The sequence below is a fragment of the Mycobacterium vicinigordonae genome, assembly GCF_013466425.1.
GTDB classification, from domain to species: Bacteria; Actinomycetota; Actinomycetes; order Mycobacteriales; family Mycobacteriaceae; genus Mycobacterium; species Mycobacterium vicinigordonae.
Map to the genome: position 1 here is coordinate 3,441,852 of NZ_CP059165.1, position 115,343 is coordinate 3,557,194.

General features: G+C 63.0%; 93 protein-coding genes, 4 pseudogenes and 5 riboswitches (2 of these 102 cut by a window edge). Of the genes and pseudogenes, 35 read left to right on the plus strand and 62 right to left on the minus strand.

All coding sequences use genetic code 11. The annotated features are described in order from the left end of the window. A protein-coding gene (locus H0P51_RS15590) for a PPE family protein, SVP subgroup (protein WP_180913717.1) crosses the window boundary here: on the plus strand, positions 1-658 show its 3' portion. The gene continues 761 nt to the left of window position 1, outside the view; the window shows 658 of its 1,419 coding nt (coding positions 762-1,419); its start codon lies off the left edge, out of view; its stop codon occupies positions 656-658. A 164-nt stretch (positions 659-822) separates the two neighbouring features. Further along, positions 823-1,404, plus strand: coding sequence for a nuclear transport factor 2 family protein (locus tag H0P51_RS15595; RefSeq protein ID WP_180913718.1), 582 nt, complete (start codon positions 823-825; stop codon positions 1,402-1,404). On the opposite strand, the gene H0P51_RS15600 is transcribed toward H0P51_RS15595, so the two are convergent. Next, positions 1,397-2,041: a cutinase family protein gene (locus tag H0P51_RS15600; RefSeq protein WP_180913719.1), complete on the minus strand. Its 645-nt coding sequence runs from the start codon at positions 2,039-2,041 to the stop codon at positions 1,397-1,399. The genes H0P51_RS15595 and H0P51_RS15600 overlap by 8 nt on opposite strands. Positions 2,042-2,185: 144 nt before the next feature. Between H0P51_RS15600 and H0P51_RS15605 the strand changes: the two genes are divergently transcribed. The 4 genes from H0P51_RS15605 to H0P51_RS15620 all read left to right on the plus strand — a co-directional run bounded on the left by H0P51_RS15605 (position 2,186) and on the right by H0P51_RS15620 (position 9,340). Then, positions 2,186-2,506, plus strand: coding sequence for a hypothetical protein (locus tag H0P51_RS15605; RefSeq protein ID WP_180913720.1), 321 nt, complete (start codon positions 2,186-2,188; stop codon positions 2,504-2,506). A gap of 39 nt (positions 2,507-2,545) precedes the next feature. Next, the gene (hrpA, locus tag H0P51_RS15610; protein ID WP_180913721.1) at positions 2,546-6,454 is read left to right on the plus strand and encodes an ATP-dependent RNA helicase HrpA; all 3,909 of its coding nucleotides are present in this window, start codon (positions 2,546-2,548) and stop codon (positions 6,452-6,454) included. A 45-nt stretch (positions 6,455-6,499) separates the two neighbouring features. Further along, the gene (zwf, locus tag H0P51_RS15615) at positions 6,500-8,017 is read left to right on the plus strand and encodes a glucose-6-phosphate dehydrogenase (protein WP_180913722.1); all 1,518 of its coding nucleotides are present in this window, start codon (positions 6,500-6,502) and stop codon (positions 8,015-8,017) included. A gap of 87 nt (positions 8,018-8,104) precedes the next feature. Continuing rightward, positions 8,105-9,340 (plus strand): osmoprotectant NAGGN system M42 family peptidase, encoded by a 1,236-nt coding sequence (locus H0P51_RS15620; protein WP_180913723.1) that lies wholly within the window; start codon positions 8,105-8,107, stop codon positions 9,338-9,340. Between the two features lie 9 nt (positions 9,341-9,349). Here H0P51_RS15620 and H0P51_RS15625 read toward each other — a convergent pair whose 3' ends face one another. Together H0P51_RS15625 and H0P51_RS15630 are read right to left on the minus strand one after the other, a co-directional pair. After that, positions 9,350-10,198, minus strand: a complete 849-nt coding sequence (locus H0P51_RS15625; protein WP_180913724.1) for an aldo/keto reductase — start codon at positions 10,196-10,198, stop codon at positions 9,350-9,352. A 53-nt stretch (positions 10,199-10,251) separates the two neighbouring features. Further along, positions 10,252-11,175 carry a class I SAM-dependent methyltransferase gene (locus tag H0P51_RS15630; protein WP_180918994.1) on the minus strand — a complete coding sequence of 308 codons (924 nt, stop codon included), beginning with the start codon at positions 11,173-11,175 and terminating at the stop codon, positions 10,252-10,254. Positions 11,176-11,256: 81 nt separating this feature from the next. Here H0P51_RS15630 and H0P51_RS15635 point away from each other — a divergent pair, with 81 nt between their 5' ends. Then, a complete protein-coding gene (locus H0P51_RS15635; RefSeq protein ID WP_180913725.1) occupies positions 11,257-11,487 on the plus strand; it encodes a DUF167 domain-containing protein in 231 nt (76 codons plus the stop codon). Here H0P51_RS15635 and H0P51_RS15640 read toward each other — a convergent pair. From H0P51_RS15640 to H0P51_RS15675, 8 genes are all read right to left on the minus strand, one after another. After that, entirely contained in the window at positions 11,484-12,437 is a 954-nt protein-coding gene (locus H0P51_RS15640) for a GGDEF domain-containing protein (RefSeq protein ID WP_246397986.1), read from the minus strand. The genes H0P51_RS15635 and H0P51_RS15640 overlap by 4 nt on opposite strands. A 180-nt stretch (positions 12,438-12,617) precedes the next feature. Then, on the minus strand, positions 12,618-13,169 hold the full coding sequence (locus tag H0P51_RS15645; RefSeq protein WP_180913726.1) for an FKBP-type peptidyl-prolyl cis-trans isomerase: 552 nt from the start codon (positions 13,167-13,169) through the stop codon (positions 12,618-12,620). A 61-nt stretch (positions 13,170-13,230) separates the two neighbouring features. Then, on the minus strand, positions 13,231-14,409 hold the full coding sequence (locus H0P51_RS15650) for a serine hydrolase domain-containing protein (protein ID WP_180913727.1): 1,179 nt from the start codon (positions 14,407-14,409) through the stop codon (positions 13,231-13,233). Between the two features lie 11 nt (positions 14,410-14,420). Continuing rightward, positions 14,421-15,899 carry a biotin carboxylase gene (locus H0P51_RS15655; protein ID WP_180913728.1) on the minus strand — a complete coding sequence of 493 codons (1,479 nt, stop codon included), beginning with the start codon at positions 15,897-15,899 and terminating at the stop codon, positions 14,421-14,423. A 191-nt stretch (positions 15,900-16,090) separates the two neighbouring features. Further along, a complete protein-coding gene (locus H0P51_RS15660; RefSeq protein ID WP_180913729.1) occupies positions 16,091-16,951 on the minus strand; it encodes an LLM class F420-dependent oxidoreductase in 861 nt (286 codons plus the stop codon). 19 nt (positions 16,952-16,970) lie between these two features. Continuing rightward, positions 16,971-17,402, minus strand: coding sequence for a MarR family winged helix-turn-helix transcriptional regulator (locus tag H0P51_RS15665; RefSeq protein WP_180913730.1), 432 nt, complete (start codon positions 17,400-17,402; stop codon positions 16,971-16,973). Between the two features lie 32 nt (positions 17,403-17,434). After that, entirely contained in the window at positions 17,435-17,827 is a 393-nt protein-coding gene (locus H0P51_RS15670; protein WP_180913731.1) for a hypothetical protein, read from the minus strand. A gap of 67 nt (positions 17,828-17,894) precedes the next feature. Further along, positions 17,895-18,596 (minus strand): hypothetical protein, encoded by a 702-nt coding sequence (locus H0P51_RS15675; protein ID WP_180913732.1) that lies wholly within the window; start codon positions 18,594-18,596, stop codon positions 17,895-17,897. 112 nt (positions 18,597-18,708) lie between these two features. On the opposite strand from H0P51_RS15675, the gene H0P51_RS15680 reads away from it, so the two are divergent. After that, the gene (locus H0P51_RS15680; RefSeq protein WP_180913733.1) at positions 18,709-19,332 is read left to right on the plus strand and encodes a TetR/AcrR family transcriptional regulator; all 624 of its coding nucleotides are present in this window, start codon (positions 18,709-18,711) and stop codon (positions 19,330-19,332) included. 267 nt (positions 19,333-19,599) lie between these two features. Continuing rightward, positions 19,600-19,905, plus strand: a pseudogene (locus H0P51_RS15685) (FHA domain-containing protein); the annotation flags it as partial. A gap of 9 nt (positions 19,906-19,914) precedes the next feature. Here the strand turns inward: H0P51_RS15685 and H0P51_RS28250 are convergent. Both H0P51_RS28250 and H0P51_RS15695 read right to left on the minus strand, forming a co-directional pair. Next, the gene (locus H0P51_RS28250; protein ID WP_213016696.1) at positions 19,915-20,115 is read right to left on the minus strand and encodes a hypothetical protein; all 201 of its coding nucleotides are present in this window, start codon (positions 20,113-20,115) and stop codon (positions 19,915-19,917) included. Between the two features lie 62 nt (positions 20,116-20,177). Then, the gene (locus tag H0P51_RS15695) at positions 20,178-21,053 is read right to left on the minus strand and encodes an alpha/beta fold hydrolase (protein ID WP_180913735.1); all 876 of its coding nucleotides are present in this window, start codon (positions 21,051-21,053) and stop codon (positions 20,178-20,180) included. Positions 21,054-21,118: 65 nt separating this feature from the next. Between H0P51_RS15695 and H0P51_RS15700 the strand changes: the two genes are divergently transcribed. Beyond that, on the plus strand, positions 21,119-21,763 hold the full coding sequence (locus H0P51_RS15700; RefSeq protein WP_180913736.1) for a winged helix-turn-helix transcriptional regulator: 645 nt from the start codon (positions 21,119-21,121) through the stop codon (positions 21,761-21,763). A 121-nt stretch (positions 21,764-21,884) separates the two neighbouring features. Continuing rightward, positions 21,885-22,157 carry a hypothetical protein gene (locus H0P51_RS15705; protein ID WP_180913737.1) on the plus strand — a complete coding sequence of 91 codons (273 nt, stop codon included), beginning with the start codon at positions 21,885-21,887 and terminating at the stop codon, positions 22,155-22,157. Positions 22,158-22,214: 57 nt separating this feature from the next. Here H0P51_RS15705 and H0P51_RS15710 read toward each other — a convergent pair whose 3' ends face one another. Together H0P51_RS15710 and H0P51_RS15715 are read right to left on the minus strand one after the other, a co-directional pair. Continuing rightward, complete coding sequence (locus H0P51_RS15710) at positions 22,215-23,219, minus strand: cation diffusion facilitator family transporter (protein ID WP_425489057.1); 1,005 nt, start codon at positions 23,217-23,219, stop codon at positions 22,215-22,217. A 391-nt stretch (positions 23,220-23,610) separates the two neighbouring features. Next, positions 23,611-24,531: an SDR family NAD(P)-dependent oxidoreductase gene (locus H0P51_RS15715; protein ID WP_180913738.1), complete on the minus strand. Its 921-nt coding sequence runs from the start codon at positions 24,529-24,531 to the stop codon at positions 23,611-23,613. A 127-nt stretch (positions 24,532-24,658) separates the two neighbouring features. On the opposite strand from H0P51_RS15715, the gene H0P51_RS15720 reads away from it, so the two are divergent. Next, positions 24,659-26,560, plus strand: coding sequence for an acyl-CoA synthetase (locus H0P51_RS15720; RefSeq protein WP_246398824.1), 1,902 nt, complete (start codon positions 24,659-24,661; stop codon positions 26,558-26,560). Positions 26,561-26,671: 111 nt separating this feature from the next. On the opposite strand, the gene H0P51_RS15725 is transcribed toward H0P51_RS15720, so the two are convergent. Genes H0P51_RS15725 through H0P51_RS15745 form a run of 5 tightly spaced genes read right to left on the minus strand, consistent with a single transcriptional unit; the run spans position 26,672 to position 30,338 of the window. Next, positions 26,672-27,343, minus strand: a complete 672-nt coding sequence (locus tag H0P51_RS15725) for a TetR/AcrR family transcriptional regulator (protein ID WP_180913740.1) — start codon at positions 27,341-27,343, stop codon at positions 26,672-26,674. A 9-nt stretch (positions 27,344-27,352) separates the two neighbouring features. Next, positions 27,353-28,300, minus strand: a complete 948-nt coding sequence (locus tag H0P51_RS15730) for a fumarylacetoacetate hydrolase family protein (protein ID WP_180913741.1) — start codon at positions 28,298-28,300, stop codon at positions 27,353-27,355. A gap of 21 nt (positions 28,301-28,321) precedes the next feature. Then, the gene (locus H0P51_RS15735) at positions 28,322-28,987 is read right to left on the minus strand and encodes a VOC family protein (protein WP_246397989.1); all 666 of its coding nucleotides are present in this window, start codon (positions 28,985-28,987) and stop codon (positions 28,322-28,324) included. Beyond that, the gene (locus H0P51_RS15740) at positions 28,984-29,481 is read right to left on the minus strand and encodes a hypothetical protein (protein WP_180913742.1); all 498 of its coding nucleotides are present in this window, start codon (positions 29,479-29,481) and stop codon (positions 28,984-28,986) included. Before H0P51_RS15740 ends, H0P51_RS15735 begins: the two co-directional genes overlap by 4 nt. Beyond that, positions 29,478-30,338, minus strand: coding sequence for an SDR family NAD(P)-dependent oxidoreductase (locus tag H0P51_RS15745; protein WP_180913743.1), 861 nt, complete (start codon positions 30,336-30,338; stop codon positions 29,478-29,480). Before H0P51_RS15745 ends, H0P51_RS15740 begins: the two co-directional genes overlap by 4 nt. 136 nt (positions 30,339-30,474) lie before the next feature. On the opposite strand from H0P51_RS15745, the gene H0P51_RS15750 reads away from it, so the two are divergent. Beyond that, positions 30,475-30,900 carry a hypothetical protein gene (locus H0P51_RS15750; RefSeq protein ID WP_180913744.1) on the plus strand — a complete coding sequence of 142 codons (426 nt, stop codon included), beginning with the start codon at positions 30,475-30,477 and terminating at the stop codon, positions 30,898-30,900. 248 nt (positions 30,901-31,148) lie between these two features. Here H0P51_RS15750 and H0P51_RS15755 read toward each other — a convergent pair whose 3' ends face one another. Then, positions 31,149-31,979 (minus strand): NAD(P)H-binding protein, encoded by an 831-nt coding sequence (locus tag H0P51_RS15755; RefSeq protein ID WP_180913745.1) that lies wholly within the window; start codon positions 31,977-31,979, stop codon positions 31,149-31,151. Positions 31,980-32,079: 100 nt separating this feature from the next. Between H0P51_RS15755 and H0P51_RS15760 the strand changes: the two genes are divergently transcribed. Beyond that, complete coding sequence (locus H0P51_RS15760; protein WP_180913746.1) at positions 32,080-32,478, plus strand: winged helix-turn-helix transcriptional regulator; 399 nt, start codon at positions 32,080-32,082, stop codon at positions 32,476-32,478. 118 nt (positions 32,479-32,596) lie between these two features. Here the strand turns inward: H0P51_RS15760 and H0P51_RS15765 are convergent, their stop codons facing one another. After that, positions 32,597-33,157 (minus strand): TetR/AcrR family transcriptional regulator, encoded by a 561-nt coding sequence (locus H0P51_RS15765; RefSeq protein WP_213016697.1) that lies wholly within the window; start codon positions 33,155-33,157, stop codon positions 32,597-32,599. 125 nt (positions 33,158-33,282) lie between these two features. Here H0P51_RS15765 and H0P51_RS15770 point away from each other — a divergent pair, with 125 nt between their 5' ends. Then, entirely contained in the window at positions 33,283-34,254 is a 972-nt protein-coding gene (locus H0P51_RS15770; protein ID WP_246397991.1) for an NADP-dependent oxidoreductase, read from the plus strand. A 155-nt stretch (positions 34,255-34,409) separates the two neighbouring features. Here H0P51_RS15770 and H0P51_RS15775 read toward each other — a convergent pair whose 3' ends face one another. Beyond that, the gene (locus H0P51_RS15775; protein WP_180913748.1) at positions 34,410-35,489 is read right to left on the minus strand and encodes a DUF190 domain-containing protein; all 1,080 of its coding nucleotides are present in this window, start codon (positions 35,487-35,489) and stop codon (positions 34,410-34,412) included. Positions 35,490-35,702: 213 nt separating this feature from the next. On the opposite strand from H0P51_RS15775, the gene eno reads away from it, so the two are divergent. Next, positions 35,703-36,989, plus strand: coding sequence for a phosphopyruvate hydratase (eno, locus tag H0P51_RS15780; protein WP_180913749.1), 1,287 nt, complete (start codon positions 35,703-35,705; stop codon positions 36,987-36,989). A gap of 10 nt (positions 36,990-36,999) precedes the next feature. Here the strand turns inward: eno and H0P51_RS15785 are convergent, their stop codons facing one another. The 7 genes from H0P51_RS15785 to H0P51_RS15815 all read right to left on the minus strand — a co-directional run bounded on the left by H0P51_RS15785 (position 37,000) and on the right by H0P51_RS15815 (position 45,639). Then, positions 37,000-39,033, minus strand: a complete 2,034-nt coding sequence (locus H0P51_RS15785) for a proton-conducting transporter transmembrane domain-containing protein (protein ID WP_180913750.1) — start codon at positions 39,031-39,033, stop codon at positions 37,000-37,002. Further along, positions 39,027-39,596, minus strand: coding sequence for an NADH-quinone oxidoreductase subunit B family protein (locus H0P51_RS15790; protein ID WP_246397993.1), 570 nt, complete (start codon positions 39,594-39,596; stop codon positions 39,027-39,029). The genes H0P51_RS15785 and H0P51_RS15790 overlap by 7 nt, the downstream gene beginning before the upstream one ends. Before the next feature lie 231 nt (positions 39,597-39,827). Next, positions 39,828-41,348: a hydrogenase large subunit gene (locus H0P51_RS15795; protein ID WP_180913752.1), complete on the minus strand. Its 1,521-nt coding sequence runs from the start codon at positions 41,346-41,348 to the stop codon at positions 39,828-39,830. Then, a complete protein-coding gene (locus tag H0P51_RS15800) occupies positions 41,345-42,856 on the minus strand; it encodes a proton-conducting transporter transmembrane domain-containing protein (RefSeq protein ID WP_180913753.1) in 1,512 nt (503 codons plus the stop codon). Before H0P51_RS15800 ends, H0P51_RS15795 begins: the two co-directional genes overlap by 4 nt. A gap of 3 nt (positions 42,857-42,859) precedes the next feature. After that, positions 42,860-43,543 carry a hydrogenase gene (locus H0P51_RS15805; protein WP_180913754.1) on the minus strand — a complete coding sequence of 228 codons (684 nt, stop codon included), beginning with the start codon at positions 43,541-43,543 and terminating at the stop codon, positions 42,860-42,862. Continuing rightward, positions 43,543-44,502, minus strand: a complete 960-nt coding sequence (locus H0P51_RS15810; RefSeq protein ID WP_180913755.1) for a respiratory chain complex I subunit 1 family protein — start codon at positions 44,500-44,502, stop codon at positions 43,543-43,545. Before H0P51_RS15810 ends, H0P51_RS15805 begins: the two co-directional genes overlap by 1 nt. Positions 44,503-44,689: 187 nt before the next feature. Then, a riboswitch (Fluoride riboswitch) is annotated at positions 44,690-44,764 on the minus strand. Further along, a complete protein-coding gene (locus H0P51_RS15815) occupies positions 44,764-45,639 on the minus strand; it encodes a metallophosphoesterase family protein (RefSeq protein WP_180913756.1) in 876 nt (291 codons plus the stop codon). (Overlaps the previous riboswitch by 1 nt.) A gap of 225 nt (positions 45,640-45,864) precedes the next feature. Beyond that, a riboswitch (Fluoride riboswitch) is annotated at positions 45,865-45,938 on the plus strand. A gap of 28 nt (positions 45,939-45,966) precedes the next feature. Here H0P51_RS15815 and H0P51_RS15820 point away from each other — a divergent pair. From H0P51_RS15820 to H0P51_RS15835, 4 genes are all read left to right on the plus strand, one after another. Then, positions 45,967-46,404 carry a universal stress protein gene (locus H0P51_RS15820; RefSeq protein WP_180913757.1) on the plus strand — a complete coding sequence of 146 codons (438 nt, stop codon included), beginning with the start codon at positions 45,967-45,969 and terminating at the stop codon, positions 46,402-46,404. Next, a complete protein-coding gene (locus H0P51_RS15825; protein WP_246397994.1) occupies positions 46,401-46,973 on the plus strand; it encodes a histidine phosphatase family protein in 573 nt (190 codons plus the stop codon). The genes H0P51_RS15820 and H0P51_RS15825 overlap by 4 nt, the downstream gene beginning before the upstream one ends. 102 nt (positions 46,974-47,075) lie before the next feature. Next, a riboswitch (Fluoride riboswitch) is annotated at positions 47,076-47,136 on the plus strand. Positions 47,137-47,169: 33 nt separating this feature from the next. Then, positions 47,170-48,705, plus strand: a complete 1,536-nt coding sequence (locus H0P51_RS15830; RefSeq protein ID WP_180919000.1) for a MutS-related protein — start codon at positions 47,170-47,172, stop codon at positions 48,703-48,705. A 59-nt stretch (positions 48,706-48,764) separates the two neighbouring features. Continuing rightward, positions 48,765-50,228, plus strand: a complete 1,464-nt coding sequence (locus tag H0P51_RS15835; protein WP_246397996.1) for a MutS-related protein — start codon at positions 48,765-48,767, stop codon at positions 50,226-50,228. A 22-nt stretch (positions 50,229-50,250) separates the two neighbouring features. Here the strand turns inward: H0P51_RS15835 and H0P51_RS15840 are convergent, their stop codons facing one another. The 7 genes from H0P51_RS15840 to H0P51_RS15870 form a co-directional block, all read right to left on the minus strand. Next, on the minus strand, positions 50,251-51,492 hold the full coding sequence (locus H0P51_RS15840) for an MFS transporter (RefSeq protein ID WP_180913759.1): 1,242 nt from the start codon (positions 51,490-51,492) through the stop codon (positions 50,251-50,253). Between the two features lie 113 nt (positions 51,493-51,605). Further along, positions 51,606-52,982 carry a PPE family protein gene (locus H0P51_RS15845; protein WP_180913760.1) on the minus strand — a complete coding sequence of 459 codons (1,377 nt, stop codon included), beginning with the start codon at positions 52,980-52,982 and terminating at the stop codon, positions 51,606-51,608. Between the two features lie 569 nt (positions 52,983-53,551). Next, positions 53,552-53,614: riboswitch (Fluoride riboswitch) on the minus strand. A gap of 792 nt (positions 53,615-54,406) precedes the next feature. Beyond that, entirely contained in the window at positions 54,407-54,805 is a 399-nt protein-coding gene (locus H0P51_RS15850) for a winged helix-turn-helix transcriptional regulator (RefSeq protein WP_180913761.1), read from the minus strand. Position 54,806: 1 nt separating this feature from the next. After that, positions 54,807-55,232, minus strand: coding sequence for an acyl-CoA dehydrogenase C-terminal domain-containing protein (locus H0P51_RS15855; protein WP_180913762.1), 426 nt, complete (start codon positions 55,230-55,232; stop codon positions 54,807-54,809). Positions 55,233-55,366: 134 nt separating this feature from the next. Further along, positions 55,367-56,209 carry an SDR family NAD(P)-dependent oxidoreductase gene (locus H0P51_RS15860; protein WP_180913763.1) on the minus strand — a complete coding sequence of 281 codons (843 nt, stop codon included), beginning with the start codon at positions 56,207-56,209 and terminating at the stop codon, positions 55,367-55,369. A 136-nt stretch (positions 56,210-56,345) separates the two neighbouring features. Then, complete coding sequence (locus H0P51_RS15865; protein WP_180913764.1) at positions 56,346-57,203, minus strand: SDR family NAD(P)-dependent oxidoreductase; 858 nt, start codon at positions 57,201-57,203, stop codon at positions 56,346-56,348. A 65-nt stretch (positions 57,204-57,268) separates the two neighbouring features. Beyond that, on the minus strand, positions 57,269-58,177 hold the full coding sequence (locus H0P51_RS15870) for an alpha/beta hydrolase (RefSeq protein ID WP_180913765.1): 909 nt from the start codon (positions 58,175-58,177) through the stop codon (positions 57,269-57,271). 107 nt (positions 58,178-58,284) lie between these two features. Between H0P51_RS15870 and H0P51_RS15875 the strand changes: the two genes are divergently transcribed. From H0P51_RS15875 to H0P51_RS15890, 4 genes and pseudogenes are all read left to right on the plus strand, one after another. Continuing rightward, the gene (locus H0P51_RS15875) at positions 58,285-58,893 is read left to right on the plus strand and encodes a TetR/AcrR family transcriptional regulator (protein ID WP_180913766.1); all 609 of its coding nucleotides are present in this window, start codon (positions 58,285-58,287) and stop codon (positions 58,891-58,893) included. Between the two features lie 1,084 nt (positions 58,894-59,977). Continuing rightward, positions 59,978-61,898, plus strand: a pseudogene (locus H0P51_RS15880) (APC family permease); the annotation flags it as partial. Positions 61,899-62,408: 510 nt separating this feature from the next. Then, positions 62,409-62,470: riboswitch (Fluoride riboswitch) on the plus strand. Positions 62,471-63,000: 530 nt separating this feature from the next. After that, positions 63,001-64,989 (plus strand): annotated as a pseudogene (locus H0P51_RS15885) (APC family permease); the annotation flags it as partial. A 355-nt stretch (positions 64,990-65,344) separates the two neighbouring features. Further along, positions 65,345-67,279 carry an NAD-binding protein gene (locus tag H0P51_RS15890; RefSeq protein ID WP_180913768.1) on the plus strand — a complete coding sequence of 645 codons (1,935 nt, stop codon included), beginning with the start codon at positions 65,345-65,347 and terminating at the stop codon, positions 67,277-67,279. A 272-nt stretch (positions 67,280-67,551) separates the two neighbouring features. Here the strand turns inward: H0P51_RS15890 and H0P51_RS15895 are convergent, their stop codons facing one another. The 3 genes and pseudogenes from H0P51_RS15895 to H0P51_RS15905 form a co-directional block, all read right to left on the minus strand. Next, complete coding sequence (locus H0P51_RS15895; RefSeq protein ID WP_180913769.1) at positions 67,552-68,271, minus strand: MgtC/SapB family protein; 720 nt, start codon at positions 68,269-68,271, stop codon at positions 67,552-67,554. 116 nt (positions 68,272-68,387) lie between these two features. Then, positions 68,388-68,645, minus strand: a pseudogene (locus tag H0P51_RS15900) (mannosyltransferase); the annotation flags it as partial. 551 nt (positions 68,646-69,196) lie between these two features. Next, complete coding sequence (locus H0P51_RS15905) at positions 69,197-69,727, minus strand: STAS domain-containing protein (protein WP_180913771.1); 531 nt, start codon at positions 69,725-69,727, stop codon at positions 69,197-69,199. Positions 69,728-70,082: 355 nt separating this feature from the next. On the opposite strand from H0P51_RS15905, the gene H0P51_RS15910 reads away from it, so the two are divergent. Both H0P51_RS15910 and H0P51_RS15915 read left to right on the plus strand, forming a co-directional pair. After that, the gene (locus H0P51_RS15910; protein WP_180913772.1) at positions 70,083-71,594 is read left to right on the plus strand and encodes a CoA transferase; all 1,512 of its coding nucleotides are present in this window, start codon (positions 70,083-70,085) and stop codon (positions 71,592-71,594) included. A gap of 290 nt (positions 71,595-71,884) precedes the next feature. Next, positions 71,885-72,970 carry a PucR family transcriptional regulator gene (locus tag H0P51_RS15915; protein ID WP_246397999.1) on the plus strand — a complete coding sequence of 362 codons (1,086 nt, stop codon included), beginning with the start codon at positions 71,885-71,887 and terminating at the stop codon, positions 72,968-72,970. 128 nt (positions 72,971-73,098) lie between these two features. Here the strand turns inward: H0P51_RS15915 and H0P51_RS15920 are convergent, their stop codons facing one another. Next, positions 73,099-73,314 (minus strand): hypothetical protein, encoded by a 216-nt coding sequence (locus tag H0P51_RS15920; RefSeq protein WP_213016698.1) that lies wholly within the window; start codon positions 73,312-73,314, stop codon positions 73,099-73,101. 464 nt (positions 73,315-73,778) lie between these two features. After that, positions 73,779-74,246, minus strand: coding sequence for a MarR family winged helix-turn-helix transcriptional regulator (locus H0P51_RS15925; RefSeq protein ID WP_180913774.1), 468 nt, complete (start codon positions 74,244-74,246; stop codon positions 73,779-73,781). 70 nt (positions 74,247-74,316) lie between these two features. Between H0P51_RS15925 and H0P51_RS15930 the strand changes: the two genes are divergently transcribed. Beyond that, complete coding sequence (locus H0P51_RS15930; protein ID WP_180913775.1) at positions 74,317-75,489, plus strand: macrolide family glycosyltransferase; 1,173 nt, start codon at positions 74,317-74,319, stop codon at positions 75,487-75,489. Positions 75,490-75,959: 470 nt separating this feature from the next. Here H0P51_RS15930 and H0P51_RS15935 read toward each other — a convergent pair whose 3' ends face one another. From H0P51_RS15935 to H0P51_RS15955, 5 genes are all read right to left on the minus strand, one after another. After that, a complete protein-coding gene (locus H0P51_RS15935) occupies positions 75,960-77,009 on the minus strand; it encodes a peptidoglycan-binding protein (protein ID WP_246398001.1) in 1,050 nt (349 codons plus the stop codon). Further along, the gene (locus H0P51_RS15940; protein WP_180913776.1) at positions 77,009-78,754 is read right to left on the minus strand and encodes a M15 family metallopeptidase; all 1,746 of its coding nucleotides are present in this window, start codon (positions 78,752-78,754) and stop codon (positions 77,009-77,011) included. The genes H0P51_RS15935 and H0P51_RS15940 overlap by 1 nt, the downstream gene beginning before the upstream one ends. A gap of 79 nt (positions 78,755-78,833) precedes the next feature. After that, a complete protein-coding gene (locus H0P51_RS15945) occupies positions 78,834-82,607 on the minus strand; it encodes a DUF3376 domain-containing protein (protein ID WP_180913777.1) in 3,774 nt (1,257 codons plus the stop codon). A gap of 426 nt (positions 82,608-83,033) precedes the next feature. Further along, complete coding sequence (locus H0P51_RS15950; RefSeq protein WP_180913778.1) at positions 83,034-83,990, minus strand: hypothetical protein; 957 nt, start codon at positions 83,988-83,990, stop codon at positions 83,034-83,036. 644 nt (positions 83,991-84,634) lie between these two features. Further along, entirely contained in the window at positions 84,635-85,063 is a 429-nt protein-coding gene (locus H0P51_RS15955; protein WP_180913779.1) for a class I SAM-dependent methyltransferase, read from the minus strand. A 545-nt stretch (positions 85,064-85,608) separates the two neighbouring features. On the opposite strand from H0P51_RS15955, the gene H0P51_RS15960 reads away from it, so the two are divergent. Further along, positions 85,609-86,820, plus strand: coding sequence for an APC family permease (locus H0P51_RS15960; protein WP_180919004.1), 1,212 nt, complete (start codon positions 85,609-85,611; stop codon positions 86,818-86,820). Between the two features lie 487 nt (positions 86,821-87,307). Here the strand turns inward: H0P51_RS15960 and H0P51_RS15965 are convergent, their stop codons facing one another. The 3 genes from H0P51_RS15965 to H0P51_RS15975 all read right to left on the minus strand — a co-directional run bounded on the left by H0P51_RS15965 (position 87,308) and on the right by H0P51_RS15975 (position 90,291). Beyond that, a complete protein-coding gene (locus tag H0P51_RS15965; protein ID WP_180913780.1) occupies positions 87,308-87,772 on the minus strand; it encodes a MarR family winged helix-turn-helix transcriptional regulator in 465 nt (154 codons plus the stop codon). 411 nt (positions 87,773-88,183) lie between these two features. Beyond that, on the minus strand, positions 88,184-89,458 hold the full coding sequence (locus H0P51_RS15970; RefSeq protein WP_180913781.1) for an amidohydrolase family protein: 1,275 nt from the start codon (positions 89,456-89,458) through the stop codon (positions 88,184-88,186). 83 nt (positions 89,459-89,541) lie between these two features. Further along, positions 89,542-90,291, minus strand: a complete 750-nt coding sequence (locus H0P51_RS15975) for a class I SAM-dependent methyltransferase (RefSeq protein ID WP_180913782.1) — start codon at positions 90,289-90,291, stop codon at positions 89,542-89,544. 177 nt (positions 90,292-90,468) lie between these two features. On the opposite strand from H0P51_RS15975, the gene H0P51_RS15980 reads away from it, so the two are divergent. Next, positions 90,469-91,560, plus strand: coding sequence for a Zn-dependent alcohol dehydrogenase (locus H0P51_RS15980; RefSeq protein ID WP_180913783.1), 1,092 nt, complete (start codon positions 90,469-90,471; stop codon positions 91,558-91,560). A gap of 85 nt (positions 91,561-91,645) precedes the next feature. On the opposite strand, the gene H0P51_RS15985 is transcribed toward H0P51_RS15980, so the two are convergent. The 6 genes from H0P51_RS15985 to H0P51_RS16010 form a co-directional block, all read right to left on the minus strand. After that, on the minus strand, positions 91,646-92,482 hold the full coding sequence (locus H0P51_RS15985; RefSeq protein ID WP_180913784.1) for an acyl-CoA thioesterase: 837 nt from the start codon (positions 92,480-92,482) through the stop codon (positions 91,646-91,648). Positions 92,483-92,494: 12 nt separating this feature from the next. After that, positions 92,495-93,535: a CobW family GTP-binding protein gene (locus H0P51_RS15990; protein ID WP_180919005.1), complete on the minus strand. Its 1,041-nt coding sequence runs from the start codon at positions 93,533-93,535 to the stop codon at positions 92,495-92,497. After that, positions 93,536-93,898, minus strand: a complete 363-nt coding sequence (locus H0P51_RS15995; RefSeq protein ID WP_180913785.1) for a hypothetical protein — start codon at positions 93,896-93,898, stop codon at positions 93,536-93,538. A 141-nt stretch (positions 93,899-94,039) separates the two neighbouring features. Beyond that, the gene (locus tag H0P51_RS16000; protein WP_180913786.1) at positions 94,040-97,321 is read right to left on the minus strand and encodes an MMPL family transporter; all 3,282 of its coding nucleotides are present in this window, start codon (positions 97,319-97,321) and stop codon (positions 94,040-94,042) included. Positions 97,322-97,438: 117 nt separating this feature from the next. Next, positions 97,439-98,464 (minus strand): TauD/TfdA family dioxygenase, encoded by a 1,026-nt coding sequence (locus tag H0P51_RS16005; RefSeq protein WP_180913787.1) that lies wholly within the window; start codon positions 98,462-98,464, stop codon positions 97,439-97,441. 210 nt (positions 98,465-98,674) lie between these two features. Next, positions 98,675-99,703, minus strand: a complete 1,029-nt coding sequence (locus tag H0P51_RS16010; protein ID WP_180913788.1) for an AbrB family transcriptional regulator — start codon at positions 99,701-99,703, stop codon at positions 98,675-98,677. Positions 99,704-100,004: 301 nt separating this feature from the next. Here H0P51_RS16010 and H0P51_RS16015 point away from each other — a divergent pair, with 301 nt between their 5' ends. The 5 genes from H0P51_RS16015 to H0P51_RS16035 all read left to right on the plus strand — a co-directional run bounded on the left by H0P51_RS16015 (position 100,005) and on the right by H0P51_RS16035 (position 107,045). Continuing rightward, positions 100,005-101,591: a PecA family PE domain-processing aspartic protease gene (locus H0P51_RS16015; RefSeq protein ID WP_180913789.1), complete on the plus strand. Its 1,587-nt coding sequence runs from the start codon at positions 100,005-100,007 to the stop codon at positions 101,589-101,591. Between the two features lie 89 nt (positions 101,592-101,680). Then, positions 101,681-102,841 (plus strand): AAA family ATPase, encoded by a 1,161-nt coding sequence (locus tag H0P51_RS16020; RefSeq protein WP_180913790.1) that lies wholly within the window; start codon positions 101,681-101,683, stop codon positions 102,839-102,841. 75 nt (positions 102,842-102,916) lie between these two features. Continuing rightward, entirely contained in the window at positions 102,917-103,525 is a 609-nt protein-coding gene (locus H0P51_RS16025) for a TetR family transcriptional regulator (protein WP_180913791.1), read from the plus strand. 185 nt (positions 103,526-103,710) lie between these two features. Continuing rightward, a complete protein-coding gene (locus H0P51_RS16030; protein WP_180919006.1) occupies positions 103,711-104,139 on the plus strand; it encodes an MmpS family transport accessory protein in 429 nt (142 codons plus the stop codon). Continuing rightward, on the plus strand, positions 104,136-107,045 hold the full coding sequence (locus H0P51_RS16035; RefSeq protein ID WP_180913792.1) for an MMPL/RND family transporter: 2,910 nt from the start codon (positions 104,136-104,138) through the stop codon (positions 107,043-107,045). Before H0P51_RS16030 ends, H0P51_RS16035 begins: the two co-directional genes overlap by 4 nt. Positions 107,046-107,077: 32 nt before the next feature. Here the strand turns inward: H0P51_RS16035 and H0P51_RS16040 are convergent, their stop codons facing one another. The 6 genes from H0P51_RS16040 to H0P51_RS16065 all read right to left on the minus strand — a co-directional run bounded on the left by H0P51_RS16040 (position 107,078) and on the right by H0P51_RS16065 (position 114,146). Next, the gene (locus H0P51_RS16040; RefSeq protein ID WP_180913793.1) at positions 107,078-109,030 is read right to left on the minus strand and encodes a PE domain-containing protein; all 1,953 of its coding nucleotides are present in this window, start codon (positions 109,028-109,030) and stop codon (positions 107,078-107,080) included. 297 nt (positions 109,031-109,327) lie between these two features. Then, complete coding sequence (locus H0P51_RS16045) at positions 109,328-110,191, minus strand: hypothetical protein (protein WP_180913794.1); 864 nt, start codon at positions 110,189-110,191, stop codon at positions 109,328-109,330. Between the two features lie 50 nt (positions 110,192-110,241). Further along, positions 110,242-110,775, minus strand: a complete 534-nt coding sequence (locus H0P51_RS16050) for a cupin domain-containing protein (protein WP_246398003.1) — start codon at positions 110,773-110,775, stop codon at positions 110,242-110,244. Positions 110,776-110,785: 10 nt separating this feature from the next. Next, positions 110,786-112,426, minus strand: a complete 1,641-nt coding sequence (locus tag H0P51_RS16055) for a tetratricopeptide repeat protein (protein ID WP_180913795.1) — start codon at positions 112,424-112,426, stop codon at positions 110,786-110,788. Then, the gene (locus H0P51_RS16060; protein ID WP_180913796.1) at positions 112,423-113,295 is read right to left on the minus strand and encodes an alpha/beta hydrolase fold domain-containing protein; all 873 of its coding nucleotides are present in this window, start codon (positions 113,293-113,295) and stop codon (positions 112,423-112,425) included. The genes H0P51_RS16055 and H0P51_RS16060 overlap by 4 nt, the downstream gene beginning before the upstream one ends. Positions 113,296-113,315: 20 nt before the next feature. After that, positions 113,316-114,146, minus strand: coding sequence for an enoyl-CoA hydratase-related protein (locus H0P51_RS16065; protein ID WP_180913797.1), 831 nt, complete (start codon positions 114,144-114,146; stop codon positions 113,316-113,318). Positions 114,147-114,249: 103 nt separating this feature from the next. Between H0P51_RS16065 and H0P51_RS16070 the strand changes: the two genes are divergently transcribed. After that, a protein-coding gene (locus H0P51_RS16070) for an NAD(P)-binding protein (RefSeq protein WP_180913798.1) crosses the window boundary here: on the plus strand, positions 114,250-115,343 show its 5' portion. It continues 307 nt past the right edge of the window; only the first 1,094 of its 1,401 coding nucleotides appear in the window; the start codon lies at positions 114,250-114,252; its stop codon lies off the right edge, out of view.

Consider the following 115,343-nt stretch of genomic DNA (forward strand, 5'->3'; position numbering starts at 1 on the left):
CCTATCGGGCCTGACACTCGACGGGATCCTGGCCGGCACGGCGCTGCCCTACGACATCAACGGCTACTACATCGGTGAACACACCGACGACATCGTCAGTGGTTGGGCGGGTGTTCAGAGTTGGCCCGGTACCGACCCGGCACCCCCGACGTCTTTTCCGGTCATCAACTCCGGAGTTTCGGCGGGGCTCGGCGAAGCCAGTTCGGTTGGCGCGCTGTCGGTGCCGGAGGGCTGGACGATGGCCGCCCCGAACGTTCGGCTTGCCGCAATGGCCTTGCCGGCCACCAGCGCGGCCGCGGCCGCTGAGGCCTCCGGCGTCGGCAGCGTGTTCAGCCAGATGGCCCTGGCGGGCATGGCCGGTCGCGCGATGGCCGGAACCACCGGATCTGGCGGTGGCGCCGGGGCGCGCACCCGGGAGCGTGTCGGCGGCGGCGTGACCAAGCGGCCGGCCGACGCCAAGTGCGAGGCCAAGGACGAGACCGGGCCGACCGGCGATGCGAAGGGGGAGGCTACTGCGGGGGCCGCCAGCCCGCCGCCCCTTGGTGGCCCGATCACCAGCATCGCTGCCGAGCTACGGGAGCTCGCTTCGCTGCGCGACGCGGGCATCCTCACCGATGAGGAATTCACTGAGCAGAAGCGGCGCCTGCTCCCGCGCTGATGCCCGGCCCTGACGCGGGTGCGCCTTCGTGCCGGACGCTCGCCGCGCTCCGTGTACCTTCGCACACCTGACCCGCGATTCTGTTGGCCTCCAACCGGTTTCCTTGACCCTAGTTATCCTGCGGCCGCGATGACACAATCGGAGTGCCCCGCCAGGAGGTGTCCATGCCCTACGCCATCGACCCGACGAAGACCTTTCGGTTACTCGAGCAGCGGATCGCGAACACGACCAATCCGCGACATCTTCAGATGCTTAAGCAGGTACTCCGGCATGCCGTCGGCGAAGCAGAGATCGACCTCAGCGCGGTGATGTCGACGCTGTGCGCGCATCCGCGCTACATGGCTTGGGGCGCCCCGCCGGAGATGAGCCCCCAAGGACGACATGCCGTGCAAGCCTTCTACGAGGACACGATCGTCAAAGGTGGCCAATTCTGCCTCGAACTCGACATCGACCGCATCGTCGTCGACGACGACACCATAGTGACCGAGGGCTACTTTCGCTCGGTTTACCACGGCGCTGATGCGGCGCGACAAGGCTTCCCGGCCGATGACCCCGAGGGCTTCTATCTGCTGACGATGCGAATGTTGATCGTGTGGCCGTTCGACTCCGACGGGTTCATCGTGGGCGAAGAGACCTATTCAGCGATCACCACGCCAGACTTCTTCGTAAAGATCGACACGTCCGAGGTGCCGCAGAACTTCCGCGACTTCATCGCGGACCGCCCATCTGAGAGTGCGGCTACTTGACCCGATTGGCGGCAAAGGTCGCGGCCTGGTTGACCATTCCATTCTCGATGTAAGAGACGTGCGCCATGATGTTGCCGCCTCCGGTGCAGATCGGATCGTCGGAAGCGCACTGGCTGATCAGCTTGCCGGCGTAGGCCGGGTTCAGTGTCGGTAGCGGGCCACCGCCCCAGAGCGCACTGGAGAAGCCGCTGGACGGCTCGCCGAAGTATGCGATCGCGGCGACGTGACTGGCGGTCGCGGGCGGCATCTGGTTGCTGGCCAAGTCGATGACGGTGGCGCCCTGGGAGTAGCCGCCCAGCACGATCTTGGTGTTCGGGCAACCGGCCACGGTGCCTTGGATGTGAGCGCTGGCGTCGTCGGCGCCCGCCGATGCGCTGTTGTGGTAGTCATCGTTGGCCGGGTAGTTCACTGCATAGACCTCGACAGACTTTCCGGCGATTTGCGAGGTGAGGGAGTCGACGAAGGCCTGGCCAATGTTGCCGAGTCCCGGGTCCTGGTGGGTACCGCGCGCGAACACGATCGAGACGTCGGAACACGGGTCGGCATTGGCGGTCGGTACGGCGATGGGCACGCTCAGCAGCGCCCACGCCGCCACGACGGAGACACCGAGAAAACGTACGAGGCTGCGTGCAGTCATGTCCCGATCCTGGCATACCGCCACAATTGGCGTTGCCGGCGGTTCGCTTATTGTCGCTGCTGCGTTTGGTATCTATCCGCGACGGGCAAACCCGGGCAAGATCACCGATGAAGTAACTGACAACAGCGCGATGCGAGGTGTGCTATGTGGTCAATCGTTTGCCGGTTGACGGCTGTGGCCGCGATGGTGGTGGCGCCGATGGCGATTGTGACGTTGGTCGATCCCGCGGTGAGTTCGGCCGATTGCGGTGCCGGTGAATGGTGGGATCCGACCGGCAAGGTGTGCCGCCCGCTCGGGGTGGGACCACAGCCGCTGGCCTGTGCAGACGGCGAATGGTGGGATCCCACCGCGAACGTGTGCCGCCCCTTGGGGGTGGGCCCACAGCCGCTGGCGTGCGACAACGGCTGGTGGTGGGACCCGGGAACCAATACCTGCCAGCCACCGGTGATACCTCCCTCGCAGTAGCCGGGCGCGGCACCACGCCAGACGCCTATCCTGTCGCGAGTGCCTGAAACGCCGCTCGCCGAGTTGCGCCACCGCCTCGATGAGCTGACCATCCGAGATGCTGCCCGGCTGCGCCGTCGGTTGCGCAACGTGCGCGGCGACTCCCCCGAGAAGCTGCGGCAGCTACACGGCCAGGTCGCCGCCGCGGAGTCGTTGGTCGCGGCACGGCGGGCTGCCGTCCCCGAGGTCAACTATCCCGACCTGCCGGTCAGCCAGCGCCGGCAGGAGATCGCCGACGCGGTCGCGGCTCACCAGGTGGTGATCGTTGCGGGCGAGACCGGCTCGGGCAAGACGACACAGCTGCCCAAGATCTGTCTGGACATGGGGCGGGGTGTCCGAGGCATCATCGGGCACACTCAGCCCCGGCGGCTGGCGGCCCGCACGGTGGCGATGCGTGTCGCCGATGAACTGCACAGTCCGCTGGGCGATGTGGTGGGCTACACGGTCCGGTTCACCGACCAGGTCAGCGACCGCACACTTGTCAAGCTAATGACGGACGGCATCTTGTTGGCCGAGATCCAGCGTGATCGACGTCTGCTGCGCTACGACACGCTGATCTTGGACGAGGCCCACGAACGCAGCCTGAACATCGACTTTCTGCTGGGCTACCTGCGCGAGCTGCTGCCGCGCAGGCCCGATCTAAAGCTGATCGTCACGTCGGCGACCATCGAGCCTCAACGGTTCGCCACACACTTCGGTGGAGCGCCAATCGTCGAGGTTTCCGGGCGGACGTATCCGGTGGAGATTCGGTACCGGCCGTTGGAAGTTCCAATCGCCGCGAGCCCACAGGCGGAGGCGGGCGACCCGGACGACCCCGATCATGAGATCGTGCGCACTGAGAGCCGCGACGAGATCGAGGCGATCGTCGACGCGATCGGCGAACTAGCAGCCGAACCGGCCGGCGACGTTTTGGTGTTCTTGTCCGGTGAACGCGAAATCCGGGACACCGCGGAAGCGTTGAGCAATCTGAAAAGCGCTGAAGTGCTGCCGCTCTACGCTCGGCTGCCGACCGCGGAGCAACAGAAGGTGTTCACTCCCCACACGGGGCGACGCGTGGTGCTGGCGACCAACGTCGCCGAAACCTCGCTGACGGTGCCCGGGATCCGCTACGTCGTCGATCCGGGCAACGCCCGCATCTCGCGGTATAGCCGCAAACTCAAAGTGCAGCGGTTACCGATCGAACCCATCTCTCAGGCGTCCGCGGCGCAGCGGGCCGGCCGGTGCGGCCGGGTCGCGCCAGGAGTGTGTATCCGGCTCTACGCCGAAGACGATTTCAATGGCCGCCCCCGTTACACCGAACCGGAGATCCTGCGCACCAACCTCGCCGCGGTGCTGCTGCAGATGGCGGCGCTGCAACTGGGCGACATCGAGAACTTCCCTTTCTTGGACCCGCCGGACCGACGCAGCGTCCGCGACGGCGTGCAACTGTTGCAGGAACTCGGCGCGTTCGACCGGCAGGGCGCGATCACCGATGTGGGACGCCGGCTAGCGCGGTTGCCCGTGGATCCGCGGTTGGGCCGGATGATCTTGCAGGCCGGGGCCGAGGGTTGCGTGCGGGAGGTGCTGGTGCTGGCCGCGGCGCTCACAATCCCCGATCCGCGGGAGCGGCCGGTCGACCGAGAGGAGGCGGCCCGCCAGCAGCACGCTCGGTTCGCCGACGAGCATTCGGATTTCACGGCTTACCTCAACCTCTGGAACTATTTACGCGAGCAACGTAAAGAGTTGTCCAGCAGCGCTTTTCGGCGGATGTGCCGCAACGAGTTTCTACATTACCTGCGTATCCGGGAGTGGCAGGACCTCGTCGGGCAGCTGCGCGGGATCGCCCGCGATCTCGGTATTCGCGAATCCGACGAATCGGCCGGTCAGGCCGAGATCCATGCGGCGCTGCTGGCTGGTCTGCTGTCTCACATTGGCCTGCGCCGCGAGGATTCGCGGGAGTATCTGGGTGCGCGTAATGCGCGGTTCGTCCTCGCGCCAGGCTCCGCCCTTGGTAAGAGGCCCCCACGCTGGGTGATGGTGGCAGAGCTGGTCGAGACCAGCCGTCTGTACGGGCGCACCGCGGCTCGCATTCAGCCGGAGTTAGTCGAGCGAATCGCGGGTGATCTGGTTCAGCGCACCTACAGTGAGCCGCACTGGGATGCCAAGCGCGGCGAGGTACTGGCCTATGAGCGGGTGTCGCTGTACGGGTTGCCGCTGATCGCACGGCGCCGCGTCGGGTACGGAGGCATCGAGCCGGCGGTGGCGCGCGAATTGTTCGTCCGCCACGCGCTGGTGGAGGGGGACTGGCAGACCCGCCACCAGTTCTTCGCCGACAATGCCCGGTTGCGGGCCGCGCTTAAGGAGCTCGAGGAGCGGGCGCGCCGCCGCGACTTGCTGGTCGGCGACGACGATATCTACGCGCTCTACGACACCCGGATCCCCGCCGACATCGTCTCGGCGCGGCACTTCGACGGATGGTGGAAGAAGCAGCGGCGCCGGACTCCGGATCTGCTGACGTTCACCCGTGAGGATTTGCTGCACACCGGCAATGCTGGCGCTGACGACCGCCCGGACACCTGGCGCAGCGGCGATGCCGCGCTGCCCCTGACGTACCGGTTCGAGCCCGGCGCCGCCGACGACGGTGTCACTGTGCACGTGCCGATCGACGTGCTGGCCCGGTTGGGTGGCGACGAGTTTGCCTGGCAGGTTCCGGCGCTGCGCGAGGAACTCATCACCGCCCTGATCCGATCGCTGCCAAAAGAGTTGCGGCGCAACTTCGTTCCCGCACCCGATACCGCCCGCGCGGTGCTGGCCGGAATCGACCCCTCCGGTGAGCCGCTGCTGGATGCGGTGCAGCGCGAATTGCGCCGCCGCACCGGGATTCTGGTTCCTCTCGACGCTTTCGACGTGCACAGGTTGCCGCCCCATCTTCGGGTCACGTTCGCCGTAGAATCCGCCGACGGCAGCGAGGTCGCCCGCGGCAAGAACCTGCAAGCGCTGCAGGAGAAACTCGCGGCGCCGGCGCGCGTAGCGGTCGCCGAGGCGGTCGCCGGCGCCTTGGAACGGACCGGATTGCGGAATTGGCCCGACGACTTGACGGAGTTACCTCGTGTCGTCGAGCGCGTTATGGAGGAGCGCTCAGTGCGAGGGTTCCCCGCCTTCGTCGATGCAGGTGAGGCGGTGGACGTGCGCGTTTACGCAACCCAGTTCGAGCAGGGCAGCACCATGCGGCCCGGTCTGCGGCGGTTGCTGCGACTGAGCATTCCTTCACCGGTGAAAACCGTTGAACGACAACTAGATCCGCGAACCCGACTGGCGCTGGGAAGTAACCCCAACGGCTCGGTAGCCGCGCTGCTTGAAGACTGCGCAGACGCGGCCACGGATGTGCTGGCCACTCAGCCGGTGTGGACGCGTGACGAATTCGCGAAGTTGCGCGCTCGCGTCACGCAGGCTCTGGTGGTCACCACCGTCGACATCGTGGGCCGCCTGGAGGAGGTGCTGGCCGGCGCGCGAGAGGTGCAACTGCGACTGCCCGCCGAACCGCCGGCTGCGCAAGCCGACGCGATCGCCGATATCCGCGCCCAGCTCGACCGGTTGTTGCCGCCGGGATTCGTCACCGCCACCGGGGGCGAGCAACTCGGTAACCTCACCCGCTACCTGATGGCGATCAGCCGTCGCCTCGACCGGCTGCCGCATGCGACCCAACCTGACCGGGATCGCATGCAGCGGGTGCACGCCGTGCAGGAGGCCTACGACCGGCTGGTGCAGGCGCTCCCGCCGGCCCGGGCCGCGGCGGCCGATGTGCGCGACATCGCCCGTCAGATCGAGGAGCTGCGGGTCAGTTTGTGGGCCCAGCAACTCGGCACCCCACGCTCGGTCAGCGAACAGCGGATCTTGCGGACCATCGACGCCGTGCAAGGGCAAATCTGACCCGGGCTGCTGCGAACCCCGGGCAGCGATGGAAGTATCGCTGGGGTGGCCAACAAAAAACCGCAGACGATCTCCTATCCGGCGACCGACGCCCGCCCTCACCGCCACCACACCGCCGCACTGGACCCGCACGTCATCGTGTTGTTCGGCGCGACAGGGGATCTGGCCAAGCGAAAGCTAATTCCCGGGCTGGCTTACCTGGACCAGTCCGAGCTTGCGCCGGACATCCAGATCATTGCGACATCGTTGGAGGACCTCACCGACGACGAGTTCCGCAAGATCGCCAAGCACGCGATCGAGTCGTTCGGCACCCACAAGCTCAACAGCGAGCAGTGGGAGGACTTCGCCAGGATCGTGCACTACGTTCCGCAGGGCGCCGGGGCTCAGGCGTTGGCCGAGGCGGTCGCTCAGGCCGAGAAGAATCTGGGGCCCGATGTGCGCCGTCTGCATTACCTGTCCGTGCCGCCGAAGGCCGCGCGTGACGTGATCACGATGCTGCGTGACGCCGACCTGGTCGAGCGGTCCCGGGTGGTGATGGAGAAGCCGTTCGGCACCGATCTGGACAGTGCGGTCGCGCTCAACGATTTCGTGCATGAAACCTTCGAGGAATCCCAGATCTTCCGCATCGACCATTTCCTGGGGAAGGAGGCGGCACAGAACATCCTCGCGTTCCGCTTCGCCAACGGGCTATTCGAACCGATCTGGAACCGCAACTTCATCGACCACATCCAGATCGACATCCCGGAAACCCTTGGGCTCGACGAACGGGCCAACTTCTACGAGAACACCGGCGCCTACAAGGACATGGTGGTGACCCACCTGTTCCAGGTGATGGCGTTCGTGGTGATGGAGCCGCCGACTGCGCTTGAGCCGTACGCCATCAGCGAAGAGAAGAACAAAGTATTCCGGTCGATGCTGCCGGTGAAGACCGCCAACGTGGTGCGCGGTCAGTACGCCGGTTACCGCAAGGAGAAGGGTGTGGCCAAGGACTCCGACACCGAGACGTTCATTGCGCTAAAGGTCGGTATCGACAACTGGCGCTGGGCCGGCGTCCCGATCTATCTGCGCACCGGCAAGAAGATGGCCGAGGGTATCCGTATCATCTCGATCGCCTTCAAGGAGGCGCCGCGGACGATGTTCCCGCCAGGATCGGGGGTCGGGACACAAGGGCCGGACCACCTCACATTCGATTTGGCCGACAACTCGAAGGTGTCGCTGTCGTTCTACGGCAAGCGACCTGGCCCGGGGATGAAGCTGGACAAGCTGTCGATGCAATTCTCCTCACAGGAGGTGGACACCGTCGTCGACGTGCTCGAGGCCTATGAGCGGCTCATCCTGGATGCGATGCGCGGCGATCACACGCTGTTCACTACTGCCGAGGGCATCGAGTCGCTGTGGGAGCGTTCCCAGGACCTGCTCGACGACCCGCCGCCGGCCAAGATGTACCAGCCGGGAACCTGGGGCCCCAACGCCATCCATCAGCTGATCGCGCCCAACGCGTGGCGGTTGCCGTTCGAGCGGGAATGGCGCCAAGCGCCCAACGCCAACCGGGGCCGACAGTAACTGCCCAGGGCGACTGAGTAGGTTGAACGCGATTCTGGACAAGGCAGAACAGAAGTCCGGACAAAGCAAAGATTGAAGGGAGCATCCGTGGGCCAAGAAGCGGCCATGGCCGAGCCCGATCGTGCGTGGATGATCGACACGCTGCTCGCACTGCTGCAGACCCCGAGTCCGTCGGGGCGTACCGACGCGGTGATGCAGCTGATCGGTGACATCTTGGACGACTTCGGTGTGCCCTTCTCCCTGACCCGCCGCGGTGCGCTGACCGCGGAGCTCACCGGTGAGTCGAAGACGACGGACCGCGCCCTGGTGGTGCACGCCGACACGATCGGCTGCATGGTGCGTCAGCTCAAGGACAACGGGCGCCTCGAGCTGGTGCCGGTCGGCACCTTCTCGGCGCGGTTCGCGGCAGGCGCCCGGGTGCGGATCTTCATCGACGATCCCGACGGGTTCATCACCGGCACGGTCATGCCGCTCAAGGCCAGCGGGCACGCGTTCGGCGACGAGATCGACACCCAGCCCACCGACTGGGAGCACGTCGAGGTCCGAGTGGACCGGCGGGTGAGCTCGAGGGACGACCTGGTCCGTCTGGGACTGAATGTTGGTGACTTCGTCGCGCTGATCACGAGCCCCGAACTCACCGCCGATGGGTTCATCGTTTCGCGCCACCTGGACGGGAAGGCCGGCGTTGCGGTCGCGCTCGCACTGGCCAAGAATTTTTCGGAGAACAAGGTGGTGCTCCCGCACCGAACCACGATCATGGTGACCATCACCGAGGAGGTCGGCCACGGCGCCAGCCACGGGTTGCCCGCCGACGTCGCCGAGCTGGTGTCGGTGGACAACGCGGTGTGCGCTCCCGGCCAGCACTCCCTGGAGGACGGCGTCACGATTCCGATGGCCGACATGCACGGCCCGTTCGACTACCACCTGACCCGCAAACTATGTCGACTCGCCGAGGAACGCGGCATTCGGTATGCGCGAGATGTGTTCCGCTACTACAGGTCCGACGCCGCCGCGGCGATCGAGGCGGGTGCGGGCACCCGGGCCGCCCTGGTCGGGTTCGGCCTCGACGGCAGCCACGGCTGGGAGCGCACCCACATGGATTCGTTGGAGGCGGTATACAACCTGTTGCACGCGTGGCTGCAGACACCGCTCACGTTCGCCCACTGGGACGCCAAGCCGTCGGGCAAGCTACGCGATTTCCCGTCTTCAAAGCAGCCCGCGCCATCGGAGCAGTGGGTGCCGTTGTCGCGCGGCGAACACGGCGACCCCGGGGAGGCGGCGCCGGGGACGCACTGGCCGCCGGCGGAAGGGCCCCAGAGTTAAGTCCCGGCCTCAGTCGGGGATGTAGTCGAACTTGTCCGGGTGCGGCCCGTTGCGGCCGTCCTCGCCGCGGTCGAGGCCGCTGATGGCGGCCATGTCGTCCCCGGACAGCTCGAAGTCGAAGATGTCAAAGTTCTCTCTCATGCGTTCGGGGTTCACCGACTTCGGGAACACGATGTCGCCGCGCTGGATGTGCCAGCGCAGCACCACCTGAGCAGCCGTTTTACCGGTCGTCGCGGCGATGCCCGCGAGCACCTGATCGTCGAGGACCTTGCCCTGGGCGATCGGCGACCATGCCTCGGTCGCGATCCCGTGCTCGATGTCGTAGGCGCGGACCTCATCGTTGGCGAAGTACGGGTGCACCTCGATCTGGTTGACGGCGGGTATCGTCTGCGCGCGGGCGGCGAGCTGGTCTAGGTGCTCCGGCTGGAAGTTGGAGACGCCGATGCTGCGGGCGCGTCCTTCTTTGGCGAATTCCTCGAGCGTGATCCAGGTCGACACGAAATCGCCGTCATACAGCGTCGGTAGCGGCCAGTGGATCAGGAACAGGTCGACGTAGTCGGAACCCAGCGCGCTCAGGGTGTCCTGGAACGCACGACGCGCATCGTCGGGCCGGTGGAAGCCGTTATTGAGCTTGCTGGTCACGAAAACCTCGGCGCGGTCGAGACCCGCGTCGCGAATCCCTTGCCCGACTTCCTTCTCATTGCCGTACATCTCCGCGGTGTCGACATGCCGGTAGCCGGCTTCGAGGGCTGAACGTACCGCTGCCGCAGTCTCGGCCGGTTTGATCTGGAAGACGCCGAAGCCCAGCTGCGGGATCGCGTTCCCGTCGTTCAGGGTGATTGACGGGACATTGCGCATATTTGTTCCTCCTCGTCCGTACGGCTGTGGACGGGGATACCCACTTCGCGCGATCAACTCAATTCGGCGCTGAGGTAGCCGACCGCGCCGCGGAACATAGCGAGGTTCTCGTTGTCTGGCATCTCGAAGCCGTACTTGGCGTAGACCTGTTCGGTGGGGTAGCGGGTCACTGTCCAGCCGCCGGCCTCCAGGTAGTCGCCGGCTGGCCGCCGCGGGCCGAGCCACACCAGTTCGGCGACGTCAATGTCCAGTCCGTGCTTGCGCCAGCCGCTTCGCATGGCTCGCGCACGCTCGTCAGTGAACACACTCATGTCGGTGATGTTCTCCGTCGCGATGCGGCTGGCCGGTGCACTCAGTGCGGTGATGTTGTCGAGTAGCCGGTCTTGGGCGTCCGGGGGCAGATAGGGCAGCAGCCCCTCGGCGATCCACGCGGTGGGTTCTGACGCGTCGAACATGTTGTCGCGCAACGCCTCCGGCCAGTCTTCGCGCAAGTCAACGCCAACCGGGCGGCGCTCGGCGGTCGGTTCGGCGCCGATCTGGGCCAGGGTGACGCTCTTGAAGTTAATGACGTCGGGCTGATCGACCTCGAACACCACGGTGCCCGCGGGCCAGTCCAGACGGTATGCCCGGGCATCGAGCCCAGCGGCCAAGATGACGGCTTGACGGATGCCGGCCTCCGTCGCGGCGCGGAAGAAGTCGTCGAAGTACCGAGTGCGCGCGGTGATCTGCTCACGTCGCTGCTGATAGGTGAACGGCATTTCGGAGTCTTCGAGCGGGATCTCGCCGTCGAGCATCCGGACGAAGAACGGATGTCCTACGGCGCGCACCAGCGGTTCGGCGAATGGATCATCCAGAAGTGGATCCGGTTCGCTGGACGCCAACGCGCGGGACGCCGCCACCATCGTCGCGGTCGCTCCCACGCTGGAGGCGAGATCCCAGCTGTCGCCTTCGGAACGCGCTGAACCTGAAGATGTCACCGACTGCTCCCGTCCCTCGATACTTCGCCAGCCTAACCGCGTCGGCATCAAGCTGCTCCGTGACGACTAGCCTCTCCTAATATGACGGACACCGTCGTCGTCAAAGTCAAGCCAGGCAGCCGCAAGGGTCCCCTCGTCGAGGTGGACTCGGAGGGCAAGCTGACCATCTACGTCCGCGAGCGGGCCATCGACGGCAAGGCCAACGACGCGGTGCTCAAAGTGCTGGCCGCGCACCTTGAATTACCAAGGAGCCGAATCGAATTGGTATCCGGGACGACTTCGCGGATCAAGCGCTTCCGGGTCATTAGCTAGTCGGTGCTCAGACTGCGGGACCGCTTGGCCGCGTACATGTGTTCGTCGGCGAGCCGTAACACGTCCCGCTCGCCAGCGGCAATCCCGGCACTGAAGCCGACGCTGCCACCCACTTCCGCCCAATGCGCACGAAGTCGTTCGACGACCTGCTCAGCCTGTTCCCGGTCGGCATCGACGAGCATCAGCAGGAACTCGTCGCCGCCGATGCGAAACACCACGTCGTCTCTGCGAACCGACCACCGCAGTGCGTCGGCGAATGCCACCAGAAGCTCGTCGCCGGCTTCGTGACCATAGCGGTCGTTGTAGCGCTTGAAGTTGTCAAGATCGAGCAGCACCACGGTCGATTCGCCGGCATGCATCGAAAGCCGCGGCCCCAGCGTGCTCCGGTCCAGGAGTTGGGTAAGCGCGTCTGTCTGCGCGACCTTGCGCAGCAATACGCTTTGCTGTTCCAACTGCGCGATGAGCCAGGCAGGCACTTCGGCGACCAGGATCCACATGATCGCCGTCAGGATCACGTTAGGCAGCGCACCGGGTAGTTGCCTCTGGCCGCCTATGACCAGCGCCGGTACCGCGAGCGGCAGCAGACCGAGCGAGCGCCAGCGAGGCCGCGTCAGGCCGAGGTAAGCGAAGTTGATTGTGATGGTGCCGGGGTAGTCCCGGGTGGCATAGGGCTGCACCAATCCAACGACCAGCGTGGTGACGAGCGCTATCAAAGGCCACGAGATCAGCAGAGATCGACGGTCCTGCCAACCGCGCAGCCACCCGATTAGCGCCCCGAACAGGCCGAAGGCTGCTGCGGCACCAAGCAACCAGTGCAGTCGTGTGTCGTGCTTTGCGACGTCATAACGGGCTGCGGCCACAGCGTAGATGCCGAGCATGCCGAGGAAGCCGATCAAGCCGATCAGATGCCAGCGCCGCGCCGACGGCTGCGGGTCCACATACCAGGACACGAGGTAAGGATAAGGTGGTCGCCGACTCGCTGACCTGGCTTCTGGCAGTCCTTCTGAGCAGACTCATGCGAATTTACGGCAAGCGCACCGGCAGGGATCGGCTGGCTGAGCAGCAAGGCGGATCCGGACGTGATCGTCGGCTGTGGTCTTCGCCGTTCGCGATGCTGAGGTTGCCGCGGTTCAGTTCGAGGCGTCGAGGATCTTGATCGCGAAGACCAGGGAGTCGCCTGGACGGATACCGGCGCTCGGCTGGCCCTCCGGGTAGCCGTCCGCCGGCGTCATTGCCACGGCAACGGTGGACCCGACCTTCTGCCCGGCGATGGCTTTCTGGAATCCCGGGACCACCCCGGTGAGCGGGAAGGCAACCGGAGCACCCCGTTCGTAGCTGCTGTCGAATACCGACCCATCGCGTCCGTTGACGCCCATGTAGCACACAGACACCCGGGCCGTGGCTGGGACGACGGGACCGTCACCAGCGTGCAGGGTCTGCACCTGGGTCTGGCTCACGCTGAACGGTCCGGTGACGGTTACCCGGGGAGCCGTCGTATCGGTGGATCCGGTGACCGCGACGCTGCCCGTAGTACCGGTCAGCGTCCAGTCAGGCGTCCCGCCGCTCGGCGCTGCCGCGGTGGGACATGTGGCAGCGGCGTTCGCCGGGCCGGGCGCGGCGAACGGCAGAACGATTGCCGCCGTCGCGAACGTGACTGCGGAACACACCCGGAAGGAATTCACGGCCGCAACGCTACAGCCAATCGCCGCGCCGCTTCCCGCGCCCCTGTGCCCGCATCTCGGCTCAACGGATGCCGGTGAACTCGCGCGCTACTGCGTCGAACGCGCGCAACGTGTCCGAGAGCGGGTGCGGGTCTTCGGATTGGGCTTGAGCGGACAGCTTCGCGGCGACCAGGTCGGCCGCACGATTGATGTAGATGAGCTGACCGCACATGCCCACGCATAACACCACGTTGTGGCCGGGGTAGGGAAACCACATCTGGTTGCGATACATCCCGCCGGGCATCTCAGTGTCGTCAGGACTGGCGGCGAACGCCTGACGCGAGTCGGGTCCACCGGCGAGGGTGTCGGCGATCCACTCCTCAGGGACCACCTGCTGATCGGTCAGCGAGACACCGTCGCATAAGAACAGCGACCCGAACCGGATCATGTCTGTCAAGCAGGCGCTGATGCCGCCGTCGAAGAATCCGGTACCCGCGGCGTCGACTCCAATGGTCGCGTCACACCGAGCACCGAGGCGGCTCCACAGCAGTTCCGACATCAGCTCGGGCATCCGCTGGGCGGCAGCGGCCTCGCAGATCCAGCCCAAGACGTCGGTTTCACACGAGCGGTATTCGAACGGGCCACCGTGCGCAGACTTTCGCCGCAAGGTCAGCAAGAAGTCGCGCAGCGTGGCCGGGACATTCGGGCCGCGTCGGGTCGCCCACCCCATCGCCTGATCGAGCAAGTGAATTTCTGCCGCGGGGTCTCGGTAATCCTCGGAGAAAGCGATGCCCGACCGCATGTCCAGCAGGTGGCGCACTGTCGCGCCGTCGTAGCCGCAGCCGCCCAACGCCGGAACGAAAGCGGTCACCGGCGCGTCAAGTTCTATCGCACCGACCCCGTGCAGTGCTCCGGCGACGGCCGCCACCAGGGATTTGCTTACCGAGAACAGCAGATGTCGCGTCTGGGACTCCATGCCGTTGAGGTATTCTTCTGCCACTAGCGATCCTCGATGGGCGACGGCCCACCCGTCGGTCACGGTGGCGGCCAGCACCGCGCCTACCGTGGTCCTCGCCCCGGCGGAATCGGTCAGCGAGATGTCAGCCAGCGCGGAAGGGGCGGTTGGCAGCGCTGCGACTCGCTCGGTCCCGCGGGAGATCACGGCGGTGGGGACAAAGTCGTCGACGTGCTGGAACGACCATTGCGCATAGGGCGCCGAAAGCCAATTGTCCAGGGAGATGCCAGCCGGAACGGGGCTCATTTAGTCGCTGCTCAGGCTCGTGCGACGAGCCGCGACACGATCGGTGCAGCCGGCGCCAGGGGAGTCGACGCGAACTTTGCCTTCATCCCCTTGACCCAGCGCCGACAACGATCGGTGAGCTGATAGTCGTCGGTCTGCAGGTGCCCTCGGGTAACGAGAACGCCAAGCTGGGCACCCTCTGTACGCAAATCGCCCGGCGCCGCGACACGCATGTAGAACGCCTCGGACCCGTCGAGCAGCGTGGCCCAGTCATTGGCGGTGCGCGCGAAGGAAACCCGGCCGTCGTCGTCGATGCGCCACACGCCGGTGCGTGGCGTCGCGGTGAAGATCTCTACGTCCGGCGAGGTTTCGGCAATTATCACCTGGCCCCATACCTCGTCCTCGCCGTAGCCGCGCTCCCAACGCGAGTTGATCTCGTCGATCTCAAGCTCGTACTCCACGTCCATGTACTCGAGCAGGTGAAACAGAAACAGCGGCATGTCGGCGTACGCCTCGGTCGTCAGGTTCGTCATCGGGCTGGCGCCGCTGATCCGCGGGTTCACCTCGCCTAGGTAAAGCTGGTCGGAATCCAAGTCGTGCAGAAGGTCCACCTCGAAGTACCCGCGGTAGCCCTCGCGGCTCAGGATGTCGCCCAGCTTGCCCACCATTTGCCGCGCGGCGCGCGTTTTGTCCGGGGGCAGCACGTCGCGCCAGATGTCGTTGCCACACCAGCTGCCCTTGAGGGGTGTCAGCTCCGTGTATCCGACAAGGCTGGTCATCGCCGGCCCGATCACCGTGCCGTGACGTGTCACGACGCCTTCGATGCATACCTCGACGTTGCGGATCCGCCTCATGACCTTGATTTCCTGCTGACTGGTGAGCGCGCTCGCCTGTCGATCCCAGTCGCCTTGACCGCGGACGAAGAAGGTGCCGCTGCCGGCGTTGCCGTAGGCGGCCTCGACGACGAGGTCTTCTCCCAGCTCGGCATTCTGCGCGAGCGCTAACAGGTCCTGGTAGGAACCGACCCGCCCGATGGCGTGCGGCACACTGGGCACACCCGCCTCGTCGGCCAGGCGCGTCATCACGATCTTGGAGCCCAAGCGGTGGCGCAGATCCGCCGGGGGATGCATGACCTCGAGGCCGGCCTGGCGCGCTAAGGCCTCGGTTTCCTCCTCCAGCATCACAAAGCAGGCCTTGCCGCCGGGCCCTCGGCTTGCGATGAACTCAAGCGTTTCCGAATCACGCAGCAGGTGGTTGCACACATCACCCATGGACCCGAAATCGATGCGGTCGCGCCGCCGCGGGACGAAGACGCGAGAGTGGTTGCCCTCGAACGATTCAAAGTAGGTCAGGTAGAAGAAGTTTCGTATCCAGCGGTCGATACCCAGCAGGTTGAACGGGGTGGGGGAGATGAAGTACAGCGGCACCTTATTGGTGTGAAAGAACGCGCGAGCGTCCGAGAGACCATTTAGCGGGCGCCGCGGGTCGGGCGCGACACTTTCCGCCTTCACGCCGGACCCGGTGACATCGACGACGGACGCGGGCTTGGCTCGGACCGGGACGCGGCCGTCATTGCGACGGCGTTGAGATCACCTATTTGCATTCGACAAGTGTGCGCCCCGGCCCGCGCCGTGTCGAAATGTGTGCTGGCTAGCTCACCGGCACGAGGCGACGGCGTACGCCTCCAGAAGCCACGGTGTGACTAACCGCTCTGCCGTGGAATCACCTCGTCGCACAGCCGCTTGACCCAGCCCGACGGATCGGGGTTGCCCGGCAACGGTGCGGTGTTGATCGTGTCGATACCCAGTGCCGCGTATCGGTCAAGCACCCGCAAGTATTCGTCGACATCTGCAAACGGATCGACGAAATACCCTGCGGTGAGCCTGATCTCGGAGAAATTGCGGCCGACCGTGTCGCAATGCCGGCGAAGCACGTCGAGCTTGCGCGGGAGTTCTTCCAGCGGGGAGGTGCCGTTCCAGACGTCGGCGTACTGGGCGACCAGGCGCAACGTTTTCTTCTCACCGCCCCCACCGATGAGGATGGGAGGACGACGGATGGGCTGTGGCTGGCAGATGGTTTCGGCGAGCCGATAGTGCTTGCCCTCGTAGGCCCCGTCGTTCTCGCTCCACATCTGTAGGCAGATCTGGAGTGTCTCTTCGAGCATCTCGAACCGGTCCTTGAGCGGCGGATACGGTATTCCCAGCGCATGGTGTTCGCGGTCATACCAGGCTGCTCCGATACCGAACATCGCACGGCCGCTGGACAATACGTCCAATGTGGTCACGGTCTTGGCTAGTACACCCGGGTAGCGGTACGTCACCCCGGTGACCAACATCGCCAGTGTGATGCTTTTGGTCAAGGCCGCGAGGTAGCCCATCGAGGTATACCCCTCCAGAAACGGGTCGTCGGCACGTCCGAGGTTCTCCATCTGAAAGAAGTGGTCGGCCAGTGTGAACATGTCCACGCCACCTTCCTCGGCTGCGGTCACCGCGGCAGCGAGCATTGGGCCCAACTTTTCGGGTGACCCGGGCAGGAAATCAATGTAGTGAACGCCGAATTTCATTGTTATTTAGAACCTCTCGCTATTCGGTGATTCGTTCCAACAGGGTCAACGCGTCGTTTATGGTGCGACGTTCGGCCTCGGTATATCGGTCCTGCATCGCCTTGGCCAGCCACTCCTCACGTGCCCGGCGGCGGTGCGCAGCCCGGGTCCGCCCCGATTCGGTCAACGTGATCACCTGGCGCCGGCCGTCCTCCGGGTCAGGTGAGCGTGCGAGATACCCAAGCCGATCAAGACCCGCCAGGGTCGCCGTCATCGACTGCGGGCGGACGCGTTCCGCACCGGCCAGTTCGCTGGTCGATGCCGGACCGTTCTTGTAGAGCCGGATAAGCACCGACGTTTGCGACGGTGTCAGGTCCGTTTCGGCGCCAACTTCCCGCAGTCGCGTACGCAACCTGCTGAACAGGACACGCAAGCTCGTAGCCGCGGCTTCGGCGGAAGCACTAATCGCCATATATACAGCATAGCCTACGCAGTTTGGGCTGTTTATTTTCCGGACGAAGCTTCTTTCACAGCCTCGACGAAGCCATCCGGGTCGACGAGGCTGAGATAGAGACACCGAACTTCGCCCCAGGTGGAACTGATCCGCTGCACGGACTTCGAGGTGACAGGGCGCGAGAACTTGAGTTCAACGAAGCCATCTCGAGACCCGTTGACCATCCACGCGTCCCCCATCGGATGGACACCCCACGCCAGTGGGCGCATGGATATCCGGCGGGCAGACCGAATATCCTTGAGCGGAACTTCAATTCGAAATATCCAACCGTGTTCGATCGTCAGCGTGACGTCGCCTACGCGGATTGTCGTCCGCTTGGGACCGGCGCCCAGGACCGCCGCGATGAAGCGATACCAGCGGTCGAATCGCATCGCGAAGTCCACCGACGCATTATCGCTGGAACTTGGCAGCACCCTGGACTCCCGGCCACCTCGGTTTAACCGGCAGAAGTTACCCGGAATCGATTGCAGTCACTTTGGACTTGGAAGTGATCGCCTGCGCAGTGTGACCGATCCAGCCAAAAAACAGCATTGGGATGCCCCAGACGACCAGAGATCCTTCGAGCGAGAGCGGACCTGCGGGTGCGATGAACGCGACGAGGAGTAGGACGTGTCCCACTGCGGCGAGGGCGGCCAGGTGTGCGGTCGAACGGGGGAGGACCCGGTGCCGGTAGACCGCGATCGCGAACGATCCCAATGCCACTACGGTGGGGATCCCCGACATCGCCAAGAGCCCGAAGGTGAGGTCGTAGAGCAGCGCCGACAACTCAGCACTGCGTGGTCGGTACAGCAAGATATCGAACGCGGTGAACCCGGCGAGGATGAGCGTGATGAGCCCGACGAGTCCGCCGCCGAACCCGGCCGCCAAAGGCGATCCGGCTGGAAGTCGGTTGCGCAGATATGTCGAAACCGCGGCGCCGAAGACGAACCAGCATGCGACGCCGACGGTATAGAGCACCTGGGTGACGACCAACCGGTCGTGGTGTGCGGACGCCCAGACTGCCAGGCTCGCACCCGACGCATGGGTCTGCGGCACCGACCAGATCGGATAGACGGGTATTGCGGCCGCTGGAACTGCAACTCCGAGCGTGCCGGCCCACTGCGCGGCGCGCTTTGAAGTCCTTTCCGCGCTTGCCTCGATCGTATTGCTCATGAGCTCTTGCCATTCCCGGAGTCTTACCAGTGGCCAATTTCCATCCACTGGTAAGACTGCACCATGGCGCCAAACTTATCAATGGTCAGATAGTCGGCTAGACTCCATCGTCATGCCGACCGACCCACCGAGGACCTACCACCACGGGCACCTCGAACGGGCAGGCATCGATGGGGCCGTGGAAGAAGTGGAGACCGTTGGAGTAGCGGCAGTAAGCATGCGGCGCATCGCGAGGAGGGCCGGTGTTTCGCACGCCGCGCTGGCATATAAGTTCGGCGATAAGGCGGGCATTTTCACGGCGGTGGCCACCGAGGGATTTCAGCTCGCCGCGCAGATGATCGGAGCCGCCGCCGACGGGCCCGACGGATTCGTCCGCGGCGGCCAGAGCTACATCGAGTTCGCGCTTACCCACCGCGGCCACTTCGAAGTGATGTTCCGGCCCAAGCTGTACCACGGCGACAACGAAGCTCTGGTGGCGGCGAGGACCGCCGCTTTCGAGGTGCTCTACGGCAGCGCCAGATTGAGTCTCGAGGCCTACCAACCAGGCGCGGTCAGCGAAGAGGACGTGCGAGGTTTGGTGTTGGCAGGCTGGTCTGCGTCCCATGGTTTCGCAACCCTCGCGCTGACCGCCAACCTGTCTGAGCATCTCGAGACCGATGCTGCGGCGCTCGCGGCCCACGTCGTGCGCGGGATCGTCATCATGGGCCAACTGGCCCAACAGGCGTCTGGTAATTAGGGCGCAGGGCCATGCGGTACAACGTATTCGCTCGCAACAAAGTGGGAGCCGACAGTCGTCAGCTCTTGTTTCAGTTCACCCGCCCGGCCGCGAAAGGCCTCGAACGCACGGCGCCAGCGGCGTTGCACCGCACGCTAAAGGGCGCTCGCGATATTCAGCGAGGCGGGCGAGAACGCTCCGACGCGATACGTCCGGAAACAGAGATCACCTGTCCCGATCAGGAGGTGAAAGGTGGCGCCACTGGACGCCGCGGACGAGGTGCCAAGCGGCACAGGAATACTCGTAGTCAAACGCGGACCCAACGCTGGCTCTCGATTCCTGCTCAACCAACCGGCGACCTCCGCCGGCAGTCATCCTGCCAGCGACATCTATCTCGACGACGAAACCGTGAGCCGTCACCACGCCGAATTTCATTGTGATGGCACCGAATTTCGCCTCGTTGATGTTGGCAGTCTCAACGGCACATACGTCAACGGTGAACTAGTCCAGACGACGCAGCTACACAACGGTGACGAGGTCGAGATCGGCAGGTTCCGACTCATGTTCCTACTGGCTCGATCAAGCCGCACTTAGCTATGCGGTTTAGTCGCCATCTGACTGCCGAATCGCCCGACAGTTGTCGTCGCGGGCGGCGGTTGGAATCGCCGACCGGGTAGCACAATGATGCCCGCGGCGGCTGCGGCCTAGGGCTCGGGTGTCGGCGTGGAGTTGGGTCGCCATGCTGGGCAGGGCGACGTTGACGATCGTGACGTCGAGGTTGATTGCAAGGACTGCGACGTACACCGCGCCCAGAATCCCGGCTTTGCCGCGCGTTGCGCTGTGCCGAACAGTCGGGTGGGCGCACATTATGACGACGGCCCATGCCAGTCGCGGATTGCCGCGGCGAATTGTTCGGGCGCATCGGAGGGGACGAAGTGACCAGCACCTTTGATAGTGACGGTCTGGTGATCGGCGAAAGTCTGCTCCCATCGTTGCAGTTCATCGTTGCCGAAAGCGAAGTCGGCGTCGCCCCAGATGATCAGCGTCGGCAACGCAGCGATGTCGGTTAACCCCTCCGCGACATCAGCGAGAAAGGCACGGCTGGCGGTGATTTCGCGGGGGAAGACGGCAGAGGCTTCTCGCCGTGCAGGGCTGTCGAGGGCCTTTTGGTAGTGGGCCATCTGCTTGGTGGTGGGCTTGGTCAGGCGGTGCCCGACGGGGATCATGACGTTGACGAAGAGGTTGAGCTGGCGAATCAGCAGCCGTCCGATTGGGCTGCCCATGACGTGGGACATGAGCTGCACGAGCGGGGCGCCGGCCGGCCATGCCCAGGTGTTGGTCAGTACCAACCGGTCAACGATATCGAGGCGTTGTTGCACCGCCGCCAACCCAATCGGGCCACCCCAGTCGTGCGCGACTAGCGTTACCCCGTTCAGGACCAGCGCGTCCACGAACCTGCCGATTACCTCCGCATGTTCGGCTGGCAGATACCGGTATCCAGGCGCTGCTACCGACAGCCCGAACCCCGGGTAATCAACTGCGATGCAACGGAATTCATTACGTAACGATGCGATGACGCTGCTGTAGTCGAACGACCAGGTCGGGTTGCCGTGGAGGAAGAGCAGCGTCGGGCCCGCGCCTTCATCCACGTAGTGGATGCTGTGCCCGTCGATGTCGACGAATCGGCTCTCGAATGGGAACAACTCGTCATCGACCCAGGCGGGCCTTTGTGCCAGTGTCATCTTCACCTCCTTGACGTGTAAACTGATATAAGCAAGTGTGCTTTAAATTAGCAAGTGGATGTGGGATGAGTCGAGACTACGGTCAGTACTGCGGACTTGCCCGAGCCCTGGATGTGGTGGGCGACCGGTGGAATCTGTTGATTGTCCGCGAGCTATTGATGGCGCCTGCGCGGTTCGGGGCGCTGCGGGACGGGTTGCCGGGCATTGCGACGAATCTGCTGACGGATCGGCTCCGAGACCTGGAAGCTGCTGGTGTGATCGAGCGGCGCTTGTCCGACGACGCGAACGCGATCACCTACGCCCTTACCCCTTGGGGCGCCCAGCTGCGCGAGCCCATTAACTCGCTGATCCGCTGGTCGACGCCGCTGATGATCCGCGGACCCGAAGGCGATGGATTCCGTCCAGACGGACTCTTGGTGGCACTCCCCGCGCTCTTTTCCGGGCGTAAGCCCGTTGATCGTTCCGTAGCCGTGGGAGTCAAGGTGGACGGCGTCATGGTCCAACTGCGCGGCACAGAGAGTGGCATCGCCGTCGACCGCCCCGACGGACGTCAGCTTGACGCCGTGCTGACTGCCGAGGCACAGCTTGTGCTTGGACTCGCGGCGGGCTTGTTGTCACTTGACGACATCGCCGCAAGCGTCGACATCACCGGCGACCAATCCGCTCTGCGAAACTTTTTCGAGGCACCCAAGTCCGGCTTGCCCGGGTGAACTTGGCAACGACTGAGGTTGCAGGCGCTCAGCGATGCAGAATGCTATGGCATGGTCCGGTCGACGGCGCCCAATTGCAGTAGTCGCACCTGTGAACGAAAGTGCCTGGGAGCACCCAAAAATGGCCTACTGGTCGGCCATCGCCTTCACGGGCGTGCGGCTCGCGATGACTGACGCCAATCCAAACCTGTTCACCGCCAAGGCCGCCGGTTTTGCCGCCATGGCTGTGGTGTTGCTGGGCCTCGATTCGTCAGTACGGAATCGGCCCCGCGGCGCGACGTTGACTCATTCCCCGCGCGGGGGCAAAGCACACGCCGAGCAGGCTGCGGCGATGACGCGAGCCGGCTCGCACGAGTGCCGGGTTCGTGAGCTTCGACGAGATGCGCCGCATTGATGCGGCACTGCGCATCGTCCTCGATCTCTGAGTGGCATCGGCGGGAAATGGGTTGGATTACTGCAGCTTTAGCACTCGGCGGAGCCAACGCCGGCGTGTTTGGAGTGTGGTGGCCGTCAAATCTGACTGTGGGAAGAGTTCGGCGGGGTTGTCGTCGTCGGCGGGGTACGCGTGGATCATGGCGGTAGCCAATTTGGGTACCACGTGGACGAGATCGTGTTCGGCGCCATGGGCGATGTGGTGGGCCTCGGCGAGGCTGAGGGTGGGGTCGATGTCGAGTTCGGCGTCGGCGTGCAAGCAGTGGCCGATCCAGCGCATTCGCACGCTACGGACTGACCGCACTCCGGGGCGGGCGGCCAGCGCGGTTTCGGCGGTATCGATGAACTCGGGGTCGACGCCATCCATCAAGCGGCGGAACACATCTCGTGCCGCGGTGCGCAGCACCGTCAGGATGGCCACGGTGATCACCAGACCGAAGATGGGGTCGGCCAGTGGGAAGCCCAGGGCGATCCCACCGGCCCCGCCCAGCACGGCTAGGGAGGTAATCCCATCGGTGCGTGCGTGCAGCCCGTCGGCGACCAGGGCTGCCGAGCCGATGCGCCGGCCGACACGGATGCGGTAGAGCGCAACCCATTCGTTGCCGATGAACCCAAGTAGCCCAGCCAACGCGACCCAGCCGACGTGTTCGACGGGATGCGGGTTGATGAGGCGTTGAACGGCTTCGTAGCCGGCGATGATCGCCGAGAGTGCGATCATCGCGACGACGAACAGTCCGGCAAGGTCTTCAACCCGGCCGAAGCCGTAGGTGTAGCGGCGCGTAGCGGCCTTGGTGCTCAGCGCGAACGCGATCCACAGGGGTACCGCGGTCAGGGCGTCGGCGAAATTGTGGATCGTGTCAGCGGCCAGGGCGATCGATCCGGACAAGATCACGATGACGATCTGGGCGATCGCAGTGACACCCAGCACCACCAGGCTGATCTTGACCGCGCGGATACCGGCCGCGCTGGACTCCAACGCGTTGTCTAGGCCGGCGGCCGCGTCGTGGGAGTGCGGGGCGAAGATCTCCTTGATCACCCCGCGCAGGCCCTCGCGGTGGTCGTGGTCATGTCCGTGTACGCCATGGGCGTGTGCGTGTTCGCCGTAGAAGTGCCCATGTCCGGCGGGCGGATGGCCGTGGTCGTGACAGGCGGACGGCTTTGCGCCGGTGGTGTTTTCACCGCGGGACGCCGCGACGACCCGGCTGGCAGCGTCGTCGGCCGACCGGCCCGCACTTTTACTACCTGCGTTCATATGCAGATAGTAGGACACGGGGAGACGGGCCGCCATCCCGATGAACGTGACGTGGTTAGCCGACAGCACTAATGCGCTTTGCCGCCCGGCTCTCAACCGCCTCGGTTACGGCGATGGTCAGGGGTGTCCAGCTCGTCGTTGAACGCGACAATCATGGCCGGGCTTAGCCAAGCGGCGTTGGGGTTCGTAGACACCACGGACAATCGGGGCGGACCTCGGGGTGTTGTCGGCGATGTTGGTCGTCGGCGATCGCGTCGAACGCGCTGCGCATGGTAAGTGCTTTCTGGGCGATGCGGCGGTCCACGAATTGGGGTGCAAAGATGCGTAGTTTGCTGCCGATTTTCTGGACTGGTGGAGATTCGTCGACGTCGCGTCGTCGCTGCACGATGGCATCGATGCAACGGCGTGCAACGTGGCTAGCCGAGCGGCGGGGGATGTCGTGGCGCCGATAGACGGACAGGTCGACTTTGTACTGGTGACCGTCGGGACCCACGACGGTGCGTCCAGCGCCGTCGTCGCTGTACATGTCTCCGGGGTTGATGGTTAGCACGTCAACGCCGTGCGGCCGCAGCTCAAGACGCAATGCTTCGAAAAAGCCGTTCATTGCATGCTTGCTGGTGGTGTAGCCCAGGTAGCCGGCCATCGGTAGGTGGCCAGCTCCTGAGGTGACGTAGGCGATCAACCCTTTGCGCTCGATCAAGTCGCCGAGTGCATAGAACGTCGGCATGACCGCGCCGAACAGGTTGACCTGCACCGCCTCGCGTAGCGGAGCCAGGGTGAGGAGTTCGTCAAGCCTGCCGTACGTGGCCGATCCGGCATTCAAGATCAAAATGTCAACTGGCCCAACCTGTTTGCGAGTGACCTCGATGAGCTCGCGACAGCTTTCCTCCTCGCAGAGGTCGGTGGCGACGACGACAGCGCGGCCGCCTGATGCAGTAATGCTCGCCGCGACATCATCGAGGCGCTCTTTGGTGCGTGCGGCGAGCACGACCTGAGCACCCTCTTTAGCCAGCTCGATCGCTAGGTGCTGCCCGAGGCCCTGAGAGGCACCGGTGACCACAGCAACTTTGTCGCGCAATCTCATCCAAGGACACCCTTCGCTGACGGTCGACACAAATCCAATGTTGACTGATTATCAATCACCCTGCCACTCTAGGAAGCGCTTCACATTCCGTCAAGAACGAACCAGGGGACGATGATCAGTGACGACCGTGCGAGAGTGGCCGAAGTGCAGCACACATCACGACCTTTCACATATCGAGGCGACACCGCTGGCCGACAGAAACTTGCCCGCATCGACCTACGACGTCGTGACCGAGGCCGAAACCTGTTGGCCTGACCGGGTTGCCGTACACCTGCTGCCGTGTGCTCAACAGTGGGCCCACGCAGAATCCTGGACGTATTCTCAATTGGCTCAAACAGTGCGTCGCTGTGCCAACTTATTCACCGTTCTTGGGCTCTCTCGTCGTGATGCGGTCACGGTGATGTCGGGAAACACCGGCTTGGTCCTGGCAGCAACGCTGGGTGCACAGGCTGCCGCAATTGCGGCGCCGGTGAATCCGGCGTTGAGGGCCGAACGCATAGTCGCGCTGGTGCGCGCGGCGCGGTCGAAGGTGATTATCGCAGCGGGTCCCGAACTTGATGCAGCCGTGTGGAGCAAAGCTTGCCAGGTCGCGGCGGAGGTTGGGGTGCTGGCAATTTTTGCAGTGCGACCCGACGGCGCCCTCACGCACGCCGCTGAGCTTAAGCCATTGTCGGGCATCGTTGTCGGCTACCTGGACACCGCGCTGGCGAACCAGCGCGCCGACACCCTGCTGTGCGCTTCCCCCAGTGCTGAAGATCTGGCGAGTTATTTTCATACCGGCGGGACTACCGGTGCGCCCAAACTGGCTGCCCACACTCATGGCAATGAGGTTGTCATGGCGTGGTCGCTGGCCTTGGTGTCAACCCTGCCCGGGGGAAGCCCGATCCTGGCGGGGCTACCCCTGTTTCACGTTAATGCCGTGTTGGTCACGGGACTCGCGCCGCTGTTTCGGGGTCATCCCGTGGTCTGGTTAGGACCCGATGGGTATCGTGATCTCGCCATTTACCAACATATCTGGCGAATTATCCAACGCTACCAAGTCGCGGCGATGTCAGCGGTGCCGACTGTGTACGGGGTGCTGGCCGAGATCCCCATCGACGCCGACATTTCCACATTGCAGGTCGCCGCGGTAGGGGCAGCGCCGTTGCCGGACGCGGTTGCCGAGCGCTTTTCGAGTCGCACCGGCATCTACTTGAGCCAAGGCTATGGGCTCACAGAGGCGGCATGTGTGAGTGCCGCATCCCCATCCGGGGTTGCCCGTGCAGGATCGGTGGGACTGAGGCTGCCGTATCAACGCCTCGTGGCCGTCGACATCAGCGCGGGTGGCGAGATCACCGAGCTACCGACTGGTCAATGCGGGCAATTGATGATCCAGGGGCCGACGGTATTTCCCGGTTACGTCGGGCCGAACGGACGACTTGAGGGCGCTGACGCACTGCGCGGCGGCGGATTGCTCACTGGCGACTTAGGATACGTGGATGCAGACGGATATGTCTTCCTGGTCGGTCGCACCAAGGACATCATCATCCGCGGCGGCCACAACATCGACCCCGCAACCATTGAGGACGCAATGCGTGCTCACCCGGCTGTTTCGGATGCGGCCGCAGTCGGTCGTCCCGACCGCCATGCCGGTGAAGTGCCAGTCGCATATGTTGTGACGAGCACTACGGTCAGCGACGACGAACTGGTCAGGTGGGCGCAGAACACGATCAGCGAGTCGGCCGCAGTGCCGAAAGCGATTCATGTCGTCGATGCCATTCCTGTCACAGAGATCGGCAAGCCATTCAAGCCCGCCTTGCGTGCAGATGCCGCCCGCAGAGCAGTCGTGGAGGTGTTGGTTGCCGCCGGTATCCGCGGTGCTGCTACTCAGGTCACGGCCGAGCATGACAGTGGAGGCCAGCTCGTGGTCCGTGTGGAAGGCCTAGCACCTGCCGATGTTGTAGCCGTGCGTGATGAGTTGGCACGGCTGCCGCTGATCGTCACTTTCGGCACCAACCCCACACACGCCCCCAAACCTCGCTCTGGCTGATCTCGACCGCACCGAGCGTTTTGAAAGCACTTAAATGGCAAAGCAGTTGTCACTGCAGCAGCGACCGCTGATCCGATTTTCGTCCTACCAGGACCGCCCTGCAGCCTACTATTAGGATCTTTCAACCGCTTCAGCGGTGACGCGAAATGTTTTTAACACCTTGACTATTGGTGCAGGTAGGGTGATCGAGGGGTCGAGAATGCGGGCAGCCTGCAGTGTGGTTACCAGTGTGGCAGCAGCCAGCTCAACGAGGACCTCGCGGTCGACATCGCCGGTATTGATGCGGTCGATCATCATTTCGTCGAGGTAGCCGACCCAACCGTGCATGGCGGTGCGCAGGACCGGCGGGATGGGTTCTGTGATGCCGACGGCGAGCAGTATGCGTTGGGCCCCCAGCCATCGCAGTTTGTCGACGGTGTTCTGTTGGTCGGGGTCAGATCCCAATTGTCCGCGCACAAGTGCGACGAAGCTTTCGGCGTAGCTGTCGATGTAGGAGATGTGGCTGCGTAACGCGTGGCGGAGTTGATCGGTTAGGGAGGCGCCTTCGGGGGGAGGGGACAGTTGCACCGCGGCGATCTCGACTGCAATCTCGTTCATGACGGCCAGATATAGGCCGCGCTTGTTTTCGAAGTGGTGCGCGATTAGGCCATACGCTACGCCCGCCTTCTTGGCGATTTCGGAGGTGGTGACCTGATCGTAGGGCCGCTGGGCGAACAGCTTTCGCGCAGTGTCGATCAGTTGTTGTCGCCTGTCGGTGACTTCGGGGACGCGTCTGGCGCACATGGCGTCAGACTATCGGGCCGCAACCAGGGCCACGGACTGACGCGCCAGCACCTGCGCGCTGTAGGCACTTACTGGGTTGCACAGCTCGCCGAGTCCATCGATTTCGATACGCACCTGATCGCCTGGCTTTAGGAAGCGCCCCGTGGGCCATCCGGTCCCGCCGAAGGTGCCGCAGGCGATGACGTCACCGGGCCGCAGCACGCAGAATTGGCTGAGCCTACTGATGATTTCAGCGGGGGACAGGATGAGGTCAGCGATCCGACCCTGCTGAGTGAGGCGGCCGTTGAGGTAGGTGCGCAACTGCGCGGAGCTTTCGTCGAAGGCGTCCGGGGTGGTCAGCCAGGGTCCCAGCGGGCCGTGGGTGGGGTATCCCTTGGCCAGGGCCGCGGCAGTGGGATTGTCGGTCTGCCAATCGCGCACCGAGACGTCGTTGGCGATCAGGTACCCAGCGATGGCCCGGCGGGCCTCGGCGGCGCTAACATCGTGGATCGTGGCGCCGACGACGACGCCGAGTTCACCTTCCCAGTCGACCTGATCACCGCGCAGCGGCAAGACGACGGTGTCTGTCGGGCCGATGATCGATGAGGTGGCCTTGGCGAAGAAGAACGGGTGCCTGGGCCGTGGGTGGGCGAGCATGTACCCTGCGGCGATGCGGATCAAGTGCGGTTCTCGCAGCAGCCAGCGGATGTTGATGTCTTTGCGGTGCTCTCGCGAATTCATCCCGATCGCAAGGTATTTGGGCGGCGCTGGGATGGGTGCGTGCAAAGTCACCTCGTCCAGTGGATGGCGCGGCCCGAGAACTCGCAGTGCCGCCGCCCGAGTTTGCCAGTCCGGCAGGCTCAGCAGGTCCACCGCCGTGGCGGGCCCGTCCTTGGCTGCGGTGAGATCAACGACGATGCCGTCGTCATCGAGCAGTCCGACATGACCGCTGGCCGTGGTGGTAGAAAAGGTTGCCACTCGCATCGTTGTTCCTTCGTTTCAGAGGGTTTTCCAGCGCAGAGTGCGCAACCCGGAGCGCGGCTTGCGGCCCTCGGGCGGCGCGGATCCGCGTCGGCGCAGTTGGGAGAAAGGGACATCAGCGTGCACGAGGCGTTCGAGCACGTCGGGGTCGAACTCGACGCCGATCGGGTTCTCAGCGAACTCGCCGCCTACTAGCCAGTCCATCAATTCACGATTGGAGGCGAAGTTGTCCACCTGCAACTCGACCCGGTTGCCGTCGGGGTCCTCATAGTAGATCGATGTGGTCGGGCCGTGATTGATACACCACACCGGATAGATCCCGGCATCGGAAAGACGGCGGTAGGTGGTGACAAGGGTTTCTAGGTGGTCGAAGGTGAAGGCGACGTGGTCGAAACCCCAGAATTTGCGGTGTAGTTTCCAGAACATGCCCGGGATCTTTAGCAGTCGAGGAATTCTGATCAATGCCACGCGATGATGCTCGTGGTCATAGGTAATGAATGCGATCCGCTTGTCGGCGAACACGACCATACCGTCGAGCACCTGCGTGTACCAGTCGCTCATCTGTTGCAGCCGTGGGGTTTTGAACACCACGTGTGCTAACTTGGCTGGCGATCCCGGTCGGGGTAGGCGGTCAAGATCCTCGGGGCCGACCTTGAGCGCTGGATAGACAGGCCTCGTGTTCACCGCTCGGCCGCCTTCTTCGTGGACTGTGATGCCGCCGGCTGTCCGGGAGCCTCGCCGGTTGTCGCATACGAGATTCGTGGTTGCAGCGGCTGAAATCCCGGACCCTCGTTGTGTTCGAACTGATGCGCAAGAACGAAGCCGCCGATCGACAAAATGAGGTCGCTCAGGATCACCAGCGCGCTCAACGGTCCGCGGCGTTTCCCACGCAGCGTCGCGATCGTGCGGGTCGCGGCCATGAGAGCCCCACTGAGAGCCGTTGTCTTCAAGAAGGTGGCAGCCTGATGCCCACGTAGGACCCGAATGAGACCGTAGGCGAATCCCGCATTCACGGTGCCGGTTTCACGGCGAAACCACGGATCGGCGCGTAGACCTAGAGGTTCCTCAAGGGTCGTGGGCACATTCCAGTGCGCGATCAGTGCACCCACGACATGGGCAAGCCCTAGCCCCGCACCAAGGCGGATTTGGCTGTCGGTAAAGCGGAACGACTGGGTCATGGGGTCTTCCTTTTGTTGGTGAGCGTCCGCAGCTCGAGGGCACCGCGGGTGTTAACGCGGCGTCCTCCGATGCGGGCGATCAGTCGCCCTATAGCGGGGAATTCAAGTGGGGCAAGCGAATAGGACGGATAAACGATGCGTTGCTTCCCCCGCTTGAGACCCCGCACGATCGCGGCAGCGCTCGATTCCGCGGACACCGGGGGCAAGGTTTTGGGCGGGGACCCTTTCCAGGGCAATTCGTCGATGTCGCGCAGGGCGGTGTCGGTGGCGCCGGGGATAACTTCGACCACCCGGAGCGGCGTTTCGGCTAGCTCGAGCCGCAACGCCCTAGTCGCTTGCGCCAGCGCCGATTTCGACGAACCGTAATAGCCGCCTAATAATGGCAACGGGACAGACTGAATCGTTGAGGTGACATTGACGATGGTTCCGGAGCCGGACGCAAGCATGGTGGGGATCACCTCCTTGCTCAGCGCTAGAGGAGTCCAAAAGTTGATCTCATACAGTACTCGCGCGGTCGCGTCGTCGCCGAGGCGTGACTGCGCGCCAACCAGACTGCCGCCGGCATTGTTGATCAACATATCGATCTCGTCCCCGAACTGGTCGAGCGCGGCCGTCGCAAGCTTTGCCGCAGCCCCCGGCGCGCTCAAGTCGGTTGGAATCGCGTACGGGCGCATGTAGCCCGCGCTGGCGATCTCCTCGCCGAGGGCCTCGAGCAGATCCGCCCTTCGTGCGACTACCACCAGCTGGGCGCCCTGGGCGGCCAGGCGCACCGCCAGCTCCCGACCGATGCCGCTGGAGGCCCCGGTGAGCAGAACACGCGCACCGTCGAGCGTCACTCGACGAGCCCGGCGCGTCATGCGGAAACCTCCCGGAGTGGTGTTAACACGGTGAGCCCTTTCGCTAACTCCCCGGGTCTTCCCGGAGATTGACGTTCATGGTCGACGGGCTCTAGTGTGCATGAATGATTGATTATCAGTCAACTAGGAGGAATCGATGAATGCGACCCCTGTTGTGGCACCACCCTGGCGATCCGCGAGCTGGACGCACAAAGCGCTGGGCGCGGGCGCACTCGCGATGGCGGTCGGCGCCTTCACAGGCCACTTGGTGATCCCCGACCGTGTCGCCGACCACTACGGATGGACCCGTGACCGCTGGTATCAACGCGAGCTCGGAGCCTTCAACGCCGGGTTAGGGTACGGCGTAATCGCGTACGCCCGCGGACATTCCGACCAGGCTTTCGTGGGCTCCTGGGGGGTAGCGGCGCTGCTGTTGGCCTTGACCCGTGCCGCCGCCATCGGCCGCGGAGCACGTAGAGGACCGCGGAACGTCGCGATCGTGGTCGAGGATGCCGCCTTGGGCATCGGCGCACTTGCCCTGATACGACGCAACAGATCCAGATTCACTGAGGCCGGACATTGATCCGCGGCTGAAACAGGATGCCGTACCACGGGTATAACCCGTGAAGGGGGCAAAAATTGACACGTGCGCTTTCAAGGCGATTTCTTCGCCGACTGACCCTTCGCCGGCAATCCAAGTCCAGTAGTTCTCTTGAACTAGCAATGGCCCGCGACGCCACTGCGAAGCCCGTTGCACTGGGCGATGATCACCACCACCAGACCCGCGATCGTCGCTAGGTTAAGCGTTCCGGTGCGGCGTTCTTGTGTCGACTACTTGAACGCCGCCACATGACTCGAGGCCCACTCTCTGAACGACCGCGGGGGGCGGCCCAGGATGCGATCGACGTCGAGACTGACGTTTCGTTCGATGTCCGTCGGTGTGCTCAACGCGTCGAGTGTACGTTCGACTACAGTTTCTGGCATATATTGCAGCATTTGGGCTTTGGCTTCGGCACGACTCTGCTCGACAAAGCTCACCGGCTCACCCAGCACCGCGCCGATGGCCTCGGTCTGCTGACGCGGTGTTATCGGTGCAGGCCCGGTCAAGCGATATACCTGTCCTTGGTGACCATCTTCGCGCAACGTGACCGAGGCGACGGCGGCGATATCGCCGGGGTCGATGCTGGGCAATGCGACATCGCCAAACGGTGCAGCGACCAGTCGATGTGACCGGATGAGGCCGGCCCACCACAAAGCGTTGGTGTGAAATCCGCCCGGGCGCAGGACTGTCCATGACAGACTTGTTCGTTTTAGCGCCTGCTCCAAGCCGCTGGGATGTCGTCCCGCGGCCACTCCCAATGAAGACAGCAAGACCACCTGCCGCAGTCGACTGTGCTGTGCCACGTCCATCACTGCTGCGAAGGCCTCTTCACCGGCGGCATGGAAGTCGGCGGGAGTCACCATGAACAGAGCCCGCGCCCGTTGCAGTGCCGGCACTAAGCTCTGCGCGTCGAACAGGTCAGCCCGCTGGAACCGCATGCCGGTCGGCACGTCGGCCTCCGTGATGGTGCGGGAGACGGCTACGACCTCTTCGGCGCCAGCATGGAGCGCCTCGACGAGCGGCCTGCCGACATTGCCTGTTGCTCCTGTCACGACAATCATGTGCGCTCCCGATCTTGTATCCGTGTATCGACTCGGCAGCGACGTTACTATCGAAGAGATAGTAGATACCTAGGAGAAAGTAATCGATGGAGAGCACGTTGTGAGCGACGCCACAGAGAAGCTGTCAGTTCTAGCGGAGCCAGAACACGCCTGCCCCATCTCGCCGGTGGTCGACATCGTCTTCAGTCGATGGACCACTCCCATCCTGTGGGTTCTTCACCACGATGGACCACAACGATTCGGTGAACTCGAACGGCGTATCACCTCGATCACGCCCAAGGTCCTCACCGAGCGGCTTCGTCAACTGGAACGCGATGGTCTGGTATCGCGCACGTACCACGCGGAGATGCCTCCACGCGTCGTATACGAAATCACCGACCTGGGCCGCAGCCTGGCGCCGGTGTTCGCAGCGCTGGCAACCTGGTCGAACCACCTCGATCAAGTCGAACGGGCCCGACACCAGTTCGACGCCAACCGTAAATCACGTCGGCGCAAATGATTCCAGTTGGCTGAACATGTCGCGACACCGTTTGCCATGCGTGTCCGAGCGATGAGTTCGCGTGCGTGACAGGGTGCCGTGTGACCCACGAGCAGCAGTTACCCCCGCCCGCTGCGCGTTATGGTGTGAGGCCGTCGAACAGCAGTGTCAGCAACCGTTCGGTGCGGCCAGGGGGTGCGCTTTCGTTGATGCTCGCGATCGCGCCGGCAGCGGCTATCAGATCCGCACCGGTGATGTCCGCTCGCACGGAGCCGTCGCCTTGTGCACGCGCTGCCAGCCGCTCGGCGGCGGCCGACAAGCTGGTACACGCGTCATAGAGCGCTGATTGCGGGTCAGTCGATGCTGCGATCAGCGCCGCGGGCAGACCGGTGAAAATTGCGGCGCCACTGGTGAATTCGCGCAACCATTGCACCAATGCGTCTCTGGGTGAGTGCGAGTGTGAAAGCTGGTCTGAACGGATCACCAGCTGTCGCATTCCGTCGCTGAGTACCGCCTCCAGCAGCGCATCGCGGGTGGGGAAGTGCCGGTAGAGCGTGCCCAGGCCCACCCCGGCGCGCCGGGCGACCTCACGAAGTGAGGCCTGGGTGCCCTGCTCGCGCACCACGACCGCTGCCACCGACAGGATCTGCTGGTAGTTGCGCCGCGCGTCGCTTCGCTGGCCCTTGGTCCCCGTCGTCACCGGAGGTCTGCCTTGTGGGGTCATCGCGGCGCAACCGAGCGCAACATTGACATTCGGAGCACCGCTCCGCTTACTATGTGGAGCACCGCTTCATTTAAGCAGGAATCGACGACGAAGGAGCTCGTATGGAGACGATGATGGCGGCGCAAGCTCACCAACCGGGCGGTCCGGAAGTGCTGCAATGGGAGGCAGTTGATCGACCGGTTCCCACTGACGGGGAAGTACTGCTGCGAGTGCGCGCCGCAGGCGTGAACCCACCAGACTGGTACATGAGATCGGGATTCTCTGGGTTGCCCCGCGAGCTGACACCACCAATGACATTTCCGTTCATTCCAGGATGGGATGTCGCCGGCGAAGTGGTCGACACCGGGCCCGGCGTGACGGGCTGGCGACTCGGCGATCGGGCGTTCGGGCTCGTTGGCTTCCCGACCAGCAGCCGCGGCGGCGGCCAGACCTACGCGCAATTCGCTGTGGCCCCGGCCAACGAGCTGACACGTATACCTGCCGGCCTCGACGATACAGTCGCCGGCGGGCTGCCGATGGCCGCGTTGACGGCGTACCAGTTCGTCGTCGACCACGCCGGGCTTAGCGGGCGTGAGCGAGTGATGGTGGTCGGCGCTGCGGGCGGCGTCGGTCATCTGATCGTGCAATTGGCCAAGCTGCGCGGGGCTTTCGTGATCGCCGTGGCCTCCGGCCGGCATGCCTCCTTCCTGGCCGAGCTCGGCGCTGATGAGTTCATTGACTACACCCGCAGTACGGTGTCCGAACAGGTCCATGATGTGGATGTCGTGTTCGACACTGTCGGCGGTCCCGACGGGCATCGCCTGTTGCCGGCGCTGCGAGATGGAGGCGTCTTGTGTCCGGTATTTTTCGGCGACTACCATCCGCGCGAAGCAGCCCGCCGCGGCATTGAGCAACGGTTCGGCCAGGTGCGCAGTGATTCAGCGACGCTTGCTCATCTCGCTGAACTCGTCAGCACCCAGCAACTGCGCGTAGCCATCGATCACACCTACCCACTGGCAGATGCCGCCGAAGCCCACCGGCGGGCCGAGCAAGGACACCTGCAAGGCAAACTCGTCTTGACGGCCCACCAGTGAGTGGCGATCGAGCAATGCTGGAAGCGCACCAGCTCGATGAGCTCCCCAACGAGCTTGACGGCCTCGGGGCCGGCGGTCGATTCTCAACAGACTCTGCCGCCGGCAACAAGGGCGCGACGCAACGTACAGCAAAACCTTTAACTGCACGCACATGGCTAGTAACGGTGGCGGGCCATGGGTGGTACGCCACCGCGTTGGTCGCTGTCGGGCGGCACCACGGTGGGCACCATCTCGCTGGTCACTAGTCCCTGCTCGTGTGTCAGTTCATCGACCACGTCAAACGATTCGGCGATGTTGGATGGAGTGTCGATCACGAGGGTGACGACGGGTACGTGGCGTACTAGTGAGAAGAATTTGTCCCCGTGGGGTTCGTGATCGCCATGAAAGCCCCAGATTCCACGCAGGACCGTCGCTCCGTTGGAGGTCTTGCGCCGTCGAAGTTGCTGGATTAGCGCGCGATGGATTGGTGCGCCGCCGCGACGTGCTGCTTCGGAGGTGTAGATCATCAATTTTTGCCACAGCGGTAGGCCGTGTTCATCTGTACCCGGCAGGGCGTGTGGTCGTTCCAGTAATTCACCGTCGCGCTTGCATACGCGGACGCGCTCAATCGTGATCAAGGGTCGGCGCAGCAGCCCTCCGAGTTCGGGCAACACCCGACCGATCACAGCGCCCGAGCCGACGGCGATGATCATCATCGGAACGTCGGCGTTGCGGCCAATGAATTGGGCGCGTTGTCGGTCTCCGTGCGCAGTGCCGTCGACGCCGAGGAATACCGACGCTCCCGCAATTCGGCGGCGATACATCAGGTCGCAGATAGCGATGTAGGCGGGCATACCGTAAACACGTTCCTTGCGGCCGACGTAGATGGTCAGCTTGACGGCTTCGTGCAGCTCATCTGCTAGCTCTAAGGGCCCAACATCATCACGCAGGAGCCGGGCTCGCTCAAGGGTAACCAGGCCCCGTTGCTTGAGGGCCAGCACGGGGTCGAGCAGCGCTTCAATCCGAGTTCTGTTGTCCGCAGCGATAATTCCCACAGGCGGGTCTTCGGACAAGCTCAACGACTGGTCGGTTCTCAGGTAGTGGCGTGCCCCGAAGCCGCCGATGCCGCGCAACACGATGCTGGTCGCGATCGCACGCTGCTCAAACAGCTCGAGCAGCTTCTCAGCGAGAAAGCGGTCTCCGGTGCGGCGGCGCTCGTCAAAATAGGCGCTGAGCTTAAGAGCGTCCTCATCCATGGCTTCTCCTTACCGTTGCCGCACAAGGGGTTTCAGGATGACCGTTGCGTTTGGCTGCTCGTGAGGTCCGGGTGTGCTATAAATTGGCAACACACGATGGCGGTGGGGCTCGCCATAATCGCGCGTCGAGTATCGACGGCCAACGGTCCCTGCGGAACAGATCAATTCTCGGCCGGCTGGATGGGCGGTCGAATGTGACGCGGAGGAAGATTCGTGGCCGTTCAATTTTCGTCGATATCTGCGCTCGAAATCCTCGATTCGCGGGGGAGACCCACCCTCCGGGTAGCCGCGACGCTGCTCGATGGTCATCAAGTATGTTCGGGCGTACCGTCTGGAGCGTCGACCGGCAGCCGGGAGGCCGTTGAACTGCGTGACCATGACGAGCGCTACGCCGGTCTGGGCGTCCGCCAGGCGGTGGCAAATGTCAACGGGCCGATCGCGGAATTGTTGACCAGCCGCCCGTTTACCTCTTTGGAGGCGGTTGACCAGGCGCTGCAGGCGCTGGACGGCACACCCAACAAGGCTCGTTTGGGCGCCAATGCGATTGTCGGCGTCTCTATGGCAGCCGCCCGGGCATTCGCACACGCTGCAGGAAAGCCGCTGTGGCAGTGGCTGGCTCCTGTCGGTGTGTCTCCCCGGCTGCCGGTCCCGCACTTCAATGTCATCAATGGCGGTGCCCATGCGATCAATAACCTCGACTTTCAGGAATTCATGATCGCACCGATTGGGGCGCCCTCGTTTTCTGAAGCAATGCGCGCCGGTGCCGAAGTGTATCGCCAACTGCGTTCGACTTTGACCGATCGCGGCCTGGCTTCCGGACTCGGGGACGAGGGCGGCTTCGCGCCAGAGATCAGTTGTCCCGAAGATGTTTTGACGTTGCTGTCCCAGGCGATTGACGATGCCGGATACGTTGTAGGTCGAGGCGGCGTCGCGATAGCGCTGGATCCGGCCGCAAGCGCTTTTTATCGCGACGATCACTATCAGATCGACGGTCGATCGTTGTCCAGCGAGGAACTGGTCGACCGCTACTCCGCCATGGTGGATCGGTACCCGATATGGAGTATTGAAGACGGAATGGACGAGGGCGATCTCCGAGGATGGCGGAAATTGACAGATGCCCTGCGCGACAGAGTGCAGCTGGTTGGCGACGACAATTTGGTGACGAACCCCGATTTGATCGCGTTCGCTGTACGTGCGGGCATCGGCAACGCCGCGCTGATCAAGGTCAACCAGATCGGGACGGTGTCGGAAACCCTTGAGGCGCTTGCCCTGTGCCGGGAAGCAGGCTATGGCGCGATGATTTCTCACCGTTCGGGAGAAACCGGCGATCCGTTCATCGCCGACCTTGCGGTGGCGTCGGGGTGCGGTCAGATCAAGTCGGGTGCCCCGGCCCGCGGGGAACGTGTCGCGAAATACAACCGTCTTCTGGAGATCGAAGCAGCCGCCCCCGAGTTGCCGTTCGGGTTGGCCCCCGTTCATCGCCCGACTCTGCGTGATTGACCGGTACGAGTCATGATGTCGCGATCACCACGGCCAGAACCGCCAGTACTGCGATGAGCATGTAAGCCATGTAGGCGTCCAGGCGCCCGGACTGCAGCTTCTTGGCAGTACGCGACACAACGAGCACACCGCGGGTCAACGGGCGGTAGAAGTAGCGCTCGACGACATCGACGACGTCGATGCGATAGGTATAGCGAAGCGCCGAATCTTGGTGATTGCTGGGGTCGTCCTCAGTCTCCAAGAGGGCGGTTCGGGTGAGCAGGACGGTAGCGAGCACGTTACGCACGGGATTGGCATAGCCGGATGAGGTGTAGCCAACGCCGCGGTCGACTCCCGGTGATGCCGAGGACCACGGCGCGACGGCGCGAGCCCGAAAGGGGTTGCGGCCAGCGAATGCGGCCGCACAGGTTGCGATGAGCACGGACATAACGGGCAGCACGATCCACAGCCACGTCGGTGACAATGCAGAAAAATCCGCGAAAACGGGTTGCAATACCCATGGGTCGGCGTTGGCGCTAGCGGCCTGATCACCCACAATCGGCCGCAGGCCGCGCGCGATCAAGCCCACCTGCAGCGGCGCCACCGCGGCAGTGCCAAGGCACCCGATCACGAGAGTCGCTACACCGAATCGGTAGGGCCACTGACGATCTACGCGCGCGGCCGCCGGGATCAACGGCGGCTCATTGATGCGCGACGGGCCAAATGCGGTCAGTGCAACCACCCGTACGAAGGTCACCCCTGCGATACCGATAGTCAGCGCGATCAACGCGCCGGTGACGGCGGTCGACAGTTGCATTGCCAGACTCCTGAATCTGAACTGCTGCATCAGCGACTCGAGAGTGAACCATTCGGAGGCGAAACCTGCGGTCAGCGGAAGTCCGGCCAGCGTCAACGAGCCGATCACCAAACCGGTTCCTGCCCAGGGCAGACGGCGTATGATACCCCCGAGGCGGTCGAGCTCGGTTGTGGCGGTTGCATGTTCGATTGTCGAGGCGGATACAAACAGCAGCGTTTTGCCAAGGGCATGTGCCATCACCTGGGCGGTGCCAGCGATGAGTCCCGCCGCCACCAGCTTGGGTTCATTGGCCGCAGCGCCCACCAACGCCGCACCGAATCCGGCGGTGATCATGCCGGCGTTTTCCACACTCGACCATGAAATCAAGGTGGCCAGATCGGGATTAACCGCTGCGTGAGCGATGCCCAGAATCGCGGTGACCCCGCCGATGATGAGCACCGCGCATACCAGCCAAACCGGTGGGGCCCCAAAGATATTCAGGGTACGCCACATACCGTAGAAGCCAACGTTGACGGCAGCACCAGCGATCACGGCACGGGCAGGGCCGGGTGCGGCGAAATATCCGCGCGGCATCCAAATGTGGGCTGGCACCAGACCGACTTTGATGCCGAAGCCCAATAGCAGCAACGCATACGAGGCTTGTCCTGCGGCACTGCGAGGACTGACCACCGCGGCGGTAAAGGCGAAGGTGTGGGTGTGTGATGCCAGCAGTAGCGCACCCATCAACAGTGCCGCGCCGCTGGCCTTGCCGAACACCACGGTGATTACGGAACCATGTGCCCTGCCCGGAAGCGCGCGGTCATATCCCGATACCAGGTAAAATGCGACGGTCAGCAGCTCCCAGCCGAAGAGAAGAACAAACAGGTTGTCTGCCATCAGAATGACCGCGACCGCGGCCAGGGTTACGGCGATTCCAGCCGGCAGGCGCGACCGTGGTTGGTTCGCCGATGCGGCCGCGGCAATCAGGGCAGGGACGGCGACCCCGAACGACACGATGAGGAAGAGCCCCGATAGCGCGTCCACGCGCAGTGCCGCAGGGCCAAAGCCAGCCAACCCGCCAAGGCCGACTCGTTGTGCGCGACCGCCCACCGCGTAGGCACCGGCTATGACCAGCGTCGCGGCCCCAGCCGTATTCGCGGCCCAGGCCGTAACGACCAATCGACGCTGAGCGACGCGGCCGCGGCGGTGTCCTGCGCATGCGCTGATCAACGCCGCCGCAGCCAATAGCCCGAGCCCGAAAATCAGCATTGCGCGCTCCGACCTGCGGGCAGGGGGACGCGACCCAATGCCAAGAGAATTCCGTGCAGGACACTGAATGGAGAGGCGGGTGCGCCCGGGATCCACACGTCAACCGGCACCACGTCGGAGATCCCGACCCCGCCGGTATACCCGCCGCCGATCAATCCTCCACTGACCGCGTCGGTTCCGACAGCAATCACCACTGTCGGGTTCGGCATGGCGACGAGCGTGCGGCGCAACGGTTCAACCATTCCCGCCGCGCCTATCCCGGTGATCAAGAGAATATCGGCGTGACGAGGACTGGCGGTGAAGAAAATCCCTAACCGGTGTAGGTCGTAGACCGGGTTGGTCAGGGCCTGAATTTCCCATTCATCGCTACCGTCGGATCCGGTGTCGATGTGGCGCAGATGCACCGAGCGTCGCAGGCGGCGCACGCGGCGGCCGAGGGCTGCCCGCACCTGGACAATCGCTTCGTCAGTCTCCTCGATATCCCCGACCACCAGCCCTGCTCGGGTCAATCGCGCTGTGTCCGAGCCAGGTTCCCAGCCGAACCATTCTGGAGCCAGTTGCACGCACCGTCCACAAAGGATGCAGCGCGCCCGGTCCAGTTGTGGTTGCGGCTCAACTGAAATGGCACCGGTGGGACAGGCTTGGGCAGCCGAAGCCAACTGCACAGGATCCGCGTACAAGCTGTTGTCATTGATACCCACGCCTGCGGGGAATTGATCGAAATAATCGTCAGCGCGTGTGGGCCAGCGGCTGGTGATGATGCCGTCGCGGAGCCCCCGGAATATCCACGGCATCTACATCGCCACCCCGGCGTAGCACAGGCCGAAACTGGCTTCGATGAATGGGAAGTCGGTAAAAATATCGCCGCTGAACACATCGTGGAAAAGCAGCATGTTATGCAGGGAAGCCGAGCGGGCAAAGCAGCGGCGGATCGTGCCGTCGCGGACTTCTAGGCCGTAGAGCACCTCGCCTTGAGCCGCTTCAGCCCAGCCCAGTGTGAAGCCGTCGACGACCTCGACCGGCGCCAAGAACGCTGTCTCGGCGAGCGGCGTGAGCCGATCGCACGCGCGGTGGATCAGCTCAGCGGCGATGTCGATCTCTCCCCACCGGACTCGCAACCGGGCCAGCGCATCGCCGTGATCATCGACGACCGCGCCGTCGAAAACAGGGAGTTCTGCGTATCCGTCGTAGGGGCGTTTGCGTGCATCGTCGTCACAGCCCGACCCACGGCCCACTGGACCCAACGCCCCATGTGAGGCAGCCAACGACGGGTCCAGATGTCCGGTTCCGCGTAGCCGGTCGAGAAACGAAGCGTCCATCATCAGCGCATCACGGTCATGCCGGATTCTGCGCACAATCACCGCCAGTCGTGCTGAGACCTCGGCCGGTTCCAGTCGTGGCTGGGCGCTGATCCCGCCGACTCTTACTATCGAGCGGCCAAATCGGTTTCCGCACAGCGCAGAAACCAGTCGCATAACGCTTTCTTTGTGCCATCCGAACCGCGCCAAGGGGATGGCAATTCCCGCGGCTTCGCACAGCCGCGTCACCACATCGAGATGGTTTGCGATGCGTTCGAGTTCGGCGAAGATGACGCGAACCAGTCGCGCGCGCCGCGGCGGGATAGCACCGGCGAGGTTTTCTGCGGCGTGGGCGAAAGCGAGTGCATGGGCCACTGACGAGATTCCTTCCACCCGTTCGGCAACCAGAATGCCGTCAGCAACCGGCAATGCTTCGAAACGTTTGGCGATTCCCCGATGTTTGTAGTGGGGCCGGATATTGAGGTGGGGTATGTCCTCGCCGGGAGTTTCGATGAGAAATTCGATGGATTCATAGACTCCCGACCGCACAGGGCCCAGCGGCAAGGTGAAAACACCGCCACCGCCGACATCCACCGGTGCACACGGTTCGGCGGCGCTTGAGTGGATGCGCGGCGGCAAGGTGGCATGGTTGATTTGGCCGGGCCGTGGTGATGGTTGCCCGGGTTGACGGGCCAATAGCAGCGGGTCGAGCCTCGGGTGTCCAACTGGCACCACACCGGAGAGATCGTGTAGCGCTCGTTCATACCAAAATGCCGCCGGCACATCGGGTGTCAGCGCCGAGTACGACATCGATCCCTCGGAGTCCGGTCGCAATCGGGTGCGAAGGCAACTAACCCGAGAACCGCCGACAAGTAGTGCGTGCAGTTGTTCTGTCTGAGTGTCGTGGGAGGCGTACACGCCGGCAAAGCGGCAGCCGGCGGCGACGTGTCCGACTACGTCAGCCCGCCAGCGTTCCAGCGGCAGGTCAACCGCCCCAATCTTTGTCGCCGAGGTCATCGGCCACCGACCGCGAGCTCGCTTGCGCCATGATTGAGCAGGTTGACCAAGTCTGCCGGAGGGGCTAGCCCGAGGACGAGCAAAGCCAGTACTCCTGCGACAACCGGAGTGACCATCCACCGACTAGGTTCGCCCGGAATCCGAGCGGTATCGGTAGCGGTGGGATCGGTGGGGTGCACGCGGAAGAGAATTCGCGTCGTCGCGAGGGTCAAGCCCAGGAATGCCAGGGTGACCAGACAGACGAGTGCGGCTGCCGCAGCATTGCGGGGGTGGGCAAATCCGCCGGACACGATCTGAAACTCGCTGCGGAATAGGCCGAAAGGCGGCATGGCTGACAACGCCAGAACGGCGATCAAAAACAGGGGACCCGACCACGGTAAGACTCCGATGCCGTCGGCCATTCGTGCCAGTTCCTTGGTACCGAATTTGCGCACCAGCACGCCTGCGCCCATGAACGCGTTGCCCTTAGCTGCAGCGTGGGCCAGCACGTGGAGCAGCACACCCGAAAGGGCGATCGGCGCACCGAAGCTCACACCGATCGCCAGGATACCCATATGTTCGATACTCGAATAGGCAAGCAGCCGTTTAATGTCCCGCTGTTCAAGTAGATACAGCGCGGCCAGGAGCAGTGAGAGCACTCCGAAGACCAGCAGCACCATCTGCGGGAACCGGGGCCCTAGTGCGGCGACCGTGATCTGGTAATAGCGCAGGATCGCATAAAAGCTCACAGCCAAAAGCGATCCCGACAGTAGCGCGGAGACGGGTGTCGGCGCCTCTGCGTGCGCGTCGGGTAGCCACGTGTGCACGGGAAAGAATCCCACTTTGGTGCCATAGCCGACTACTGCAAGCACGAACGCCAACCGCAACGGTGTGTGGGGCGATTGGCCGGCCGCGGCGATTAATGGATCAAAAGCCAAGTCGTATGACTGGCCCAGCACCTGCGCGCCGGCGTAATACATGAAGATGGTTGCCAACAGGCCAATCCCGAGACCTGAGGAGGCGATCAGCACGTACTTCCATGCGGCCTCTGTTGCACCTTCGGTGTCGTCTAATGCAACCAATAGCGCCGAAACGACCGTGGTGATCTCGACTGCGATCCATAAGAGTGCAAGTCCATTGACCAGCGGAGCGCAGATCATCGACCACGCGAAGGCGTTGAGGCCCATATAGAACCGAGCGCTATGGCGGGCGAACCGGGCCTGCTCCTCGGCCGTTTGTTCACGTACCGCGCGCTCTTCGTCGGCGAGGTAGCCGACGGAATATATCCCGACTGTCGCATAGAGGAAACAAGTACCGAGGAGAAAGATCAGTGATAGCGGATCGGCCCTCAGATAGTGCAATGCGGTGATGGTGTGGCCGACACTGGCTGGAACCAACATGGTGGCCAGAACGAAGGTGACAACACCGGTTGCCGCGGTCAGGATTGCCGCGAGGCGATGCGGTGCTCGCACGCATAGCAGCGTCGAAATCAACGGCAAGATGACAAGCAGCACAAGGATTATCGACATGGGTTATCCCCGCAGTCGGTCGAGTGTTTGAGTTGACAGGGATTGCGTCCGTCGGTGATGGGTGCGCATTAAGACCCCGAATACCACCACTGCGACCAACAGGTCGAACAAGAACGCAACTTCTAAGATGAGCGGCATTCCGGCGGCGACCACCAGACTGGCCAGCGAAACACCATTTTCGAGTGAGAAGAAGCCGATCGCCTGGCTGACAACGTCGCGCCGGACGATCATCAAAATGAAGGCCACCAAGATCACCGCCACCGACAGACTCAGCGCGGCGGTGGGCAAGACCGGGGAGTTGATACCAAGGACACCTACGGCGAAGAATCCGAATGCCGCCACACCGATTGAGATCAGCACCTCATTTGCCACTCCGAGCGCACCGCTGCCGGCGATTTCTTGGTTGGCTTCGCGCAACAGGCCCACCACCAGCAGCGGTACCACAATGACCTTCAGTAATAGCGACAAGATGGCCAGCACATACAGTTCGGGCACGTCACGTCCGAACGCGACAACGGCGGCCAACACACTGACGGCCATTGACTGTCCGGCGTAAAGGCGCACTTGCCCGCGCAGCAGTGCCGCGCGCAGCATTCCGAACTCAAGCAGCAAAACAATCAGCGCCACGGTGTTCGCTACACCTTCGTAGACGGTGGGAACCGACTCCGTTGCCGCGAGAGCAAGCATCAGCCGCCTCCCAGGTAGAGGGTGAATACAGCCAGGACGGCCAACAGCAGTGCGGCCGAGACGAATTCGGTAATTTTGAACAGCCGCAGCTTGGCATAGCTGTTATCGATCACCGCCACCAGGCAGCCCAACACTGCGGCCTTGGCCAGTAACGCAAGTATCGCCAATCCGACTGCGGCCGGGCTCGTGGTGGAGGCCATCCCCCAGGGAGCGACAAATACGTTAAGCAAGATGACGTAGAGGACGAACTGCTTGGCGGAGGCTCCCCAATGGAGTAAGGCTAGGTCCGGTCCGGAATGCTCGAATGGGCGTCCAGTCTCAATCATTCCGAATTCTGTTGTTCCGGTGTGTGTTTCGACAGGTATTCGTGCCGTCTCATACAGAATCACCATGAACAGAGCGGCTGAGGCCAATAGGTGGGCGGGACGTACGATCTGGTCGGGGCCACTGCGCACGGTGGCTCCTAGGACGTAAGGAAGGTCAGTCGTGGTGATCAATGCCACGGTGAACACCACCAACAAAACCACCGGCTCAGTAATTGCCGCAAAGGTTTTGGCGCGACTGGACGACAGCTGCGCGTAGGCATCGCCGGTTTCGGCGGCGGCGACTGCCACCAGAAAGCTGGCGAATGCCAAAATTAGGCCCCCACCTTGAATGTCACCCATGTAGCCCAGCGGTAACGCGTAGCTGGTGAGAACGGGGATCAGCATTGGAACGGTGAGGTAGCAGGCGAAGGATGCCAGCGGCGCCAGTCGAAAGAACGGGCCCGCGCCAACCGGAACTAGAGTCTCTTTTCCAAAGAACTTCCGGAGGTCGAAATACGGCTGCATAATCCGCGGCCCGCGACGACCTTGCAGACGCGCTTCTAACCAGGCAATGAAACCACTTATGCCTGGTGCGCCGCCGGCCACGGTGATCACCTGTAACCCTTGAATGAGCGGTAACGACAGGCTGTTCATGAGGCAACCCGTCGTGGGCGCCACACCTGGTCACCCTCGTCACGCCGCCACGGCAGCTTCGCATCAATACGGACGATCGCTGTAGCGAAGACTAAGTAAACAAGAGAATCAGCGCTCGATTTCATTGCGGCGCCGAATGCATCGGGCTGCCACGACTTACGATACAAATCACCTGCGACTCCTTTAGGGGTTCGCAGGTGCCATCAGCCTTGCGGCGGTTCGAAAGCAATGCTTTCTGGCGGACTCCATCGCCAACGTCAGTTAACCAACGGCGATTCGGTTGGTCAAGTCGGAACGGACAGGTCTGGTGCCGGCTCCGGAGCTGAGCCGGTGAGCGCCGAGTTCCGCTAGGTTGACCACAACCATGTTGTTGTCGATGGGATCGCCGTTCTTGCCGAGGCCGTCAACGACAGTGCGATAACCGTCGCCCCGCAGCAACGCCTGATAACGGTGGTGAAAGTGGCCGTGCCACAACCGAGCTGGGCGGGTCAGGTCGACAACGGACCGCAGCCGGACTCGGTAGAGCTCGGAGCGTCGAAGTTCTTGTGCCGGGAATCCGAATCGGTCGCGCGCCGCGCCCGGAACCGTGATTCCGCTCGGACAGTCGTGGCAGAACATCACATCGGCGGACCCGGTGGCTCCTGCGTCATGAGCTTCCTGGGCCGTGATGCATTCCTGTGCCCACCACGATCGTCCGGGTGTGCGCAGAAAGCGGTCGATGGAATAGGCGCCCCCGAGCGCTAGGCATCTGGTCTGGGCCCATTGCCAACGAAATCCCCGTGGCAAATGGACGATGTGTTCGCGCAACGGGCGCAGTCCGTCGGCATCGACGGGCCAGCTCAACAACCGGTCGAAATTCTCGTGATTGCCGTCGACGAATCCCAAAACGATGCCGCAGCTATCCAACGCACGATCGAGCGAGTCCAGAAAGTGGTCGGCGAAGTTGTAGCCGAGGTCTCCTAGGTGAAGCAGCACTGTGGCGTCGCGCTTGGCGGCGTGCTTTATGGCTGCGACGGCGTAGTCGGTATCGGCATGCCAGTCACCCGCGATCGCGATCCGCGACGGCGGGGACAGGATGGAATGTGCTAGCACTTGCCCCGGTGGTGATACGGGCACAGGTAATGATGATCGGTTCATGCTCGGCTCCTGGGTCCGCTTGCGTCGCACGACGTGCTTCAAACACGCCGGGCGACCGGCACTGGTTAGTTCCCAGGGACCGTTGGCAACCGTCGGGCTCTCCCAAGCCCAGACACGGTGGCAAAATTTGCGAGCCCCACCGCCTGCTCTCTCGAGGCTACGCGCCTGTTTCAGGCCAGGTCAATGATATTGGCGCTGGCCCCTATCGGCGCCAACCGGCTAACCTGGCGGTCAGGTGATGGATCTCCACCTGGGTATGCGCCCGAACTGCCGACTCGGCTGATGGCTCCTGATTGGTTGGTGAGCAAGCGGCAAGGAGTCCCCGTCATGGCATTGGTCGTTGGATATGATCGCCATCCAGCCAGCCGGGCCGCAGTGCTTTTCGCCTGCGAATTGGCCGGCGCCCTGAACGTTCCTGTTCACGTCGTCCATGTGGTGGACATATCCGACGGTGTCATCTCCGGTTCGTCGGGGGAGTCGTCCGACGCTGTCAAACGAAGACTCGACACCGAGCGTCGGCATGTCGGGGAGGCGCTCGACGCGGCACACGTGCGGTGGGAATATCATCTTCTCAACGGCGAGCCGGTCAAGGCGCTTCTCAAGATCGCCGAGGACTGTGCCGCAATTTTGATTGTGGTGGGTCGCCCACAGCATGGGATCGGCCCGACCTTAAGTCACATCGTGTCCGGTACCGTCACCCGAAACCTCTTGCGTCGCAGCACCCGCCCCGTTGCGGTGGTTCCAGAGTTCGCGGACAGTCCGTGAGCACCGCCGGCGTGACCCGGGTTTATTTGGCCCGGCACGGACGTACCGCGCTCAATGCGGCGGGGCGCCTGCGCGGGCTCAGTGATCCGCCGCTAGACGAGGTCGGTCTTATCGAAGTCGCTCGTCTCGCCGACGCGCTGGCCTCACGACGTCCCACGGCAGTGGTCTGCAGTCCGCTGCAGCGAGCGGTGGCGACCGCGCAAGCAATCGGCACCGCAGCCAACGCGCCGGTCATCATTGACATTCGACTCAACGATCGCGACTACGGGCCCATGACTGGTCTTCGGCGTGATGATGTTGAACACCGATACGGCAGCGTCGATTCAGCACCCGGAGTAGAAAGCCGGACGGCTCTCGCCGATCGGGCTCGGCGAGCATTCTTCGAACTCGTGGCTGAACTCGGGCCGGGGCCGGTCGTCATGGTCTCCCATGATGCGTTCAACACCGTTCTTCTGGAGCAGCTGGATCCCTCGCTGGATCACGTCAGCCAGCGCACGGCATGCTGGAATCAGCTCAGCCTCGTCGACGGAGTGTGGCGGGTGGACTGCTATGACGTTGTTGCCGAATGACTTGTGCTTGTCCGCCATTTGCGAATGCGATAGGCCCGGGCAAAGGCCGGTGTTCGCGCGGTAGCGCTACCGCCGCCATATCGCGCTGATCTCGGGTAGGATCGTGAATACGGCGATGAAGCTCGCCTCAACTGCCATTTGGGCTGATGGCTTCTACTACGTGGTACGACGCACGGTAGAAGACGGAGAGCGCAAAATGGCGGCCTTTACTAGCATCCTTGGCCCTGGCGTCGGTGATATGCGGAATACCTCCCTGCCGACACCGGACTTCTTTGCAGATCTACACCTTGACCAGATCTTCGCCGCGGTGACTGCTGGGTATGGCGACAGTGACATCGCAACTACTTTCTACGCACCCTTGCGCGAGCTACCAACCGTGCAGTACCGCCAACAGGTGTTCTGTGACCTCGACGATGAGCAGACACGGTCATCGATACAGCAATTCGTTGATGGCGCGCGCGCAATGCGTCGACGACTCAATGTGGCGAGGAGCGCCTGGCATCGCCTCCAACGACAGGGCTGGCTGATCGCTGCGATCGAATCATATTGCCGGGCAGTAGGTCTGCTCTGTGACGACCTCTTGCACATCCGGATTCGTTCTCTGGGCCTTCGTAACTTCGGCGAACACCTCGCAGGCTATGTGAATAGCGAAACGTTCACCACGCTGGTGGCCGAGACGCAGACGATGCGAGATCAGCTGCGCAAGGTGCGCTACCTGGTCCACATCGAAGGCCTGCGGGTGCGTGTTGAAAAGTTCGATGAACAAATGGATTACAGTTCAGTCGTCGCTGAGACGTTCGAACGTTTCGCGACGGAAGTTAGCAAGGACTATCGGGGGGCGCTTCCGGAATTCAACGACATGAACCACGTCGAGGAGCAGATTCTCGAATGCGTGGCCAAACTTCATCCAGAAACCTTCACCCTTCTTGACAGCTACTGCCGGCGCCACGAACACTTCATCGAACCGGTCATCGCAAGGTTTGAGCACGAGATTCATTTCTACTTGTCATACCTAGCGTTCGTGGACCGCCTAACCGCAGCTGGACTTCGGTTTTGCTATCCCGATCTGACAGACGAGCCCGGTGCGATGGAGGTCGGCGACGCCTTCGACCTCGCGCTAGCCATTAACACGCTGCAGGAACAAGATCATCCTGTTACCAACAACTTCAGCCTGTCGGGTTCCGAGCGCATCTTCGTCGTTACCGGGCCAAACCAGGGCGGTAAAACAACCTTTGCCCGAACCATCGGCCAATGCGCCTACCTCGCGGCGTTGGGCTGCCCGATACCTGCCAGCAGGGCCAGACTGACCTTGCCCGACCAGATCTTCACCCACTTCGAACGCCAAGAAGATCTCTCGACACTGCATGGCAAACTCGATAACGAGCTGGTACGTATTCATGACATTCTCTCGCGCGCCACCGACACCAGCATCGTCATCATGAACGAAAGTTTCTCGTCGACCACCGTCAACGACGCCCTGTTGATTGGTCGAGAGGTGCTAGGACGAATTATCGCGCTACACTGCGTCGCGGTCTATGTCAGCTTCCTTGACGAGCTTTCCGCGCTAGATCCAGTGTGCGTCAGTATGGTTGGCGAAGTCGCCCCAGACGACCCGACTCAGCGAACATTTAAATTTAGCCGCCGGCCCGCTGATGGCTTGGCTTATGCCGCCGCGCTAGCCGACAAGTACGGGCTTAGCTACGGCGCCCTGACGCGAAGGATCAGCCGATGAGAGTCCGACTTCTGCATCCGGTTAACGACCCCGATCTATCGCCGCGGCTTCCCTGGCAATTGCAGAACCTGGTCGATGAGGACCTGGAACTACCGCGCGTCTACCAAGCCATGGCCGGCGGCGATGAGTTCTTGCTCGAAACCGCTAAAAAGATCGTTCCACTGACGGTCTGCGACCCCAACGTCATTGTCTACCGACAGCAGGTCTTGGCAGATTGTCTGGCAAATCGCGCGCTGGTGCAGCAGATGTACGACATAGCGCTCGACGGTGTCCAAGTCCGTCGCAAAGTGTTCCTTGGGGGTTTGATGTCCCGCGACCCGCAAGCAATCCTGCGCCGCTCTGTCAGGATCCTTGAAATCCTAGTGGGCAATCTCCGGCAGCTGCAAGCCCTGGCCAACAAGCACGGCAACAGTTTCAGCTCGTTCGGATTTCGGCAGCTACTTGACATGATCCGCATCCAGCTCTGCGACGAGTACCTCGAGCAGTTCGACGCAGACCTTCGCGAGTTGCACCTGCCGCGAGGTGTGATGCTCAGCGCCGCGCTGGGACTAGGCAATAAGGGCACAGATTATCTTCTTCATCAGCCACCCAACCGCAATTGGTGGGACAAACTAACCGGAAACCACGGTGGCAGTTGTGGATTCGTCGTCGATGACCGCGACGAGGCCGGGGCAAAGGCGCTCATCGAGTTGGCCGGGCGTGCAATCAATGACATCGCCAACACCGTCACTCGATCCGCGGATCACGTCGAGGGATTTTTTGCCCGGCTACGCACCGAACTGGGGTTTTATTTGGCATGTGCCAATCTCTATAAACAGCTCATGAAAGTGAATGCGCCCTGCTGCTTTCCGACTCCTACGCCGATGGCCTCGCGCCGGTTCTGCTGTCGCGACCTGCGTGATGTGGGCCTTTGCCTGACCGCCACTAAACGGGTGATCGGAAATGACATCGATGCTGTCGGGAAGTCATTGATCATGCTCACTGGGGCCAATGAGGGTGGAAAGTCGACGACTTTGCGTAGCATCGGTGCCGCACAGGTGATGATGCAAGCCGGCATGTTCGTCACCGCAACGTCGTTTCAGGCCAACATCTGTGACGCTGTCTTCACCCACTTCAAACGCGAGGAAGACGACAGCCACGCCCACGGCAAGCTCGACGAAGAACTTGCCCGCATGAGTGACATTGCTGACTTCGTTGGCTCTACATCAATGCTGCTGTGCAATGAGTCTTTCGCTTCGACCAATGAGCGGGAGGGATCGCAGATCGCCCGCGACGTGATAAGTGCGATGGTTGAGAACGGCGTCAAAGTCGTGTTCGTCACCCATCTGTATGACCTCGCGCATCGTCTCAGCTCCCAAGGTGATCCCAGCTCCTTATTCTTGCGAGCCCAACGTCGCGACGACGGTGTACGGACGTTCCGCCTAGCGCCGGGACAACCGGAGTCAACCAGCTACGGCCAGGACTCATTCAGGCGGATATTCACCGAGGCCGCACGCGAAGTGACCTCAGCCGCCAAATCGTAGGGTCGACCGGCCCACTCGGGAGCTATTCCCGCGATGGACGCAACATTCCTGCGACGACGACGGCCACCACCATCCACGCGGCCGCATATAGGAAAGCGGCCTCTGCGCTGACCACCGTATAAAGTATCCCTGCTACGACGGTCGCCACCACGTCACCCATAGCCTGAACAGCCCCCAGCACGCCGAACCCAGAGCCTCGCAGGCGATCTGGAAGACACTGAGAAACGACGGCCGACTGCGTCGGCTCGGCCAGGCCGATTCCAGCTCCCGCCAACGAAAAGCCCAACGCCACGACGAGCACACTGTGCGCTCCGGTGGCGAACACAACGTAAGAACCGACGTAGACCCCGGCGCCCGCGGCAAAGACCGCCCGCGGGCCACTCCGGTCGTACCATCTCCCGGCCGCCAACGACGCCAGCGTCGCCACTACGTTGTGCGCGGCGTAAAGGAGAATTGCCAGCGATGCCGCGGCAGTGATCGTGCGTTGCGGGGCACTAAGTAGTTGCGTTGCACGAAGAATCAACAACGTGGTCGCGACGTTGCCAAACTCGAACACCGCCACCGGCAGCAGTGCCCGCAGCATGCCAGCGTCGCGTAACCCGGAGACCTCGAATCGTCTTGGCACGGATCGGTTCTTAGCGGGAATTACTCGGCGAGCTTGCCGGGCGGCCATGGTGATCGCCACTGCGGCACACAAGCCAGGGATAGCAGCAAGGACGAGCGCTGGTCGCACCCCGAGCCAGGCCACCAGCCCCGCGGCCAGTAACGGCCCGGCTACCGCACCGAGATTGTCACCAGCTCTCTCCAGCCCGAATGCCCTTCCGTGGGCCGATTCTGGACTCAGCGATGCCAAAAGAGCGTCGCGCGCTGGGGACCGTAGGCCGCGGGATAACCACGCGACGGCGCGCAGTACACCCACTTGCCACACCGTGATGGCCGCACCAATAGCTCCAGTCGCCAATGCGGTGCCAAGGTATCCGCCCGAGGCGACCTTCCCCCGTTTGTCTGGGTCGTTGGCCATCGGACCGCCGACCAGCTTCATGACACCGACTAAAGCGTCGCTAATTCCGTCGATCACACCGAGCGCCGCCGCTGAGGCGCCGAGTGTGCCGGTTAGGAAAGCGGGCAAGAGCGATGTTGTGATCTCGTGACCGGTATCGGAGAAGAAACTGGATGCTCCGACGGCACCCACACCGGCGGTGAACCACCTCTGTTGAGATTCGTCGTCGGACTCGCGACCGCCACGGCTGATGTCAGCACTCATACGTTGCAGGCAAGCACGTTCGGGCCAACAAGGTCACCACTGCGATCGCTCATGGATGCGCTACTGCTAGGCCTTGCGTGATATCTCATCGGTGACATGTCCAGAGCTCCTGCCTACGAACCGAGGAATCGTTGCTTACGCTGGGTCGCCTCCTCGGCGCTCACACATCCCGCCTCGGCGAGTTTGGCGAGCAGCGATTGCGCTCGCGCGGCAAGCGCGCCGAGTTCGGCGGCAATTTCGGCTACTGAGTCAGGCGGTGTCGGCGGTGCTGTTTCCTGGCGTTCAGGGCTCGGCACCCGGAGGCACTCATTTCCACGACCTTGAGTTGCGGTGGCGCCGACAGCCCGCCCGGCTAAACCGGCCAATGCCATGTCGGCGAACAGGTTGCCGGAACCAGCAGTGACCATCCCGGACGCGGCATCTACCGCCGTGATCGGTAGCGCATAGGCCATGGGTCGAAAAGCTGGTGCCGCCGTTGACCAACCCGACGGCACAGACAGCGCCCCGACTCTGGTTCCCAATCCCATATCGGCAGCCACCGTTACCGGCGTCGGGGTCAACGCGTCGGCCAGAGCGTTTGGGCCACCAAATATCCACTGGGGCACCATGGCACCGCCTGGGCCGTAACCGGTGTAAGGGCCCTTACCTTGGGCGTAATCACGGTCGGCATTGATCATGAAGCCTCGATATGACGTTGCCGCCGACGTGAATGACGCGGTAGCGCTGGTCGTCGACGCGGTGGCGCTGGTTGTCGCAATAGGAATATCGATCGCGGTCAGGGGGATGATAATCAATGTCAGAAGCGTGAGCAGTTCGGTGAGCGAGTCCGCCGGATCAGCAGCCGCCACTGCCGCCGGTGCCGCTGCAAGTCCCTGCAGTGCCTGGGGAACCGCCGACATCAGCTGCGGTCCGTTCGACGCAATGGCCTGTCCGGTCGCAGCGGATTGGCTAACCGGCCCGGCCGGTTCGGTAGTCGGCGAAGGAGCCGTGAACGGTGCCAACGTCGATGCGGCGGCCGACGAGCCCGCGTAACCGTACATTGCAGCCGCATCCTGTGCCCACATCTCCGCATAATCCGTTTCCGTAGCTGCGATGGCCGGCGTGTTTTGACCCAGGATGTTCGTGGCTATCAGCGCCATCAGCAGGCTACGGTTCGCCGCGATCACCGGCGGCGGCACCGTCATCGCAAACGCTGTCTCATATGCGATAGCCGCCGCGTTGGCCTGCGTGGCGGTTTGCTCGGCTTGCGCCGCAGTTGTTTTCATCCACGCGACATATGGTGCGACCGCTGATGCCATTGACGTGGCCGCGGGTCCCAGCCAGGATTCACTGGCCAGCCCTGAAACCACCGATTCGTAGGACGCCGCCGTCGAGGTGAGTTCGGCGGCTAGGGCATCCCACGCTCCCGCAGCGGCCAGCATTGGTCCCGACCCCGGACCGGCGTACATTCTCCCCGAGTTTACTTCGGGCGGTAGCGTCGCGAAATCCATTGTCTTGCCCTTTCTCTAGCCAGCGGCAGTGAGCGCGTTGATGCGCGACGAGGACGCGTAGGTACGTTCTCGGTGCGACAAAAAACGAGAGACGAACTGCGCCAACGTGAGTCACGCTCCATCGGCAAGCAGACCGCAGCGGCGTCAGGCTCGACGCCTGGTTGAACGCGGCGGACATGACGTCAGGGGCCGACTCCGCAGCAATCGCATCTCGGCCGCTCATCGCTGAACTGCTATCCGCCAAGTCCCTGGCCAGCGCCCTGAGTTACGTTGCGACACGCGACATCGACCGGTTGCCGATCGTATGGTTTGGATGCCGATGTGCGGTGGCGGGCAAGGCTGCTGGCCATCTTGCAAGGAGCGCAGCTGCCCGGCGAGAGACAGTCCGGCCGAGTGCAACCGGCCAACGAGAGATCGCTTGACGGCCTGCTGACAGCATCGCTGCGTGTTGTCAGCCCCGGACAACGCTCCTCGGCGGAATCGGCCGGACCGACGTCGCGAAGGATCTGTATTGATTCCGCTGACGATGACAATCGGTGTCACGGGCCCCCGCTTCTACCTCAAACATGCTTGCGGTAGAAGCCATCAGCCGGTGTCGGCGGTTAAAGGCGAGCCTCATCACCTGAACGTGATGTTAATGGTGGCTGAAGGTTTAGTTCAATGCAATGCGCTTAACTTGTGACGAAGCATCGCAGGGACGCCGACGCTTTTGACGGCACCTAGGTGCGCTTGTGCTGTCCAAGCAGTGCGCTCACGTGGCTCTTCTCTTACCTTGACCGGGCCGAGCCGTCGTTGATCAGCGTCAGCTGACCAGCACGTCGCAATGGACGGATGTTGGGCCGGACAGAGTTCACGCCGCGAGACCACCGATAGCTGGCGGGGCCGCTACCGCGCCGTTGGCGAAGCCGTAGTGACAAACGGCATGAGGATCGTCATAGTGGCTGGTAACGGTGGACTAACGGCGGCGATCATTGACGGGCTAGAAAGCGCTGGGTCGCACGTTGTCCGGATCGTCGGAGGTCGCCAGTACTTCCGACGACCTTGCCGATGCCGGCCTCGCCCAAGCGTAGGAGGTCCTGCGCACCGGCGACGACATGTGAAAAACATCGAAATCGCTTTTATTGCATAGAAAGCCAATCCCAACATCAATACATCGCTCGTGTAGCCAACGATGTGCTCCGCGAGGCACTCAACGACGATGACGAACTCGGCGCGCGACTTGACGTCGCAGAGCTCCCGTCGACGTCAATCGTTGAAGCATGCCTGGCGGCCTCTTCCCGCCCTAAGCCACGACCGAGCAACGGTTGCGCTGTCGACGTCGTGATCGGCGTGAGCCGCTCCTATTCGGGAGCATCGCCGATCTGAGTGAGGCCATGTAGCCCGGCATGGGGGATGCGGTGGGGTTCGACGACACCCCGCTGCGGTTACCTGCTTCTCGGTTCGGCAGGAGCGTAGTAAGTTCGCCGTGCCTCATCGATGAGTTCCATGTGGTTGTCGGCCCATTCCCGGAGCCCATCGAGCGTGGCGACCAAGGATCTCCCCAGCTCGCTCAAACGGTAGTAGACGCGGTTGGGAACGGAACCTGTTTCGGGCCGGCGCTGCACTAGTCCGTCTCGCACGAGATCGCGCAATGTTGCCGACAGCATTTTGCGGGATGCGCCCTTCGATCGCCGATGAAGCTCGCCATAACTGAGTTCTGTTGTACCGGTGAGCAGGTCGAACACCGTGGCGACCCACTTGTTGCTAATGCTGGCGAGGATCTCTTGTAACGGGCCGACTTCGGTGCGCAATGACACTAGTGGTGAAACGTCGACGCTAGCCATGTCAGAACACCGTGTCGTCGAGTTCCATGATCTTGCCGTCTCCGGCGTCGATGATGGCTTGGGTTGCCGCGAGTGCCGGCAGGACATTGCGGGTGAAGTATTGTGCGACAGCAATTTTCTCGTGATAGGAGTCGACATCGGATTCTGTGGCGCCAGCGTCGAGTTCGGTCAAAGCGATCTGAGCTTGATGCAGAAGCTGCCAGCCGACAAGCAGATCGCCGACGGCCGGCAGGAACCGGACCGCGCCCAGGCCCACTTTGTACAGTTCGGCGGGTTGTTCGTCGGCGGCAAGCAGGTGCGTGGACAGCGTCGCAGTTACGGCTTGGACGCCCTCGAGTGCCTTCTCGGTATCGAGGATCTTGCCGAGGTTCAGTACCTTGAAGAGGTTGAATTCGAGATCGCGGACGTTGCTCTTGTGGTGGCTCATGGGTATCCTTTCGCCGCTGCGTTTCAGTCGATGCCGGATGCGGAGTATTGCGAGGGGGGTTGGAGCTCAAGTTGTTTGGCGATGCGCAAATCCGCGGGAGCAACCGGTAGCGCTGACGGCGACGATCGTGGTAGTCATTTCTTGTTCTGTATGGCGAGCGCGATCGCGTTGCGAATGGTCGTTCGCGGGAATCCGAAGCGGTCGACGAACGGCCGGACGATGCCGGGGATGCGGGCCGTGACAGACAGCGCCTTCGGCGCAACGATCAGATCGGAGCGGTTCTCAATGCCGTCGACGATGGCGTCCACGACGACCTCGCGCGGAACCATTTTCCACAGGCCACTCTGGTTGCCTCCCCAGACGGTGCTGGCGGCGGGATCGGCGTGGACGTGTTCCATCATCGGGGTGGGGAAGAACGTGGGGTGAGCAGTGCCGACGCCCACGCCGGCATCGCGGAGCTCCAGTCGGGTGGAATCGGCGAACGCCCACACCCCGGCCTTGGCGGCGCAGTACGGGCCGTTGAGTGGTCCGTGCACGAAGGCTGCCATCGACGAAATGGCGAGCAGGTAGCCCTTGGTCTTCTCAACGTGGGGGACCCCGGCCCGAAAGGTGCGCCAAACTCCGTTGAGGTTGATATCGATCGCACGCTCGAAATCCGTGCCCTCCAGGTCCCACAGGGGTACCGCGGGCGGCGCGATCCCGGCGTTGGCGATCACGGTGTCGATGCGGCCGAAATGCTCTGCGGCAGCACTCATTGCCTGTTCGAGCGCCACGAGATCGCGGACGTCGGCGGTCCAACCGCGGACTACGGTTTGCGGTCCGAGTTTCGCGGCCTGCGCGTCGACCGACTCCAGCTCGAGGTCGACCAGGGCGAGGTTGGCGCCGCGCTCGCGCAGGGCTTGGGCGAGGGCGGTGCCCAGTCCGCCGGTGGAACCGGTGATGACGACGGTGCGTCCGGCGAGGTTGAATTTGGGCATCTGTGGCTTCCTTGATTGTGGCAGGAACGGGATGTCAGGAACGGTCGTATACGAGGAGGCGAGTTGGCCGGCGACGTTGACCTCGAACGCGTCGCCGAAGTCGATGCAGAACCACAGTCCGCCGCGGTGGCGAGGGTCAGATTTGGGTCGCGTGGTGGCGGCGCTCGATCTGCCGGATCAGGTCCTGGCTCGTGTGGTCACGGTCGAGAAGCGCATCTGTTAGTGGATTGACGATGCCTCGCAGGGCGGAGACAGCAGCCCACCAGCGCGGCGCGAACATGCGCGGTGCTCGTGTCTGCAAACCACGGACGAGCCCGGCGGCCACGACCTCAGGCTCGGAGAACATGCCAAGGGGCCCGCGAAATGCGTGGTTGAACAGCCGATTCAGCAGTTCGTCGTCCTGCGTGGAATGGGTGATCGGGGTCTTGGTCCAGCTGGGATACAGAACGCTGGCTGAGGCGCCGTGAGGGGCAAGTTCAGCGCGCAGACTGCGGGCGAGCATCTCGACTCCGGCCTTGGACGCTCCGTAGGCGGAGTTGAACACTGCATTGAGGAACGAGTAACCCGATCCGGTGATCACGACCTGACCCTTGTTCTCAATCACCTGCGCCAGGGCGGGCTTGATGGTGCGAATGACGCCGAGCAGGTCGACCTCAATGACCCGCTCATAGGTCGCCAGGTCGGCGGTCGCGAGCGTCACGGGTGGATCGTTAGAGATGCCGGCGTTGGCCCACACGATGTCGAGGCGGCCGAACTCTGCGACGGTCGCGGCGACTGCCGCGTTCATCTGATCGACGTCGGTGACGTCAGCGGCGAACGGAAGCGAACTGCCCGCCGGCAACTGGGCGGCGAGCGCGGTCACGGCATCGTCGGACAGGTCCACGAGAGTTACTTTGGCGCCTTTGGTGATGAGCATGCGCGCACTCGCGGCGCCGATGCCGCCGCTGGCTCCGGTGATAAGGATGACTTTTCCGGACAGGTCATAACTGGACATTGGATCTCCTCGGTCGTCGGTGGTGTGGAACTCGGTCGATGGGGGATGTTGTGGCAGGCAAGTTGTTAACTCGGTTGGACATTGGCGGGGACGTGGGTCTTGAGGAAGGCGAGCTGGTCACTGATGTTGCGCTCGAAGTGCTCGCCGACATAGATGTCGAAATGTCCTGCGTCGTAAAGCTTGATCTCGCCGTGGGGCGCCTCGGCGGCGTACTTCTGGGTCGGCTTGGCCGGCGCGACGGTGTCGCGTTCGCAGATGGCGAAGAAGATCGGGCAGGTAACGTTGCGGGCTTGGCGGCCGGGGAAGTGCCGGATGATGTCGAGGCCGAAGCGCGCGGCCACGTCGCCGGGAATGTTCTGCCCTTCGGGGATCAAGGCTTTCACACCGGCGACGCTGTCGGGGGTTGACATGAGCGAGGCCGATCCGGGTGGGCCGTAGCTGGGGACCATGACCGGGGATCGTCCGAACCGGGACCCGATGGCGTCCCGCAGGGCGAGGGCGGTCACCTTCACCGAACTGACCGGCGGGACGGCGACTGCGGAGGCGAAGCCGTCGGTGAACGGGCACTGCGCAATCGCGGCGGCGATGCGTTTGTCGTGGGCCGCTGTGATGATGACGTGGCCCCCACCGAAAGAGGTGCCCCACAAGACGACTCGGTCGGGGTCGATGCCGTCCAGGGTGCGCGCGTACGAGACTGCGGAGCGCCAATCCTCGAGCTGCTTGGTGATGTCGAGCAGTTGGCGCGGCTCGCCTGAACCGGCACCGAAGTGGCGATAGTCGAAGACCAGACAGGCATAACCAGCTGCAGTGAATCGCTCAGCGAAGGCATCCAGACGCATCTCCTTGACGCCGGCAAGGCCGTGCGCCATGACGAGTACAGGCCGGGACTGATCGGCGGAATGCTCCGCGGGCGTGTAGTACCAGGCGGCGCAGGTTCCGTCGCCTGAGGTGAATGTGAGGTCAGTTCGCGTCATGCGAGCAACTATATGGAATACATTCCATTATTGGAAGTCACTCCAATAGTGGTATGCATTACAATGAGGTGGTGAACGTTCCCGCACTATCACCAGGGGCTGGTTCGATGTCCAGGACCCAGCAACGAGCTGCCGCGAACCGTCGCGCCGTGCTGGACGCCGCACGGGAGATCATCGCCACCCAAGGCGTCGACGCCCTCACTCTCGAGGCCGTCGCCGAACGCGCCGATGTGGTCGTGCAGACCATCTACAACCGCGTTGGCGGGCGCTCAGCCGTTCTGACGGCCGTGGCCGAGCAGGCGCTCGAAGAGAGTCGTGCGTACATGGATCCGGCCTACGACGCCGACGGGGGAGCGGAGGACCGCATCTTGCTGGCCGCAGCGGCGTACGCGCGATTCGCTCGCGAACGTCCTCACGAGTTCCGGATTTTGGTCGAGCCGCCCAACGAACCCGACGCGGTCAAGCGCATCGCCGAGCTCACCCGCGTCCAAAACGCTCGCCTCGCCGATGTGATCCGTGAAGGCATTCAGGTGGGCGTCCTTCGTCCCGACCTCGATCCCGATGACATCGCCACCGCATTGTGGGCCGCTCTCAACGGCTTACTCGCCCTGGCATGGCGACCCGGAGGCCTGCACGCGAGCCCCGAAACAATCGACCGACTTCTCACCGCCTATATCGCCACCGTCACCGATGGCCTGCGGACCCGCCAACCGTAACGCGCCGAGACGGCGGTGTTGCGGCCTAACCCAAAGCCAGCCGGCTCGTGACGGTTAGCCCGACCAACGCGAAATCTCAACGACACTCGACAGACGCAGGGCAGGGCAGCGGGCCCATAGCGAATAGGGCCGGCACCAAAGGAGTTGGCTCTTATAAGGGCTGTTCACGTATGGGATCTGTATTGTAAACTCACCAATCAGACAACAGCGATGAAGCTCGCTACCGCACCTTTGCCCGGTCAGTCAGCTGGTCGAAGGAGCTAATGGCTTCTACCCCGTGAGTGCTCAAGCGCGATCGAGAGGGTAGAAGTCTCATGCGGAAGTCTGTACTCCTGCAAGATCTGCACACAATTTTGCTGGCTTCATTTGTCCTCTGCGCGGGTCCTTCACACAGACGGGCGCTACTCGCGTGCGACCGGCCGCTCAGCATCGTCGAGCTCTGTCGGGGTCTGTCGGGGCGGCTGCGCATGATCATTTACAGTGGCGACGGACCTAGCTGCGGTCACAAATCAGCTTGTCGCGTTAGACTTTTCGCTTAGACGTATGGGCGACCCATTGCACCATTCCGCAGATCGCCATGGCTTGTCCGCGCCGCCTGTTTCGCTCGCTCGCCAAGGAATTGCACTTGCGTACGCGGCGGTGCTGACGATTAAAACTAGGCGACGTCAGCCTGGGCTTGCGATACAGGTCCCTCGTCGTGGCGCCCGTGCGCCTTGCCCGGTGCATCTCGGCAGCAGGTCATTGGCTTGTCGCCGAGCATGCGCTACTCGAGCCACAAAACGGAACCATCCCGACACGGTAGAAGAGGATATCTACGACTACCGACGTCAATGTGTTGCGGACCCACCTGATGCGAAAGGTCGAAAACCTGCTCGGAGTTGTACTCGTAGGACACACACTGAGCCGTGAATGTACTGCTATCGAAAACAACTGCAAAACATGGCCTTTCATGGAAAATATCGCTCAGGTTCTGCCCAAGTGCGCAATCCGAGACACACCGCTGCCTGCGAGTTGTTGTTCGCCCGCCGCCCAGCTGCTATGCGAATGCTTTATTAAAACCAACGCCGGCGAGATGATGGAGCTGATGAATATGGTTGGCAGATGGCGGATATCGCCGTCGTTTTCTGATGTTTTCAAGCGACGTTTACTGGGTGAGCCACTGATCAGCGAGCAGCTGGAATCGGAGCGGCTATCGAATCACATTGCTCTCGGCGCGGTTTCACCGGATGCAATCTCTTCGACCGCGTATGGCCCTGAGCAGATAATGGTTGAACTGCTGCCGAACGCGGGGATGGCTGCTTTTGGGTTGCTGCTGCCGATCACTGGCGTCATCTTGTTCATACTGCTACTCGTGACGGCGTCCTATCGCCAGGTCGTGATGGCCTACGCCCGAGCCGGCGGCGCCTACATGGTGGCAAGGGACAACTTCGGGCCCCGTATCGCGCAAATTGCCGCAGCGGCCTTATTGATCGACTATGTGGTAACCGCCGTGGTGCAACCAGCTGCGGGGACGCTGGCAGTCGTGTCGGCGATACCGGTGTTGCGCCCTTATCACCTAGAAATCACTGTGGCGGTGGTGATCTTAATTTGTGTGGCCAATCTGCGAGGATTGCGGCAGTCGGGTCGGACTTTTGCGATTGCCACCTATACATTCGTCGTCATGATCGCGCTGACGATCCTGACCGGCCTCGTCCGTGAAGTCTTCTGGGGCCTGCCGCAGTACGATCCGCAGCACACTGTGGGCGGGGTTCCCGTTCACCAGGGCAGCGGACTGGTGATGGGTGCGACGATTCTGGTCCTGCTGCGTGCCTTCGCTAACGGTGGCACGTCGCTGACCGGTGTGGAAGCTGTCTCGAACACCGTCAATTACTTCCGCGAACCACAGGGCACCAACGCCCGTCGAGTGCTGACCGTGATGGCCTGTATCCTTGGGTTCTTGTTGGTCGGCGTCGCCTGGCTTGCCTACGCTACCCATGCCACCCCATATCTTGATGAATATCCATCGATGCTGTCCGAGATCGCTCGAAAGGTGTTCGGCCGCGGGGTGCTAGGGAACACCCTGTACTTTCTGGTGCAGGCATCCAGCGCGGCGATCCTGTTCGCCGGGGCGAACACCGGGTTCACTGGGTTTCCCGCATTAGCCAGTTTTGTTGCCGCGGACCGTTTCCTGCCACGGCCACTGACCAAACGAGGCCATCGTCTGAGGTTCTCCAATGGGATTATCACGCTGACCGTGTTGGCGGTGGTACTACTGATAATCACGGGCGGATCGGTAGTCGCCGTCGTACCGCTTTTCGCGATTGGGGTGTTCACCGCCTTTACGATGGCTGGCTACGGAATGGCCAAACACCATCTGACCCAACGTGATTACCGCTGGCGGTACAAGGTCGCGGTAAACCTGTCTACCGGGATACTTTCAACAATCGTGGTCGGCATTTTTGTGGTGGCCAAGTTCACCGAGGGTGCCTGGCTGGTAGTTGTCATCTTTCCAGTGTTGGTGTGGCTGCTGATACGGCTCAACAAGCAGTACCGCGCCGAGGCATCGGTGTTGGAGATGTCGCGCGCCAGTCACCCCGACGTGGCCGAGAGGCGACTTCGGGTGTTTGTGTTCGTCGATAGCGTCGATCTCGCCGAGATGGAGGCTTTGCATTACGGAAAGGAGTTGGGCGCCGGGGATCTGACCGCGGTGCATTTCGTGATCGACACCGAACATGCACAGCAATTGCAGGACCTCTGGGCGCAGTTCGAACATGACACTCCACTACGTCTTGTCGCTTGTCCAGATCGTCACCTGAGTTGGGCGGCACAAGAGCTGGTGCTGAAGGCTTTTGACGATCACCCCGACGTCAGGGTGACGGTTCTGTTGCCGCGGCGAACCTATTCGCCGCTGCTGGGTCGGCTACTGCATGACCGCACCGCCGATAAGATGGCTCGTGCCGTCAGCCGTATCCCGGGGGCGACCGCGATAATCGTGCCCTACGATGTCGGGTCCCGGATAACGCGGCTGGCACCCGAGGCGTTCCCGGAACAGATCAGGCCAGGTGCTAGTAAAGCGGCGGAAGACATTTCGCGCGTTGACGACGCTTAGGCCAGAATTTACAGTGGCCCGCGATTGCCTGTACAACATGTTCACCCAATTCATCCGCGACACCCCCGGACGGATGTACTACCGATAAGCGAGCCGCCGGAAGAGCCACCGAGAGGCCTTGCGCTGCCGTGAACGACGCGTCTTCGATGCCGTCCGCCACCAGATCTTGCGCGACGCGACAAGAGACGCGGGGGCCGGTCCGGCGGGGGACACATGGCGGGCGCCTCTAACGTGCAACGCGCTGGCTCACATTCACCAGCACGGCGGACAAGTCACTTACCATGCCAGCCGACCACACCCATACAACCGGCGCCCACGACGTTTGACATACGGACGCGCCGCTGGACGGCGGGACCCGGTCGCTGGCTCGCTGCCAAGTGCTTCCTCTATTTGGCTAGTTGCGTCCATTCTTTACGGTGCGTTAAAGTCTCGTTCAGGCGATGAAGCCCGCCGTAACCGCCAGCGCTGGCTAATGGCCTCTGCCCACGAGTGATTCGGGTAGAAGGCGGGTTGGCGATGAAAGCGGATAAGGGATGTGCCTTTTCTTCTAGTCCTAGCTCCGCACATTTTCGATGTAGCCTCAGCTCAGGCGCATTATCGGATTCTTTGCATCAGCACTGCAAGGTCGTCGACCCATCATCACCGCAAGCTCACCGACGTATTGATGCTCCGCCTTCGCGGGCATCATCCCGGATACTTCCCTCCGATGCTGTAGCAGAGCCGTTGGACGGCGGATCACCGCGATCGGCTGACCCGCAGGTGCAGCGGTCAGTCGATACGTTGACCTGCAACGGATTTCATTTGCTCAATGCGCACGGCGACACGTCGGCTCCACCCGTACCCCAACTAGGGCATGCGACCATGCGGGTAATTGCACGGGTCAATTCGCCTGCCGTGGCTTTCCGCCCCGTCGTGCCAAAAGCCACCGCGGCCATGCCGGATGGGGTGGCCGGCGTCGCCGGCACCTTGAGCGTAGACCACGACGACTCGACGATGCGATGTCGTTTTGGGCGGCCACCATGACGACTTGGGGGTACTCGCTGAGCACTGTTCGGATCGTTAATAAAAAGGATGTGGCCGTGACGAATGTGGCCGGCGAACACAGGGTATCGGTGTCTTTCTCGGATGCGTGTAGACGAGTTTTCCTCGGAAAGCCTATGCTCACCGACCAGCTACAGCACGAGAGGCTATCGAATCCCATCGCGCTCGGCGTGCTTTCACCGGATGCGATCTCGTCAACTGCCTATGGTTCCGAACAGGTCATGATCGAACTTCTGCCGGCGGCCGGGATGGCGGCGTTCGCGCTGCTACTGCCAATCACCGGGGTTATTTTGCTGATCCTGGTGTTGGTTACCGCGTCATACCGCCAAGTCGTCATGGTCTACACCCGGTCTGGTGGCTCCTATGTGGTGGCGCGGGACAACTTCGGGCCCAGGGTGGCGCAGGTTGCCGCGGCGGCGCTGCTGATCGACTACGTGGTCACCGTCGCGGTACAGTGCGCGGCAGGGACAGTGGCGGTGGTCTCGGCGATACCCGTACTGGGCCCTTGGGGGCTGGAAATCACCATTGGTGTGGTGTTGCTGATGTGTTTAGCCAACCTGCGCGGATTGCGGGAAGCCGGGCTGCCGTTCGCACTGCCCACCTATTTCTTCGTTGGTATGGTCTCGCTGACGATAGTGGTCGGCGTTCTTCGCGAGATCTTCTGGACGCTACCGCGATACGACCCCGAGCACATCGCCGGTGCGGTGCCGATCGGGCATGGCAGCGGCCTGATCATGGGTGCAACGGTGCTCATCGTGTTGCGCGCGTTCGCCAATGGCGGTTCGTCGCTGACCGGAGTCGAGGCGATCTCCAACACCGTCAATAGCTTCCGCAAGCCCGAGAGCCTCAATGCCCGCCGCGTACTGACCGTGATGGCCTGCATTCTTGGGTTTCTGTTAGCCGGCGTGGCCTGGCTTGCACACATCACGCATGCCGCTCCGTACGCCAACGGTTATCCATCGATGCTGTCTGAGATTGCCCGAGCGGTTTTCGGCAACGGGGCGGTCGGTAAGGTGTTGTATTTTCTGGTCCAGGCATCGACTGCGGCGATCTTGTATACCGGCGGCAACACTAGTTTCAACGGGTTTCCCGCGTTGGCGAGTTTCGTTGCCGAGGACCGTTTCCTGCCGCGGCCGTTGATGAAGCGTGGTCACCGTCTAGTGTTTTCGAACGGCATCATCACGCTCACCGCGCTCGCGGTGGCATTGTTGATTGTTACCGGCGGATCGGTCACCGCGTTGGTACCGTTTTACGCCATTGGCGTGTTCACCGGGTTTTCGATGGCCGGATACGGCATGACCAAACACCATCTCAGATGCCGAGTGCCCGGTTGGCGGCGCAAGCTGCTCATCAACCTGTCCGCAGGACTGTTATCGACGGTCGTGGTGGGCATATTCGCGGTGGCGAAGTTCACCGAAGGCGCCTGGCTGATCGTCATCGTCTTTCCCATTCTGGTATTCGCACTGATGCGCCTCAACCGCGAATACCGCGCCGAGGCCTCTGTTCTCGAGATGTCACGCACCGATCCTCCCGAGGTGGGAAAGTACGCCCGCCAACGGGTCTTCGTCTTGGTCGACGGTATCGACATCGCCCTGCTTGAGGCACTCCGTTACGGAAAGGAATTGGGAGCGCACGAGCTGATCGCGGTGCATTTTGTGTTGGATACGACTCAGGCCGCGCTGTTGAAGGAGCGCTGGAAGGACTTCGAGCAGGATATCCCGCTACGGCTGATCGCGTGCGAGGATCGCAATCTCACACGGGCAGCCCAAGATTTAGTGCGGAACACGATCAACGACTATCCAGACACCAAGGTGATCGTACTGCTGCCGCGTCGAACGTATGCTCCCGTGATGGGCCGGCTGCTGCACGACCGCACCGCCGACAAGATCGCTGGTGTGCTCAACCGTATCCCGGGCGTGATTGCACAAATCGTCGCCTACGATGTGGAATCCCGCATCGCCCAAGCCACTCGGGTCAGACGATGATGTCCACCCCGATAAGTTACTTCAGATTGGCGAAGGCCGATGCGTCATTGTGGTGCGTCGACAGAATCACTGATGTGCCATATTCTTTGGCGCATTCTCCCGACTACAGGGCCTTCGCTTGCGAACCTGACTGTTGGTGCGCAACTTTTCTCGGCGTCATCCGCGTGGCGGCGACTTGCCGTAGTCGATTGCCGCCTATGCCGTGGACCCACATTGTCAACAGTCCGCCGACCGAAGCGGCGTGAATTGTGCTCTACGACAAGAGGATAGCGGTTCACAACTCCGACCCGTAGTCGAGCGATACCGTGGCGCCACTGCCATGAAGAAGGAGTAGACGATGCCCCAGAGCGTCCGACGCCAGCGCGGAACCCGTTTAGCGGGGACAGCCACCGCATTACGCCGTCCTGCGCTCGGCGGAGCCGGGTTGTTACCACGACATCGAGGACAGGGGGCCAGGCGGATCTCGCGTCCGGCGGCCGAAGCTTTCCGTGGCGATGACGACACCAACACGGTCATCGTTTCCGGAACCGGTGGTCTGGCAGCGGCGATTACCGAAGGGCTGAACAGCGCGGGCGCGCGCGTTGTGCGGCTCGTTGATGACGAGGCCGACGATACCCCCGACGATCTGGCCGAAGCTGGTGTCTCCAACGCAACGGCGGTCGTGTGCGCTGGTGACGACGATGCCGTAAACCTCGAAGTCGCTTTGCTCGCGCGAGAAGCGAACCCAGATATCCGGGTCGTCACCCGCGTTGCCAACGACGTGTTGCGCGAGGCACTGACCGACGATGACGAGCCCGGCGCGATCTTCGATGTGGCCGAACTCGCGTCTGCATCCATTGTCGAGGCGTGCCTAGCGCGCACCACGCACGCAGTCACCGCGGCGGGGATCGAATTCGTGGTTTCAGGTGCCGAGGCCTCGCGCGAAACCACGCTGCGCGAGCTCTATGGTGATCTAGCGCCGGTCGCGGTGATTCGCGGCGAAAACTCACCGAGTCCCGGTAAAGAAGTGGTGTGCCCCGGGAGGGATCTGCGGGTTCACGCGGGCGACTGGGTAGTGATGATCGGCACCGCCGACGAGGTGGCCGCACGCGGCGTCAAGATTCCTCGGCCGACCACCACACGCTCGCGGCGGCCACTCATTCACCGTCTTGTCGACGGCGCACGCGCCTTGCGCAGCGATGTCAACCCGGCGTTCTACCCGATCATGACTGCGCTGCTGATACTCGTTATTGGCTCGACGGCCTTATTACACTTTACCTTTCAGGCCTCACCACCAATGTCATGGATCGACGCGCTGTACTTCACCGCCGAAACCATTACGACAACGGGCTTCGGCGATTTCAGCTTCCTTCACCAACACACCTGGCTACGACTGTTCGGTGTCATGATGATGTTGGGGGGCGTGATCAATACTGCCTTGCTCGTGTCGTTCATCGCCGACGTGCTGCTCTCACGCCGGTTTGTTTACTCGGCTGGACGACCCCGTGTTCGCCACCTTCGTAACCACATCATCGTCATCGGGCTCAGCGCACTCGGCACCCGTGTAGTGAGCGACCTCACCGCTGATGGTTACGACGTTGCAGTCATCGAGCGCGATGTCGACAATCGTTTCTTACCTTCGGTTATCGATCTCGACGTGCCAGTGATTTACGGGGACGCCACGCTGCGCCAGACTCTGCAATCGGCGCACATCGACCGGGCTCGCGCGGTGGCTGTGATGACGCGAGATGAAGTGGTCAACATCGAGACTGGCATCGTTGCGGCCAAGATGCTGGGGCGCCGATTATCACCGGCCACCATCCGGCCCGCTGTTCCGCTCGTGCTGCGGGTATACGACCGCGCTCTTGGTCGCGCGATCGCAAAACGATTCGGCTTCATCAACGTTCGCTCTACCGTCGAGCTGGCAGTTCCGTGGTTCATTAGCGCTGCAATCGGCCTAGAAGTACTGGGTACGTTTTCGATTGGGCAAAGCTCCTTTGTGGTCGGCGCGATGCACGTGGTCGCCGGCAGCGAACTCGACGGGATGCGCATGGTGGATTTATCCACGAGAACCCGGGTCATCGCAATCACCCGTCCGAACACACCGGTCCAACTACATCCCCGCCGTGACGCCCGTTTGTGCGGCGACGACACGGTCTATCTGATCGGCCCCTATCGCGAATTGCTTGAGACCCTCCGTAAAGGACAATTTGTGCAAAACCCAGATACTGATGCTGGCGGTCACCGCAGGATCCGACGCGGCCAGCGCTGGTCGACTCAGGCGGCTCAGTAAAGTCTCCGTACATTGTGAGCGTACTTCCCGAGGGAGTCACGGTTAATCACCTGGTGGTTGCCAGGAGCGTCAGGGTCCTGGTGTGGAAGAGGGGGGAGTAGACCCGGTCGGCATGGCCGACCTTCTGATCGCCCCCTCGCCGATGCCCATGACGTGACGCTGATCCACTACGCTGTCCGAGCGTCGCGAGTGGGATGCACTGGCGGCGATCGGTGTCGTGGCATCTGCTAAGGCCACGCACTCCGGCGGCCGGTTGCCGCGATGATCCTGAGTCAGTCCAGGTCCTCGTCGGCCTGCAGCACGGCACATACCCCGTCAACGTCACCGAGGACCCGCGCCGCGCTGGCGATCCGATAGCCGGACAGGGTTATCGTTACCCCGGCCTGGCCGCTGTCGATGCCGTGTGGATCAGGATCGAGCTCCGTGAGCAACCACTTGCGCTGTCCGCAGACTTGCAGCAGCTGCCGCAGCACACCACGGCCGTCGTCGTAGATAACGCGCAGCTGGACGGTACCCCGCAGCCTCGCTGCCAGTTGTCGCTCAACCACCAGTAGCACCAGCGCGCTGACAAAGTGCAGCGCGACCACAGTCACCGCCAGCAATACCATCCCGGCCGCGGCGGCCATACCTATGGCCGCCGACTCCCAGACCGCTGCCGCCGTGGTCAGGCCGTGCACAGCTCCACGTCGGGTGATGATGAGACCCGCGCCCAGAAAGCCGATCCCGGAGACGATTTGGGCCGCTACACGAGAAGGGTCCAGCACCACGGTCCCGGCGGAGAGGATATCGCCGAAGCCGTACTTGCTGATGAGCACGATCAACGCCGCCGACGTGCCGACGATGGTCTGGGTACGCAGACCCGCGCTTTTGCCCTGGATGGTGCGTTCCAACCCGATTGCCGCGGTAAGCCCGAACGCCGAAAACAATTCGACGATCTGGCGCCCGCCCTGTCCACTGCCGGCGAACAACCCGGAGGCGATTAGCGTGTTCATAGGACGGTTACCGCGTTAACCCGAGGACGGGCGAGTAGTGGAATTACCACCCCTCGACGATGCGGAAGCCGCGTTAGCGCGGGAACTGGTAGACCGGCGGTGTCGCCTAGTAGGCGGTGCATCAGCAGGCAACAGAAGCCGTGCACAGCGTCGATGCGGCCCGGCAACTTCCACAGCTCGGGCATGGTGCCCGCGGTGGCGGCACCTTCGTCGAACCACAGCGATGGCGTGCGGGCGCCGGCACCACTGAGGACCGCTGCCAGCGTGGCGATGGCCCGCGAATCGAGCACTCTGCCCCGGACGCGTGTCCTCGCCTTCGATGTCGCAGGTTCGACGTCGTCAGCTACGGGGCTCTCGAGGATGGTCGCAGACATGATTATTGCCAACTCTATGTGGAGCTGCACCGAATGGCGCGGTCGAATGACCTGTGCAGCACCCCGAGAAGTGATCTGCGCGACCGACCCGCCGCGGCCTGAGCAGGAACATTCGGAGACTTGGACGTTCCCCTCGGGTGAGCAAGGCCTGGTCAAAATCGTCGCCGTACATAAGGTTGTCGACGGGAAAATTAGGCTCTGGCAAAACTATTGGGACATGGCCACGCTCATGAGCTTTGCGCCTGCTAACTACTTTGAGTGTCATGGCACCGGCGATACGTCGTGGGTTCTCGACGCTACTGAGACCTGATCTGAGCCACTAGGCCGCCGACCGGGAGCAATGGTCAGTCCCTGCGGATTGGATGTTTCAGGCGACTCCCGCGGTTCTGGGTCTTTGGCGCGGTTCAGCGGACGGGGTGAAGTCACTGCCGAACAGAGTGCAGATACAGCAGCCGCAACACCTCGCCCAGCACCTCCCACGGCGGCTGATAGCCCGTTGCGCTCTCGGATACCCACCTGCACAACGAATTTAAGATCAGCGCCCGCCGCTGCTATCCGCGCCGGTGCCCCGACTGTTTCAACGGAATAGTCGGCCACCGCTCCAACCACTGCGCCGACGAATCGGAAGCCGGGCGCGGCACCCGGGCCGCCACATCATCGCCGCTGGGCAGCGCGGCAAGCGCGTCCTCGAAACGCCAGAACACCGCAATCTCACGGTCGATCCTGCTGCGCCGCAACGCGTTTTGACCTCGAATGGAATCACACACGAGCACCAGCGAAATGTCGGACTCCTCGACAATCGTTTTGCGGGCCTCCGTAATTGCCGACCACCCCGAGGACTCAGGCACCAACAGGGCAGTGACATCAATGATTAACCCGCGAGACCCGCTCAGCGCGGCATGGGTCACCGCCTCACGTACCCGCACATACGTTGTTTCGTCCAATATCCCGAAGAACGTGAGGGCCTGACTGTCGCCTAGAGTGGCGCCGGTCGTCGTTAACCCGCTGCGGCGAACGGCCTCGGTCGCGATGACCGCAACCTCGCCAGCCCGTCGCCGCTTCAAGATGTGATGACCGGGCACCGCTGACCCCTTCCCCCGACAGAGCAAGTCCTTCCGAGGAGTAACACAGGCATTCGGGTTTCGCGCCGCCGATTCTCGAGATGTCCCGCCCGCCGTCGTCGGGTACCTGCAGGTCAATGGCTATCGATTGTTCGCTGAGATAACTGGCGGCATCCATATTCTGGATATGAACACAATCCGCTTTCTGGCCTGAGATGCAATAATCGTATGCGCGGCAGCTAGCTTCCCGCTCAGCGTCTTTGCCATTCGAGGTGTGAATGCGACTTCGTATCATACGTAACTGTGCATCTCAACATTCGGCGCCGCGCAGAAACAGTGTGCATTTCTTTGGGGGAGAGCTGAGGTTATCAAAATCATGGTTGACGAAGTGGAGTCTGGTGCGCAACTGCTTACTCAGCGGATTCTGCATTCGGTCCAAAACCCGGCCACGAGCGATGAGTTCGATATCGATGAAGAATTTGACACTGTTCTCACAGACCTAGGTCTCAGCAGAGCCGATATTGGTGGAAATATCCGGTTCGACGGCGCCGATCCGATCGTGCCGAGCGCAATCCGACTCGCGGGTGCAACATCCATCTCCCTTATGGTCAAGTCGGCCGCGATGGCGAATCTGTGGCGATCTCGGGGCGGTACTGAGCAGGATATGTCGATCGATTTGCGCGCGGCACCGCGCAGATTATGTCCTTTCTACGAAGGAAAATGGGAACTGATCAACGGGTTGCCGCCGATAGCGAATACGATCCCGAATGACGCGTTCCAACTATTCAAGTTTTACCGCACTGCGGACGGTCGCTGGGTACTACCGCTGAATCCCTACCCGAAGCTGGCAGCACGCGCCTGTGAGCTACTTCAAGCCCCAGAAGAACCCATAGCCATTGCTAAGGCGATCGCAAAGTGGGACGGACTCCCGCTGGAGGAGGCTGGCGCCGATTTCGGGGTGGTCATGCCCATGGTTCGCACCCCCGAAGAATTCCTCAAAACGCTGCAATACCGCGAAGTCTTGAGCCAACAACCGCTGATCAAAATAACCAAGATCGGCGATAGCGACCCGGTACCGTTACCCATGGCCGAGCTGCCCCTGAGTGGAATCCGTGCACTCGGGATGGGTCATGTCGTCGCCGGCTCCGGTATCGGTCGGGCCTTAGCTCTGCACGGTGCCGATGTACTCAACTTGTGGCGGTTAAACGAGGTCGAGCAGGAATTCACTTTCTTCACCACCAACGTCGGCCACCGGTCTTCCCGCATCAACCCGTACTCGCAAGCCGGATATTCAAAGATCGTGGAGCTGCTCGGCGGGGCTGACGTATTCTTCGCCAACCGCCGCCCAGGGCTCCTGGACAAACTCGGACTCTCGGCAACCGAAGTCGCGGCCGCGAAGCCGGGCATCGTGTACGCAACGGTGAATCTGCACGGCGGCGCAGGCCCCTGGGCAGATCGCGTCGGGTTCGACCAAGTCGCTGGCTCAGTGTCAGGAATCATGTCGCTCGAGGGTGGCGGGCCGAACGAAAAGCCCGCGGTGCCGCCAGTTCCCGTCGTAAATGACAACATCGTGGGCTGGTTCATCGCAGCCGGGGTCGCCGAAGCGCTCCGGCGACGCGCGGTCGAGGGTGGCAGTTGGCGAGTCGATTGCTCCCTAACCCGTACAGCCTTGTGGATCCTCAGCCTGGGGGTTTTCGACCTCGACTACGCCATCGAGACCGCCGGCAAGGGTCCCGACCATGCCTACATGGAGCCGGAACTCTTCACCGCACACACCCCACTCGGCCATTACCAAGGAGTGACCGACCAGGTGCACATGTCGAAGACCCCGGGCCGCTACGACCCCGTTCTGGTTCCACTGGGTTCGTGCTACCCGGAATGGCGCTGATCTCACCGGCTCGGCACTCTTAACTAATCGACTCTCTTGGCGCGAGAATCGCAGGCCGTTTTTGAAATGGCCCGTTACTTCACGAGCCAAGAAAAACTGGAAACCCCTTGGGCGTCCAAGCATCCGCGGTGGTCCAGTAATCTACCAAGGTGACGCAATCGCCCACCGATGATGCGGCTGAACACTTGAAAGAGATTGGCCGCTCACTCTTGAGTCGAGTGGACGAATTTTGCGTTGAGCAGTGTCGGCTGATCCGTGAACACAACACGGCCTGCCAGAGTTACAGTCGTGTGCCTCACGCAGATCTGGTCGGGGCGGTCAAAAAACAGGACACCTTCATTCTTGAGTCCCTGGGCACAGGGCACCCGGACACCAGGCCGGCATCACTTGTTGGCCGTCGGCGAGCCGAGCAGGGTGTTCCGCTTCCGGACGTGATGTCGGCCTACCGGGTCGGGCTTGAATACCTTTGGGAGAAGACAGCCGAAGCCGTGGCCGAGGCCCAGCTGTCCCTGGCCGAGCTGCAGCTCGCGGGCTCCGAGATCTGGCGAAGCCAAGCCGAATACACCGAGGCAATGAGCGAGGCGTACCGCGAGGCCGCTACCGAGCAGCTACTGCGTCAACGTGAAGAACGGTCGGCGCTAGTTACCGGATTACTCGAAGGACGTCTTCCCGGCGATGTCACCGCGTGGGATGCAGTGCGGCTGCTCGGATTACCTGAATCGGGATTCTTTACCGTGGCGGCGATTAAGTCCGCAACACTAGATAGCCGCCCGCTGCGTGCCATCGAACAGGTACTCTCCGCCGACGGTTTCGCTTCCGCGTGGCGGCTCGACCCCGATATGCAAATCGGAATCATCGCTTTGTCGGCCCCAACGGACGCCGAACAATTGGCACGCAGCTTAGAAAAACATTCCCTCGGCCGAATTGGCGTCAGCCCCATCTACGACGGCCATCCGCCCCCGGGGGCCGCGCTGAACTACGCCAAAGCTGCGTTGCGAGCAGCCACCGCAGACGAGCCCCTCATCGTGTTCGACGCCCATCCGTACGCCGTCGCGGCCATCACGGACCCGCAAACCATGACGCTCTACCGCGACCTCGTACTCGCCGGTCTAAATGCCATCGACAATTCCGACAGACGAATACTCGTGAGCACCTTCCGTGCTTGGGTTGACAGCGGCGGTTCAGTCTCCCAGACAGCAACACGTATGCACTGCCACCCCAACACGGTGCGCTACCGACTAGGCCGGCTCAAAGACCACACGGGATACGACGTCAGCGTGCCGCGCGATCTCGCACAGCTACACCTCGCGATCGAAGCCGACCATCGGCTGGGACCAGCTGCTGGCGCAGCACAGGCAGTCCAGACCCCTCGATAGGTGTTGACTGCGGTGTGCTCTGCCGGTCAGCGTTGGTATGTGCCGGTGAGTTTGCCGCGTGCAATGACGTGTTCTTGCATCGAGGCGGCTGTGGTTTTAACGGTGGCTGTGGTGTCGAGTCCGCTGGGCTAGTTGAGCACGAACAGCTGGAAGAGGTAGCGGTGCGGGCCGTGGCCTGGCGGCTTGGTCGTCAATCCTGACGCCGGTTGTCCGTGAATTCTGACGTCGCTGTGATCGCCTGCCGCCCCGCCGAGGACTCCGAAGGTGTGCACGTGGCGTTCGAAGAAGGCTTCTTGCCCGCCGGTCGCCGATGCTCGGTGAACAGCCTTGCCGGAGTAAGACATTCGCAGCGAGCACAGGTGGCAGGTGACGAGTTGGCCCGCGTAGCCGCACACCGATTTCGCCGAAATCCACTTCGGCTTCCCGGCCGGGCAGGTGCGTCTGCGGGACGAACACCCCGGGCGCGCCGCGACCGCATTCGATGCTGATCTCTAGCCGTGTGGCCACGTCGGCCCGCACCACCGGGTAGGACACATCGTCCATACCGTGCTCGGTGCCTAGCTGGTCGAAAATTCTTGTGACGGTGTGGCGTTGCTTGCGTGGCGCGTCGAGGTCGGCGCGCAGGATGTCGTCGATGACGGGTTTGAAGGCATCGAGTTTCGACGCCCTGGCCGGGTAGGCAACACGCTGGGGCGGCGATGCCGAGGCTATCGCTGCTTGCACCGTGCGCCATCCGACGCTGTGTTTGCGCTGAATCTCGCGACCGGATACGCCAGCGCGGGCGTCGCGGCGGATCGCCGCGTACAACTCAACTCGGGCGTTCCGAGGCATCAGCGCCGGTGAAATTGGCCATCGCGGTGATCACCCGGGTCAGGTAGGTGCTGACCTCCTGCTGGGCAGACTCGTCGAGGCTGTCGGAGATCGTGGTGAGCGCCTCCACGAGCGGGCCGATCGCGGCCTGCGACCGGGCGTCGGTGGCGTCGGTGACTTCCAGGATGACTCTGCGGCGATCCGAGGGGTCGCGGCATCGGCGGACGTAACCAGCGCGTTCGAGCCGATCCGCCAGAACGGTGGCCGACGCTGAGGACATTCTCATCCGCCGGCCCAGCTCGGCCGGCCCTGCCGGCGGCAGCCCTACCAGGTGATGTAATGCCGCTAAATCGTTGAGCGGCAATGTAAGTTCTCGGGCCATCAGCGCGTTGATGGGGCCTGCGAGCCGGACAATCTGGCCGACCAGGCCCGCCAAGTCGGTCCGGGTGGCGCTCACACCGGTCATCGCATCATCCTTAGCCATGTAATGTAACTAGACATGTCTAGGTAAACCTACCGGAAATGGCTGCCCCTCGATGCATGTTCTGTTCACCACGCCGCCAGCATCCGGGCATGTGTATCCGACGCTGCCGCTGGTCGAGGAACTCGTCGACCGCGGACACCGCGTCACCTACATCAGCGGGCCATCGCTGGCCACCGAACTCCGACTGGCCGGAGCAGCGGTCGTCGACCTGGGCTGGGAACCCGACACCAGCGCACTGGCCACCACAGGGTTCACTGCCGAGACACTCAGTGCCGACCTGCGCGCGTTCCTGGCCGCGGCCCGCGCCCTCACCCCGCACCTGCTCGACATGCTCGCCGCCGCTCCACCTGACGTCGTGTGCGCCGACAGCGTTCCCCTCGGGACACTGCTCGCCGGCATCTTCGAGGCACCGATGGTCTCGCTGGTCCCGACGTTGGCCACCAACACCGCGTTCACCCCGGCCGAGCTGATCGACGGATTCACCCCAGGCCATCCGGGCATGGCGCGCTACTTCGGCGAACTCACCGACTGGTTCACCTCCTACGGCCAGCCCGTTCCCAGTGGGCGCCACATCGACAGTGCGCCAAAGACGCCATCGTTGGTGTTCGTGCCGCGCATGTTTCAGATCGCCGGCGACACGTTCGATGACAGCTTTCACTTCATCGGCCCGTCGGTGCCGCAGCGCGCCCGCCAAACACCACCCTGGCAACCCCCGCCCAGCGGCGCACCTGTGCTGCTGGTGTCTCTGGGCACCGCGTTCAACAACCAACCCGACTTCTTCGCTTCGTGCGTAGATGTGTTCGCCGACAGCGCTTTTCACGTCGTGATGGCCCTCGGAAACCACATCGATCCCGCCCGCATCGGCACCCTGGCACCCAATATCGAAATTCACCGCCAGGTATCGCAGCTCGCGGTGCTGCGCCACGCGGCGGCGTTCATCACCCACGCGGGGATGGGCTCGGTCATGGAAGCGCTCTATCACCAGGTGCCTACCATCGCCGTTCCTCAAGTTCGCGAACAATCCGTCAACGCCGGCCGAATCCACCAACTGGGCCTCGGAGCGCAGATCGCCTCGCCAACCCCCGATCACCTCTGGGACGTGACCGAATGCATCGCCGCCAACCCTGAAATACGCGCCAACCTCGCCGCCATGAAAAACGCCATCGACCAAGCCGGCGGCGCGGTCACCGGCGCCGATATCATCGGGACCGCCGCGACTCGGTAAGTCCACACCCCGAGGCGGGACATCGAGCACCCGGCCGACCCGAGCGCGCCCGCCCCGGTCACCAACGGCGATGACACGTCACTCCCGGGCCTGACGCCAACATTCACGAATAATCAATCACGCACATTTCGCACCGGCGCCAACATTCACGAACAAACGACGTCGAGATTGGTGCTCATAACCAGCCTGGGATGGGCCGCGGGCCGGCGTAGCCCTGTCGCTTGAAAGAACCATGTCCGGTGCACAGCTCTGCGCTGTTGCTGGCGGGGTGTAGGGCGCGCTCTGGCGGCGTCTGGGCGGCAGGTGCCATGGCGGTGGTATGACCGGCACCCGAGAACCGCGTCAGGCCAGCTGGCAGATAAACACGCGCACGCGCACACTCCGGAGCTGGACTGGCCCTTCCTTCGATCATCATCGGTGTGCGACCGCGCGGCAGATGATGCGAAAGCGATCGCGTCGGTGTCTATCGCTTAGACGATGGGGACAGCGTCCTGGCCGGTCAACCGGCGCCGCATGAAATCGAGTCCGCCATCAACGATGAATGGGGCGTAGTGGGGGTTGGGATTAGAGATCAAGAAGACGAACCCGCTGTAAATCGAGGTGACGATCGGTTCGAGTTCTGCACCCGGCTTCTGCAGGGCGGCCGTCAGTTTGGCAAGAATGGAATACGGGCCGAGGAAAAAGTTGCCCATTACCGCGGTGTAGACGGCCGTCTTGATCTGGCCTTCTTCGTCGTCGGAGTTCTCGGCGAAAATGTCGCCATGCCGGCACACTTCTTTCCAAAACGTCGGCGTATTTGTCAGGCGCTGGTCAGAAAGCCCCTGAGTGTTCTTGTCGGGGCCACCGGGAACGGCCCATTCTGCGACCTGATTCTTCTCGCGCCACGGATTGGCGTAGGCGAGAACACCTTTGAGGTCCGCGGCGCGCCAGTCAAGGGGTTGTCCGGGCTGGAGATACTGCGACCAGAACATGCTCCCGATTATGGCGCCTTGTGAATAGATCCCTAGGCCCCATGGTGTCCCGGCGGGGAAGGGCACCCCGTTGTCCATGGTGGTCGAGCCGACGAGCCGTGCGAGTTCTTCGACGCCGCTGGCGTTGTCGAAGGGAATCGCGCCGTTGTTGTATCCGATGGGCTGGTGGTGGCAGTGACCTTCTGCTTCCAGGCGCGTCGCGGTGTCGGCGACTGGGCCGGCGAACATGTTGGACATATGGCCTTCGACGGTGAAGAAAACCGGTTGAACTCCTGTCGGGCGCCGTCGAAAGCCCATGGCATATTCGGTTGGCAGATCTAGGACACCGACGACGAACTGCCCTGGTGTCAGTGCGCCGTCGGCGACGAGGCGTTTTTGCATTTCGGTGACGGTGTCTTGCATCTGCTGATCGAAGATGTTGGTGTCGCGCAGACTGCCCGCATAGGAGCGAAAAGCAGCGCGCATGTATTTCTTTGCTTGTTGGACGGTCAGGTCGTGGGCACTGTGATCGCCCAAACCCCAGCCCACCCAAACGCCGTTGATCTGCATTATTTCACCGGTTCTTCGGCCGGCGCGTTGGCCGTTGTCGGTGACGTTGTCGCCGGGCTCTTCGTCGGTGGTTGCTTCTTGGCCGCCGGCTTCTTGGCTGGTGACTTCTTCGGTGGTGACTTCTTCGCTGGTGACTTCTTCGCTGGCACTGCGCCGGCTCTGTTGTCCGCCGGTCCCGCCTCCCGAGTGCGAATCCCCAGTGTGGGAGCGATGAGTGCGGGCGCTTGCTGGGCAGACGGCACGGCCGCTGGGCCGAACGCGAACAGCGCGTCCAACTTTTGCTTGAAGGCCACCAGGCCCTGGCAGTATTCTTCGCCGAATTGCTGCAGCCAGGCATTGGTGTCGACGTAGGAGCCGTCGGGGAAGTGGCCTTTGGCGACCGCTTCGACCTGAGACATCGCAAGTGGGTGGCCGACGAGATAGCTGATCGTCAGCATGAGGTTCCAGGCGTTGCCATCGATGTTGTAGATGAAGCCCAGTTCGGTCTCGACGGCTTTGCCGTCGGTAGCCAGAAAAGATCGAGATGGGCCCCGCTTCATGACCTCGTTGTACATCGCCCGTTGTTCCTCCGCGGTCAAAGCGCCGACCGGAGCCGCGGGCGCCGCCGCGCTGTCGTCGGATTTTGTCGCTCCGGCGTTGATGAGGGCCAGCAGGTCATCGCCCACCGCTTTGGCTTGGTTCCAGTACGCTGTGCGCACATCGAGGCCGTTGTAGCCACCGTTGATGGTGTAGGTGACGGCGCGGATGTCTCCCTTGTCGCAGTCATCGTTGATGAGGTTGTGCCCGCCGTGGCGAGCGACCCAGTACCAGGCGGCGCCGACTCCGGCCCATTTGATGTCGGCGAGGGACGTGGGATCGTTGACGAATTGGTTCGGATCCGCGATGAGGCCTTGGCGGAAAGCCCAAGCTCCGAATGCGGCGTAGTTCGACTGCCAGGTGATTTGAATCCAGGATCGGCCTTTGTAGGCATCACCGGTGGGTCCGGCACCGTACTCTTCGGTCGTGTTGTAGTTGTCGGACTCTTCCCGGGTTTGCGCGATGAACATGGCGATTCGATTGACGTTGACACACTGCGCCAAGGTCAGGCCCTCTACCAGGGTGGGGAAGATCTCGGCGCATTTGTCGGTGCTCAACCCGGTCGCTTTGACGAGCACGTCCACCTGCGCCGGCTGCTGGCTCGCCTTGAATTCCTTGAATTTCGAGAATCCGGTGGTTGTATCGATGAAGGTAGCGATGAATTCTTGGCAAATATCTTGGTTCTCGAAAGTGTGGTAACCCATCTGGAAATGCATCGAGTCATGGGGGGAGTCCCAGTCGTTGCCCCACCACACCATTTGAATGCCTTTGTATGTGTAGTAATCGAGGAGCTCCCGCACACGCAACTCTTCGGGCTGCCAATTAGTGATTTCCGAGCCTTGCCAGCCAGCGGCCAGTTCCGGCACTTTCGGACCCATGGGGTGGTCGTTCCAGTTGTAGTCGAAGGCGGTGGCGCCGAGGTGGTTACTCGTGCCGACACTATTGCCGTCGGTCCAGCTCGCCTCGTCGTTGTAGGCGGAATCGTTGTTCGCCGATTCCACGTACCAATTCAGGTCAGCCATGAATGCGGGAAGAATTGCCGCGGGAGCACCTTTCTGGAACTGCAGCGTCAGGGTCGTGCCCGGAATGGTGACGCGTGAACATTCTGATAGTGGAATGGAGACGAACGGCGCGGCGTTCGTGTCGGGGGGCCAACCGTTCTCAGTCATGCCACCGGCTTCCTTTCGTTTCGAGGTCAAGCATCGGATGGGTCGCGGAAACGGCACTCGGATCTGGCCAGTGGCCCGATCAGGCGCTCCGAGCCTGCTCGCGGTGACCGCGTGGCCTGCGGGGTGCGCCGGGATCGCCGTAATTGTCGAGCCGAACGGGGATTGCGGCGATCACTGCGCCCAGTAACACCATCCAGGTGAGCGTGGGCAGGAGGTCCAGGATTGGTCGGCCTGCCGTGGTGCGCCACCAGACGTCGAAAACACTTTGCAGCAGTACCGCGCCCGTCGATATGCCGACGGCGCAGCTCGCGATCCCCCATGGATGCGCCCAGCCCGACAGTGAGAGCACGGTGAGGATCGCTACGGCAAGACCGGCGATCGCCGCGGAAGCGGTCCAGGCGTGAAACCACGGACCGGAACCGCCGAGCATCCAGGTGGCCTGCGGGCGCAACCATGCCGACCACGGCTGCGGGTGGGAGCTGGGCGTCGCGAACGCCGACAGGATCGTGGCGCCCAACAGCGCGACCGCCACAGCCCCCAAGGCGGTGCGGCGTGACCGGACGGTGCGGGGTATCGCCACTTGCGTCCTCGGGACGACGACGTCGACGGAGCGCTTGTTCAACCAATGTGCGGCAGTAAGGATCATCACGGCCGCGGCGGCGAACGCCTCGAAGGGGACCGTCGGATAATCCGGCTGGACGGCGCGGCCCGAGTGCCACCGTGTGATTACTTGGTAGATGTGCGCCCCGCCGATCGCGGTCACAGCCACACCCAAGACTGCCGATGCGGCCCGATACCACCAGCGATCGGCGCTATCGAGTAGTTTGCGCCACTGAACGCGTCGATCATTGGACGTGTCGATCGTCTCTTTCAGAGTGCGCCAGTTCATTTCGAGTCGCACTGCCCGCAGCGTGATAACCGAACCGATCGTGATGAAGAGAAGTCCGTAGACGATGTGAAGCGGGCGGGGACTGTCGGACACACCGAGCAGCGCCGCGGATAACAGCACCGTCGCCAGCGCGAGCAACGCGCGTAGCGGATCGGCAACCAACGGCACAGGCACCGCCGCGGGCCGCAGCAACAGCAGCTGACCCAGCCATGCTGCCGATGTAGTGGGCCATCCCGAGGACCCAGCCGGCAATACCGCTCGGTAGAGCAGGGGCACGACACGTGACGCCAGCGCGAACCGGTATTGCGGACAGACCGCACCCAGTGTTTGTCCACCAACGGTCTCCGTCAGTGCGGCGTCGTTGGCCGCTCCGTGTCCAGTCAGTGTGGCGTCGGCGGCAATCGAATCCTGGAGGTATTTGATGTCGACTCGGCGTTGCTCTTCTTGCTCGTCTAGCCGTGCGCGGAACTGCGCTTCAGTCTCGTGAGGCCGCTGAGTCGGTGGCGGCCGGGTGTCGCCCAGGATCCGAGTGATGGCGGCAGCGGCATCAAGTCGGCCCCACTGCCAGTCGTTGCGGCGCCAGTCAGTGAGGAGAAAGCCGCCGAATCGACTCAACACATTGCCCGCTAGTTTGGCGTCAGCGGTGACCAAATTGTCGGGCGGCGCGTCGATCAGGCGGTGGATCGGTTGTCCACGGGTGCCTTTTCTGATCCAGGTCCGCAGCTGCACGGCACGAGCGGCGTCTGCCAGCACCGTCGTGTCGACCGCGGGTGTCTCATCACTGGTGATCCGATCGAAATTGATGATCGATGCGGTATCGGGAACTCCGGTCAGTGCGAACAACATGGCGAGCTGGGCGACGCTGGCCAATTCCGGGCAGGTATAGAACAGCGCGTACACCGATTCCGTCCAATACCGCAGCGCCGGGGTCAGCGGTTGAGGCAACCGACAGACCTCATCGGAAATGACTTTCGAGGCACCGACGATTTCGTCGCGGGCGGACTTGAACGCCTCGGGTGCGACGTCACGAATTCGCCGCCCCGCCCCAGGTGGGAAGGGGCGAGCCTCCGATAGCGCCTGATAGAACAAGCTCTCGTCCTCGGTCGCGCCTCGTGCGCACAGCAGCCTTTCGAGTGCATCGCTAAGCGCCAGTTGGCGTTGGGTCTCCCAGCTCTCTTCCAGCCGCTGGCGTAGTGGGTATTTCGAGTGGTTAAGCGTGCGGGTGCGCAGCGGTTGTGCCAGAACCTCATCGATCGCGTGATGCTTAGCTTCGGCAAGTACTGTCAGCCATCGATAGAGCGTGAGCTTCCAGCCGCGCAGCGTTGCCGCGCACTCCGTCCGATCCGGGAGCAATGTGGCAAGCGCGTCGGTTTCGCCGGCGGCCAGCGCCTGTAGGAGATCTTCCAGGGCACGCACCCAGGCCAGTAGCACGCGGACCTGGTCGGCCAATGCGATCAGATCGTGGGGAATCAGCTCGTGGACTCCGGGCGCATTGTAGGCAGCGCTCACCTGGTTCTTGATCGTGAGCGCCTGTGCGGGATCTAGGGCGGTGTAGTCACCGCCGGCGTGTGGAGGTTGGCACAACTCGGCCCACGGGTTGGTGAGCAGCTGCGAGATCCATTCGGTGTCCGTCGTGATCCGGCACTGGGTATACGTTTGCGGGTCGATGAGCTCGGACAGAATTTCGGGACTGCGGCGCACCTGGTCGGCCAGCGCCTCCACCCTCCCGCGGATGGCCAGCACCGAATTGTTGTGCTCGAGAATCAGATTCAATTCGTCGTCGGAGGTTTCTGATCGCTGCTTGAGGCGCAGGCAGCGTTGGATGACGCGGACCCAGTTCAGGGCGGTGTCGTAATGCGCGGCATCGGTGCCGGCGTTCGGCGGTGTTGGCGGTTCAGGATCCAGGTAGAGCAAATACCGTTCCGAGGGATGGGCGGCGGGTGCCTGGGCGATGGCGCGAATGGCGCGGTCGATCGGAATGTTGTCGAAGATGCCGCCGTCGACAACGTAGAACGGTTCACTGACCGGTTCATCACTGACCGGATCGTCGTGAGCGAAGGGGAACCATCTCGCGTAGGGGAAAGCCGTCGACATGTTGACCCCGAGTCCGGCCATCGGTGACTCGGGCCGCTGCTCAACGCTGCTGCCGCGCTTGATGTCTCCGTGGCTGGCGGGTTCAAAGTATGGCGGCAACGCCGGCGGGTCCTCAAGCTCGGGGTGGCTGGGTCTGATCGTGGTCGAAAAGATGCTGGCGGGCTCGAATGCGCCGGGGAATGAAGACGTCGCCCGAGCGGCCAGCGCCAGCCGGTCGAGCGCCGCGAGAATCTCGGCGTCGTCGTGGTCGGTGGTGGATGGGATGCCCCGGTAGCCTGATATGAGCGTTCCTTGGGTGGCCATGAAGGAGAATCGCGCCCGGTTGGCGCGATCGGTCTTCGTCACATCGGCAAGCAGCGTGGCCGCCAACTCCACGCTGAGCCGCTTCGCGACAGTGCTCGCGCCGCCGCTGGCGAGTATGGCGTCCAGTGCTTGCCGCAGCACAGGAAAGAACTGTTCATCGCCGCGCAGTAACGACGGCGCGCGTCCAAAACCGGGTTTGCGCAGCAGTTCCCACATTCCGCCGTCACGGACCCAAGTGTCGTGCGCGACCGTATCGAGGACTGACCCGCAGGTCTGCGCCAGGCCGTACAACACCGCATTGAGCCCGCCCGCACTAGCGCCTGCCAGGATGTCAATTTCGACGGTGTTGTACTTCCTGGTGCGCGTCAGCAATTCCCGGTATTTGTCCGCCCGGATACCAGTGGCCGGCGAATCGGTCAAACACGCGCGACGGAAAAGGTCGATCTCAGTGACCGCGCCGCCGATCCACACCGCCAAGCTCACTCCGCCACGCATGGCCAGCGCGAGCCGCAGCGTACGCTGCGGGACCGCCTGGACCGCGGGTGCTTGAGCTGTCGATTCCGCCATCGCTGCTCCTTTGCCTCACGGATGCCACGCACTTGCACCCGCGCACCCCTCGGGAATAACCAGAAGCTCTCCGCGCAGGCCATGTCCTGTCAGCGAGGCCACACAGTGACCGCGGAACTCGTGGGACTCGCTATCGGCGACTCTCGTGCCCAGGACTTCCCGGGTTGGGTACTCGTCATCGGACAGCTGAACGGTTCTTAAGCCCCCGCCGGCAACGTGTTTGGTGGTGGCAAGAGTCGAGCGCGGCCACTCGTTGTTCGTCTCCGCGCCCGGTACACAGATCGCGAAACTCTTCGGCATGGCCAGCCCCCGTAGGTCTGATCGCCATCAATGATGGTGATCGTATGTCTTTGCTATGAGTAAATCCGGGTTTTACGGATTCTGCTGCGGGGCCGTCAGCAAACGCGGTTCAGCGGCCGCAGACCATCAGGGGCGCGGTATGCCGAGGAGCCGAAAGTACGTGGCAACGTCCACCACCGATACCTGTGCCGTCGCGGCGTGATCCAGGTCCGACTTCGCGGCCTTCGATCGGGGAGGAACGACGATCAGGCGAAGTCCTGGCCCCGAGGCACGCGCGTTGTCCTGCAGCCGCTTGCGCGCCTTCTCGAGGAGAGGGGAGTCCTTCTCCAGGCTGAAAACCGGGATGACGTGATGGGTTAGGGATTGGATTTTGTCGGTGACCATGAGGTCCCGCCGGCCTCGCGGCGTGTCTGTCACGCGCGCAACTGTCCACCCGCTCTTTCTAGTCTCAGCGGTAATAAAGCCCTCAAAAACTTCGGCGCGAAGCGTGTCGACAAATTTGTTGCCACCCTGAAGGAGAATATATGTTTCTGCGGCAGTAGCCCTTTCGAAGTCATACTCACGCAAACCCATTATCTCATAAGCAAGTTTTGCTTGATCGCGACTTAGGTATCCGTCCGTTGCGAGGCTCCCGATGGTAAGAAAGGTCGGGACCGTATAATTCGGATCGGCGCAGAGAACGTGTTTAGCGAGGTAGGTAAGTTTTGCTTCGAGGCGGATTTTCAAGTCGACTAATGTCTGAGAATATTCTTGATCCCCCTCATGCACTCTCGCCACATCTTCGTCACCTTTGACGTCTGTCTGCGCGATAAACTGCTTAAGTTCAACATGCAAACCTGCGACTTTGAGCACGCTGACCTTATTCAAGGCGTTAACGAAGGCATCGTCTGGCACCGCAGAGGCAACAGCGAATGCCAAGGCAGCCAGCAATGCGAGTGAGACAGTTGTTGCTCTGTTCGCATCCAGCTTTGCGATGGCCACAAGTACCGCCACCGTGGCAGCCGCCGCCGCTCCGACGGACGCGCCGATTCGCATAATCGCAATGGCGGAAAATCTGCGCCGCATTTTAGGTTGTCGGTTCATGTATGTGCCCAATGCTTAGCAGAACGCTATGAGGTACACCGAGTTCTCCGCTGCGGTCGGGCGAAAAGCTAGTCAATATCTGCCCCCATATACGACTGCTTTCATGACACAAGTTGTTGTTTGGTCTGAACCTAGCCGTCTACCCGCAGTGAGTCCACCGGATCAGGCGAACGCATTGGCGTGTCGAGCGCCGTGGAGCGGCGGATGCGCCGGGAATCGCACACCTGGTGCGCAAGACCCGGCCGGGGAACGGACGAGGAGCAGTCCGGCAGCGCGCGCCTAGGTCGGACCCCAACTTCAAACCATGTTCCGAACAGTGACGTGATGATCGACAAGCTCGTCAAAGCCGTTGGCGTCAAGGGATGTTTGGATCAATCGATCTGACGTGGCGGGGATAGGGTCGCTCAAGACGTCCTTGATTCATCAGATGAAAACGGCGTACTTTAGTTGACATAATGTCGCTTATCGGCAATCTTTTCGTCCTGCGAGGGCCGGGGATGTCCGCGTGAAGTTCGCTTCCTAATAGATTGCGACGGCGAGGCCGCCTAATGCGACCCGACCTGCCTTCGTTCGTGCTCGCGGACTTTGTCGCCCGGGACTGCACGGGATCGGCCATAGCGACGCGGTCTGACGCCAGGCGTCGATCACATGGTTGACCAATGCGCGTGTTGCCGCCTTCGTTGGTCGACGGCAGTCAACCCGATCCTCGGCAGCTTGGCGATCTTCTTCCCCCGGGCCACCAGGATTTCGTCACTGTGACGTTTCATCTCGATCACCGATTGTCGAACTGCGCGCGCAGCCGATGATGCCGAGAGATCCGCCGTTGCGGTGAGGTCTGCCAATCGCGCCAGCGCAGCGTGGAGGTCGGGCAGGTGGTGAACCATAGCGACGGCGGCCACAACTTCATAGTGATCGACAGGCAATGGGGTGGTCATGACGTCACCCTCAATCCACGCGATTCCCGGCCAATCGGATCTTGCGCGTTCGATAACCGAAGGGTCGGAATCGACGCCCGTGACCTCGGCGATCTGCGCGCTCAGACGATATGCCAGCAAACCGTCACCGGCGCCCACGTCAAGGGCGATGCGCGCGCCGCGTGGCACCGCCGACAATATGACGTCGAGTAGTGGGTATTGTGGTTCCACCTGTTATGGCTTTGTTCGAACCCCACGCAGTTCATTGTCGTACATGCCATTCCGAGCCCGACATGTACTTGCCCCAGATTCGATGACAAACACCCGATCGAAAATTCTGACGTACTCAGGGCCCTGCAGGTCAACGGCCACACCGTGCCCCAGATTGACTGAGAACGGACACCAGCGAACTCAGACGCCAGGGCTGCTGGATTTTCCAGGACGTTCCGCTTCGGGTGTTCTACCGCAGGCGGGGGCCCGCACCGAGACATCGGCCTCGACCTCACCCCGGCACGGCTTTCGGGCGCTGGATCGTGCTGAGTTCGTCCTCGAGCATGGGGAGATGAAGATAGATCCATGAGTCAGTTTCAGCGCGGTGCGGTGCGGCTGCAGACCTTGCATCGGGAGCACCAATAACTACCGGGCACCCGGCGCTGGAACGGCGGCTGGGTATCACCGACGCGGTCGTGATCGGGTTGGGCTCGATGATCGGGGCCGGGATCTTCGCCGCACTCGGTCCGGCCGCTCGCGCCGCGGGCCCCGGATTGCTGATCGGGCTGACGATCGCGGCGGTGGTGGCTTACTGCAACGCGACGTCGTCGGCGCGGCTGGCCGCGCGCTATCCGGCATCTGGCGGTACCTACCTATACGGGCGGAAACGACTGGGAGACTTCTGGGGTTATCTGGCCGGGTGGGGATTCGTCGTGGGCAAGACCGCCTCATGTGCGGCCATGGCGCTCACCGTCGGAGCGTACGCGTGGCCCTCGCAAGCCCATCCGATTGCCGCCGCGTCCGTCGTCGCATTGACCGCGCTCAACTACACCGGGGTGCAGAAGTCGGCCCGGCTAACCCGGCTCATCGTCGCGATGGTGCTGGCCGTGCTGACAGCCATAGTAATTGCGGCGTTACGGTCCCCTACCACCAGCCTTGCCCACCTCCACGTCGCCGGCGCCACTGCAAGCGGAGTCCTACAGGCCGCAGGCCTACTGTTTTTCGCATTCGCCGGCTATGCGCGCATCGCCACCCTCGGTGAGGAAGTCCTCGACCCGGCGCGAACCATTCCCCGCGCGATCCCACTCGCCCTGGGGATCGCCCTGGCCGTCTACGCCGCCGTCGCAGTGACAGCGCTAGGCGTGCTGGGACCAGATCGGCTCGCCGCCGCAGAGGCCCCCCTATCGGAGGTCGCACGTACCGCAGGGCCGAAATGGCTGGTGGCCACCGTGCAAGTCGGCGCGGTGGTCGCCGCGCTCGGTTCCCTCCTGGCGCTTTTGCTCGGGGTCTCCCGCACCACCCTCGCGATGGCGCGAGACCGTCACCTCCCACATGGGTTATCGGCCGTGCATCCCAAGTTCCATGTGCCGCACCGCGCCGAACTTCTAATCGGAGCGGTCGTTACCGTCGTCGCGGCCTGCGCAGATGTCCGCAGCGCGATCGGGTTCTCCTCCTTCGCGGTGTTGCTCTACTACGCGATCGCCAACGCCTCGGCGTTGACACTGCGTCCCGCGGAGAACCGCCCGCCGCGTGCCATCCCGGTAATCGGTCTTGTGGGATGCCTGGCCTTGGCGTTCACGCTCCCGGTGTCCTCAGTGGTCTCCGGGACTGGGGTGCTCAGCGTTGGCGCTGCGGCTTATGGACTCCGCCGCGCCCACGGCGCCACCCGACGCGCCCGCTCCAAGCGCGGGGGGTCAGACGACTAATTTGTCACAGTGACGTAATGTCCGTCTTTAGGGCTGCGCTGTAGACGGCGGTGTCGGCTCAGCTGCTACGACGAAGCGCTAAGCCAATACTCACCGATCAAATAGCATTCCCAAGAACTCCTTGACAGAGGGCCACCGATCCGTACGTGGTCCTCGGACCTCGACCGAACACCACGTGGCTCGGCCACGCAAAGTCAGGTGCGGTCCATCAGAGGCCAGCGGATGACGATGATCTTGGTAGGAGGCAGCGCGCGTTGCCAAGGATTCATCGACGCGCGCGTTGGTCGGTACGCGAATCTCCAGAGATCCGCCGAACAGATCTACCTCGATGTCGACTCCGTCGGCAGGCAGATTCGCCTGAGTGAAGTCCAATTTGACCGATCCCATGCGCCGTCGCATCGTGATGCGCCGCGGTGCATCCCACACACCTTTGCGCTCCGTCGAAGACAAAACTCCGTCAAGCACAAGTGTTGCATCCCTTGACATTTCAGCTCTCCAATTCCGTAGCGACCATGTGAATGTGTTGGGTGAGCAGATCTGTGGTGCGGCGTTGGAAGTCCCCGATCGCCGCTAGCTGGGCGGGACTGTAGGTGGACATCAGGCGGCTCATATCGTCACGCAACGCGCCAAACACACGTGCGGTAACTTCGCGCCGACGTGGATGGTCGGTCAAGGTGACCACCGTCTTGCGACGGTCCTGCCTGTGCGGCACCCGACGAACCAGCCCGCGATCCTCGAGTCGATCGATTAGTCCGGTCACCGCGCCAGTCGTCAATCCCGTGTGTCGTGCGATCTCACCGTTAGTACTCGGACCGAGCCGATCAAGCACGTCCAGAGTCTTACGCTCCACCGCGCTGACGCCCAGCAGCTTGCCGACCGTCTCGTGAAACACCACGACGGCGGTCACGAACTCACGTCCCAGCAACTCGTCTTCGTCCGCCAGCTCAGCCACGGCTAAAGTTTAGTATCTAAGCATCTTAGATACTAAATGGACCGTCATAAGTACGAGCCGCATGCCGAGCTCGCGGTTGTCGATGAAGAGTGTCGCTCGCGGTGTCGGTTGCACACTCGTTGCAGTAATCAGAACCACGATCTGACCGTCCCGGCGCGGATAGGCGTCGAAGGGATAGCGCAGTTCGGCGGCAAGCGTCCGCTGCCACTGTTGTTGGCGGGCCCGCGGGTCGGCGGTTACTTCGGTGCGGCCGAAGCTGGAACAGAACTCCCTGAGCCGACCAGAACGGCAGGTCCAGATGCCAAGCCAGTTCGCTGGCCGCGACCGTGCACGCGGGCAGGTCCAGTGCGCGCAACCGCTCGATATCCCAAATGGAAGTCCAGATGGATTGGCAATGGACAGCCGATCAGGTCAGCGCCGCTGTGGAGCCAGCCGCTTGAGGGCCAGGCCTCCCTCGAATGGCCGGTAGCCGAAAGCGGCTGGGGCACGATAACCCGTGTCCTTCAACGGAGTACGCACCTCGTCGACAGTGGGCCCGATCTTCGCGGCGAGCGGCACCAACGCATCGAGGTCGAAACGGTACAGGCGACCGGCATTGCCGCCCAAAATCTTTCGGCAGTCGTCCTCTGGTCGGTTGTGCAGCGCCCATCGGATGGCCAGTTTGGAATGGGGCGCAAAGCCTTCCTCGTGGGGATAGTCGCTCCCCCACATCATGTGGTCGGCTCCCATGAAGTCGATGATCGCGCCGTCTAACGGCATTAGCTCGGTGGCGAAATAGCAATTCCGCTGGACGTATTCGCTGGGCGTCAGGTTCAGCTCATCCACCGATGACCCACCAAACATCCCGTAGGTCCGGTTACCGGCGTCGGACTTCATGGTGGGCACCATGGCGTCGAGGACGCCCAGTTGCCCGGGCAACCACAGCGTGCCCTGCTCGGTCGGCACGAATCTCAGCGTCGGATGCCTTTCGAACACGCCGGCCAGGATGAGGTGTCCGACGGTCCGCTGTGCCCACAGTGCCATCTCGGTGATCAGTACCGCGTTGGAGGCCGGCTGATCCATTGGCATCTCTGGGCTTCCGGCACCCGCGTGCTGCACCACCGTGAGATCCAGGTCCTCGCACAGCGCCCACAGTGGCTCGTAGCGGGTGTGGAAAAGCGGGGCTACCTGCGAATCCCCGGGCGAGACGGGCGGAACGAGCACGCCGCCGAAGCAATCTTGTTCGGCGCCCCAGCGAATTTCCTGCAGCGCCAACTCGACGTCGTTGGGGAAGATCTGGATCAGTCCACGACGTCGGTCGGGCGCCAGCGAACAGAAGTCGATCTGCCACCGGTTGTGGGCCTGCACGCCGGCCCAGCGCTGTTCGAATTCCTCGCGGGTGCGGGGCAGGCTGATGGTGATGTTCGGGGTGGTCGGGAAGAACGGCGGAACGGTATTCGGCAGCAGCACCTCGGCGGCCACGCCGTCGGCGTCCATCTCGGCGAGCCGAAGCTCATGGTCCCAGTTTCGGTTCGCGGTGGCGACGATCAGGTCGTCGAACGGGCTGGAGTACGCCTTGGCCCACGCATCGAACTCCTCGTGCAGATGCGCCGGAAGATACGGTCTGTAGCCGTAAAGATCGGCCCCAGCGTGAGTGTCCGTCGAAATGACGATGTAGCGATCCAATGTGTCCCAGGTTGTAGCCATCCCACCTCCTGCAGGTACATCGAGCATAGGAACCGGCGACTTCGCTCACCAGCGTGGACTCCCGCGCCCGCTTTCACCACTGTTCAGCTTAGGTCCGCAATCAAGAGCCGATACCCTAAATCGAGTTCGGGCATGGACAAGAGCTCGGAGTGTCGGCGCCTCCACTCACCGCTGCGCAAATCCGTCCGTAGCCTCGATACCCCCTCGCGCACATCACGACTGGATGTCATCGAAAACAACGACATCCCTTGTCGTACAGTCTCATCGAGGTAAGCACGCGGACGGCGCCAGTAAGCTCCCCCGAAGCCGTCCATGCAGTCGTGTGGCACCGGGACCGTCACCACCGACGTGCGTTGGGCACCCAGCAGTTCGACGAGCGTGTCGATGGGAACCGCAAGCCGCGCGTCGGTTTCGGCCGCAGCGGGAAAGTATTCGCGCAGCAGCCAAAATTCTCGGATGATGTCGTGGTCCCAGGTCAGAATCAACAGGCGTCGGCGGGCGACGCGCAGCATCTCAGCAACGCCGGCGGCGAGGTCGGTCCAGTGGTGGACGGTGAGTATCGCCAAAGCAACATCGACCGCGTCGGTACGAAGTGGGAGGGCTTCGGCTACGGCTTGAACGACTGGCGCAGATCCGGCACGGCGCTGACCGATCATGACTCGACTAGGTTCGACCGCTGCGACGGTTCGCGCTGATTCGTAGGAGCCCGTACCGGCGCCGATATTGGCGACCGATTTCATCGCGCCGAGGGCACGATTGATCGCCGCGGCAATGCGTGGGTCGGGCCGGCGGGTCTGCGAGTAGGTGACCCCGGTGTCGTCGTAACTCGTCATCTACGGCCGCGCCGCCGAGTTTCGTTAGAACGCATTTCGCTCGCCTCCACCGATTTAATTCGAGCGACGTTAGAAACAATTCTAACCTTGTTAGAATTGAGCGTCTACGTGGCCAGAACGGCTGAGCAACACTCTTTCGCGGAGCAGCCGAAGAGTAGCGAGTGAGGATACCTGCTAATGAGCGAACGCGCCGCAGTGTTGCGGGCCATCGGAAAGCCCCTTGACCTCGAGAACATCGAGCTCGAGCCGATCGCAGCGGATCAGGTTCGGGTCCGAATTGCCGCTAGCGGTGTGTGCCACTCCGACCTCTCTCAAGCAACCGGCGCCTTGCCGGCAGGCACTCCTTGCGTTCTCGGACACGAGGGCGCGGGAGTGGTCGAGGATGTCGGCTCCGAAGTGCACCATGTTCAACGCGGCGACCATGTGGTAATCGCTTGGACGGCGGCCTGCGGGCGTTGTTGGTTCTGTCAGCGAGGCGAAGTGCATCTATGCCAAAATTCCGTTGCAGATAGCTATTCGATGCCCTACGCAAAGGATCGAGACGGCACCGCGCTATACACCTCCGTTGGGGTGTCGAGCTTCGCGACGGCCACCAATTGCCTTGGCCGGGCAGTGGTTCCGATCCCATCCGACGTCCCGCTGGAGATCGCTGCATTGATCGGTTGCGGGGTAGCAACTGGGGCTGGCGCCGCGTTCAACACTGCGCCCGTCGAGCACGGCGCTTCGGTGGCTGTGATGGGGCTTGGCGGCGTCGGCTTAGCATCGCTTATGGCTGCGGGCGTTCGGGGCGCGGCCCAGATCATCGCCGTAGATCCTGCCGCCGCACGTCGTGAATTGGCCGCATCACTGGGTGCCACCGACCTTATTGATCCCGCAGACGGTGACGTCGCGAAACAGGTTCGGGCGGTCACCGGCCGTCGCGGTGCTGACATCGTGTTCGAAGCCGTGGGTCGCAGTGCGACCATCGATGCGGCGGTTCGGGCAACTCGGCGCGGGGGCACAACCTGCGTGGTTGGTGCCGCGATGCCCGGAGACGACGTGTCGTTGTCGGCCTTTCACCTATTCATGGACGCCAAGACTCTGGTGGGCTGCCAGTACGGCTCTGTGGTGCCCACACGCGACTTTCCGTTGTTGCTCGACCTATGGAGGGCCGGGCGCTTGCCGCTCGAGCGGCTTATCTCGCGCCGCGTTCCACTCGACAACGTCAATGAAGCCTTTGACGACCTTGCGGCGGGCCGGGGCATCAGAACCGTGATCGTCAACAACTGACCGCGGCGAGGAACCGGGATACATTAGCGCGCTTGCTATCTCGTGAGTATTTCTCATCGCAAGAGAACGATGTCGACCCGGAAGGTCAGTTCGAGTGCCGAGGCGCCGGAAAGTACATCTCCTGCCGCACCGTGCACACGAGTCTGCCATCTCGACTGAACATCGTCCCGTTCGCCAGCGTCAGTGAGTCGGCGCTGCTCGGCGAAGAGCGTTCGTACAGAAGCCAATCCGATAGCACGGCGGGACCGTGGAACCAGACCGAATGGTCGCGCTGAGACGACCCCCCGACTCCACCGCGGGCCACGAACGCCGGTTCGGTCAACGTCACCGCCGACAAGTAAGCGACCAGGCTCGCGGTCAGCACCGGATCGTCAGGAGGAACCTCACCGTCGGGCCGCCACCACATCGGTGATCGAGCCGGCGGTGCGGTCTCGGTGTCGATGACACGCCGCTCGAACCAGCGCAGGCTGGTCCACCGCCCAGCGGTGCTCTCGTCGGACTCGGCCAGGTGGGGCGGCACCCACGGCAAGTCCTCCGGGGCGGGCACCCGCGGCATCGTCGGCTGATAGACAACCTCGGCCGATCGCGGGTCGACCACCTTGAACGACGACATCGCCTCCATCAGGATCTTGCCGTCCTGGCACGCCGTGACCCGGCGCGCTGAAAACGTCCTTCCCTCTTGAAGATCGACCACCTCGAAGTCCACCGGCCGGCGCGAATCCCCTGGGCGCAGGAAATAGGTATGCACGCTGTGCGGAGCACGCCCGGGCGCGGTGTGGCTCGCTGCCAACAACGCCTGGGCTGAGATGTGGCCACCCAGAATGTGGTTCGCAGGAGCGGGCAACTGCTCTCCGGCGAAGTGCCATTGGTCCACCCGGGCGAGATCCAGGGTGGCCAGCACGTCAGTCAGTGAGGAAGACATCGAGACGTATCGTCACACACTGAGCCGTCGGTATCGTTGCAGCCGCCGCAGCCCCATGGCCGAGGCCGGTCCAGTGCGAGGCTGCACCGCCAGCTCCAACCGAGCGCGAACGGCAGCAACGGCGACGTCCATCCCAATCGCCACCAAACAATTCGCACTGGCCCGCGGCGGCGCCTTTCCGATGTGGATCGCACTGCCCACCAGGTTGACAACGTAGGTCCGAACCGACGAACCGTATTGAGCCGCAACCACCCCTTTCATTCGAAACACCCCGGGCGGTGGGTCTTCGAGAAGATCGAAAAGCGCATCGAGGTCGACGCAACCAGCGCTGCGCACGGTGACGGCGTCGGCATGAACGTGGTCGTGGACGTGATCGGAGTCGACCAACAGCTCTCGAAATGACAGTTGCCCGGCCTCCTCCTCCGTGGTTTCCAGCGAGTCGAACAACAACGAGGGGTCGATCCGGCCCCCACTTGTGCCCACCACATGAACCCGTGGGTTACGTTGCGCTACACGCTGCTCGACGCGCTTGACCACCTGTGAGCGCTCGTCTTCGGGCACCTGGTCGAGCTTGTTCACGACGATCAGCGATGCCGCGCCGTACCGCGCGGGCGGTAGCTGGGTGCGGTCGACGGTGTCGAAATGATGGACCGCGTCGACGACGTCGACCAGGCCACCGGGCCGCGCACCGGACAACTTGCTGAAGCCGATGATGCGCGCGATTGCCACCGGGTCGGCCAATCCGCTGGCCTCGACAACGATGGCATCGAGACGGCGGGCCGGGTCGGCGAGCTTCGCGAGAGCCTCGTCGAGGCCGCCGTCGTCGGGCAGGCAGCAAATGCAGCCGCCTGAGATGGAGGCCGGTTCGTCGATTTGGCCCGCGACCAACGCCGCATCAACGTTGAGTTCGCCGAAATCGTTGACCACCACACCGATTCGCGCGCCGGGACTGCGCAGGAGATGGTTGAGCAACGTCGTCTTGCCGGCGCCGAGATGACCGGTGAGCGCGATGACGGGTATCGCCGACGCTACCGGACGCGATTGACCTGCCAGTTAGCAGTCACCTACCTGGTCGATGATCTTCTTCAACGGAGGGGCGGGAATGAAATTAGGTGTGTAGCTGGGATTGTCGGTCGACCATGCGATCTTGGAGCAGTTACCGGGTCCGGTAGGCAGGCCGGCGCTCCACGTCTCCAGCGTGGGCCGGCAGTTGTACATGTCAGACTCGCTGATGAACCTGGCGTGATCCGGCACACCGGGAGCCCGCTGCCAGAAAATCAAGCTCCGGTCGGTCGGCAGATTGCACGGCGACGCGGGTGCCGGGGACCTACCGATGGAGCCGTGGGCGGTCGGTGCGACCGGCAGCGCACAGGCTGCCGTCACTACCGTCAACGCGGTGATCCAGCGAATCGCCAACGCGGACTCTCTTTCTTGCTCGACGACGGTGAGCTGCCTGCAAGACTAATCCCCCACGCAAGGGCCGCACAGAGCGCTGCGAAGGTAGGGCGGGTGCGGTGTTCGTAGACGCCTTGGCCGCGTCGACGGCACGCGGATCCGCTAATTCGCGATGATCAGCCCGTAGCCTTGGCCAACCTGCGGCCGCCGCATCACCCCGTGATGTACCTGTACGCGGGGCCCGTGTGGGGCAGCATGGTCAGCGCTGACGTGCAATCGCAGTATCCGACCGCCGATCTGCACGTACGCGCCGGGCTGCCACGGGTTGGGCGCCCACGGCGTGAGTCGGGTCCAGCGCATCTGCGCCGACTCGCGCACAAAGACCCCATTGGTGGAGTTGCGGTCGATGATCACCACTTCCCCACCGACGATGCGCACTTCTGCGTGCGCCCGCGACATTTCACCGGAGTGGTCGTCGATGCGGACTGGGCGAAGTCCACTTTGCGCCGCGTCCGACCCGTTTGGGTCGCGGCCGATGACGCAGTCCCGGTCAATGTCGATGCGCGACCCGTCGTCGAGGGAGAGCCACCGCTGCTGCTGCGCGACCCCAGGCACCGCTGCGGCCGGAATTCTGTTGCTGCCGTCCGCTTTTGGTTCGTTCGAAGGAATGTTCGGCGCCACCACCGCCGGACGCGGCGCCGACGCAACTTGGGTGGACCACACCACGGCACCTTGGCCTGGCACGGTTCCTCCCGTGAGCTTGTAGACACCGCCTGTCTCCGGTGCGTGATGGGGTCGCACACCGAATTCGTCGACGGTGATGACGGTCGCGACGGCGGGTACCGGGACCGACCGGTGCACCAGCCGGCCACGGCCACGCAGCACCGTCTGCTCGTAGCCGCTGTCGAGCGCAACCGTGACACTGCCGCAAAGCAGGATTTCCAGGCCCGCCACCGTCGGCATGATGATGCCGATATCGACCATGGTGTGATCCCAGGGTTCTCGCGCAAGCTTTGCGAACGCGGCAACCAACTTTTGCGGGTCGGTGCGCGCCACCATGTCGACCAGCGCCGCCATCTGCTGCGAACCGATCGAGTGCTGCGACAGCGGAGCCCGTTCGCGGTGGGCCACGACGATTACGGTGCCGTTGACGTTGGAGACGAGGTGCTGACCGGGGATGACCTCGACTTCAGCCAGTAGCGGGACGGGCATCCCTGGCTCGGAGAGGGCCTCCTCGACCACCGGGACCGCGGGCTGCACCGGCATCTCCTGCGGCGCAGCCGCTTCGGCGGGCAGGACGGTTTCGACGTCGGATGGGCCCTCGCTGATGCCGATGCGGTCGTGCAGCCACCGCAGCGGTCGTGGCGCCCACCAGTTGAGGTCACCGGCGAGCTGCAGGAAGGCAGGCACGACGACACCGCGGATGATTGACGCGTCGATCACGACGGCCAGCGCCGTGCCGATGCCAAACATCTTCATGAACGACAGTCCGTTGGCGAACGAGATCAACGTGATCGTCAACAACAGCGCCGCACTGGTGACGATCCGGCCCACCCGGCCGAGTCCAATGACGGTGGATGCGGTGTTCGACAGCCCGGAGTCGCGGGCCTCTTTTATTCGGCTAAGTAGGAATATCTCGTAGTCGACGGACAAGCTGAACGCGATCGCGCACAGCAGCACGACCATGGACAGGTTCAGTGGCGCCGGGGTGATTCCCAGCAACCCGGCCAGATGACCTTCCTGAAAGACCCAGACCATGATGCCCAGGACTCCGCTCAGGACAAGCAGATTCAGCAGCAGCGCCTTGACGGGGACCACAACGCTGCCCGTGAACAGGAACAGCAGGACGAACGTGGCGCCCGCGATCAGGCCGATCGCCAACGGAAGCTTGTCGCCGATCGCGGACTGACTGTCGATGAGCGTGGCCGTCGGACCGCCCACCTCGACCTGGTGGTTGGTGATCCTGGCCCGGATGTCACGGACCAGGTGTTGGGCAGTGTCCGAATCCGCCTGTACCGACAGGTAGACGATGGCGTAGCTGGATCCCGATACCGCCGGAGTCTGTCCCGCTGCCTGGCCATGCTCGAATCGGCCGATTGGGCCGGTGACCATGACGACGCCGTCCATACGGGATATGTCGGGGGCGAGGCTTTGCAGCACGCCTGCGTCGTTGCGTGTTACCAAGGTGACCGCTTGCGAAGGGTCCAGCGGAAAGTCACCCTGCAGCGACTCGGCGACCAGGCGCGCGCTGGAGTTGTCCGGCAGTGCGCGTTCGTCGGGAGTGGCGAATTGGACGTTGAGAAACGGGACGCCAAGGCCCAATAGCAACGCTACGACGGGCAGCGCATAGAGCAGTGGACGGTGCGTCACCAGTTCGGCGAAACGCCGCCAGAACATCGAATCCGCGGAGGGCGCTACCTTGCGGCGGATGACCGAAAAGGAATCGACCCGCTTTCCGAGCAGCGCCAGCAGCGCCGGTAGCACCACAATTGCGCTGAACGCCGACAGCAGCACCGTGGCGGTGGCCGCGAGGCCGACGGACCGCAGGAAGTAGGTGGGGAACACCAGCAGGCTGGTCATGGCCAAAGTCACCGTTGCCGCGCTGAACAGAATGGTCCGGCCCGCGGTGTTAACAGTGGCGATGACGGCTGGATGGTGGTCCTTCCCGTTGGCTAGTTCCTCGCGGAACCGCGACACCATCAGCAGGCCGAAGTCGATGGACAACCCCAGCCCGAACGCGGTGGTGACGGTCAGGGCGTGCACAGACACATCGGTGATCGACGTCATCAGCAGCAGCACCGACAGTGTGGAGACGATCGAGACCACGCCAACCACCACCGGCAGCACCGCGGCGATTAGACCGCCGAAGACGATCACCAGAACGGCCAGCGAGATCGGCACGGCGATGCTCTCGCTCGTCTTGAGATCGTGTTTGACCTTGTCGCGGATCTCCTGCTGCACGCCGAGTGCTCCGCCCGCGCGCACCGTGACGTTTGCGTCCTGTGGCAGATTTCCGATGATCCTCTTTGCCGTCTCGGCAGACTCGTCGGAGGTTCCGCCGACGTGCACCAGGATGAGGCCGGATCGGCCGTCCTTACTGCGCAGGTCCGACGTTCCTTCCTCGCCGAACGCTCTGGTGACCTTTGCCTTCGGCTCGGCGGCGATGACACGCAGTACGCGATCTTTGACCGTCGCGACCTCCGGAGCCTCGACCGTTCCCTCCCTCGGAAGCAGTTGAATGACCAGATTCGCGGTGGTGCCGAAATGCTGATCCAGGTATTCGTCGGCTTTCGACGACTCGGATGACGGGTCGGTGTTTCCGCCGGTGCCCAGCTTGTCCGACACCGAGCCGCCCAGCGCGACACTGACACCGAGCATGACCATGACGGCCAGCAACACTGTCTTGGGGCGCCGCACGGTTAATGCCGCCAATCGCCTCAACATGTCCTGCCTCTCCCCGTGATCGTCGTGCTGTTTGCAGCAGTGTGCCGGGCGGGCCTTGGTGCTTTCTCAATGCGATACAGCGTGAATCTAGGCCCGCTCAGGCCGATATGTCGACGGTCAGTTGCGCGGTTCGCCGGCCAGCCAGAGGCGGACCAGGCAGCGTCGGGCCTCCACCTCGGGGGCGTCGACGAAGGCGCGCCTGTTGTGCAGCGTGACGTGGTTGTCGGCAAACAGGACGTCACCCGGCGTCAGCGTGAACTCGACGGCGTTGGCCGGGTCGGTCAGGGCACGGTCGAAGGCGTCGAGCGCCTGGCGCTGCCGGTCGGTCAGCGGCCGGCCGCCCCGGTAGTGGCCGAGTTCGATGTGCAGGCGGTTGTAGCGGATCCGGACGCCGTCGGTGGTGTCGGTGAGGATCGCACCCTCGGTGATCGGGTCCTCACCCGGCTCGGTCTCGTGCGAGCGGTCAAAGCAGAACTGCCCGTAGAGTTCCTCCACCAGATCGGGGTTGCTCGCCAGCACCGCGTTGTAAGCGGTGTGACCGCTGACCATCAGCGACTCCCCGCCCGACACGGCCTTGCGTAGGCATAGCAGCCCCAGCACGTCGGGCCGGCTGCCGGCGTAGGCGCAGGCGGAGTCGGTGTGGTAAATCAGCTCCGAGTTGGTCTTGGAGCCGCGGGCTTCGGCCACCGATTGGCCAGTGTCCTGAACTAAGTAGACGCGGTCGCCCTGCTTGTTCTGCGGCTGCGGCCCACCCAGGTAGGTGCCCAGACCCCAGTACAGCATCGAGGCTTCCTCGTCCGTCCAGCCCTCCAAGGGCAGGCCACGCAGCACGCAGAAGCCGGGGCCCAGGCGCAGGCAGTGGCGCATGGCACGGGCGATTTCGACGAGCTCGGGCTCTTGGAAGTCCGCCGGTGTGATGGTGTCGAGCCGGCGGCCGCGGCAACGCAGCCCGTCGCGGATGCGCAGGCAGGCTTCGACCTGGCGGGGTCCGACACCGATCAGGTAGTCCCAGGCGTGGATGCTGTCGCGATTCCAGGCTGACGGTCCGGCGATCGGCTCACGCTGGGTGCCCGACTGCGCTTTGGCTGAGTCGTTGCCCATCAGCAGCTCGATCCTCTTGCGGGTCTCGGTGGCTGTACCCATGATCTCATCCCCTTTGTCTCGCATTGGTACGTTTCTATGAGTTTGGATTGAGGCGCTTGGGAATTTCTAAAAAGCGTGCTGCAGGGACCTTGCACCCGTCCGACTAGGCTCGAAGGGCCTCGTCTGGTTACCTGTTATCCGGCGTCAAACCGCAGCTCAAAAGCCGGACGCCCCCGATCCGGACCTGATCGGGGGCGTCGGCTGGGGGTTTCAGGCAGCAACGAGCTCGCGGCTCGGCGTAACGAACGCGGCCTCTTGCGGCTGTTGCGGGGTGAAGCGCAGGAACACCCGAGCGATGAAGGGCGCGGCGAACAGCATCATGACCACGCGGATCACCTGGGTCGCCATCACGAACGTCACGTTGGAGCCCGACCCGGCGGCGGTGCCCAGCACCGCGTAGATGCCGCCTGGGCTGGTGGCGAGGTATCCATCAAGCATGCTCAGCCCCGCAACTTTGGCCAGCAGTACACCCATGCCTGCCGAGATGACGTTGAGCACCATGATCAGGCCGAACGCTCCGGGCAGGATCCGCCTGATCGCCCGCAGCGACGCACGGTCGAAGTCGAGCACCGTCTGCCAGACGATCAGGATGCTCGCGCCCTGGACCAGCATGATCGGAACGGTGAAGCCTGCCGTCAGCCCGGAGAATCCCAGCACGATCGTGATCGCCATCGGGCCAAGCAATCCGGCTCCCGGAAGCCGCACCCGGCGACCGGCCACCGTCCCGACCACGACGATGACTGCGATTAGCGGCAGTTCGAAATACCAAGCGATAGAAGAAGTTTCGCCCGACTGCGCCTCCGAACCACCGGCGCTGTGGAAGAAGACCGTCGCGACGAGGGGCATCGCGGCGGTGATCAGCGCGACGCGCAGGTACTGCACGGCCGCCACCACGCGGTCGTCGCCGCCGAGTTCCCGGGCAATCGAGACCAACCCCGATGACCCGCCGGCAACCAGTGAAAGCCCGCCAGTCAGGGGGCTCACGTCGCGGTGCATACCCAGCAAGGCACCGCCGGCGACGCTGATGAGCAGTGTGCCGACAGCGACTGCAACCACGATGGGCCACTGCGAACCCAGCGCGGTAAACGAGATGTTCTGAACCAGCAGGCCGGTGCACACACCGAGCACGCCCTGAGCCGCCAGACCCGCACCCGGCACCGCCTTGGGCGCGTAGCGGGCCAACAACCACGCGAAAGTTCCGACGACGACTCCGACGATGCCAAGCTCGATCGTGTTCATGGGTTAGACGGTCCACTGTTGGCCTTGGCAGATCCTTGATGCGCAGGTTGCAGCGCTTGCCACCCGCCGACCGTGAAGTTTGCGACGGCTGATCGGCGTGTCCGGCCGTGACGTTCACTTTCGGCGCCAGTGGCATCCGCCAGCGGAAACCGGTGTGGCGGATGCGCCGTTTGCGCTGCCCGCAGCGGCAATTTATGTGAGTATCTGACGTACCAACACCGGTGTGCTGAAAGCCCCAGATGTCGGGGCGGGAACTGGATAGGCTCTATGCGCACAGCGGTGATCGACGTTAGGGGGTGACGTGTCGTTTCTAGCCGTGTCCCCGGACTGGCTGACCGCGGCGACAGCGGATCTGGAGAACATCGGTTCCGCACTGTCCGCGGCGAACGCGGCTGCCGCCATGCCGACCACCGGGATTGCCACCGCAGCAGCCGACGAGGTGTCCACCGCCATCGCGACACTGTTCGGCGGCTTCGGCCAGGAATACCAGGCACTCAACCTGCAAGTCAGCGCGTTCCATCAGCAGTTTGTGCAGTCGCTGGGCTCCGCGGCCGGATCGTACGCGTCTGCCGAAGCTACCGCGGCATCGCTCCTGGACCCGGTGCTCGACGTGATCAATGCGCCCACCCAGTTTCTGTTGGGTCGGCCGCTGATCGGTGACGGCGCCAACGGAACAGCCGCCAGTCCGAACGGTGGGGCCGGCGGGATTTTGTGGGGTAACGGCGGTAACGGCTTTTCGCAGACAGGATCGGGGCTAACCGGCGGGGCGGGCGGCTCAGCCGGCTTGATCGGCAACGGCGGTGCCGGCGGGACTGGCGGGGTCAACGGCGGTGCTGGCGGCCCGGGCGGCAACGGCGGCTGGCTGATCGGCAACGGCGGCAACGGCGGGGCGGGTGGCGTCAATGGCACAAATCTCCTCGGTATAGGGGGCGCCGGAGGAACGGCCGGATGGCTGTACGGCCAGTACGGGTTCAGCGGCGCCGGCCTGGACGGCAAGACCGTTCCGATGTCGCTAGTCGCCGGAACCGAACCGGTGGTAAACCTCAATGTCAACGGCGGCGGCAACACGCCAATCCTGGTCGACACCGGGTCGCAAGGGCTGGTCATGTCGATCAACAACATCGGCGGACTACCGGGACTGCTGCACATGGGTCTGCCCACCGGGTTTAACGTCAGCGCCTACAGCGGCGGCCTGACTTACTTGTACGCGACGTACCCCACCACGGTCGACTTCGGCAACGGCATCGTGACCCCGCCCACCAGTGTGAACGTCGTCCTGCTCTCCATTCCGACGTCGCCCTACGCATTGTCCGCGTACTTCAAAGCGTTCTTGACCAACCCCTTCACCACCCCGTTCGACGCCTACTTCGCTTCCGCCGGCGTCGACGGCGTGCTGGGGCTGGGGCCGAATGCGGTCGGTCCGGGTCCGACCATTCCGAACCAATCGCTGCCATCGCCGCTCAATCAAGGAGTATTGATCGACATTCCGGGCGATCGGATGGTGCTTGGCCCCAACCCGTTGGCGAACCCCTCCAACGTCGTCGTTCCAGGTGGCTCGCCGATCACGACCCTGTACGTGTCCACTCCCTTAACTGGCAGCGGCACGCCGGTCACAGTACCGTCGATCATCGATTCCGGTGGTGTATTCGGAACGATGCCATCGTCGGTGATTGGCGGCTCCTCCACACTGCCGCCCGGAACTTACACGGTGTGGGCTGACCAGGCTATGACCGTCAAGCTGTACTCGTTTACCACCAATGACTATCAACCCACCGTCATCTCCTCGGGCCTGATGAACACCGGATTCTGGCCCTTCTACCAACAACCCATCTATATCGATTACACCGTGCCAGGCGGAAGTACTGTGTTCACGCACGCGGCGGCGTAGACGTCCGCACAAACATTGTGGAAACACGTTGCCCGACTGAATCTTCCGCGCTGACTTGATTGTCAGAGGGCGCCACTAGAGTTTTCTCTATGCTCCAGACGATCGCGGTCCGCGGATACCGCTCGTTGCGCGAGGTGGTGATGACGCTGGGCCGGCTGTCCGTCGTCACGGGCGCCAACGGCACCGGCAAGTCCTCGGTATATCGGGCGCTGCGCCTACTGGCCGATTGCGGTCGCGGCGAAGTGATCGGCTCGTTGGCTCGCGAGGGTGGGCTGCAATCAGCGCTGTGGGCCGGGCCCGAGCAACTCGGTGGCGCACGCCGTCAGGGGAAGACTCAAGGTACCGTGCGCACGCGCCCAGTTTCTCTCGGACTCGGTTTCGCTGCAGACGATTTCGGCTACTTGACCGACCTTGGCATACCGCAGATGGCCGGCTACCGCAGCGAGTTCTCGCACGATCCAGAGATCAAGCGCGAGGTGTTGTTCGCCGGCCCGGTATTGCGGCGCAGCACAGCACTGGTGCAACGAACGCGCGAATTCGCCGAAGTGATCAGCGATTCAGGCCGCGGCTTCGACGAGCTCACCCGCAACCTGCCGCCCTACCGCAGCGTGCTCACCGAATACGCTCATCCGCAAGCACTTCCGGAGCTCGCTGCGGTGCGGGAACGGCTGCGCGGCTGGCGTTTCTACGACGGCTTCCGCGTCGATGCCGCAGCACCCGCCCGACAACGGCAGGTGGGCACCCGCACTCTGGTGCTCTCCGACGACGGCCGCGATCTGGCTGCAGCCATCCAGACCATCATCGAGGCCGGATTCGACGATCTGAACCGCGCCGTCGCCGAAGCCTTCGACGGCGCCACCATCGCAATCGACGTCGACGATGGCCTGTTCGATCTTCGGCTGCAACAACCAGGCATGTTGCGGCCACTGAGAGCAGCCGAATTGTCTGATGGCACACTGCGATTCCTGCTATGGGCAGCCGCGCTGTTGAGCCCGCAGTCACCGTCGCTGATGGTCCTCAACGAACCGGAGACCTCGCTGCACCCCAGTCTGGTCGGTCCGCTGGCGTCGCTGATCCGTGTCGCGGCCAAGCAAACCCAGGTTGTGGTGGTCACCCACTCCAGCTCACTGCTGGAAAACCTGCAGGGCGACGACACAATCCGAATCGAGTTGTATAAGGACCTTGGCGAGACGCGGATCATCGGCCAGACCCTGCTGACCACCCCGCCGTGGGACTGGGGAAAGCGGTAGCTCCCACCATGCGGAGCACGGGTGTGACGCACGACAGGAGTGCAAAATGTGCAGAACGTGCAATTATTGGAAGCTATGGCCAATCCATTGGGTCTTCGCGAGCGACGCCGCCGCCAAACAAGCGCGGACATCCGCGGTGCTGCGGTGCGCCTGGCGCAGGCCCGCGGCTGGGACAAGGTGACGATCGAAGAGATCTGCGCCCAGGCCGGAATCTCCACCCGTACGTTCTTCAACTACTTCCCCAACAAGGAAGCCGCCATCGCCTACGGCCCGTCGGACCTACCGCCCGAGTTGGCCGATGAGTTCGTCGCCGCCGGACCGGCCCCCCTATCAGTGGTGCTGGACGAGCTGATCACCCTGGCGGCACACCACCTTCGGGACATGCCCCCCCAGCGTGAGCAGGCCGTTTGCATGCTCGATCTGGCCAAAACCACACCTGCCGTACTTGCCGCCTTCCTCGCCGACCTGGAGCGCTTTCAAAGTCAACTAAACGATATTGTCGCCAAACGCCAGGGCCTGCCGTCCGACGACGAGATTCCCGCGCTGATTTCCGCGCTGGCATTAACCGCGGTACGTTCCGGTATCGAGCGGTGGTCGAGCAGCCCGCCGGAGGACGCCGGCGACACGCCGATGCCCTACGTGGAGCGCGCTGCGACGCTTGTCAACAGCATCTTCACCAAGTGACAGCGTGATCGGGATTACAGAAACTTGCATAGTCTGCAAAATATGCAGATGATGTATGGATGGTCCGGTCAGCAGCGTCCATAACGCATCGGGCCGTCTCGGGCTGCGTCACGGACGGGTCCGGCAAATCGTATGCAGCGCACCGCATCTCGTCGTGTCGTCAAGAAAGGCTCGGGTAAGTGCAGATGGCGAAAATCGTGCGCAACGCCTGGTTGCCGTTGCTGATCGCCGCAGTGGTGGCCATCGGTGGATTTGCCGTGGCCCGGGTTAAGTCGTTCTACGCCGCCGACAATGCCGACACGCTGACCAGTGCAAAGGTAGACGATTCCAAACCCTTCAAGCCCAAGGTGGTCAAGTACGAGATCTTCGGTTCGGCCACCCGCGCCAATATCAACTACCTGGACCTGAGTGCCTCACCGGAGCGATTAGACGGCGCGCCGCTGCCCTGGTCTTTGGTACTCAGCACCACCGCCCCCTCGGTCTTCCCCAATATCTCGGCGCAGAGCGATGGGGATGTGCTCGGGTGCCGCATCACCGTCGACGACGAGATCAAGGACGAACAGACATCCACCGGCGTGCACGCCCTGACCTCTTGCATGGTGAAATCCGCATGAGCGCTCCCACTCAAGACGCACCCACCGATGCCATCCCGGTCGTCGAGCACAAGTCGCGCCCGAAGATCGCGCATTTCATTCGCACGTTTGCCGTGCCGATCATTCTCGGCTGGATCGGACTCATCGCGGCCGTAAACGTCCTGGTCCCCCAGCTCGACGAGGTCGGCAAGATGCGTTCGGTCTCGATGAGCCCGGACGACGCTCAATCGGTGATCGCGACAAAGCGCGTGGGTGAGGTGTTCAAGGAATACAAGTCCAACAGCTCGGTGATGATCGTGCTGGAAGGCCAGAATCCCCTCGGCGCCGACTCGCATGCCTTCTACGACCAGATGGTTAGAAAGCTCGAGGCCGATACCAATCACGTTGAGCACGTTCAGGATTTCTGGAGTGATCCGCTCACCGGCGCTGGTGCGCAGAGCAATGACGGCAAGGCTGCCTACGTGCAGGTCTACCTCGTCGGAAACATGGGCGAGACCAGGGCTAACGACTCGGTCGAGGCGGTCCAGGCAATCGTCAAGAGCCTCACGCCACCTCACGGGGTCAAGGCGTACGTCACCGGCCCCTCGGCCCTGGAAGCCGACCAGCACCTCGCCGGTGACCGCAGCCTGCAGCTGATCGAGACCGCGACGTTCGTCGTAATTATCGCGATGCTGCTGATGGTCTACCGCTCGATCATTACCGTGCTACTCACATTGGCAATGGTGGTGTTCGAGCTTGCCGCCGCGCGCGGCGTGGTCGCCTTCCTCGGCTACCACAACATCATCGGCCTCTCCACGTTCGCCACCAACCTGTTGGTGACACTGGCGATCGCGGCCGCCACCGACTACGCGATCTTCCTGATCGGGCGATATCAGGAAGCCCGAGCCATTGGAGAATCCCGAGAAGACGCCTACTACACCATGTTCGAGGGCACGGCCCACGTGGTGCTCGGGTCGGGCCTAACCATTGCCGGCGCTACCTTCTGCCTACACTTCACGAATTTGCCCTACTTCCAGACTCTGGGCATCCCGTTGGCCATCGGCATGGTCACCGTCGTGTTCGCGGCGTTGACGCTTGGACCCGCGGTCATCTCGGTGGCGTCACGCTTCCGTCAGACGCTCGAACCTAAGCGCGCACAGCGCATTCGCGGCTGGCGCAAGATCGGTGCAGCTGTCGTCCGCTGGCCCGGCCCGATACTTGTGTTGACCATCGGCGTTGCACTCGTGGGCTTGCTCACGCTGCCCGGATACCGGACCAACTACAACGACCGGAACTACCTGCCCGCCGACCTGCCGGCCAACGCCGGCTACGCGGCCGCCGATCGGCACTTTTCCAAGGCCCGGATGAACCCCGAGCTGCTGCTCATCGAGAGCGACCACGATCTGCGCAATTCGGCGGACTTCTTGGTGATCAACAAGATCGCCAAAGCGATCTTCACGGTTCCCGGCATCAGTCGCGTACAGGCCATCACCCGGCCCGAGGGCACGCCGATCGAGCACACCTCGATCCCGTTCCAGATCAGCATGCAGGGTGTCAGCCAACAGATGACACAGAAGTACCAGGAAGACCAGATCGCCGACATGCAGCGGCAATCCGAAGAGATGCAGACGACCATCGACAGCATGATCCAGATGCAGGACATCACCCAGCAGATGACCAACGACATGCACATCATGGTCGCCAAGATGCACTCCATGACAATGGATGTGGCCGAATTGCGGGACCACATGGCCGATTTCGAAGACTTTTTCCGACCCATCCGGGCCTACTTCTACTGGGAGAAGCACTGCTACGACATCCCGGTTTGCTATTCGTTGCGGTCGGTCTTCGACGCGCTTGACGGCATCGACACAATGACCGACGACATCCAGAGCTTGATGCCGGTGATGGATCACCTCGACACGCTGATGCCGCGGATGAACGCGCTGATGCCCGAGATGATTCAGAACATGAAAAACATGAAAACCATGATGCTGACTATGTATTCGACCCAGAAGGGTCTGCTGGATCAGCAGAAGCGGGCCCAACAGGACTCCGCAGCCATGGGCCGGGCCTTCGACGCTTCCAAGAACGACGACTCCTTCTACCTGCCACCGGAGACGTTCGACAACCCCGAGTTCAAAAAGGGCATGAAAAACTTCATCTCGCCCGACGGTCACGCAGTGCGCTTCATCATCAGCCACGACGGCGATCCACTTTCCGCAGAAGGCATCGCTCACATCGACGCGATCAAGAAGGCCACCTACGAGGCACTCAAGGGCACGCCGATGGAGGGCTCGAAGATCCTCCTCGGCGGTACCGCGGCTACCTTCAAGGACATGCGCGATGGCAGCAACTATGACCTGCTGATCGCCGGAATCGCTTCCATGTGCCTGATTTTCATCATCATGCTGATCATCACCCGTAGTGTGGTGGCCTCGGCGGTGATCGTCGGCACCGTAATACTTTCTCTGGGTGCGTCTTTCGGACTCTCAGTGCTGATCTGGCAGCACCTCATCGGTATCGAACTGCACTGGATGGTACTGGCGATGTCGGTGATCATCCTGCTGGCGGTGGGCGCCGACTACAACCTTTTGTTAGTGGCCCGGTTCAAAGAGGAGATCCACGCCGGCCTGAACACCGGGATCATCCGGGCGATGGGCGGCACCGGCTCGGTGGTGACCTCCGCGGGTCTGGTGTTCGCGTTCACCATGATGACGATGGCGGTCAGCGAGTTGACGGTGATCGGCCAGGTCGGCACCACGATCGGATTGGGTCTATTGTTCGACACCCTGATAGTGCGGTCGTTGATGACGCCGGCGATCGCGGCGCTGCTGGGCAAGTGGTTCTGGTGGCCGCAGCGGGTTCGGCAACGCCCGGTGCCGTCCCCCTGGCCCAAGCCTGCCGAGCAACAGGCCAAAGACTCGACACCGCTGGCTTCGGTGTGATTCGGGGTCCCGCGCTGTGCTAGATGAAGAGGCTAGATGAATGGGTTGAGCACCGGCGGAATGATCTGGTTGCCGGTCACCCCGGTGAACCGGACAAAGATCTGCGCGGGGATGTTCAGCGTCTGATAGACGCCGGCACCCACCCAGGACACCGGCACCTGCAGGAAGCTGGGCACGGCGTCGACAATGCCCTGAATCGGGTCGTAGACGAGGTAGGGAATGGTGGCCGCGACGGTGCGTGAGTCTAAGGTCAAATTGGTCGCAACGTCGGGATATCCCTGCGCCGCGAAGTCGGCGCTGACCACGCTGAACAAGTTTGAGCCGGGATTGACGTAGGTGCCGTCGAAGACGGTGGACGTCAGCGGCGCGCCCTGCATATAGGCAGGCGTATGAATGCCGAAAGAATCCAAAACGGTTGGCGTCGTACTCACGATCTGCCAAGAGTTGTTGATGAGCCCATTTTGGACAGGAGCTACCGAGCCTGCCTGATCCCAGATCAGGAATGTCGCTGTCTCCAAAGGTGATTGGAATCCGTGACCGCGGTTGAACTGGTTGGGATCTATATGACCATGGTCGGTGACCATCAGGACGTTCCAATCCTCGCCGCTGGCCTCAACCGCTCCCATCAGGCCAGTACCCATGGTTCGAGAACCAAGGTTCATATCCATGTTGCGAAGAGCCGCCGCGTATTCCGGCGATGCACCACCATATTGATGACCGATTTCATCGACACCCACGAAGTAGGAGAATATGAAATTGCCCTTGGACAGGTCGGCGGTCTGAATCGCGGTAATTGTCTGTGCGGCAACTTCGTTCTGCGACGCTACCCAGTACGTGTCGCTCGCGGCGTGCGGGACGAAGTGGATATTGTCGGCGGGGTGCGCGCCGGCACCGGCGATGTCGGTGATGACAGGCCAGTTGGCGATCACGGTGGTGTTGATGTTGTCGCCGTAGGCGCCTTCGAGTTGGTTGTACACCGTTGGCCAGTTGTCGTAGGTCCACGGGGTGAAGACGTTGTTGGTCACGCCTGCCGTCTCGCTCCACACGCCGGTCTGAATGGTCGTCCACGACGGGTTCGAGACGGTGGTGTGCCCAACGATCGTCGAAGCGGAGGTGACGCTCTGCGACATCAGCTCGCGGAAGTTTACGTTGAGGGGGTCGGCCAGGACCCTGGCCAAATTCGTGCCGTCGGTGCCGATGAGCAGGAAATTCACATCCGGTGCGACACCTTGCAGGATGGCCAACTCCTCCGGAGTAACCATCATCAGGCCGGTGTAATAAGGTCCGACTGCGCCGGTCGCGCCGTTGGTGCCGAACAATGACAAAGCGCGGCCACCGATTCCACCGGCCCCGGCGGGGTTGATCCATCCGCCGATTCCGCCGGTGCCACCGTCGCCGCCATTGCCCCACAGCAACCCGCCGGTACCGCCGGCGCCGCCGGTGCCACTGCGGAAACCGCCGGTGCCGCCGACTCCGCCGTTGCCGATCAACCCGGCGTTGCCGCCGCGCCCGCCCTGCGTACCCATCGCTCCCGACCCACCTGCGCCGCCGTTGCCCCAGAGGATCCCGCCGTCGCCGCCCGCCTGTCCGGTGCCGTCAACCCCGTTAAACCCGTCGCCGATCAACGGACGCCCAAGCAGCAGGTTGGTGGGCGCGTTGATCACACCCAGAATTTGGTCGACGGCACCCTGCAACGGGCCAGCACCGGCCGCCTCCGCAGCTGCGTATGCCCCGCTGGCCGCGTTCAACGCTTGGACGAACTCTTCGTGAAACGCCGTCACCCGCGCACTGAGCACCTGGTATTCCAGGGCGTGTCCGGAGAACAGCGAAGTGATCGCTGCCGACACTTCGTCGGCCGCGGCAGCCAACATTGTGCTGGTCGGGGCCAGCGCCGCCAAGTTGGCCGCGCTGATCGATGAACCGACACCCGCCGCCTGCGCCGCGGCTGTCGCAATCAGGTCCGGTGCGGCGATCAGATACGTCATCGTGGACCTCCCACTCGGCAACTTCTGGAATATCGGCAAATGCTCGCACGACTTCGACGCTTTTTCGAGTAAAACACCGCATGGGATCAGAGGGTCGCGTAAACGCGATTTGCGATCGGAAAAATTTTTCTCATATTGTTTTCATGTTGTTCGCACACATAGTTCAGATCGACCGGGAATGCTGTGCACAGGGAGTTACGCCAACTCCGTTTCACTCGAATCACTCAGCGGGACAATGGAGTCCGATTGGCCCCGACCGATATGCTGCGAAATTGCGTAATGCCGCGGCCGCCGAGATTAATTCACCACATCGAAAATTGCCGCCGCCGAAGTAACGGCTTTATCGGCATTGCCTTCGTCGTGCAGCTGCATCCGTACGCCAATTCGTCCCTGCCCTCCGGCATGCGCGGTGCCCTGCACCCGGAATGGCCCCACCTTGCCACGCGACATGAACATCACGTGCCAGCTGACCACCTGCACCTTGCGCGTTCCGGTCAGCTCGGCTGCGAGATCGATTGCGGCAGTTTCCAGAACGACGTGCTGCGGACCGATGTGCAGCGCGGCGTCGGGCGAGGCGAATTCCGCGCTCAGCGCCGGCAGCACCCAATGGCCGTCGACCCGTTTGCTGGCACCGAATGCCGACCACAGCGGTGGTAGGTCAGGCGAATCCTCGATTATCAGCTCGGTACCTGAAACATCCATCCGGTCAAGGCCTTCCGGAGGTTTGCCGATGGTAGCACCCTGTCCCTCGTTGAAGGCGATCACCCGGTCCGGGTTGTCGGCGTCGACGATCTTGCAACGCCCGTAACCCATCGTGCGGCCTTGGTGCACGATGCCCGAGTCGACGATCTCGACGCGGCTGACGTCGTAGCCGGGGTCGATGATCTGCACCGACGCGATGACCGGATTGGGCACCGCGACCATGTCGGTCTGACAACCCTCCGGTGACGAGATGGCAAGTGGGGCAACCATGATGCCGCCGGACTCGTTGCGCATGTCGCGGCGGATGGTGACGGTGTTGTCGACCTCACCAAGGTCCATCGACGAGTGCTTGCGGCCGATGTAGCGGTAGCTCAGTAGACCGGTCCAGCGTCGGAACAGCTCGTCGCGGTAGGCGTCGGGATCGTCGGCCAGTTCCCGGATATCGCGCAGTTCACTCACTTTCGGACGCCCTTCTTCGTGAAATCCGAGGCTACGGCAGGGGACGCGGCCTATACAAATTTAGCCTCAAGTGTCACGCTCGGACTCTGCGACGGCGAGACACCTAATGAGATGACACTGAGCCGGCATCCGCGCGGCCCAGTGCGCCAGGCGTGATCTACGCCAGTGACCACCGCAGTGTCACCGGCTTCCAGCGGATGCGCGCCGTCGTCCAGCAGCAGTTCGACGGATCCACTGATCACCAGGTCAAGATCGACAGTGTCGGTGTGGTGCATCGAGAACGCCACGCCCGGCCCGTAGTCGATGATCTTCCAGTTGATCGCGCCAGGAGCTACCCCAAGATCCAGGAGATCGGCGCGCCGGCCGCCGTCTGAGATCGCAGCCGCCGGCGCGCCATAGAGGACCGAGTACAAGATGCCTTCGAAGCCGGGAAAGCCCTGCAGCGTTACTGGGCCGTGCTGCGCGACACAGGAGCATCCGTCGGCGTCGACGCCGGTGACCAACAACCGACCTCCGCTGGCGGACAGTGGCCCTTGCGCTCCTTCGGGAATCGATACGAAGCCGCTCGCGGCGTGCTCAGTCATGCTCAGCACTCTAGAACGTGTCGATCCGGCACGCGCACGACGCCCGGATCGGCACGTCGGCACGTGCCACGGCGAGCCGGAGCTGCTGGCCGATGATCAGAGCTTCGTCGTTGCGCCCCAACCGTTTCAGGCATTCGTGATAGCCGTGCAGGCTCCACACATTGCCGGGATGCTGGCAGCACCTGGCCAGCGTGGGATCCAGGCCGAGGTCGGCTGCATACACCGCCGCGGCCAGGTCGAGGTGGCCCTGCTCGAGTAGCAGAGCGCCGTAGGCATGCCGCGTCGGTTGCATCCAGCCCCACGGCTCGTCGTAGGGCAACGAGTCGTCCAGCTCGACAGCCTGGCGCAGGTGCTCGAATGCCTCGTCAAAACGCTTTGCACGATAAGCGATCTCGCCGTCGAGCATGGCGGCGGCCACCGCTAAGATGTCACGGCTGGTGTTGTTGAACAAGTACCGAGATTCCGGCACCCGGGCGCAGGCCTGGCTGAACGCGACACGCTCGCTCTCGGCCCGGTCGAGCTGCCCGGTCGCAGCGAACGCGACACCGCGTCCGTAACAGATGGTTGCTGCGGTGGCGCAGTAGAGGTCCGGATCCAGCGGCGTCGGTTGCGCCATCAGCTCGTCCCAGCGGCCGAAGCGCACCAGCACGTGGGTGCGTAGCGGCACGAACGCCTCCAGCCAATCGGCCATCGGTGGAGACTCGATCGCCAGCAGCTCAGGTGTCAGTTGCGCCGCGAGTTCATCGGCGGCGGCCAGCGCAATCCGCGACTGCCCTTGGAACATCGCCGAGTACACGATGAAATGCAGATCGTGCGCCCGGTATAGCGAGTAGAAATTCAGCGGGCCAGCCCGGTCGACAAATAGCCGATCCGCTTGCACTGCAGCATGGTTGGACTCGACGGCGCTGCGGTAGTCGCCGCACAGCACGTCGATGTGGCTGGGCATGTGGCGCAGGTGCCCGGCGTCGGGCACTAGCTCCCGCAGCAGGTCCGCCGCCGGCAGCGCGACCTCTGGCGTCGGCGACATCTCCATGGTGTGCAGGTACAGATGCAGGATCCCCGGATGGGTGCGGCCCGACGGTCCGGCCAGCGCCGCCTCCAAAATCCGCCTGGCCTCGATCACGCGTGATCCCGGGGCCGGCTCGCCAGTGGCGGTGTCCCACAGCGCCCACGCGGTCAGGTTGACCAGCGCGTCGGCGGCCAGCGCCTGTACGTCGACGTCATCGGGGTGAGCGGCGGCCAGCTCCGCCATCGCGTCGGCGTAGGCACGCCGACCGGCGTCCAGGTCGTCGGCGGGAAAGCGGGCCGTCAGCGCGGCGATCAAACCCCGTTCGACAGTGGTGGCCCGACCGTGCGCGGCCAGACCAAGTTCGGCACGTGCCCGCGCCAGTGACACAGCCAGGTCGGCGAGGTCGAACGCCGCCCACGCCTTGTTGTAGTTGGGCCCGACCGAGTAGGCGATACCCCATCGCGCGATGGCCAGGTCCGGGTCGTGATCCAGTGCGCGTTCGAAGCATCGGATCGCTTCTTCATGATTAAACGCGTACGCCCACACCAGGCCGCGGTCGAACCAGGTCTGCGCTTGCGGGGATCGGGTCCCGACTGGGCGGTGGTAGGAACCGAGGTCGAAATACGGCTCGTCGACGCTCATGGCCCGGCGAGACGTTCGACGATGACCGCACGCGCCGCCCTGCCTTCCGGAGTGGGCGTCAGCGGATACACGTGCAGCAGCTCCGGTTGCTCGTGGTAATCAACGTCTACGCCTGCGGCAGCGGCCTTTTCGACGAACAGCCGGGTATCGGGGTTGAGGATGTCGCGGGTGCCGCTGAACACAGTCAGCGAACCGAAACCCCTCAGATCTGCCGCCATCGGATTCACCCGCGGGTCGTCCAACGCCAACTCGCCGCGCCAGTGGTCGGCGAAGACCTGGAGGGCATCCCGACCCAACCACGGATCCTCGACTACGCCGATGAACGGGTTGGACAAGGAGAGGTCGAGCACCGGGGAGATCAGCACGGTCTGCGGGATCACCACGCTGTGTTCGTCACGCAGCACCAGGGCCACCGAGAATGCGATCTGCCCCCCGGCCGAATCCCCGGCCAACCGGACGCTGCGCCCGCGGGACAGGTGCTGTACCGCCATATCGACGATCACCGGCAAAACCTCTGCGGCGGTGGCGAACGGGATCAGCGGATAGATTGGGACGATCACCTCCGCATACGATTCAGCGGCGATCTGCACCGCCAACTTCCAATGCTGGCTTGTGATTTCGTTAACCCACCCGCCTCCGTGCAGGTACATGACAGTCCGTTCGGTGTGGCCGGCCTTGGTTCTCTTCGGGGTCAGGGTATAGACGGGCCACCCCGATCCGTAGTCGAACTCCACCGCGACGTCCCGTCGCAGCCGAGGCGGTGGCCCGAAAAGTTGCCGTTCCACGGCGCGCTGTTCAATATGCGCCCGAGCCGTCTCGGCGCTTTCGTAGGCGCGGGTCCGGCCGGTGAAGCGAAGCAGCGCCGGCATCAGTCTGCTCCTCAAGCTGGTCAACGCAACGTCCCTTCGCCTTGGGTCGGCAATGGCTGCCACTCACGCGCCACCGATGTGCTCCAGTGCGGGGGCCGACGCTGCAGGAAAGCCTCGACACCTTCGCGAGCATCGGCGCTGCCCAGCAACCGGTGATGCAGTGCGGTTTCCAGATCGGCGACCTGGCGTGGGGTGTAGCCGTAGCTCATGGTGTCCCAGAGCAGGCGTTTGCTCAGTGCGGCCGACATCGGGGCGACGTTGACTGCGACGTCGCGCGCCACGGTCATGGCGTGGTCGAGCACCTCGCTGCCCGGCAACGCGCGGGTGCCCATCCCCACCGCGACCGCCTCGCGCCCGTCGAGAGCGCGGCCGGTCAGCAGCAGGTCCGCGGCGACCGCGCCACCGACCAGCCGCGGCAGCGTCCAGTGCGACATGCAGTCCGGCATGACCCCACGCCGCACCTGTGCCACCGCATATTTGGCGTCTGAGGCCAAGATGCGGATGTCGGCCTGCAGCGCGATGGTCAGCCCGATTCCGATGGCATGCCCGTTGACGGCAGCGATGACCGGAGTGCGCAGTTCGAACGCGGCGGGGTCGGTTGGTACCGCGGTGAAGTCGTCGGGCGCGGTGTCGAACGGACTTCGCTCGGCAGCGAAGTCGGCACCGACGCAGAACGCGTTCCCCGCCCCGGTGAGCACGATGGCTCGCACGGCGTCGTCGTCGTCGCATTGCCGGTACGCCCGGTTGAGCAGCGCGCCCATCTCCGCCGTGTAGGCATTGCGCTGTTCGGGCCGGTTGAGTGTCAGCAGCGCAACACCGTCCGCGATTGCAACGGTGAGATCGGCGCTCATCCCGGCAAACTTACTCGGTTGCCGCGGGCGGCCGCGGTCGCATCTGCCTCGCGGTGACGCGCTATCGTGACGCAACAGGGAGGCCGTTGAGAGTGCACCACAGATGAATGTCCAGAAGTTGGACACCGACTACCTCGTGATCGGTGCCGGTGCTATGGGGATGGCGTTCACCGACACGCTCGTCGCTGAATCCCAGGCCCGTGCCGTACTCGTCGACCAAGCACATCAACCGGGCGGCCATTGGACCACCGCGTACCCCTTCGTGCGGCTGCATCAGCCGTCGGCATATTACGGAGTGAACTCAAGAAGGTTGGGCAACAACACTATCGATAGTGTCGGTTGGAATCAGGGTCTCAACGAACTCGCCCCGGTCGGTGAGATCTGCGCGTATTTCGACGCCGTTATGCAACAGCAGTTGCTGCCCTCGGGGCGTGTCGAGTACTTCCCGATGTCGCAGTATCTCGGGGACGGACGATTCCGTACGCTGGCCGGCACCGAATACGAAGTGAGCGTCGCGCGGCGCATCGTCGATGCCACGTACCTGCGAGCGGTGGTGCCGTCGATGCGGCCCCCGCCTTATGGCGTCGCGCCGGGCGTCGACTGCATCCCACCCAACGACCTCCCCAAACACGGTGCGCGCGAGCGCTACGTGGTGGTGGGCGCTGGCAAGACCGGCATCGACGTTTGTCTGTGGTTGTTGCGCAACGGGGTGGACCCCCAGCGGCTCACCTGGATCATGCCACGCGATTCGTGGTGGATCGACCGGGCGACGCTGCAACCGGGGCCGGCGTTCATCAAGAAATTCCGGGACAACTACGCCGCGACGCTTGACTCGATCGATGCCGCGACGTCGATCGACGACCTGTTCGAGCGGCTCGAGGCGGCGGGAACGTTGCTTCGGCTCGACCGGTCAGTACGACCGACGATGTACCGGTGCGCGACCGTGTCGCGACCCGAGTACGAACAGCTCGGCCGAATCGAGGACGTGATCCGAATGGGCCACGTCCAGCGCATCGAGCCCGCCGCCATCGTGCTCGACGAAGGGACGATCACCTCCGCACCGTCGGCGCTTTACATCGACTGCACCGCCGACGGTGCGCCGCAACGTCCGGCGATGCCGGTCTTCGACGGCCACCGGATCACCCTGCAGGCGGTGCGCAGCTGCCAGCAGGTCTTCAGTGCCGCGTTCATCGCCCA

Bases quoted from the DNA above. Each gene is read 5' to 3' on its own strand.
- H0P51_RS15970 (WP_180913781.1), bottom strand. From the start codon at position 89,458: ATGGCTACAACCTGGGACACATTGGATCGCTACATCGTCATTTCGACG.
- H0P51_RS16000 (WP_180913786.1), bottom strand. From the start codon at position 97,321: ATGTTGAGGCGATTGGCGGCATTAACCGTGCGGCGCCCCAAGACAGTG.
- H0P51_RS15975 (WP_180913782.1), bottom strand. From the start codon at position 90,291: ATGACGAGTTACGACGACACCGGGGTCACCTACTCGCAGACCCGCCGG.
- H0P51_RS15865 (WP_180913764.1), bottom strand. From the start codon at position 57,203: ATGTCCAGTTATGACCTGTCCGGAAAAGTCATCCTTATCACCGGAGCC.
- H0P51_RS15695 (WP_180913735.1), bottom strand. From the start codon at position 21,053: ATGACACTGGCACAAAGGCCCGCCTGGGTCGATGACGAGTTGTTCCCA.
- H0P51_RS16050 (WP_246398003.1), bottom strand. From the start codon at position 110,775: ATGACTGAGCACGCCGCGAGCGGCTTCGTATCGATTCCCGAAGGAGCG.
- H0P51_RS15705 (WP_180913737.1), top strand. From the start codon at position 21,885: ATGGCCTACTGGTCGGCCATCGCCTTCACGGGCGTGCGGCTCGCGATG.
- H0P51_RS15650 (WP_180913727.1), bottom strand. From the start codon at position 14,409: ATGAGCCCCGTTCCGGCTGGCATCTCCCTGGACAATTGGCTTTCGGCG.
- H0P51_RS16035 (WP_180913792.1), top strand. From the start codon at position 104,136: ATGAGCGCTCCCACTCAAGACGCACCCACCGATGCCATCCCGGTCGTC.
- H0P51_RS15930 (WP_180913775.1), top strand. From the start codon at position 74,317: ATGCATGTTCTGTTCACCACGCCGCCAGCATCCGGGCATGTGTATCCG.
- H0P51_RS15625 (WP_180913724.1), bottom strand. From the start codon at position 10,198: ATGCGCAATGTCCCGTCAATCACCCTGAACGACGGGAACGCGATCCCG.
- H0P51_RS15910 (WP_180913772.1), top strand. From the start codon at position 70,083: ATGGTTGACGAAGTGGAGTCTGGTGCGCAACTGCTTACTCAGCGGATT.
- H0P51_RS15855 (WP_180913762.1), bottom strand. From the start codon at position 55,232: ATGAGCCACCACAAGAGCAACGTCCGCGATCTCGAATTCAACCTCTTC.
- H0P51_RS16010 (WP_180913788.1), bottom strand. From the start codon at position 99,703: ATGAACACGATCGAGCTTGGCATCGTCGGAGTCGTCGTCGGAACTTTC.
- H0P51_RS15700 (WP_180913736.1), top strand. From the start codon at position 21,119: ATGAGTCGAGACTACGGTCAGTACTGCGGACTTGCCCGAGCCCTGGAT.
- H0P51_RS15815 (WP_180913756.1), bottom strand. From the start codon at position 45,639: ATGAACCGATCATCATTACCTGTGCCCGTATCACCACCGGGGCAAGTG.
- H0P51_RS15945 (WP_180913777.1), bottom strand. From the start codon at position 82,607: ATGGCGGAATCGACAGCTCAAGCACCCGCGGTCCAGGCGGTCCCGCAG.
- H0P51_RS15785 (WP_180913750.1), bottom strand. From the start codon at position 39,033: ATGCTGATTTTCGGGCTCGGGCTATTGGCTGCGGCGGCGTTGATCAGC.
- H0P51_RS16005 (WP_180913787.1), bottom strand. From the start codon at position 98,464: ATGGGTACAGCCACCGAGACCCGCAAGAGGATCGAGCTGCTGATGGGC.
- H0P51_RS15810 (WP_180913755.1), bottom strand. From the start codon at position 44,502: ATGAACAGCCTGTCGTTACCGCTCATTCAAGGGTTACAGGTGATCACC.
- H0P51_RS15875 (WP_180913766.1), top strand. From the start codon at position 58,285: ATGTCCAGGACCCAGCAACGAGCTGCCGCGAACCGTCGCGCCGTGCTG.
- H0P51_RS16030 (WP_180919006.1), top strand. From the start codon at position 103,711: ATGGCGAAAATCGTGCGCAACGCCTGGTTGCCGTTGCTGATCGCCGCA.
- H0P51_RS15595 (WP_180913718.1), top strand. From the start codon at position 823: ATGCCCTACGCCATCGACCCGACGAAGACCTTTCGGTTACTCGAGCAG.
- H0P51_RS15820 (WP_180913757.1), top strand. From the start codon at position 45,967: ATGGCATTGGTCGTTGGATATGATCGCCATCCAGCCAGCCGGGCCGCA.
- H0P51_RS15635 (WP_180913725.1), top strand. From the start codon at position 11,257: ATGACGGACACCGTCGTCGTCAAAGTCAAGCCAGGCAGCCGCAAGGGT.
- H0P51_RS16020 (WP_180913790.1), top strand. From the start codon at position 101,681: ATGCTCCAGACGATCGCGGTCCGCGGATACCGCTCGTTGCGCGAGGTG.
- H0P51_RS15755 (WP_180913745.1), bottom strand. From the start codon at position 31,979: ATGATTGTCGTGACAGGAGCAACAGGCAATGTCGGCAGGCCGCTCGTC.
- H0P51_RS15890 (WP_180913768.1), top strand. From the start codon at position 65,345: ATGCCCCAGAGCGTCCGACGCCAGCGCGGAACCCGTTTAGCGGGGACA.
- H0P51_RS15605 (WP_180913720.1), top strand. From the start codon at position 2,186: ATGTGGTCAATCGTTTGCCGGTTGACGGCTGTGGCCGCGATGGTGGTG.
- H0P51_RS15925 (WP_180913774.1), bottom strand. From the start codon at position 74,246: ATGACCGGTGTGAGCGCCACCCGGACCGACTTGGCGGGCCTGGTCGGC.
- H0P51_RS15725 (WP_180913740.1), bottom strand. From the start codon at position 27,343: ATGTGCGCCAGACGCGTCCCCGAAGTCACCGACAGGCGACAACAACTG.
- H0P51_RS16025 (WP_180913791.1), top strand. From the start codon at position 102,917: ATGGCCAATCCATTGGGTCTTCGCGAGCGACGCCGCCGCCAAACAAGC.
- H0P51_RS15960 (WP_180919004.1), top strand. From the start codon at position 85,609: ATGATCGGGGCCGGGATCTTCGCCGCACTCGGTCCGGCCGCTCGCGCC.
- H0P51_RS15950 (WP_180913778.1), bottom strand. From the start codon at position 83,990: ATGAACCGACAACCTAAAATGCGGCGCAGATTTTCCGCCATTGCGATT.
- H0P51_RS16065 (WP_180913797.1), bottom strand. From the start codon at position 114,146: ATGAGCGCCGATCTCACCGTTGCAATCGCGGACGGTGTTGCGCTGCTG.
- H0P51_RS15740 (WP_180913742.1), bottom strand. From the start codon at position 29,481: ATGACCCAGTCGTTCCGCTTTACCGACAGCCAAATCCGCCTTGGTGCG.
- H0P51_RS15940 (WP_180913776.1), bottom strand. From the start codon at position 78,754: ATGACTGAGAACGGTTGGCCCCCCGACACGAACGCCGCGCCGTTCGTC.
- H0P51_RS16055 (WP_180913795.1), bottom strand. From the start codon at position 112,426: ATGAGCGTCGACGAGCCGTATTTCGACCTCGGTTCCTACCACCGCCCA.
- H0P51_RS15895 (WP_180913769.1), bottom strand. From the start codon at position 68,271: ATGAACACGCTAATCGCCTCCGGGTTGTTCGCCGGCAGTGGACAGGGC.
- H0P51_RS15675 (WP_180913732.1), bottom strand. From the start codon at position 18,596: ATGAGCAATACGATCGAGGCAAGCGCGGAAAGGACTTCAAAGCGCGCC.
- H0P51_RS15715 (WP_180913738.1), bottom strand. From the start codon at position 24,531: ATGAGATTGCGCGACAAAGTTGCTGTGGTCACCGGTGCCTCTCAGGGC.
- H0P51_RS15845 (WP_180913760.1), bottom strand. From the start codon at position 52,982: ATGGATTTCGCGACGCTACCGCCCGAAGTAAACTCGGGGAGAATGTAC.
- H0P51_RS16040 (WP_180913793.1), bottom strand. From the start codon at position 109,030: ATGACGTATCTGATCGCCGCACCGGACCTGATTGCGACAGCCGCGGCG.
- H0P51_RS15830 (WP_180919000.1), top strand. From the start codon at position 47,170: ATGGCGGCCTTTACTAGCATCCTTGGCCCTGGCGTCGGTGATATGCGG.
- H0P51_RS15680 (WP_180913733.1), top strand. From the start codon at position 18,709: ATGCCGACCGACCCACCGAGGACCTACCACCACGGGCACCTCGAACGG.
- H0P51_RS15750 (WP_180913744.1), top strand. From the start codon at position 30,475: ATGAATGCGACCCCTGTTGTGGCACCACCCTGGCGATCCGCGAGCTGG.
- H0P51_RS15795 (WP_180913752.1), bottom strand. From the start codon at position 41,348: ATGACCTCGGCGACAAAGATTGGGGCGGTTGACCTGCCGCTGGAACGC.
- H0P51_RS15870 (WP_180913765.1), bottom strand. From the start codon at position 58,177: ATGACGCGAACTGACCTCACATTCACCTCAGGCGACGGAACCTGCGCC.
- H0P51_RS15840 (WP_180913759.1), bottom strand. From the start codon at position 51,492: ATGAGTGCTGACATCAGCCGTGGCGGTCGCGAGTCCGACGACGAATCT.
- H0P51_RS15935 (WP_246398001.1), bottom strand. From the start codon at position 77,009: ATGCAGATCAACGGCGTTTGGGTGGGCTGGGGTTTGGGCGATCACAGT.
- H0P51_RS15860 (WP_180913763.1), bottom strand. From the start codon at position 56,209: ATGCCCAAATTCAACCTCGCCGGACGCACCGTCGTCATCACCGGTTCC.
- H0P51_RS15745 (WP_180913743.1), bottom strand. From the start codon at position 30,338: ATGACGCGCCGGGCTCGTCGAGTGACGCTCGACGGTGCGCGTGTTCTG.
- H0P51_RS15920 (WP_213016698.1), bottom strand. From the start codon at position 73,314: ATGTCTTACTCCGGCAAGGCTGTTCACCGAGCATCGGCGACCGGCGGG.
- H0P51_RS15800 (WP_180913753.1), bottom strand. From the start codon at position 42,856: ATGTCGATAATCCTTGTGCTGCTTGTCATCTTGCCGTTGATTTCGACG.
- H0P51_RS15665 (WP_180913730.1), bottom strand. From the start codon at position 17,402: ATGGCGATTAGTGCTTCCGCCGAAGCCGCGGCTACGAGCTTGCGTGTC.
- H0P51_RS15660 (WP_180913729.1), bottom strand. From the start codon at position 16,951: ATGAAATTCGGCGTTCACTACATTGATTTCCTGCCCGGGTCACCCGAA.
- H0P51_RS15985 (WP_180913784.1), bottom strand. From the start codon at position 92,482: ATGTCTTCCTCACTGACTGACGTGCTGGCCACCCTGGATCTCGCCCGG.
- H0P51_RS15805 (WP_180913754.1), bottom strand. From the start codon at position 43,543: ATGCTTGCTCTCGCGGCAACGGAGTCGGTTCCCACCGTCTACGAAGGT.
- H0P51_RS15775 (WP_180913748.1), bottom strand. From the start codon at position 35,489: ATGGATGAGGACGCTCTTAAGCTCAGCGCCTATTTTGACGAGCGCCGC.
- H0P51_RS15770 (WP_246397991.1), top strand. From the start codon at position 33,283: ATGGAGACGATGATGGCGGCGCAAGCTCACCAACCGGGCGGTCCGGAA.
- H0P51_RS15600 (WP_180913719.1), bottom strand. From the start codon at position 2,041: ATGACTGCACGCAGCCTCGTACGTTTTCTCGGTGTCTCCGTCGTGGCG.
- H0P51_RS15850 (WP_180913761.1), bottom strand. From the start codon at position 54,805: ATGGCTAGCGTCGACGTTTCACCACTAGTGTCATTGCGCACCGAAGTC.
- H0P51_RS16060 (WP_180913796.1), bottom strand. From the start codon at position 113,295: ATGCCGGCGCTGCTTCGCTTCACCGGCCGGACCCGCGCCTACGAAAGC.
- H0P51_RS15980 (WP_180913783.1), top strand. From the start codon at position 90,469: ATGAGCGAACGCGCCGCAGTGTTGCGGGCCATCGGAAAGCCCCTTGAC.